Annotated in this window: 81 protein-coding genes and 1 pseudogene (1 of these 82 cut by a window edge); 51 read left to right on the forward strand and 31 right to left on the reverse strand. The window is 66.1% G+C overall.

The window, feature by feature from the left end:
* Nucleotides 1-710, reverse strand: the 5' portion of a protein-coding gene (locus HNP55_RS09700) for a hypothetical protein (protein WP_184298673.1). Its footprint begins 10 nt before the window's first position; only the first 710 of its 720 coding nucleotides appear in the window; it begins with the start codon at nt 708-710; its stop codon lies off the left edge, out of view.
* A gap of 98 nt (nt 711-808) precedes the next feature.
* On the opposite strand from HNP55_RS09700, the gene HNP55_RS09705 reads away from it, so the two are divergent.
* From HNP55_RS09705 to HNP55_RS09730, 6 genes are all read left to right on the forward strand, one after another.
* Entirely contained in the window at nt 809-2,089 is a 1,281-nt protein-coding gene (locus HNP55_RS09705; protein WP_221439521.1) for a TIR domain-containing protein, read from the forward strand.
* A gap of 133 nt (nt 2,090-2,222) precedes the next feature.
* Nucleotides 2,223-2,429, forward strand: a complete 207-nt coding sequence (locus HNP55_RS09710) for a hypothetical protein (RefSeq protein WP_184298677.1) — start codon at nt 2,223-2,225, stop codon at nt 2,427-2,429.
* 143 nt (nt 2,430-2,572) lie between these two features.
* Nucleotides 2,573-3,505 carry a LysR substrate-binding domain-containing protein gene (locus HNP55_RS09715; RefSeq protein WP_184298853.1) on the forward strand — a complete coding sequence of 311 codons (933 nt, stop codon included), beginning with the start codon at nt 2,573-2,575 and terminating at the stop codon, nt 3,503-3,505.
* A gap of 101 nt (nt 3,506-3,606) precedes the next feature.
* A complete protein-coding gene (locus HNP55_RS09720; protein ID WP_184298679.1) occupies nt 3,607-5,268 on the forward strand; it encodes an L-lactate permease in 1,662 nt (553 codons plus the stop codon).
* A gap of 12 nt (nt 5,269-5,280) precedes the next feature.
* The gene (locus HNP55_RS09725; RefSeq protein ID WP_184298681.1) at nt 5,281-6,426 is read left to right on the forward strand and encodes an alpha-hydroxy acid oxidase; all 1,146 of its coding nucleotides are present in this window, start codon (nt 5,281-5,283) and stop codon (nt 6,424-6,426) included.
* Nucleotides 6,427-6,475: 49 nt separating this feature from the next.
* Nucleotides 6,476-7,045, forward strand: coding sequence for an MOSC domain-containing protein (locus HNP55_RS09730; RefSeq protein WP_184298683.1), 570 nt, complete (start codon nt 6,476-6,478; stop codon nt 7,043-7,045).
* Here the strand turns inward: HNP55_RS09730 and HNP55_RS09735 are convergent.
* Nucleotides 7,035-7,748 (reverse strand): PEP-CTERM sorting domain-containing protein, encoded by a 714-nt coding sequence (locus HNP55_RS09735; RefSeq protein WP_184298686.1) that lies wholly within the window; start codon nt 7,746-7,748, stop codon nt 7,035-7,037. The two genes, HNP55_RS09730 and HNP55_RS09735, sit on opposite strands and share 11 nt — an antisense overlap.
* Nucleotides 7,749-7,847: 99 nt before the next feature.
* A complete protein-coding gene (locus HNP55_RS09740) occupies nt 7,848-8,921 on the reverse strand; it encodes an alkene reductase (RefSeq protein ID WP_184298855.1) in 1,074 nt (357 codons plus the stop codon).
* A 362-nt stretch (nt 8,922-9,283) separates the two neighbouring features.
* Between HNP55_RS09740 and HNP55_RS09745 the strand changes: the two genes are divergently transcribed.
* From HNP55_RS09745 to HNP55_RS09760, 4 genes are read left to right on the forward strand one after another with little or no spacing between them, the layout of a single operon-like run.
* Nucleotides 9,284-10,480 (forward strand): hypothetical protein, encoded by a 1,197-nt coding sequence (locus HNP55_RS09745; protein ID WP_184298688.1) that lies wholly within the window; start codon nt 9,284-9,286, stop codon nt 10,478-10,480.
* A 48-nt stretch (nt 10,481-10,528) separates the two neighbouring features.
* Nucleotides 10,529-11,386 (forward strand): 23S rRNA (adenine(2030)-N(6))-methyltransferase RlmJ, encoded by an 858-nt coding sequence (locus tag HNP55_RS09750; protein ID WP_184298690.1) that lies wholly within the window; start codon nt 10,529-10,531, stop codon nt 11,384-11,386.
* A gap of 14 nt (nt 11,387-11,400) precedes the next feature.
* Nucleotides 11,401-12,069, forward strand: a complete 669-nt coding sequence (locus HNP55_RS09755; protein ID WP_184298692.1) for a CAAX prenyl protease-related protein — start codon at nt 11,401-11,403, stop codon at nt 12,067-12,069.
* Nucleotides 12,070-12,092: 23 nt separating this feature from the next.
* On the forward strand, nt 12,093-13,193 hold the full coding sequence (locus HNP55_RS09760; protein ID WP_246448304.1) for a YhcG family protein: 1,101 nt from the start codon (nt 12,093-12,095) through the stop codon (nt 13,191-13,193).
* Between the two features lie 97 nt (nt 13,194-13,290).
* Here the strand turns inward: HNP55_RS09760 and HNP55_RS09765 are convergent.
* Nucleotides 13,291-13,506, reverse strand: a pseudogene (locus tag HNP55_RS09765) (XRE family transcriptional regulator); the annotation flags it as partial.
* Nucleotides 13,505-14,215, reverse strand: a complete 711-nt coding sequence (locus tag HNP55_RS09770) for a helix-turn-helix domain-containing protein (RefSeq protein WP_184298859.1) — start codon at nt 14,213-14,215, stop codon at nt 13,505-13,507. The gene HNP55_RS09770 and the pseudogene HNP55_RS09765, both read right to left, overlap by 2 nt.
* Nucleotides 14,216-14,337: 122 nt before the next feature.
* On the opposite strand from HNP55_RS09770, the gene HNP55_RS09775 reads away from it, so the two are divergent.
* Together HNP55_RS09775 and HNP55_RS09780 are read left to right on the forward strand one after the other, a co-directional pair.
* On the forward strand, nt 14,338-15,639 hold the full coding sequence (locus tag HNP55_RS09775; RefSeq protein ID WP_184298696.1) for an amidohydrolase family protein: 1,302 nt from the start codon (nt 14,338-14,340) through the stop codon (nt 15,637-15,639).
* Complete coding sequence (locus tag HNP55_RS09780; RefSeq protein WP_184298698.1) at nt 15,636-17,531, forward strand: MFS transporter; 1,896 nt, start codon at nt 15,636-15,638, stop codon at nt 17,529-17,531. Before HNP55_RS09775 ends, HNP55_RS09780 begins: the two co-directional genes overlap by 4 nt.
* On the opposite strand, the gene HNP55_RS09785 is transcribed toward HNP55_RS09780, so the two are convergent.
* The 3 genes from HNP55_RS09785 to HNP55_RS09795 form a co-directional block, all read right to left on the reverse strand.
* Nucleotides 17,521-18,009: a hypothetical protein gene (locus tag HNP55_RS09785; protein WP_184298700.1), complete on the reverse strand. Its 489-nt coding sequence runs from the start codon at nt 18,007-18,009 to the stop codon at nt 17,521-17,523. The two genes, HNP55_RS09780 and HNP55_RS09785, sit on opposite strands and share 11 nt — an antisense overlap.
* 192 nt (nt 18,010-18,201) lie before the next feature.
* Nucleotides 18,202-19,338 (reverse strand): tRNA guanosine(34) transglycosylase Tgt, encoded by a 1,137-nt coding sequence (gene tgt, locus HNP55_RS09790; protein WP_184298702.1) that lies wholly within the window; start codon nt 19,336-19,338, stop codon nt 18,202-18,204.
* Between the two features lie 21 nt (nt 19,339-19,359).
* Nucleotides 19,360-20,493: an ATP-binding protein gene (locus HNP55_RS09795; protein WP_184298704.1), complete on the reverse strand. Its 1,134-nt coding sequence runs from the start codon at nt 20,491-20,493 to the stop codon at nt 19,360-19,362.
* 96 nt (nt 20,494-20,589) lie between these two features.
* Between HNP55_RS09795 and HNP55_RS09800 the strand changes: the two genes are divergently transcribed.
* From HNP55_RS09800 to HNP55_RS09825, 6 genes are all read left to right on the forward strand, one after another.
* Nucleotides 20,590-21,177, forward strand: a complete 588-nt coding sequence (locus HNP55_RS09800; RefSeq protein ID WP_184298706.1) for an IMPACT family protein — start codon at nt 20,590-20,592, stop codon at nt 21,175-21,177.
* 371 nt (nt 21,178-21,548) lie between these two features.
* The gene (locus HNP55_RS09805) at nt 21,549-22,448 is read left to right on the forward strand and encodes an N-acetylmuramoyl-L-alanine amidase (RefSeq protein WP_184298708.1); all 900 of its coding nucleotides are present in this window, start codon (nt 21,549-21,551) and stop codon (nt 22,446-22,448) included.
* A gap of 28 nt (nt 22,449-22,476) precedes the next feature.
* Nucleotides 22,477-23,487, forward strand: a complete 1,011-nt coding sequence (locus HNP55_RS09810) for an ABC transporter permease subunit (protein WP_184298710.1) — start codon at nt 22,477-22,479, stop codon at nt 23,485-23,487.
* A gap of 2 nt (nt 23,488-23,489) precedes the next feature.
* A complete protein-coding gene (locus HNP55_RS09815) occupies nt 23,490-24,404 on the forward strand; it encodes an ABC transporter permease subunit (protein ID WP_184298712.1) in 915 nt (304 codons plus the stop codon).
* A 2-nt stretch (nt 24,405-24,406) separates the two neighbouring features.
* On the forward strand, nt 24,407-25,372 hold the full coding sequence (locus HNP55_RS09820) for an ABC transporter ATP-binding protein (protein ID WP_184298714.1): 966 nt from the start codon (nt 24,407-24,409) through the stop codon (nt 25,370-25,372).
* Nucleotides 25,365-26,333, forward strand: a complete 969-nt coding sequence (locus HNP55_RS09825; protein WP_184298716.1) for a peptide ABC transporter ATP-binding protein — start codon at nt 25,365-25,367, stop codon at nt 26,331-26,333. The genes HNP55_RS09820 and HNP55_RS09825 overlap by 8 nt, the downstream gene beginning before the upstream one ends.
* 9 nt (nt 26,334-26,342) lie before the next feature.
* Here the strand turns inward: HNP55_RS09825 and HNP55_RS09830 are convergent, their stop codons facing one another.
* On the reverse strand, nt 26,343-26,723 hold the full coding sequence (locus tag HNP55_RS09830; protein WP_184298718.1) for an MAPEG family protein: 381 nt from the start codon (nt 26,721-26,723) through the stop codon (nt 26,343-26,345).
* Nucleotides 26,724-26,833: 110 nt separating this feature from the next.
* Nucleotides 26,834-29,878: a M12 family metallo-peptidase gene (locus HNP55_RS09835; protein ID WP_221439522.1), complete on the reverse strand. Its 3,045-nt coding sequence runs from the start codon at nt 29,876-29,878 to the stop codon at nt 26,834-26,836.
* 260 nt (nt 29,879-30,138) lie between these two features.
* On the opposite strand from HNP55_RS09835, the gene HNP55_RS09840 reads away from it, so the two are divergent.
* From HNP55_RS09840 to HNP55_RS09850, 3 genes are all read left to right on the forward strand, one after another.
* Nucleotides 30,139-30,621: a hypothetical protein gene (locus tag HNP55_RS09840; RefSeq protein ID WP_184298720.1), complete on the forward strand. Its 483-nt coding sequence runs from the start codon at nt 30,139-30,141 to the stop codon at nt 30,619-30,621.
* Nucleotides 30,622-30,754: 133 nt separating this feature from the next.
* Entirely contained in the window at nt 30,755-31,357 is a 603-nt protein-coding gene (locus HNP55_RS09845; RefSeq protein WP_184298721.1) for a cohesin domain-containing protein, read from the forward strand.
* A 176-nt stretch (nt 31,358-31,533) separates the two neighbouring features.
* Nucleotides 31,534-32,961, forward strand: coding sequence for a hypothetical protein (locus HNP55_RS09850; RefSeq protein ID WP_184298723.1), 1,428 nt, complete (start codon nt 31,534-31,536; stop codon nt 32,959-32,961).
* Here the strand turns inward: HNP55_RS09850 and HNP55_RS09855 are convergent.
* The gene (locus HNP55_RS09855) at nt 32,945-33,913 is read right to left on the reverse strand and encodes an exopolyphosphatase (protein ID WP_184298725.1); all 969 of its coding nucleotides are present in this window, start codon (nt 33,911-33,913) and stop codon (nt 32,945-32,947) included. The two genes, HNP55_RS09850 and HNP55_RS09855, sit on opposite strands and share 17 nt — an antisense overlap.
* A gap of 194 nt (nt 33,914-34,107) precedes the next feature.
* On the opposite strand from HNP55_RS09855, the gene speB reads away from it, so the two are divergent.
* Entirely contained in the window at nt 34,108-35,043 is a 936-nt protein-coding gene (speB, locus tag HNP55_RS09860; RefSeq protein WP_184298727.1) for an agmatinase, read from the forward strand.
* An 11-nt stretch (nt 35,044-35,054) separates the two neighbouring features.
* Here the strand turns inward: speB and HNP55_RS09865 are convergent, their stop codons facing one another.
* A complete protein-coding gene (locus HNP55_RS09865; RefSeq protein WP_184298729.1) occupies nt 35,055-35,810 on the reverse strand; it encodes a hypothetical protein in 756 nt (251 codons plus the stop codon).
* Nucleotides 35,811-36,081: 271 nt separating this feature from the next.
* On the opposite strand from HNP55_RS09865, the gene HNP55_RS09870 reads away from it, so the two are divergent.
* The 8 genes from HNP55_RS09870 (at nt 36,082) to HNP55_RS09905 (ending at nt 45,708) form a co-directional block, all read left to right on the forward strand.
* Entirely contained in the window at nt 36,082-37,779 is a 1,698-nt protein-coding gene (locus HNP55_RS09870; RefSeq protein ID WP_184298731.1) for an ABC transporter substrate-binding protein, read from the forward strand.
* Between the two features lie 6 nt (nt 37,780-37,785).
* Nucleotides 37,786-38,688: a LysR family transcriptional regulator gene (locus HNP55_RS09875; RefSeq protein WP_184298733.1), complete on the forward strand. Its 903-nt coding sequence runs from the start codon at nt 37,786-37,788 to the stop codon at nt 38,686-38,688.
* Nucleotides 38,685-39,317: a M15 family metallopeptidase gene (locus HNP55_RS09880; protein ID WP_348648683.1), complete on the forward strand. Its 633-nt coding sequence runs from the start codon at nt 38,685-38,687 to the stop codon at nt 39,315-39,317. Before HNP55_RS09875 ends, HNP55_RS09880 begins: the two co-directional genes overlap by 4 nt.
* Before the next feature lie 159 nt (nt 39,318-39,476).
* Nucleotides 39,477-41,765 (forward strand): Orn/Lys/Arg decarboxylase N-terminal domain-containing protein, encoded by a 2,289-nt coding sequence (locus tag HNP55_RS09885; RefSeq protein WP_246448306.1) that lies wholly within the window; start codon nt 39,477-39,479, stop codon nt 41,763-41,765.
* A 34-nt stretch (nt 41,766-41,799) separates the two neighbouring features.
* Entirely contained in the window at nt 41,800-43,140 is a 1,341-nt protein-coding gene (gene potE, locus HNP55_RS09890; protein ID WP_184298735.1) for a putrescine-ornithine antiporter, read from the forward strand.
* 14 nt (nt 43,141-43,154) lie between these two features.
* Nucleotides 43,155-44,069, forward strand: coding sequence for a transporter substrate-binding domain-containing protein (locus HNP55_RS09895; RefSeq protein WP_184298738.1), 915 nt, complete (start codon nt 43,155-43,157; stop codon nt 44,067-44,069).
* 79 nt (nt 44,070-44,148) lie between these two features.
* Nucleotides 44,149-45,213 (forward strand): LD-carboxypeptidase, encoded by a 1,065-nt coding sequence (locus HNP55_RS09900; protein ID WP_184298740.1) that lies wholly within the window; start codon nt 44,149-44,151, stop codon nt 45,211-45,213.
* A 51-nt stretch (nt 45,214-45,264) separates the two neighbouring features.
* Nucleotides 45,265-45,708: an SRPBCC domain-containing protein gene (locus HNP55_RS09905; protein WP_184298742.1), complete on the forward strand. Its 444-nt coding sequence runs from the start codon at nt 45,265-45,267 to the stop codon at nt 45,706-45,708.
* On the opposite strand, the gene dacB is transcribed toward HNP55_RS09905, so the two are convergent.
* On the reverse strand, nt 45,695-47,176 hold the full coding sequence (dacB, locus tag HNP55_RS09910) for a D-alanyl-D-alanine carboxypeptidase/D-alanyl-D-alanine-endopeptidase (RefSeq protein ID WP_184298744.1): 1,482 nt from the start codon (nt 47,174-47,176) through the stop codon (nt 45,695-45,697). The two genes, HNP55_RS09905 and dacB, sit on opposite strands and share 14 nt — an antisense overlap.
* Before the next feature lie 300 nt (nt 47,177-47,476).
* On the opposite strand from dacB, the gene HNP55_RS09915 reads away from it, so the two are divergent.
* A complete protein-coding gene (locus HNP55_RS09915; RefSeq protein ID WP_348648684.1) occupies nt 47,477-50,308 on the forward strand; it encodes a TonB-dependent receptor in 2,832 nt (943 codons plus the stop codon).
* A 16-nt stretch (nt 50,309-50,324) separates the two neighbouring features.
* Here HNP55_RS09915 and HNP55_RS09920 read toward each other — a convergent pair whose 3' ends face one another.
* Together HNP55_RS09920 and HNP55_RS09925 are read right to left on the reverse strand one after the other, a co-directional pair.
* Nucleotides 50,325-51,293 carry a hypothetical protein gene (locus tag HNP55_RS09920; protein WP_184298746.1) on the reverse strand — a complete coding sequence of 323 codons (969 nt, stop codon included), beginning with the start codon at nt 51,291-51,293 and terminating at the stop codon, nt 50,325-50,327.
* 3 nt (nt 51,294-51,296) lie between these two features.
* Nucleotides 51,297-52,046: a DUF6345 domain-containing protein gene (locus HNP55_RS09925; protein ID WP_184298748.1), complete on the reverse strand. Its 750-nt coding sequence runs from the start codon at nt 52,044-52,046 to the stop codon at nt 51,297-51,299.
* Between the two features lie 568 nt (nt 52,047-52,614).
* On the opposite strand from HNP55_RS09925, the gene HNP55_RS09930 reads away from it, so the two are divergent.
* Nucleotides 52,615-52,914 carry a hypothetical protein gene (locus tag HNP55_RS09930; protein WP_184298750.1) on the forward strand — a complete coding sequence of 100 codons (300 nt, stop codon included), beginning with the start codon at nt 52,615-52,617 and terminating at the stop codon, nt 52,912-52,914.
* 38 nt (nt 52,915-52,952) lie between these two features.
* On the opposite strand, the gene HNP55_RS09935 is transcribed toward HNP55_RS09930, so the two are convergent.
* The 5 genes from HNP55_RS09935 to queA all read right to left on the reverse strand — a co-directional run bounded on the left by HNP55_RS09935 (nt 52,953) and on the right by queA (nt 58,872).
* Entirely contained in the window at nt 52,953-54,209 is a 1,257-nt protein-coding gene (locus tag HNP55_RS09935; protein WP_184298752.1) for a hypothetical protein, read from the reverse strand.
* A 4-nt stretch (nt 54,210-54,213) separates the two neighbouring features.
* Entirely contained in the window at nt 54,214-55,464 is a 1,251-nt protein-coding gene (locus HNP55_RS09940; RefSeq protein WP_184298754.1) for a D-amino acid dehydrogenase, read from the reverse strand.
* A gap of 114 nt (nt 55,465-55,578) precedes the next feature.
* Nucleotides 55,579-56,499: an alpha/beta hydrolase gene (locus HNP55_RS09945; protein WP_184298756.1), complete on the reverse strand. Its 921-nt coding sequence runs from the start codon at nt 56,497-56,499 to the stop codon at nt 55,579-55,581.
* Nucleotides 56,500-56,523: 24 nt separating this feature from the next.
* Entirely contained in the window at nt 56,524-57,711 is a 1,188-nt protein-coding gene (locus HNP55_RS09950) for an aromatic amino acid transaminase (protein ID WP_184298759.1), read from the reverse strand.
* 33 nt (nt 57,712-57,744) lie between these two features.
* Complete coding sequence (queA, locus tag HNP55_RS09955; RefSeq protein ID WP_184298761.1) at nt 57,745-58,872, reverse strand: tRNA preQ1(34) S-adenosylmethionine ribosyltransferase-isomerase QueA; 1,128 nt, start codon at nt 58,870-58,872, stop codon at nt 57,745-57,747.
* Nucleotides 58,873-59,364: 492 nt separating this feature from the next.
* Here queA and HNP55_RS09960 point away from each other — a divergent pair, with 492 nt between their 5' ends.
* On the forward strand, nt 59,365-59,673 hold the full coding sequence (locus HNP55_RS09960; protein WP_348648685.1) for a hypothetical protein: 309 nt from the start codon (nt 59,365-59,367) through the stop codon (nt 59,671-59,673).
* A 1-nt stretch (nt 59,674) separates the two neighbouring features.
* Here the strand turns inward: HNP55_RS09960 and HNP55_RS09965 are convergent, their stop codons facing one another.
* Complete coding sequence (locus HNP55_RS09965) at nt 59,675-60,595, reverse strand: alpha/beta fold hydrolase (protein ID WP_184298763.1); 921 nt, start codon at nt 60,593-60,595, stop codon at nt 59,675-59,677.
* A gap of 55 nt (nt 60,596-60,650) precedes the next feature.
* Here HNP55_RS09965 and HNP55_RS09970 point away from each other — a divergent pair, with 55 nt between their 5' ends.
* Both HNP55_RS09970 and recG read left to right on the forward strand, forming a co-directional pair.
* Nucleotides 60,651-61,211 (forward strand): hypothetical protein, encoded by a 561-nt coding sequence (locus tag HNP55_RS09970; RefSeq protein ID WP_184298765.1) that lies wholly within the window; start codon nt 60,651-60,653, stop codon nt 61,209-61,211.
* Between the two features lie 51 nt (nt 61,212-61,262).
* Nucleotides 61,263-63,323 (forward strand): ATP-dependent DNA helicase RecG, encoded by a 2,061-nt coding sequence (gene recG, locus HNP55_RS09975; RefSeq protein ID WP_184298767.1) that lies wholly within the window; start codon nt 61,263-61,265, stop codon nt 63,321-63,323.
* Between the two features lie 9 nt (nt 63,324-63,332).
* Here recG and HNP55_RS09980 read toward each other — a convergent pair whose 3' ends face one another.
* The 5 genes from HNP55_RS09980 to HNP55_RS10000 all read right to left on the reverse strand — a co-directional run bounded on the left by HNP55_RS09980 (nt 63,333) and on the right by HNP55_RS10000 (nt 67,638).
* On the reverse strand, nt 63,333-63,806 hold the full coding sequence (locus tag HNP55_RS09980) for a GrpB family protein (protein WP_184298769.1): 474 nt from the start codon (nt 63,804-63,806) through the stop codon (nt 63,333-63,335).
* Nucleotides 63,807-63,828: 22 nt separating this feature from the next.
* Nucleotides 63,829-64,395 carry a superoxide dismutase family protein gene (gene sodC / locus HNP55_RS09985; RefSeq protein WP_184298771.1) on the reverse strand — a complete coding sequence of 189 codons (567 nt, stop codon included), beginning with the start codon at nt 64,393-64,395 and terminating at the stop codon, nt 63,829-63,831.
* Nucleotides 64,396-64,495: 100 nt separating this feature from the next.
* Nucleotides 64,496-65,887: a tRNA 5-hydroxyuridine modification protein YegQ gene (gene yegQ / locus HNP55_RS09990; protein ID WP_184298773.1), complete on the reverse strand. Its 1,392-nt coding sequence runs from the start codon at nt 65,885-65,887 to the stop codon at nt 64,496-64,498.
* A gap of 63 nt (nt 65,888-65,950) precedes the next feature.
* Nucleotides 65,951-66,574, reverse strand: coding sequence for an ATP-binding cassette domain-containing protein (locus HNP55_RS09995; RefSeq protein WP_184298775.1), 624 nt, complete (start codon nt 66,572-66,574; stop codon nt 65,951-65,953).
* Between the two features lie 5 nt (nt 66,575-66,579).
* A complete protein-coding gene (locus HNP55_RS10000; protein WP_184298777.1) occupies nt 66,580-67,638 on the reverse strand; it encodes a hypothetical protein in 1,059 nt (352 codons plus the stop codon).
* Between the two features lie 253 nt (nt 67,639-67,891).
* Here HNP55_RS10000 and HNP55_RS10005 point away from each other — a divergent pair, with 253 nt between their 5' ends.
* Nucleotides 67,892-70,018 (forward strand): Ig-like domain-containing protein, encoded by a 2,127-nt coding sequence (locus HNP55_RS10005; RefSeq protein WP_184298779.1) that lies wholly within the window; start codon nt 67,892-67,894, stop codon nt 70,016-70,018.
* An 18-nt stretch (nt 70,019-70,036) separates the two neighbouring features.
* Here HNP55_RS10005 and HNP55_RS10010 read toward each other — a convergent pair whose 3' ends face one another.
* Entirely contained in the window at nt 70,037-70,738 is a 702-nt protein-coding gene (locus HNP55_RS10010; protein ID WP_184298781.1) for a peptidylprolyl isomerase, read from the reverse strand.
* A 252-nt stretch (nt 70,739-70,990) separates the two neighbouring features.
* Here HNP55_RS10010 and HNP55_RS10015 point away from each other — a divergent pair, with 252 nt between their 5' ends.
* Nucleotides 70,991-71,461, forward strand: coding sequence for an FKBP-type peptidyl-prolyl cis-trans isomerase (locus tag HNP55_RS10015; RefSeq protein WP_348648686.1), 471 nt, complete (start codon nt 70,991-70,993; stop codon nt 71,459-71,461).
* 122 nt (nt 71,462-71,583) lie between these two features.
* Here the strand turns inward: HNP55_RS10015 and panC are convergent, their stop codons facing one another.
* Together panC and panB are read right to left on the reverse strand one after the other, a co-directional pair.
* Nucleotides 71,584-72,429 carry a pantoate--beta-alanine ligase gene (gene panC / locus HNP55_RS10020; protein ID WP_184298783.1) on the reverse strand — a complete coding sequence of 282 codons (846 nt, stop codon included), beginning with the start codon at nt 72,427-72,429 and terminating at the stop codon, nt 71,584-71,586.
* Nucleotides 72,430-72,478: 49 nt separating this feature from the next.
* Nucleotides 72,479-73,285, reverse strand: a complete 807-nt coding sequence (gene panB / locus HNP55_RS10025) for a 3-methyl-2-oxobutanoate hydroxymethyltransferase (RefSeq protein WP_184298785.1) — start codon at nt 73,283-73,285, stop codon at nt 72,479-72,481.
* A gap of 138 nt (nt 73,286-73,423) precedes the next feature.
* On the opposite strand from panB, the gene HNP55_RS10030 reads away from it, so the two are divergent.
* The 9 genes from HNP55_RS10030 to HNP55_RS10070 all read left to right on the forward strand — a co-directional run bounded on the left by HNP55_RS10030 (nt 73,424) and on the right by HNP55_RS10070 (nt 86,679).
* Nucleotides 73,424-74,347, forward strand: coding sequence for a LysR substrate-binding domain-containing protein (locus tag HNP55_RS10030; protein WP_184298788.1), 924 nt, complete (start codon nt 73,424-73,426; stop codon nt 74,345-74,347).
* Between the two features lie 180 nt (nt 74,348-74,527).
* Nucleotides 74,528-75,376 (forward strand): methylated-DNA--[protein]-cysteine S-methyltransferase, encoded by an 849-nt coding sequence (locus HNP55_RS10035; RefSeq protein WP_184298790.1) that lies wholly within the window; start codon nt 74,528-74,530, stop codon nt 75,374-75,376.
* A gap of 127 nt (nt 75,377-75,503) precedes the next feature.
* Nucleotides 75,504-77,711: a catalase/peroxidase HPI gene (gene katG, locus HNP55_RS10040; protein WP_184298792.1), complete on the forward strand. Its 2,208-nt coding sequence runs from the start codon at nt 75,504-75,506 to the stop codon at nt 77,709-77,711.
* 404 nt (nt 77,712-78,115) lie between these two features.
* Complete coding sequence (locus HNP55_RS10045) at nt 78,116-78,625, forward strand: Dps family protein (protein ID WP_184298794.1); 510 nt, start codon at nt 78,116-78,118, stop codon at nt 78,623-78,625.
* On the forward strand, nt 78,622-80,034 hold the full coding sequence (locus tag HNP55_RS10050; RefSeq protein WP_184298796.1) for a TolC family protein: 1,413 nt from the start codon (nt 78,622-78,624) through the stop codon (nt 80,032-80,034). The genes HNP55_RS10045 and HNP55_RS10050 overlap by 4 nt, the downstream gene beginning before the upstream one ends.
* A 17-nt stretch (nt 80,035-80,051) precedes the next feature.
* Nucleotides 80,052-81,029: an HlyD family secretion protein gene (locus tag HNP55_RS10055; RefSeq protein WP_184298798.1), complete on the forward strand. Its 978-nt coding sequence runs from the start codon at nt 80,052-80,054 to the stop codon at nt 81,027-81,029.
* 7 nt (nt 81,030-81,036) lie between these two features.
* Nucleotides 81,037-82,203, forward strand: coding sequence for an ABC transporter permease (locus HNP55_RS10060; protein ID WP_348648687.1), 1,167 nt, complete (start codon nt 81,037-81,039; stop codon nt 82,201-82,203).
* Nucleotides 82,203-83,387 (forward strand): ABC transporter permease, encoded by a 1,185-nt coding sequence (locus tag HNP55_RS10065; RefSeq protein WP_184298800.1) that lies wholly within the window; start codon nt 82,203-82,205, stop codon nt 83,385-83,387. The genes HNP55_RS10060 and HNP55_RS10065 overlap by 1 nt, the downstream gene beginning before the upstream one ends.
* A 448-nt stretch (nt 83,388-83,835) precedes the next feature.
* The gene (locus HNP55_RS10070; protein ID WP_184298802.1) at nt 83,836-86,679 is read left to right on the forward strand and encodes a TonB-dependent receptor domain-containing protein; all 2,844 of its coding nucleotides are present in this window, start codon (nt 83,836-83,838) and stop codon (nt 86,677-86,679) included.
* Nucleotides 86,680-86,801: 122 nt separating this feature from the next.
* Here HNP55_RS10070 and HNP55_RS10075 read toward each other — a convergent pair whose 3' ends face one another.
* Nucleotides 86,802-88,628, reverse strand: coding sequence for an OPT/YSL family transporter (locus HNP55_RS10075; RefSeq protein ID WP_184298804.1), 1,827 nt, complete (start codon nt 88,626-88,628; stop codon nt 86,802-86,804).
* A 57-nt stretch (nt 88,629-88,685) separates the two neighbouring features.
* Here HNP55_RS10075 and HNP55_RS10080 point away from each other — a divergent pair, with 57 nt between their 5' ends.
* Nucleotides 88,686-89,309 (forward strand): DJ-1/PfpI family protein, encoded by a 624-nt coding sequence (locus HNP55_RS10080; RefSeq protein ID WP_184298806.1) that lies wholly within the window; start codon nt 88,686-88,688, stop codon nt 89,307-89,309.
* A gap of 33 nt (nt 89,310-89,342) precedes the next feature.
* Here the strand turns inward: HNP55_RS10080 and HNP55_RS10085 are convergent, their stop codons facing one another.
* The gene (locus HNP55_RS10085; RefSeq protein ID WP_221439523.1) at nt 89,343-90,323 is read right to left on the reverse strand and encodes a GyrI-like domain-containing protein; all 981 of its coding nucleotides are present in this window, start codon (nt 90,321-90,323) and stop codon (nt 89,343-89,345) included.
* Between the two features lie 107 nt (nt 90,324-90,430).
* Between HNP55_RS10085 and HNP55_RS10090 the strand changes: the two genes are divergently transcribed.
* The 4 genes from HNP55_RS10090 to HNP55_RS10105 form a co-directional block, all read left to right on the forward strand.
* Nucleotides 90,431-92,059 (forward strand): peptide chain release factor 3, encoded by a 1,629-nt coding sequence (locus tag HNP55_RS10090; RefSeq protein WP_184298808.1) that lies wholly within the window; start codon nt 90,431-90,433, stop codon nt 92,057-92,059.
* Nucleotides 92,060-92,321: 262 nt separating this feature from the next.
* Nucleotides 92,322-92,942: a PEP-CTERM sorting domain-containing protein gene (locus HNP55_RS10095; protein ID WP_184298810.1), complete on the forward strand. Its 621-nt coding sequence runs from the start codon at nt 92,322-92,324 to the stop codon at nt 92,940-92,942.
* A gap of 250 nt (nt 92,943-93,192) precedes the next feature.
* The gene (locus HNP55_RS10100; RefSeq protein WP_184298812.1) at nt 93,193-93,963 is read left to right on the forward strand and encodes an ABC transporter ATP-binding protein; all 771 of its coding nucleotides are present in this window, start codon (nt 93,193-93,195) and stop codon (nt 93,961-93,963) included.
* A gap of 94 nt (nt 93,964-94,057) precedes the next feature.
* On the forward strand, nt 94,058-94,216 hold a 159-nt coding region (locus HNP55_RS10105; protein ID WP_184298814.1), incomplete at its 3' end, for an ATP-binding cassette domain-containing protein.

A 94,216-nucleotide genomic window follows, 5' to 3' on the forward strand; every position in this document is an offset into this window, starting at 1 on the left:
GGCTCGCGGATAAAGGGCAGCTGGGCCTGGGCGTACTCGGGCTTGCCCACCATTTCGCGCAGGGCCAGCACGGTGCGCCAGGGGCCTTCCCACACGGCGGCGGCCGCAAAATCGCGCAGCAATGGCAGGGCCAGATTGCCGCCGGGCTCGCCCTGGCCTTCAAACTGCACGTCCACCCGCCCATCGGCGCGCGGTGCGAAAGTCCAGCGGGACTCGATGGCAGTCATGCGCACACGCTCGGGGTGGGGTGGGGGTGCCGGCGCGGCCGCCTGCCCGCTGAGCGTGACGACCAGGGTGTGCGGATCCTGGCTCAGGGTCCAGGCCACGACGGACTCACGCTCGGACAAGGGGAAAGGCATGGCCGTCACCACCAGGGTCACGCCGCGCGTCGGGCCATCGCTGCTCAGCAGCACGGCCTCGCGGGTGCGGTACACCCAGTCCGCGCTGCGCTTGTGGTCCAGCAGCAGCGCCGCCAATGCGGACAAGCGGCTGGCCAGCACCGTGCTGGCCCGAAAAGCCGGCAGCCCCTGCGGCCGGGGCTGCAGCCAGACACGGGTCTCGGTGGCCAGATCCTCCTGCCGCAGCTGCCAATCGGCCTCTGCCTGGGCGAGGGCGGCGGGCAGCCACAGCATCAGCAGCAAGCCCATCCCCGCTTTGAAGGAAGAAGCGCTGCGGGCGGCCAACACCCGCCCCCTGGCTTGGATGATCATGCTTGCTCCGATGGAGTCTTGCTCCCTCGGCCGACCCGAACCAGAAGCATTTGGAATGATACGGCTGTTCATTTCCTACCGCCGCAGCGATGCCGAGCATGCAGCCCAGCGCGTGCGCAGTGCCATGCGCGCGCTTCGGCGCGGACGCCGTCTTCATCGACCGCGACATTCCCGCCGGCGCGGACTGGGCGGACTCCCTCGACCAACAGCTCCAGCAAGCCACCGACGTGATCGTGCTGGTGGGCGACGCCTTCATCACCGAACTGCGCAGCCGCAGCGGCAGCGGCAGCAACAAGGCGGCCGAGACGGGCACGCAAGACTGGCTCAAGACCGAGATCGAAGCCGCGCTGCGCCTGCGCAAACAGATCTACCCCCTCATCATCGGCCGGCTGGAGATGCCCGATCGCAGCCTGCTACCCCCCGAGATCAGCGGCTTTGCCGATGCGCAAGCCCTGTTCGCCCGCGAGCCCGCGTTTGATGCCGCCGTCGCCAAGCTGGCCGACGCCATCGCCGCCGCCAGGGGCTGGCTGGCCCCGCTCTACCCGCAGCAGGCGGCCCAGCGCGGGCCGGGCCAGAGTCTGAAGGAGGGCTTGGTCGCACCGGCCGGCTGGCTGGCGGCGGCCCTGGCACTGCCGCTGCTGAGCGGCTGCTTGATCCAATGGCTGGTCGGCGGCGGCGCCCGTGGCGACGCCACCCTCTCCGCCCTCCCTGCCTTCTGGCTAGGCCTGCACTATCTGCTGCTGACGGCGCTCTGGGGTCTGGGGCCTTATCTGCTTTATCGCTCGGTGGCCGAGGTCCGCGTGCGGGCCGGCCTGCCCGCGCACAACCCCATGAGCATGCTGACCCTGCTCAGCCTGTGCATCGCGCTGCTGGCGGGCGGCAGCTTCATGCTGCTGTCCACCCGGGCCGACTGGGCCTTGCGCCTGCTGTGGGTCATGCCCGCCGCGCCCAGCCCGTTGCAGTACGCGCTGCAGGGCGGCGTGCTGGTCACCCTGGTGTTCGCCGCCGTGGGCCTGGCCATGCTGGAGCCGCTGCTGCGCCAGCGCAGCGGCGCGGCACGCCAGGCAGGCATGCGGGCCCTGCTGGCGGCCGGCTTTGCGGTGCTGCTGGCCAATCTGTGGTTTGCGGCCTCGGTGCAGGCCTCGCTGCCGCCGCTGGAGCCGCAGCAAACTGTGCCCTTCATCGGCTACTTCATGCTGACCCCGGCCCTGCCCGCCCTGCTCATCAGCTGGGACTTCGCCTGCGCCCGCCTGGGCCTGAGCAGCAAGACCTGGCACAACCGCACGCTGCTGAGCCTGGCCCTGGCCATCTACCTGGTCTGCACGCTGGCCTATTTCGCCAACGGGCCGGTGGGGATGATGGCGAGGCTCCCGCTGTGATCGCGGCCAGCACGGGCGGGTGATATGCCGACACAAGCTGAAACACCTCCCCCGTCAACCTCGCCGACACCTCGGCGTTCAAACAAGGCCGGCGGCAAAAAGCCACCGGCCTTCACTTGACGGAAACCCGACCATGACCACGCTGACACTCACCTTCAACGGCCCCGAAACCCAAGCTCGCCAGGCACTCGGCGGGCTGCTGCAGCGCTTTCGCTCGGCTTACTTCGTGGAGCGCAGCGGCAACGAATATGCGGTGACCACCGACGAGGTCACGGCCAGCGAACTGGCCAGGCAACCCCAGTGGTCCAGCCGCCGGGTGCCGGACCAAGCCCAGCATTGAGGGCTGTGGCGATCAGCAGGGGCTGAATCCAGCCCCCTGCTTTTTGACGCTTTCAGGCGCAACCGCTGTGCTCGCTTGGGTCAAGCGTTGCCCCCCCTCTGGCCCTAAACTCGCTCCGCCCCCAGCCACACCCGGAGCCCATCATCGCCGCCCACCACATCCCTCCCATCCAGGGCCTGCTGGCCTTTGAGGCCTTGGCGCGCCTGCGCAGCGTGACCCTGGCCAGCGAGGAGCTGAGCGTGACGCCGAGCGCGGTGAGCCATCGCATCCGGCAGCTGGAGGCGCGCCTGGGGGTGAAGCTGTTTGCGCGCAGCAGCGGCAATCTGGACTTCAGCCTGACGACCGAGGGCGCCTCCTACCTGGCCCGGGTGCGGGAGGCGATTGCCGCCCTGCAGCAGGTGCCGGCGGGCGGGCCCGAGGGGCGGCGCAGCCGCTTGCGGGTGGCGGTGACGCCGACGTTTTCGCGCCAGTTGCTGCTGCCGCGGCTGGCGGCTTTTCGGGCGGCTTACCCGGAGATCGATCTGGTCCTGCAGGTGACCATCCCCTTTCTGAACGTGACGGCGGAGGACGCCGATATCGAGCTGCGCTTTGGCACCGGGCCTTTCACGGACCGCGAGACCGTGCATCTGCAGTCGGACGAGGTGACCCCGGTCTGCAGCCCTTCCTACCTGCAGGAGATGGGGCCGTTTGATGGCTTTGACACGATTGATGCCATCTCGCGGGCACGCCTGATCCGCTGCCCGCTGGAGCCCTGGCGCAGCTGGTTCAGCGCCTGCCAGATTGCACTGGCCGAACCCAGCGAAGGGGGCGCGCAGTTCAACGACATCGGCCTGGTGCTGGACGCGGCGGTGGCCGGCTTTGGCGTGGCCTTGCTGCGCCTGCAGCTGGGCGCCAGCTGGCTGGACAGCGGGCAGCTGCTGCGCCTGAGCCCCCGCAACGCGCCCTCGCCCCACCACTATTTCCTGTGCTGGAAGCCCGGCACCTTGCAGCGCTGGGAATGCGCGGCTTTTGTGGACTGGCTGCGCGAGGCCCTGCCCTCGGGCATCCATCCGGACAAGGGCAAACCCGGATTTTGAATTTTTTTCAAACGGCGGGCCACGAGCTTTCACGCCGCCAAATCGCCAGACTGACACATTCGCTCCTCAGTGAAATCTGAATCACATGACGGAGACAAATCATGGTCTGGCAGCAAATTTACGACCCCTTCGGGAATATGGTGATCTCCACCGCCTTGGCCGCCGTGCCGGTGGCGGTGATGCTGGTATGCCTGGGCTTTCTGCACATCAAAGCGCATATCGCGGCCGGCCTGGGCCTGCTGAGCGCGCTGGCGATTGCCGTGCTGGCCTACGGCATGCCGGCCGAGATGGCGGGCAAGGCGGCCCTGCTGGGCGGCTTCACCGGCCTGCTGCCGATTGGCTGGATCGTGCTCAACATCATCTTTCTGCAGCAGCTGGCGGAGAAGAACGGCAGCTTCAAGGTGCTGCAGGATTCGCTCTCGGGCATTACGGACGACCGGCGCTTGCAGCTGCTGCTGATCGCCTTCTGCTTCGGCGCCTTCTTTGAGGGCGCGGCGGGCTTTGGCACGCCGGTGGCGGTGACGGCGGGCATCTTGATCGGCCTGGGCTTTTCGCCGCTGGCGGCCTCGGGTCTGAGCCTGATCGCCAACACGGCGCCGGTGGCCTTTGGCGCCCTGGGCACGCCGGTCATCACCCTGGCCAAGGTGCATGGCTACGACCTGATGGAGGTGACGGCCATGATTGGCCGCCAGCTGCCCTTCTTCTCGCTGCTGGTGCCCTTCTGGCTGATCTGGGCCTTTGCCGGGCGCAAGGCCATGCTGGAGATCTGGCCGGCGATTCTGGTGACGGGCCTGGGCTTTGCGGTCCCGCAGTACCTGGTTTCCAACTTCATCGGCCCGGAGCTGGTGGACATCATCGCGGCCATCGTGTCCATGCTCTGCCTGATCGGCTTTCTGCGCGTCTGGCAGCCCAAAAAGGTCTGGCGCTCCACCTCGCTGAAGGGCCATGAGCAAGACGGCGGCCAGCCGCGTGCCGCCGTGGCGCGGCCCCGGCATTCGGCCAGCGCCCTGGTGCGCGCCTGGACGCCTTGGGCCATCCTGACGGTTTTCGTCTTCGTCTGGGGCCTGCCGCCGGTGAAGGCTTATCTGAACAGCTTGTTCGCCCCCGCTTTCCCCATGGCCGGCCTGCACAATCTGGTGGAGAAGGTGGCGCCCGTCGTCAGCCACCCGACCAAGGAAAGCGCGATCTACACGCTCAACCTGCTGTCGGCCACGGGCACCGGCATCTTGCTGGCCTCGGTGATCAGCGCGCTGGTGATGAAGTACCGGCCGCTGCAGATCCTCAAGACCTTTGGCGAGACCCTGTGGATGGTGCGTTACTCCCTGCTGACCATCGTGCTGATGCTGGGCCTGGGCACGCTGACGCGCTACTCCGGCACCGACACGACGCTGGGCCTGGCCTTTGCCAACACCGGCGTGTTCTACCCCTTCTTCGGCACGCTGATGGGCTGGATAGGCGTGGCGATGACGGGCTCGGACACGGCCTCCAACGTGCTCTTCGGCGGCATGCAGCGCGTGGCGGCCGAGCAGCTGGGCCTGAGCCCCAATCTGATGGGCGCGGCCAATAGCTCGGGCGGGGTGATGGGCAAGATGATCGACGCGCAGTCCATCGTCGTCGCCTCCACCGCCACCCGCTGGTTCAACCACGAAGGCGACATCCTGCGCTACGTCTTCTTCCACTCGGTGGCCCTGGCCTGCCTGGTGGGCTTGTACGTGACGATGCAAGCCTATGTCTGGCCCTTCACCCTGATGGTCATCCACTGAGGAATCACGATCATGACAGTCATCACCCAGGTCCAAGACCTGCGCCGCCTGGCCCAGCAGCGCGTGCCGCGCATGTTTTACGACTATGTGGACTCGGGCTCCTGGACGGAGTCGACCTACCGCGCCAATGAAGCGGACTTCCAAAGCATCAAGCTGCGCCAGCGCGTGGCGGTGAATATGGAAAACCGCAGCACGGCGACCACCATGGTCGGCCAGGACGTGGCCATGCCCGTGGCCCTGGCGCCCACCGGCTTTTGCGGCATGCAGAGCGCCGACGGCGAGATCAAGGCGGCGCGCGCGGCCGAGCGCTTCGGCGTGCCCTTCACGCTTTCGACCATGAGCATCTGCTCCATCGAGGACGTGGCGGCCGCTACATCCTCGCCCTTCTGGTTCCAGCTCTACATGATGAAGGACCGCGGCTTTATGGAACGGCTGATCGCCCGCGCCCAGACCGCGCACTGCTCGGCCCTGGTCGTCACGCTGGACCTGCAGATCCTGGGCCAGCGCCACAAGGACTTGAAGAACGGCCTCTCCGCCCCGCCGAAGCTGACCCTGGCCAATATCGCCAATATGCTGACCAAACCGCGCTGGGGCCTGGGCATGCTGGGCACAAAGCGCCATGGCTTCGGCAATATCGTCGGCCATGTGCAAGGGGTCGACAATATGGGCAGCCTCAGCGAGTGGACGGCCAAGCAGTTCGACCCGGCGCTGAGCTGGGACGATGTGGCGTGGATCAAAAAGCGCTGGGGCGGCAAGATCATCGTCAAAGGCATACAGGACGTGGAGGATGCGCGGCTGGCGGTAGCCTCGGGCGCCGACGCGCTGATCGTCAGCAACCACGGCGGCCGCCAGCTGGATGGCGCGCAAAGCAGCATCCAGGCCTTGCCCGCCATCGTGGACGCGGTGGGCGGGCAGATCGAGGTGCATATGGACGGCGGCATCCGCAGCGGCCAGGACGTGCTCAAGGCCGTGGCCCTGGGCGCCAAGGGCACCTACATCGGCCGCGCCTTTCTCTACGGCCTGGGCGCCATGGGCGAGGCCGGGGTAGACAAGGTGCTGCAAATCATCCACAAGGAGCTGGACCTGACGATGGCCTTCTGCGGCCATACCAAGATCGGCCATGTGGACAAAAACATCTTGCTGCCGGGCACTTTCTGATCGGCCTTAGACTGCCGCGCCCCATCCACTTTTGCGCGAGTCCCAAGCCATGCAGCTGATCAGCCTCAACACCGCCACCGCCCAGCCGCTTGAGGTCGCCGGCGGCAAGACCGTGCTCAGCGGCATCCGCAAGCAGGCCCAAACCGAGCGTCTGGCCGTGCAGGCCCTGGGCCTGGCCGGTGATGAGCAGGCCGATCTGAGCGTGCATGGCGGCATCAGCAAAGCGGTCTACGCCTACCCGGTCGAGCATTACGCTTTCTGGCAGACGCTGCGCGGCCAGGCCAAGGCGGCCGGCTGGAACGAAGCCCTGCCCCACGGGGCCATGGGCGAGAACCTGACGCTGGCCGGCCTGCTGGAGAGCCAGGTCTGGATCGGCGATGTGCTCAAGTTCCCCGACTGCGAGCTGATGGTCAGCGAGCCGCGCTTCCCCTGCTTCAAATTCAACGCCGTGATGGGCTTCAATCAGGCCGTCAAGATGATGGGGCAAAGCGGCTGGTGCGGCTTTTACCTGAGCGTGCAGACGCCGGGCACGCTGCAGGCCGGCGAGGCCTTTGAGCTGATCGCCGGCCCGCGCGAGATGAGCATCCCGGAGCTGTTTCGGGTCAAGTTCAGGGCCTGAGCCCGCGCCGGCCGATCAAGCCCAGCAGGCCCAGCCCCGCCAGCATCAAAGCCAGCGCGCGAGGCTCGGGGACCGCCGCCACATCACCCACGCGCACAGCCATCGCATAGGCCCCGCCGAAATTGGCGGACTGAAAGTCCTGCCCGGCCTGGGTGGCGTTGAAGTAATAGGCCAGATTGGCGTTGCCGGGGTAGGCCGTGCCGGTCCAGAAACTTGCGATGCCATTGCCGTCCCGGGCCAGATGAAGAAACAGCGCCTGGTTGGCGATCTGCTGGGGCGTGTCGCCGCTCTGCTGGTAGACGGGCTCGAAGGCCTTCTCGCCCAGATCGACGACAAACAAATGGCTGATCTCGCCACCGCTGCAGCCGTAGGCGCCCAGGGCCGTGCAAGTGCCGTCGTTCGGATTGATGGTGGGCAAGCGCCAATCATCAAAGCCCCCGTAGACCAGGCCGTCGGCCCAGGTCTGCGCCGCATGCCAGCCCATCTGCCCGCCGGCATCGATATAAGTGCCGTTGCTGGTGGAGCCGCCCGCATGGGCGGCCGCATAGCCCGAGCTATGGGCGTAGTTCACATCGGCCAACCAGGTGAGATTGAGCGTGCTGTCGTAAATCATGCCGCCGCCGCGGTCAAACAAGGCCGCCTGCGCGCCGCCGCTGGCCAAGATCAACACCGTACCGGCCCACAGGCCCAAGCGCCGCTTCATCCTCATCGCATCCCCCAATCAGCATTCAGAATCGATTGACCTGGCCTGATTCTGAGCAGGGGCACCGGCCCTCACAACCCTACCGAGGTAGGGCCGAACTCAGAGCGCGGGATAGTCGGTATAGCCCTTGGCCCCGCCGCCATACAGCGTCGCGCGGTCCAGCGGATTGAGCGCAGCATTGAGGCGCAGGCGGCGCACCAGGTCGGGGTTGGCGATGAAGTCGCGGCCAAAGGCGACCAGATCGGCCCGGCCCTGGGCCACGGCCTGCATGGCCGTCTCGCGGCCGTAGCCGTTGTTGACCATCCAGGCGCCGCCGCCAAAGTGCCGGCGCATGGCGGCGTAGTCAAAGGACGTGATATCGCGGGCGCCGCCGGTCTGGCCCTCGATCACATGCATAAACGCCAGCTTCAGCGGCGCCAGCTGCTGGGCGATGTGGTTGAACAGGGCTTGCGGGTCGCTGTCCTGGCCGGCGCCGTTGGAAGGGGTGACGGGGCTCAGGCGCAAGCCCGTGCGGCCGGGGCCGATGGCGGCGGCGATGGCGCTCATCAGCTCCAGCGTCAGGCGGGCGCGCTTGGCGATGGAGCCGCCGTAGTCGTCGCTGCGGTCGTTGATGCTGTCGCGCATGAACTGGTCCAGCAGATAGCCGTTGGCGCCGTGCACCTCGACGGCGTCAAAGCCCGCCTCCATCGCGCATTCGGCGGCGTGGACGAAGGCGCGGATCACGCCGGGAATCTCGGCCAGGCTCAGGGCGCGCGGGGCCGAGACGGGCACAAAGCCCTCGGCCGTGTAGGTCTTGCCCTCGGCAGATTTGGCGGTGGACGAGACCGGCGCCGCGCCACCGGGCTGGAAGCTGGTGTGCGAGATGCGGCCCACATGCCAGAGCTGCACGGCGATCTTGCCGCCCTCGGCGTGGACGGCATCGGTGACGCGGCGCCAGGCCTTGATCTGCTCGGGCGTATGGATGCCGGGGGTGTCCAGATAACCCTGTCCTTCGGCGCACACCTGGGCGCCTTCGCTGATGATCAGGCCGGCCGTGGCGCGCTGGCGGTAATAGTCCACCGCCATCTCACCCGGCAGCAGGCCCTGGGAGCGGCTGCGCGTCAGCGGCGCCATGACGATGCGATTGGCCAGGGTGAGGTCGCCGAGCTGCAGGGGATCGAAGAGATGGGGCATGGCTGGCTTGGGGGCGGAGAGCTGGAATGCCGCAAGCGTAACGGCAAAAAACATGGGCTTGTGCCAGGGCCTGTTAACGCTACGGCAATGGGCCGCGAAGGCTCGCCCCGGCGGGCTAGGCAAGGCGCAGCGCGCCGCCCGCACTCGCGTGCGGGCAAGCGGTGCAACGCAGCATAGCCCGCCGGGGCGAGCCTTCCCGAAGGGTTGTGCCCAGCCAGGGGCGCATGCGGCGTTGCAAATCCTCGCCGGGTGTCCAACCCGGCTACGGTTTGCGCCTTGCCTGCACCCCTGGCTGGGCGCAACGCGACCCATTGCCGTAGCGCTAACAAGCCCTAGGGCCAAGCCCGCTAGACTGGCTCCGCATGGACGACAAAACGGCGCACACGATCTGGCTTCAAAAACGGCACAGCCTGCAACTGGCTTTGGCTCTGCTGCTGCCGCAGCGTTTGCTGGCGCAGCAGTCGCCGCCACCGCCAGCCAAGGGCCAGCTGCTGAAGGTCGGCCCGCGGCGGGCGCTGCGCACGCTGGCGGCCGCCGCCAAGGCGGCCAAGGACGGCGATGTGCTGGAGGTGGACGCGGGCGACTACCCCGGCGATGTGGCCGTCTGGCCGCAAAACCATCTGCGTCTCAAGGCGGTGGGCGGCCGGGTGCGCATGCTGGCCCAGGGCGCGGCGGCGCAGGGCAAGGCCATCTTCGTGACCTTGGGGCGCGACATCGGCATCGAGGGCTTTGACTTCTCCGGCGCCCAGGTGCCGGACCAGAACGGCGCCGGCATCCGGCTGGAGGCCGGCTCGCTGAGCCTGCGCGACTGCACGTTCACCGATAACGAGAACGGCGTGCTGACCAGCAATGATGGGCAGTTGCGGCTGGAGATCGAGGACTGCGAGTTCGGCACCATCGTCCGGCGCAATGGCAAGAACCACAATCTCTACGTCGGCGCCATCGCCTATCTGCGCGTCGTGGGCAGCTACTTCCACCACGGCCAATCGGGGCATTTGCTGAAGAGCCGGGCGGCCGTCAACCACATCTTCTACAACCGCCTGACGGACGAGTTAGGCGGCCGCGCCAGCTATGAGCTGGAGTTCCCCAATGGCGGCCTGGCCTTGGTGCTGGGCAATGTGATCCAGCAAAGCGCCGGCACCGAGAACCCCCACCTGATCGCCTTCGGGACTGAAGGCTATGGCCCCGGCCGCCACGAGCTGCATCTTGTCAACAACACGCTGGTCGACCAGCGCCCCAGCGGCGGCGTCTATCTGCGGGTCAAGCCCGGTGCGGCCAAGGTCAGGCTGATCAACAACCTCTGGGTCGGCAACCCGAAAATTCCGGCCAGCCCCGAATGGGAGCAGGCGGGCAACTTCCTGGTCGATCTGGACAGCTTTGTGCTGCCCATGCGGGACAACTATCTGCTCAAACCCGGCGCCAGGGTCCGCGGCCGGGCGGTCGACCCGGGCGAGGTGGACGGCCTCAAACTGCGGCCCATGCAGCAGTTTCTGTACCCGCGCGGCACGCTCAAATTGACGACGCAGGCGATCAATCCGGGCGCTTTCCAGTTCCCCTGAGCCAGGCTGAAGCAGCGCTTGCAAGGCTGGGAAGGTACAGTTCGGCCTATGCTCGCCTACCGTCACGCCTTCCATGCCGGCAACCATGCCGATGTCCTCAAACACCTGGTTCTGACCCAGGTGCTCCGCTATATGGCGGAAAAAGACAAACCCTATACCCTGGTCGACACCCACGCGGGTGCCGGCGGCTACTCCATCGAAGGCCAGTACGCCCAGAAAAAGGGCGAGTATGTGCACGGCGTTTCGCGCCTGTGGGATGCCAAAGACCTGCCCGAGCCCCTGCAGCAATACCTGGAGCCGGTGCGCGCCTTCAATAGCGACGGCCAGCTGCGCCAATACCCCGGCTCACCCGCCATCGCCAATTTGCTGATGCGCGCCGATGACCGCCTGCGCGTGCACGAGCTGCACCCGACGGACTACCGCATCCTCGACACCTATCTCTCCACCCGCCCCAACACCCAGGTCAGCGACAAGGACGGCTTCTCCGCCCTGCGCGCCGAGCTGCCGCCGCCCTCGCGCCGCGGCGTGGTGCTGATGGACCCCAGCTACGAGCTCAAGACCGACTACGGCAAGGTCGTGGCCGCCGTGCGCGAAGGCCTGGAGCGCTTTGCCGACGGCGTCTTCCTGATCTGGTATCCACAGCTGCAGCTGCTGGAGTCCGCCCAGCTGGCCCAGCGCCTGAAGGCCGCCGCCGATGCCGGCGCCAAAAAGGGCTGGCTGCATGTGCGCCTGACCGTGGCCCAGCAAGAGAACGCCCGCGGCCTCGGCATGCTGGGCAGCGGCATGTTCGTCATCAACCCGCCCTTCACCCTGCACGACCAGTTGCAGGAATGCCTGCCCTATCTGGTCGAGAAGCTGGGCCAGTACGACGGCGCTAACTTCCTGCTGGAACAGCGCAGCAACTGAGCCTCCGGCCGCCCATGACCCTGAACCCCGCCACCCTGGCCCGCTGTCTGCCGTTTGCCGCCTTCATGCTCTTGCTGGGCCTGCGCGGCGCCCTGCCCATCAGCGGGAGCCTGGACCCGCGCTGGGTCTACGGCCTCAGCGTCTTCGTCGTCGGCGGCATGCTGGCCTGGTACTGGCGCGAGTACGGCGAGCTGGCGCGGCAAAACCTGCCCAGCGCGCGCGAGACGCTCTTGAGCGTGGCCGTGGGCCTGCTGGTGTTCGGCCTGTGGATCCATCTGGACGCGCCCTGGATGCAGATCGGCGAGCCCAGCGCCAGCTTTCTGCCGCTGGACCTGCAAGGCCAGAAGATCTGGCCGCTGATCGCCCTGCGCTGGATGGGCGCGGCCCTGATCGTGCCGGTGATGGAGGAGCTGTTCTGGCGCTCTTTCCTGATGCGCTGGATCGCCTCGCCGCAGTTCCAGACCGTGGATCCACGGGCCGTGGGCATCCGGGCCATCGTGCTCTCCACCTTTGTCTTCATGCTGGCCCACACCTTGTGGCTGGCCGCCATCGTCGCCGGCCTGGCCTATGCCTGGCTGTATATGCGCACCGGCAAGCTCTGGACCGCCGTGATTGCCCATGCCGTCACCAATGGGGTGCTGGGTGTGTGGGTGGTGCTGACGGGGCAGTGGCAGTTTTGGTGAGGGCTTGAAACCGGGGAATGCGGATGAGCAAAAAGCCAGTCACGACCGCCGCCCCCTCTGCCGATCCCATGCTCTATGGGCAGCTGCGAGAACTGATTTTGTCGGCCCGCGTCTCGGTGGCGCGTGGCGTTGACCTGATTCAGGTTCGCACCAACTTCGAAATCGGCCGCCACATTGTTGCCCACGAGCAAGTCGGCGCCGAGCGCGCGGCTTATGGGCAGGAAGTATTGAAAGAATTGGCCCGCCGGCTGAGTGCAGAGTTCGGTAGGGGCTTTTCCCTCACCAGCTTGAAGCTGATGCGGCAGTTCTTTTTGCTCTATGCCGATAGAAAAGGTCAGACAAGGTCTGACGAATTGATCGCATCCGCAATTGGTCAGACGCTGTCTGACCAATTTCAGTTTCCAACCCAGGCCTCACCGCCTTTTGCGCTCAGCTGGTCTCACTACGTCTTCCTGCTTGGTGTGAAGAATACCGAGGAGCGCTGCTTTTACGAACTCGAAGCCAGGAATCAGAGCTGGACTCTCGTCGAACTCAAACGCCAATTCGATACCGGCCTCTATGAACGCCTGGCGCTGAGCCGCGACAAAATCGGCATACGCCGCCTGGCGCAAGAAGGCCAGGTACTCGAACAACCCTCCGATCTGCTCAAAGAGCCGCTGGTACTGGAATTCCTGGGTTTGCAGGAGCAAGCCCATTACTCTGAGTCCGATCTGGAGGCGGCCATCATCAACGAGATCGGTCGCTTTCTGCTGGAGTTGGACAAAGGCTTTTTATTCGAGGCGAGGCAAAAGCGCTTCAGCTTCGATGGCGAACATTTTTTTGTCGATCTGGTCTTCTACAACCGCCTGCTGCGCTGCTATGTGCTCGTCGATCTGAAGTTAGGCAAGCTCACCCATCAAGACCTCGGCCAGATGCAGATGTATGTGAACTACTTTGATCGGCATGTACGCCGTGAAGACGAGCATGCCACCATAGGCATGGTCCTGTGCAAAAAGAAGAACGAAGCCCTGGTGGAAATCACCCTGCCCCGTGACGCCAATATCCATGCGCAGGAGTATCAGCTCTACCTGCCCAGCAAGCAGGAATTGCAGCGCAAGCTGGCTGAATGGACAGGGCGCGCTTGACTCAGCAGCTCTTGGCGTTCCGCTGCAGATGCCTGAAATGCTCAAACAACCAGCTGCGCATGCCCAGCACCATGGAGTAGGGGCGCTTCTCATGCTCGGCCAATTTCTGGTCCAGTGAATGCTGGCGGGCAAAGTCCTCGGCCACTCTTTGCAGGCGCGCCCTCAGCTCGCGCGCGGCCTGGGTCGAGAGCTGGCCATGGACCAGGGTCAGCAGCTCGCCCTCGCCGTCAAAGCCTCCGGCGAAGTAATCCGCCATCACCGCGTCACGGAAGAAGTTCATCACCGGCCCATGCGGCCGCCAGCGGAAGGTCCTAGAACGTGTTTGCGATCCCAATGGGGTCGCGTTGAGACGCAATCGGGATGAGTTGCCCGCCCAGGCCGTGCAGCATGGGCTGAAGCCCATGCAAGGGGATGGGTGGGCAAATCGCCCGATTTCGTCTCAACCCGCAGGGCAAGTGTCTTTTCGGGCGGCCTGCGGCGTTGCGCCATTTGCCCATAGCTCGGCTATGGGCTGCATGACGCGCCTTGCATCCCATCCCGAAAAGACACTTGCGCGACCCCATTGGGATCGCAAACACGTTCTTAGCCACCTGCAGCTTGTAGCGGTTCAGGGGCCGCAGCTCCAGGATGCCGAGGCTGTCCAGCTGCGCCAGATAGCGCGTCACCTCGGCCTCGCTGAGGCGGTAGCTGGCGAGGATCTGCTCCGCGCTCCACTGGCTCAGGCAGCAGATGGCCATCAAGAGCAGCTTGGGCTCGGCCACCACGGCACGCTCCTGCGCCAAACTCAGCTCGCGCCGCAGCGGCTGCTGGGCCAGCAGCTTTTGCGAGAGTTCGGCAAAGTCGGTGTTCAGCGCGCGGCAGATCTCGTCCACTCTTGACAGCGGCATCTCGCCGCCGGCCGCGAACATGCGCTTGACGCTGGACTCCGACAGGCTCAGAGCCTGGGCCAAGGCCGCATAGCTGAGGCCGGCGGACTTCATCTCCGCCTTGATGAGGGCGATCAGGGAATGGGTGCTGGACATGGTGTCGTTGAAGTCGTCGGAATCGCCAAAGCGGTAGCGCCGCATGCTACCCCCAGCAGCGCCAGCCGCCACCGGCCCGGAAATCCGCGGACAGCGTCGCCACGCCTCGCCACAGTGCGGGCATGCAAACACAGCTCCAAACCCGAAGACAGCATCTGCAATGCTGCGGCAGCGCCATCGCCGCCGGCCTGTTCAGCGGCTTGCTGCCCCAAGCGGCACAGGCCGGCGCCCTGATCAACCCCTGCCGCGGCCAGCTCCCCGCCGCCCTGCGCAAGCACCCGCTGCTGGCCCGCAACTGGCAGGGCCTGGACCCGGCCGAGCTCTGGGATGTACACACCCATTTGCTGGGCACCGGCGACGCGGGCACAGGCTGCCGCATCAATGCCCAGATGACGCAGTGGTGGCATCCGGTGGAGAGCTTGCGCCGCCAGGTGATTCTGCAAGGTGCTTGCGTGCCGGCCAATGTGCCCAGCGTGGACATCGCTTACCTGCAGCGCCTCTTGCAGCTGTGCCAGGGCTTCCCCGAGGGTGCACGCTGGCTGCTCTACGCCTTTGACGAGGCTCACGACGAGCAGGGCCGGGCACGACCGGAGTGGACCACCTTCCACGTACCTGACCGTTATGCGGCCGAGACCAGCCGCCTGCACCCCGCCCGGTTTGCCTGGGTGGCCTCCATCCACCCCAATCGTGAGGACGCGTTGGCACGCCTGGATGCGGCGATTGCCGGTGGCGCTGTGGCCCTCAAATGGCTGCCCAGCGCGATGAATATCGATCTGCGCGCCCCGCATCTGCAGCCTTTTTACGCCCGCCTGGCCCGCGCCCGCCTGCCCTTGATCATCCATTGCGGCGAGGAGAAGGCCGTGCCCGGCGCCGGCCGCGATGAGCTGGGCAACCCCTTGCTGGCACGCGTCCCGCTGGGCGCCGGTGTGCGGGTCATCATGGCCCACTGCGCTTCGCTGGGCGAGGCCCTGGATCTGGACCTGCAGCGCCCACGCCTGCTGCCGGCCTTTGATCTCTTCGCCCGCCTGATGGACGAACCCGCCCATCGCGAGCTGCTGCTGGGCGATGTGTCGGCCCTGTTCCAGTTCAACCGCCGGCCCGAGGTCTGGCAGCAGATGCTGAGCCGGCAGGACTGGCATGCCCGCCTGCTGCATGGCTCCGACTACCCGCTGCCCGGCGTGGGCCCGCTGTATCGGTTGAAGGGCCTGGTCCGGGCCGGCGTGCTGGACGCGGCCCATGCGCCGGTGCTGGAAGCCCTGCGCGCGCACACCCCCCTGCTGTTCGACTTCCACCTCAAGCGCCTGGTGAGCTGGCGGGGTCAGGTCTTGCGGCCCGAGGTGTTTGCCACCCGTCGGCACTTCGCGGCCGGGCTCGGCCACAATGCGGCCAGCCCGTCTCCCTTTGAAGAAAGCGCAATTCGGTGAACACCCATTCCAAGCCCTCCAGCCAGTTCAGCCTGCTCGGCCAGCGCCGCTTTGCGCCCTTCTTCTGGACCCAGTTCCTGGGTGCGGCCAATGACAATATCTCCAAGTTCGCACTGACCGTGATGGTGACCTACCAGCTGCAGCTGCACTGGCTGCCGCCGGCGCAGGCGGGCCTGGTGATCGCGGCGCTCTTCATCCTGCCCTTTGTGCTGTTCTCGGCCACCAGCGGGCAGTTGGCGGACAAGTATGAAAAATCGCGCCTGATGCGCTTCGTCAAAAGCTTCGAGATCGCCATCATGGCGGTGGCGCTATGGGGCTTCTGGCAGGGCCAGGTGGCGGTGCTGCTGGCCTGCGTGTTCATGATGGGCATGCACTCCACCTTGTTCGGCCCGGTCAAATTTGCCTACCTGCCCCAGCAGCTGAACGAGCAGGAGATCACCGGCGGCAACGGCATGGTGGAGATGGGCACGTTTGTGGCCATCATCCTGGGCAATCTGCTGGGTGGGCTCTTGATCGCCCTGCCCGAGGTGGGCGCGCTCTACACCGGCATCGCCTGCCTGGGGGTGGCGGTGCTGGGCCGGCTGGCCGCCCAGTTCGTGCCCCACAGCCCGGCTCCCGACCCGGCACTGAGAATCAACTGGAACCCCTTCACCGAGACCTGGCGCAATCTGCGCCTGGCGCGCGAGAACATCGTGGTGTTCCGCTCCCTGCTGGGCATTTCCTGGATGTGGTTCTTCGGCGTGGTCTTTCTGGCCAACTTCCCCACTTTTGCCAAAGAGGTCTTGCACGGCAACGAACATGTCGCCTCCCTGCTGCTGGTGGTGTTCTCGGTGGGCGTGGGCGTGGGCGCGCTGCTGTGCGAGCTGCTGTCGCGCCGCCATGTGGAGATCGGCCTGGTGCCCATGGGCGCCATCGGCATGACGGCGTTTGCGGTGGACCTCTACTTCGCCTCGCGCGGCTTAGCCCCCAGCGGCCTGCAGAGCGTGCCGGTCTTTCTGAGCCAGGCTGCGCACTGGCGCGTGCTGATCGACCTGGGCTTGCTGGCCCTGTTCACCGGCCTTTACAGCGTGCCCATGTATGCGCTGATCCAGCTGCGCTCCCAGCCCTCGCACCGCGCCCGCATCATCGCGGCCAACAACATCCTCAACGCCCTCTTCATGGTGGCCAGCTCCCTGCTGGCCGGCATCCTGCTGGGCGCGGGCTTCACGGTGCCCGAGGTCTTTCTGGCCGCCGGCATCGCCAACGCGGCCATGGCGCTCTACATCACCTTGCTGATGCCGGAGTACCTTCTGCGCTTCATCGCCTTCATCGCCTCGCGCCTGGTCTATCGCTTCAAGCTGCGCGGCGACGAGAACATCCCCACCCAGGGCGCGGCCGTGCTGGTCTGCAACCATGTGTCTTTTGTGGACGCCGTGCTCTTGATGGCGGCCAGCCCGCGGCCCATCTGCTTTCTGATGGACCACCGCATCTTCGCCCAGCCGGTGCTGGGCTGGCTGTTCCGCCTGGCCAAGGCCATCCCCATCGCCTCGCAGAAGGATGACCCCGCCACCTACGAGCGCGCGTTTGCCCAAGCCCGCCAGGTGCTGGCCGAGGGCGATCTGGTCTGCATCTTCCCCGAGGGCGGCATCACCCGCGATGGCGAGTTGCAGCCCTTCAAGGGCGGGGTGATGAAGCTGCTGGAGGGCCAGCCCCAGCTGCCCGTCGTGCCCCTGGCCTTGCAGAATCTGTGGGGCTCCTTCTTCTCCCGCGTGGAACGCGGCGAGGCCATGGTCAAGCCCTTCCGCCGCGGCCTGTTCAGCCGCGTCGGCCTGGTGGCCGGTACGCCGCTGAAGGCGGGCGAAGTTACGCTGGAGCGCTTGCGTGGCGAGATCGCCGGGCTGCTCAGAACCTGAATCTGAACCTGCGCAGCCGCCGTTTCAACAGACGGGCCAGGCGCCAGGCGGGCTGGCTGCGCAACCAGCCCAGCAAGCCCTGCTTCCAGACGCTCCAGCGCGCATACAGCCGCGCGAACCAGGGCAGTTGCATCAGAGCGGGCTGGATCAGCTGGAACAAGCGGGCCACGACGGCCGTGCCCACCAGCTTGGCGGCGAGTATCAGGCCCAGGCCCAGCAGGCTGCGGCCCTGGGTGATCAGCCACAGCGCCCCGAGCTTGACGGGCAGGATCAGCAAACTGGGCAAGACCAGCAGCGCCAAGGCCGCATAAGGCGGCAGGCCCCGTATCCAGCCCTCCAACTGCCGAAACAGCGGCAACTGCCCCAGGCGCGCCAGGGCCCGGGCCAAGGGCTGCCAGCCCCATTCCTCGAACAGGATCAGCAGCGCCAGCAGCAGGCGCATGAGCCAGCGCAGAGGGGCGATCAGGAGCTTGAGCATGGGGGCATCATGGGGCGGAACAGGCCGTGTGCCAAAAGACATATCGCCGTGAAGGCCGGGCGCCCTCAAGCGGAAGCCGGCGGGCTCAGTCAGCGATAGCGTGCGAAGGCATCCAGCGGCGCGGCCTTTTGCAAAAGCGTGGGCGTCACCGTCTTGCGCTTGTAGCGGGTCAGCCTGCCGCGCAGCCCATGTTCAAACCCCGCGCGCCCTGTCCGCCTTGAAGCGCGCCACAAAGGTGGCAAAGCCGCCCGTGCCCGGCTGATCCAGCGCATCGCGCGCCTCCTGCATCAGGTTCAGGTAGTAATGGATGTTGTGGATGCTGGCTAGCATGGGGCCTAACATCTCGCCGCAGCGGTCCAGATGGTGCAGATAGGCGCGCGAGAAGTTCTTGCAGCAGTAGCAGGAGCAGGTCTCGTCCACCGGCCGCTCGTCGGTCTTGTAGCGGGCATTGCGCAGGCGCAGGTCGCCGAAGCGGGTGAACAGATGGCCGTTGCGGGCATTGCGGGTGGGCATCACGCAGTCGAACATATCGATGCCGCGCGAGACGCCCTCGATCAAGTCCTCCGGCGTGCCCACACCCATCAGGTAACGCGGTTTGTGGGCGGGCAACTGGTGGCCGATATGGGCCAGCACGCGTTGCATATCTTCCTTAGGCTCACCCACGCTCAGGCCGCCGATGGCATAACCGGGCAGGTCCAGCTCGGCCAGGCCGGCCAGGGAGTGGTCGCGCAAGCCCTCGAACATGCCGCCCTGCACGATGCCGAACAAGGCGTTCGGGTTCTCCAGGCGGGCGAACTCGTCCTGGCAGCGCTTGGCCCAGCGCAAGCTCATCTCCATGGACTTGCGCGCCTCGGCCTCGGTGGTGAGCTGGCCCTTGGTCTCGTAAGGCGTGCATTCGTCGAACTGCATGACGATGTCGCTGTTCAGCACGGTCTGGATCTGCATGCTGATCTCGGGCGTCAGGAAGAGCTTGTCGCCGTTCACCGGCGAGGCAAAGCGCACGCCCTCTTCGCTGATCTTGCGCATCTCGCCCAGGCTCCAGACCTGGAAGCCGCCGCTGTCGGTCAGGATGGGCTTGTCCCAGCTCTCGAAGCGATGCAGGCCACCGAACTGGCGCAGGATGTCCAGGCCCGGCCGCAGCCAGAGGTGAAAGGTATTGCCCAGGATGATTTGCGCGCCGGCCTCCTCCAGCGAGCGCGGCATCACGCCCTTGACGGTGCCATACGTGCCCACCGGCATGAAGATGGGCGTCTGCACCACCCCATGGTTGAGCGTCATCTGGCCACGGCGCGCGTGGCCCTCGGTCTTGAGGAGGTCGAACTTCAGCATAGTGGGGCGGATTGTCGCAGCTTAGGCATCCAAGGCCGCCAGCCAGGACGCGGCGGGCAGGATGCTGACCGGCCCGCGCTGCTCGGGCTGACGCAGATAACAAACCAGCTGAACGGCACTGGCTTGCTCAAAGCGCGCGGCGAAGTTCATCAAGGCACGGTGCGGCGCGGCGTCGCTGAGCTTGCATTCGATCAGCTGGCTGAGCTGGCCCTGCCGCGACAGCGCGAAGTCGATCTCGGCACCGTCCTTGGTACGGATGTAGTGCAGGCCGGCGACCAGGCCTTGGCTGTCCACCTGCCACTGCACATGCTTGAGCAGCATGGCGGCGACGGCGTTCTCGAACACCAGCCCGGCATCGCCCCGCACCAGGCCGGTATCAAAGAAATAGACCTTGGGCGCCTGCAGCAGGGAGCGCGCAATATTGTGGTGCCAGGGCTGCACCGTGAAGACGATGAACAAGGCCTGCAAGATGTCCAGATAGCGCCTCAGGGTGGCGGGCGCCACGGCCAGGTCGCGCGCGATGGAGGCCAGCGAGAGCGGTGAACCCACGCGCTCGCGCAGCAGCTCGACAAACACCCGCATGGTGCCAATCTCCTGCAGGCGCGAGAACTCCAGCACGTCTTCGCGGATCAGGTCGGTGATGTATTGCTGGCGCCAGCGGGCGGCCTCGGTCAGGTCGGACGCCAGGCAGGGCTCGGGAAAGCCGCCTCGCTCCAGCAAATGGCTCAGCGCCGCATCGGGCGTGGCCCCGCTGCTATCGCACCATTCCCGCACAGAAAATGGGTGCAGCCGCAGGGCGAAGTAGCGCCCGGCCAAAGACTCGCCGCTTTGGCGAAAGGTTTCCATGCGGGCGCTGCCCGTCACCAGCAGGGCCTGCTCCGGCGGCCGCGCATCGATCACGCCCTTGAGCCAGGACTTCCAACCCGGCATCTTGTGGATCTCGTCCAACACCAGCAGGCGGCTGCTGGGCAGCCAGCTCTGCCGGTTCAGCACCGCCCGGTCGGCCGGCACATCCCAGTTCAGGTACTGGCCAGGGCCAAGCGTTTGCAGCAACTGACGGGCCAGGGTGGTCTTGCCCACTTGACGAGGGCCGGTCAGCACCACGGCCTTGGTCGCCAGGTCGGCGGTGACGCGGGCATCCAAATAGCGTTTCATATCGACCATTTTGCCATTGATGTACAAAAAGTCGCGACTTTTTGTACATGCAAGATCATTCAGTCGATTAGTCGCGACGCTGCACAATATCCGCCCATGCCCTACTCCCTTGCCCACGCCGTCCACAGCGAATTGATCATCAAGAAAAGCCGCTTCATCGGCTGCGTGGAGCCCTGCAGCGACCGCGCCACCGCGCAAGCCCAGGTCGAGGCCTTGTGGGCCCAGCACGAGGGCGCCGTGCATATCTGCTGGGCCTTGCTTGCCGGCGGGCAATCGGCCGCGGTGGACGACGGCGAGCCCAGCGGCACGGCCGGCCGCCCCATGCTGGAGGTGCTGCGCCACCAGGACCTGGAAGGCGTGCTCGCCACCGTGGTGCGCTACTGGGGCGGCACAAAGCTGGGCGCGGGCGGCCTGGTGCGGGCCTATACCGATGCCGTGGCCCAGGCCTTGCTGAAGGCCGAAAAAGTGCCCTTGCTGCGCCTGCAAACCCTGCGCTGCACCCTGCCCTATGCCTTCGAGGGCTTGCTGCGCCGCGAGCTGGAAGCCGCCGGCGCGCAGTTGCAGGAGGTGCAGCACGGCAGCCAGGTCGAGGCCTTGTTCAGCCTGCCCGAAACCGCCGCCACGGCCCTGGTGGCGCGACTGAATGAATCGGGTCAGGGACGGATTGCCTGGCTCAAGGCCTGAGCGGCTGTGAGCCCGCCTTTTGCTCAATTTTTGTGCGATTTTCGGAATTTGAGGCCGCAAGGTGGGACAGGCACCGGGGCGGGCGCTGCGGCCCAGCACCTAAACTGGAATTCAGGCGAGCCTGCCCCCGATATTGCGGCCGGCGGCCGCGCAGGGCGACAAAAACAGAGCCCGCCTGAACAAGCAAAGCACGCTGTCATCTTGAGGCCGACCCCGGGAAAGTGTCGGCCTTCTTTTTTGCCCGCCCGCGGCCATGCTCAAAAGCTATGGCCCTGCTTGGCTTTGACATCGGCTTGTGCAGCCGGCCGCGTCCAGACGGGCCGGAGCCTGCAACAATGGCCTGCCTCAGCCACCACCTCCATCGCCCGGGTATGAAGAAGAATCTGTTGATCTGCGCCGCCAGCGCCCTGTTGATGAGCGCCTGCGCCAGTGCCCCCCGCACCCCGCCCGCCCCCCCGGCGCCCAAGATCGACAAGAGCTACACCTCGCTGAACCAGGACAGCCGCGCCCTCTTCATCGTGCTCCATTACACGGTGCTGGACTTTGAAAAATCCCTGCGCGTGCTGACCACCGGCGGCCAGGTCAGCAGCCACTACCTGGTGCGGGACGAGCCTCCCATCAGTTACTACATCGTGGACGAGAACCGCCGCGCCTGGCATGCGGGCCTGAGCAGCTGGGGCAATAACCAGGGGCTGAACTCTTCGTCCATCGGCATCGAGATCGTCAACCCCGGCTTCACCGACACGCCCAACGGCCGCGTCTACGCCCCCTTCCCGCAGAAGCAGATCGACGAAGTGATCAATCTGGTGCGCGACATCCAGACCCGCCACAAGGTGCTGCCCGAGCGCATCATCGGCCATGCCGATATCGCGCCCGGCCGCAAGCAGGACCCCGGCCCCATGTTCCCCTGGAAGCAGCTGGCCGATGCCAGCCTGATCCCCTGGCCCGACGCCGCCCTGGTGGCGGCCCGCCTGCCCCTCTACCAGGCCGTGCCGCCCGACGCCGCCTGGTTCCAGGACAAGCTGGCCCGCTACGGTTACAGCAGCGTGCCGCGCAATGGCGAGAGCGACCAGCGCACGCTGGACACCGTCGCCACCTTCCAGATGAAGTACCGGCCCAGCGATTACAGCGGCAAGATGGACGCCGAGACCGCCGCCCTGCTGGACGTGGCCACCAGCCCCGGCGGCATGCTGCTCAAGCCCTCGCCCTGGCCCGCGCCCGACGCAAAACCGGGCAAGGACGGCAAGCCGCTCAAGCCCGTTTCACGTTGACACTTCGCGCTGACCCCGCCCCGCCACCGTGCTCACCTTTCTGCTCAAAAAGCTCGCCACCCTGATCCCGACCCTGATCGGCATCACCCTGGTGGCCTTCGGCCTGATACGGCTGATCCCCGGCGACCCCATCGAGGTGATGATGGGCGAGCGCCGCCTGGACCCCGAGGCCCACGCCGCCCTGGTGCAGCGCCTGGGCCTGGACCAACCCCTGCATGTCCAGTATTTCGACTACATCGGCAAACTGGCCCAGGGCGATCTGGGCCAGAGCCTGGTGAGCCGCGAGCCGGTGGCCAAGGAGTTCGCCGCCCTCTTCCCCGCTACGGTGGAACTGGCCCTGGCCGCCCTGCTGCTGGCCGTCAGCCTGGGCCTGCTGCTGGGCATGCTGGCCGGGCTCAAGCGCGGCTCCCTGCTGGACCAGGGCGTGATGGGCCTGGCCACGGTGGGCTATTCCATGCCGGTGTTCTGGTGGGGCCTGATCCTGATCATGTATTTCTCGGTCGGCCTGGCCTGGACGCCGGTGTCGGGCCGCATCAGCATCGAGTACGACATCACCCGCGTGACCGGCTTTCTGCTGATCGACGCCTGGCTCTCCGGTGAAGAAGGCGCTTTCAAGTCCGCCTGCCTGCATCTGCTGCTGCCCGCCCTGGTGCTGGGCACCAGCACCATGGCCGTGGTGGCGCGCATGACGCGCTCCTCCATGCTGGAGGTGCTGCGCGAGGACTACATCCGCAGCGCCCGCGCCAAGGGCCTGGGCCCCGGCCGGGTCCTCATCGTCCATGCCCTGCGCAATGCCTTGATCCCGGTGCTGACGGTGGTGGGCATGCAAACCGGCAGCCTGCTGGCCGGCGCGGTGCTGACCGAGACCATCTTCTCCTGGCCCGGCATCGGCAAATGGCTGATCGACTCCATCGCCCGGCGCGACTACCCCGTCGTGCAGGCCGGCATCCTGATCTCGGCCCTGACCTTTATCGCCGTCAATCTGATCGTGGACCTGCTCTACGGCCTGGTCAACCCACGCATCCGTTCCCAGCATTGATGATGAAGCCAGTCGAAACCCTGGACAGGCAAGACCTGACCCCTGCTCTCTCTCCCCCCACGCCGCTGCAGGAGTTCTGGCGCGGCTTCGCGGCCAATCGCGGCGCACTGGCCGCGCTGCTGGTGTTCAGCCTGATCGCCCTGGCCTCGCTGCTGGCGCCCTGGCTGGCGCCGCACAGCCCGATCGAGCAGTTCCGCAACCATATGCTGCAGGCCCCGGTCTGGGCCGAGGGCGGCTCGCGCCAGTTTCTGCTGGGCACCGACGAGCTGGGCCGCGACATGCTCTCCCGCCTGCTGCACGGCGGCCGCGTCTCGCTGGGCATAGGCCTGGCCTCGGTGCTGCTGTCCCTGCTGCCCGGCGTGCTGCTGGGCTTGCTGGCGGCTTTTTATCAAAAGCTCGCCTCGCCGCTGATCATGCGGGTGATGGACATCATGCTGGCCCTGCCGGGGCTGCTGCTGGCCATCTGCGTGATCACGGTGCTGGGGCCGGGCCTGATCAACACGGTGATCGCCATCGCCATCGGCGCCCTGCCCGGCTACACCCGCCTGACCCGCGCCGCCGCCCTGGCCGAGATCAACAAGGACTACGTCACCGCCAGCCGCGTGGCCGGCGCCGGCACGCTGCGCCTGATGTTTGTGGCCGTGCTGCCTAACTGCATGGCCCCGCTGATCGTGAACGCCTCGCTGAGCTTCTCCTCGGCCATCCTCGAAACAGCCGGCCTGGGCTTTCTGGGCCTGGGCGTGCAAGCGCCCACGCCGGAATGGGGCACCATGCTCTCGGCCGCGCGCGACTACATCCAGCGCGCGCCCTGGGTCGTGACCCTGCCGGGGCTGACGATTCTGATCACGGTGCTGTCCATCAATCTGATGGGCGACGGCTTGCGCGATGCGCTGGATCCCAAGCTGAAAAAGATCTGACCATGTTGCTGAACATCAAAAACCTCAGCGTCCAGTTCGGCGCCTTCCCCGCCGTCGAGGGCCTGGACCTGCAGTTGCAGGCCGGCGAGCTGCTAGGCATCGTGGGCGAATCGGGCTCGGGCAAATCGCTCAGCATGCTGGCCTTGATGGGCCTGGTCGACGCACCGGGCCGGGTCCAGGCCGATTGCCTGGAGTTCCAGGGCCAGGACCTGCTGCGGCTGAGCCCCAAACAGCGCCGCCAGCTGATCGGCAAGGACATGGCCATGGTGTTCCAGGACGCCCTGTCCAGCCTCAACCCCAGCTACACCGTGGGGTTTCAGATCAAGGAGGTGCTGCAGCTGCATCTGGGCCTGAGGGGTGCGGCCGCCACCCAGCGGGCGCTGGAGCTGCTGGAGCTGGTGGAAATCCCCGACGCCAGGAACCGCCTGAAGGCCTACCCGCACCAGCTTAGCGGCGGCATGAACCAACGGGTGATGATCGCCATGGCGATTGCCTGCAACCCAAAGCTGCTGATCGCCGACGAGCCCACCACCGCCCTGGACGTGACCATACAGGCCCAGATCATGGACCTGCTCTTGCGCCTGCAGCGCGAGCAAGACATGGGCCTGATCATGATCACCCACGACCTGGCCGTGGTGGCCGAGATGGCGCAAGCAGGCGCCAACAGCGTGGCCGTGATGTATGCCGGCCAGGTGGTGGAGAGCGGCCCCCTGCCCGCGCTGTTCGAAGCGCCGCGCCACCCCTATACCGAGGCCTTGCTGGCCGCCATTCCCGAGCACAACCGCGGCGCGGCCCGCCTGCACGCCCTGCCCGGCATCGTGCCCGGCGCGCTGGACCGGCCACGCGGCTGCCTGCTGGCACCGCGCTGCGCCTACACCCAAGCCCGCTGCGCAAACGAGTTACCCGCACTGACCAAGGGCGTGCGCTGCTTCTATCCAATTACCAAACAGGAGCAGGCGCATGCATGAGATCGCTCCTCCCCTGCTGCAGGCCGAGAACCTCAGCCGCCACTACCGCGTCGGCCAGGGTTTGTTCCGCCCCAAAGCCACCGTCAAGGCCCTGGACGGCGTCAGCTTCACGCTGCGCCCACGCCAGACCCTGGCCGTGGTGGGCGAGTCGGGCTGCGGCAAGTCCACCCTGGCCCGCCAGCTGACCCTGATCGAGCCGCCCAGCGCGGGTTCGCTGCGCTTTGGCGGCGAGGATGCGGCCAGCGCCGACAAGGTCAGGCTCAAGACCTTGCGCCAGCAGGTGCAGATGGTGTTCCAGAACCCTTTTGCCTCGCTCAACCCGCGCAAGACGGTGCAGGCCACGCTGGACGAGCCGCTGCTGATCAACACCGGCTTGAGCCGCACCGAGCGCCTGGAGCGCATCGAGGCCTTGCTGGCCCAGGTGGGCTTGCGCAGCGAGCATTTAAGGCGTTATCCGCATATGTTCTCGGGCGGCCAACGCCAGCGCATCGCCATCGCCCGGGCGATGATTCTGCAGCCCGGCATCGTCATCGCCGACGAGCCGGTGTCGGCCCTGGATGTGTCCATCCAGGCGCAGATCCTCAACCTCTTCATGGACCTGCAGGACAGCATGGGCTGCGCCTACGTCTTCATCTCCCACAACCTCAGCGTGGTCGAGCATGTGGCGGACGAGGTGATGGTGATGTATCTGGGCCGGGCGGTGGAGATGGGCCCCAAGGCGCAGCTGTTTGCGCGGCCCCTGCACCCCTATACCCGGGCCTTGATGAGTGCTACCCCGGCTTTGCGAAAGGCCGACCGGCGCGAGCGCATCAAGATCCACGGCGAGCTACCCAGCCCGCTGAACCCACCCCCGGGTTGCGCCTTCCACAAGCGCTGCCCGCTGGCCGAGGCGCGCTGCAGTGTCGAGGCACCGCAGCTGCGCGAGCTGGACGGGCGGCTGGTGGCCTGCCATAGGGTTTGATATTGGCCATCAAGCCTGGCGAAGCACACCCACCAAGGCCATCAGAAGCAGGCACATCGTCGGCCCGGCGCTGAGCACAAAGCCCAGGGCACGGCCGGCCGGCTGCTTCACATAGGCATAGGCATAGACCGCCCGGCCCAGCAGATAGACCGCACCCACGGCGGCAACCCAGTTGGCGGGAAAGTATTTGGCCGCGAGCAGCAGCGAGGGGATGAAGATGACCAGCAGCTCCAGGGTATTCATCTGCACGCGGTAAAAGCGCTCGAACACCTCGTGGCCCGTGACGGCCGGGGCCTTGACCCCGTATTTGCCGCGCGCACGCCCGACCAGAGAGGCAAACAAGAAATACTGGCCCAGGGCCAGCAAGGCGACAAGATCAAGCCAATTCACAAGAATCTCCTGAGTTCACTTCGGTGACCCAGCATACGGGTGTAAAAAAGCCTCTTCCCGGCAAAGGAAAGAGGCCTGGCGTGAAGCGCGGCCGGCGCCGCGCTATCGCCTCACCGGCACACCGTGCCCGCCGGCAGCACGCGGCTGACGGCGCTCAGGTCGCGGATATCGACCACGCCATCGGCATTCACATCGGCCCGCACATCAAAGCCTGGTTGGCCCGTGCGCTTGCCCATGGCCGCCTTGACGATGGCCAGATCGGCGCAATCTACCACGCCGTCCTTGTTCAGGTCGCCGAAGAGATTGATCGTGAAGTTGGCGTTGGACACATCGAAGAACACATTGCCCACGGCCTCGACCTTGATGCGGGCCTGGGTCGTGGCCAGCTGCGGCAGGGTGACGACGCGGCTGCCATTGTTCGGCACGCTGGCCGCCAGCACATGGGGGTAAGTGAGGCCGCCGTCCACCGACAGGCTGATCTTCACATTGGCCGTGCTGACCGGCGCCACATCGGTATTGGCCACGCTCCAGTTCACCGTCAGATTGCTGTTCGAGTTGAGCGTTAGTGCCGTATTGGGCGAGGTCACCAGGAAGGGGCCCGCGCCCGGCGCCAGAATGAGCTGGGTGCTGGCACTGCCCACACCGCCCTTGCCATCACGGGCGGTGAGCTTGAAGTTCAGCGAGGCCGGGTTGGCGTTGACGCCGGCAAAGCCCACATAGGCCGCGGTGGGCAGGAACTCGGAGAAGCAATCCACCTCGGCCGGCGTGGGCGTGGCGGAGGCCGCCGGGCAGGCGCCGGTTTCGGCATTGGTGTTATTGGCCAGGATCTGGGCCAGATCCGGGAACACGCGGGTCGGATTGCCGTCCACATGGTTCTCGCCGGGCGAGTTGTAGAGCTTGGTATCGGCCTCGCTCACCACCGCACGGGTGCCGAACTGGCGGAACAGCGGACCATTGGTCTTGCTATTGCTGGTCAGGCCGGTGCCGCTGGCGGCGCCGCGGTCGTTCTGCTCCCACAGATAAGTCAGGCTGTCGCCATCGGCATCGGTGGCGCTGCCGCTCAAGGCGAAAGGCGTGCGCACGGGGATGGTCAGGGTCGCCGGCACGCTGACCACCGGCGCGCTATTGTTCTTGGCGCTGATGGCGCCGCGGCGCTTGGTCTGGCCGCCGGCCGCGATCTCGCCCACATAGCCGCTGCAGCCAGCGCTGCAGTTGATGAGTTGCAGGCCGGCCACGTTGGTGGCGGCCTGCGTGCCACCGAAGGTGAGGGTGAAACCCGCATCGCTAAGGCTGCTGACCGTGACCGTGCCACCGGCCGGCCAGCCGGCGATGGCCTCCACCGCGGCCTTGATGCCGGCGCTCGTGAAGTTGCTCCCGCGCACGATGGCGGCCGAGGGCTGGCCGTTATAGCTCAGCTGGAACTGCTGGCCATTGGCCGTGAAGCCGCTCAGCGCGGCCATCTGCACCTCGTTGAGATTGGTTTCGGAGCCCGAGGTGTAGGCGACGATTTCATCGAAGCTGCGCTGCGACCAGTAGGCATCGCTGTGCGGCTGCAGATCGTCGTTGCCGCAGATGCCGGCATAGGCCATGATGGACGAGCCGCTGCCCGGCTCCACCGAGGTGCCGGCATTGCGGTTGCCGCCGGTGCAGCTGCCGGTGACGCCGTTGAAGGTGTGATTGCCGGCGAACTGGTGGCCCAGCTCATGCGCCACATAGTCGACCGCGAACAAATCGCCCACCGGCGTGGGCACGCCGGTGCAACCCTGGGCCTTGTTATTGCCGCCCACCACGCCCAGGCTGGCCAGGCCGCCGCCGTTGAGGCCGAAGCCGATATGGCCGACGTCGTAATTGCTGGCCCCCACCAGCAGGCCGACCACGACGCGATTGCGCGTCAGCGTCGAGCTGGCGCAGCCCGCCGCCTGCGAGGTGCTGAAGCAGGCCGCGGCGCCGCAGGGGCCGTTGGCACCCGTCATCTGGGCGGCGGTGTCGAGATTGAGCTTGTCGTTGTCGTTGACCAAAACCAGGCGGATCGAGGTCTCGTCCTCGTAAATATGGGTGATGCGGTTGACCAGGGTCACCTTGGCTGCCGTCACATTGGCCGAGCCGCCGAAATAGCTGGCGTAGGAGGGGTCGGTCACCAGGGCCAGGCGGTAGCTGCGCAGCTGGTCGCCGACGGCGGCCGTGGGGCTCTGCGCCTCGCTGACCACATGGTAGGCCGCGCTGCTGCTGCTGCGGCCATCGCTGGCGGTGATCTCGTAGGCACCGAGATTGCGCGAGGGCTCGGCCGGCAGCGACACGCTGAGCGTGCCGTCACGGCCGGCCACGGCGCTGAACGTCTGGCGCGGGGCGCTGTCCGTCTCGGGATTGCTGATGGTGATGCTCACCGTCGCGCCCGGCACAAAGCCGAAGCCGCGCAGCTCCACCGTATCGCCGGCGTGATAGAAGCCGCGGCCCAGGCTGATATGGGCCTCGGTCAGCAAGGCCTCGCCCAGGGGGCCGTGGACATTGGGCAGGTCACGGCCGTGGTAGCTGGCGTAGACGCTGTCGTCCAGATGGTAGTAGGGGTCCACATACCAGGAGCCCTTGGGCGAGCGCACCGAGGCGTGCAGGCCCAGCGGCGTGATGTCCAGGCGCACCGAGGCATTGGGGTCGTCCAGCCCCTTGCCGGCGAAAGTCTTGATCTCGGGATGCTTGGCGGCCAGGCCTTCCTCCATCACCGGCGACTCCGCCAGGCTGAAGCGCTGAAAGCCACCATCCGGATGGGGCAGGGAGATTTCCAGCGGGCTCAGGGCCGCGGCCGAGCTGCGCTCCAGCGGTGCGGCGGCGGCGTAGTTGAACAGGCCGGCCTTGTCCAGGGTGGCGGCGCGGAAGGCGCGCGGCTGCACCGAGGGCCGGGCACCGCGAGCCGAGGTCTTGGCCGGTGCCAGGCGCTGCTCCTGCCAGAAGGCGCCGGAGCTCTGGTTCTGCTGCACGGCCGGTGCGGCCCGCAGGCCTTGCGCCTGCGCGCCCGGCAGGGCCAGGCCACTGCCCAGGCTCAGGCAGACCAGGGCCAGGGCGATCGCACTGGGGCGGCCCAGGGGCCGGGCCCGCGGGCGCTGGGCGTTCGGGGCTGCGCCGCTTGAAGAGAGGCCGGAAGACGAAGGCTTGAAGTCCATTTTTTGTCCTTTTCCTGAGCTCGCTGAGTGGAAACGGGCTGCGGAGTCATTGCCGTGTGAATTTGGCGCTATCGGCATACCTCCTCACCGATGGCCGCTCCACGCGAATCAAGCACGTCGGCATTTGATTCTGCAAATTCCTCACACACCCTCGAATGCGGCTGCAAGAATAAGTGCGAAGCCCGCGCCTCTACACAGGGTCAATCCTCATGCAGACGCCGTTTCACCCCCCTAACTTGGCAGGCCCTGCCCCAAAGCCCATGCGCCGTCCGCTCTTGCTCAACTGGGCCCTGGCCCTGTGCTACAGCTGCAGTCTGCTGGCTTGCGCCCAAGCGCCCGGCGCGCTGGCGGCGCTGCCGCAAATTCAGTCCATCACGCTGGAGAGAGACTGCTTCGGCTGCAGCAGGGGCAGCCGCCTGCAGCTGCAAAGCGACGGCCTGCTGACGCTCACCCTGAGCGGCAAGGCCAGGCATGGCACGGTGGACCAGGTCAGCCAAGGCCGGCTGGCCGCGGGCGATTTCGAACGCCTGTGCCGGCTGCTGCAGGAGCAGGGCTTCTTCGCCCTGCCCGAACGCATAGCGGACGCCGACTTGCAAGACGGTGCCTGGACCCTGATCACGGTGAGCGGCCCGAACCTGGACAAGCAGGTGTTCCGGCGCAGCGAGCAAGCCCCCGCCGCGCTGCAGAAGATAGAAGCCGCGCTGGATGAATTGCAAGCCAAATTGCCAGCGCAGCCGCGCTGAAAACCGCGGCGGCAGGAATCACCTTCCCTTGTTTGAAGGATCGGGAATTCCCTCTTGCTGGCCTTGATGCGCGAATGAAAGACTCGCCGCCGGGGAGCCCGAAGCGGGTCTTCAAAACAAAGGAGCAAGAGCCATGCATCGATCACAGTTTTGGAAGAAGACCCTGGGCGCCGCCCTGATTTTTGGCGCCTTCGCCGGCCAGGCCCTGGCCGCCAACCCGGTGCTGTCGCTGCAGAGCACGCCGACACCCGGCGTGCTGGGCTCCAACGTCGCCGTGGACGTGCTGATCGCCGGCATCAGCGATCTCTACGGCTACCAATTCAGCCTCTCCTTCGACCCCGCCCTGCTGCATTTCAGCAGCGCCAGCGAGGGCGCCTTCCTGTCCGGCGGCGGCTCGACCTTCTGGAACCCCGGCAGCGTGGACAACAGCCTGGGCCAGATCTCTTTCACCTTCAATAGCCTGATCGGCAGCATCCCCGGCGTCAGCGGGGACGGCGTGCTGGCCCGCTTCAACTTCCAGGTGACGGGCGTGGGCAATAGCGCGCTGAACTTCTCCGACGTCTTGCTGCTCAACTCCCAGCTGGCCGAGCTGCCGGTGCAGATCAATAACGGCAGCCTCGCCACCGTCAACGCCGTGCCCGAGCCCTCGACCTGGTTGATGCTGGGCGCGGGCCTGGCGGGCCTGGGCTTGCTGCGCAGCCGCAGCAAGCGCCCGACCGAGGCCGCGCCCGCCTGAGTCCACACAGCCGCGCCAGGCGCGCCAGCACCCAGCGCCCCCTCGCCCGGGGCGCTTTTTCTTGTGTGTTCCACTGTGAGCCCTGAGTTCGTAGCTCGGGTTAGCGCCAGCGTAACCCGACGATTTCTCGGCATGTCGGGTTACGCTGCGCTAACCCGACCTACGGTTTGTTTCTCATGAGTAGCTTTTTGATGCGCGCGCCCCTGCCCCCTGTTTCAAAACTTCAGCAGCTGCAAAAACCCCTGCTGATCTGCTTGCTGGCCACGCTGTGGGGCTGCGCCAGCCAGCCGCCCACGGCCCTGCCCGGCAAGCGCCACAGCACCCAGGAGCTGCTCGGTTACAGCGTTAGCGATTTCCACTGGCAGGCCACCCGCGCCGAGCAGGAGCAGGCCCGGCGCGAGCAGGAGCTGCAGCTCTTGCGCGAGCGCCTGGCCCTGCCGCCCGGCGAGGCCGCCGAAGCCGCCTTGCCCGAGGCCTTGGCGGCCGTGCTGCTCTACAACCGCGAGATCGAGGCCGCCCGCGGCCCGGCCCTGACGGCCCTGCCCGGCCTGGCCGCCAAGCCGGCGGACTATCAGCGCCAAGTGCTGTCCGCCGTGCATCGTTTCTATGCCGCCGAGGCCGCGCCCCAGCTCTGGCCCTTGCTGGCACGCTTGGGCACGCCGCGCGAATTCGCCATCGCCGCCTATGCCTTGCTGCGCCCCCTGCAGGGCGCGACGCGCGACGCCGCGCGCACGCAGATCCAGGCCCGCATGCAGCTGCAATTCCCTGCCTGGCGCGAGGAGCCGCGCCTGCGCGCCTTGGGCCTGCTGCTGAAGAACGGGCCGGACGGGGCGCCACCGCCGCTGGCCGAGCTCTTGGCCGCGCCCCTGCGGACCGGCCTGCCGGTGGTGTTCAGCCTGCAGCGGCCGGGCCGCGAGGTGCTGGGCCTGGCGATTCTGCGCGGCCCCGATGGCCGCTTTGTGCGCGAGGCCGACGGCCGCCTGTTCCAGGTGCCCCAGCTGGCCCGCGCCCTGGCCGATCTGCCCGGCACCATCACGCTGGGCAACACGCCGCAAGGCCTGTTCGCCGTGCGCGGCTCCAGCACGGCCAGCAACCCCAGCATCGGGCCCACGCCTTTTCTGGAGACCAAGCTGCCCATCGAGGCGCCGGTGGCCGAGTTCTTCCAGGTGGACGGCAGCGATCTGGACTGGAGCGAAGCGCTCTACGAGGCCTTGCTGCCCGCCAGCTGGCGGCAGTGGGAGCCGCTCAAGGAAGCCTGGCTGGCCGGCCGCGCCGGCCGCGATGAGATCCTGATGCATGGCAGCGTGGTCAACCCCGCCTACTACCGCGAGGCGCCCTACTACCCCGCCACGCCCACGGCCGGCTGCCTGACGGCGCCCGAGCAGTGGGATCCGGCCACAGGCCGCCTGCTGGCCAGCGGCCAGCTCAGGCTGGCCCAGGCCTTTGCCCGCAGCTTCAGCCAGGGGCCGGGCGGACAGGAGCCCATGGTCAAGGGCTATCTGCTGGTGCTGGAGCTGCCCGGCGGCAGCGGCCCGGTACGCGAGGGCGAGCTGGAGGCCGCCGTGCGCGAGGCCGAAAGGCTTTGGCTCAGCCGTCCGCGTTGATCCTGGTGATCAAGGCCTGCAGCACCGCCTCGGCCTCCTCGTTCGCCACCTGGCAGGTGCCCGCCGCCTGGTGGCCGCCACCGCCATAACTGAGCATCAGCTCGCCCACATGGGTCTTGCTGCTGCGGTCCAGAATCGATTTGCCGGTGGCCAGCACGGTGTTCTGCTTTTGCAGGCCCCACATCATGTGGATGGAGATATTGCAGCGCGGGAACAGGGCGTAAATCATGAAGCGGTTGGCGGCCCAGATGATCTCTTCCCCACGCAGGTCCAGAACGACCAGATTGCCGTGCACCTTGGCGCAGCGCAGGATCTGCTCCTTGGCGCGGCGCGCGTGGTCGAAGTAGAGGTCCACCCGCTCCTGCACATCGGGCAGGGCCAGGATGTCGCGGATGCTGTGGTCGGCGCAGTACTTGATCAAGTCCATCATCAGCTGGTAGTTGCTGATGCGGAAGTCGCGGAAGCGGCCCAGGCCGGTGCGCGAGTCCATCAGATAGTTCAGCAGCGGCCAGCCATCGGGGTCCAGGATTTCCTCGCGGCTGAACTGGGCCGAGTCGGCCTTGTCCACCGCCTCCATCATGGCCTCGCTGACGCGCGGGAAGGTGGCCCGTCCGCCGTAATGGTCGTAGACCACGCGCGCCGCCGAGGGCGCATGCGGCAGGATGATGTGGTTGGGGCGATCGCCCTGGTTGCGCAGGGTCTCGGACTCATGGTGGTCAAACACCAGATGGGCGGCGGCCACATAGGGCAGATTGGTGGTGATGTCGCGATCGGTGATGGCGATCTTGCCGTCCTGCATATCCTTGGGGTGGACGAAGCTGATGTCATCGATCAGCTGCAACTCATTCAGCAGCACGGCGCAGACCAGGCCGTCGAAGTCGCTGCGGGTGACCAGGCGGAACTTGCGTGCCGGCGCTTCAGACGGGGTTCCGGGCGGGTGGGTGCTCGTCATCTTCTTCACTCCTTCAGAGTTCTTCAGGGATGCGGGGGAAACAGCCAGGCAACGGCCACTCGCGAAAGTCGGCCCGCAATCTTGTGCATCGACGCCGACAGCGGATTCTTGAGGGTTTTCTGGGGCGGCGGATCGGGCCCCAGCTGGGGCATGATGAAGGGCCTCCCCCACCAGCCAGCGAGTGAAAGAGCCCCATGAGTGCCGACTTTGCCTTTCTCAGCGACAACCGTTTCATGCGACAGGACGCGGGCCGCGGGGCGGCCCCGCGCCCCTACGGCCTGGCCGGCATTGCCTGGGACGGCTGCGTGACGAATCGGCCGGGCGCCCGCTTCGGGCCGCGCGCCATCCGCCAGTCCAGCCAGATGCTGTGCGACGGCGTCCATCCCTTTTTCAACACCTCGCCCGAGGGCTTGCTGGCCGATTTCGGTGACCTGGCCCTGCCCAATACCAGCCTGGAGGCCATGCGCGCGGCCATGCCGCCCCTGGTCGCCCCGCTGATCGCCAGCCACCATATGTGCTGGCTGGGCGGCGACCACTCCATCACCCTACCCCTGCTGCGCGCCTACAAATCGCATTACGGCCAGCCCCTGGCCGTGCTGCATTTCGACGCCCATTGCGACACCTGGGAAGACCATTTCGGCGAGCCCAGCGGCCACGGCACCTGGGTCTACGAGGCGATCCAGCAAGGCCTGGTCATCAAGGAGGGCTTTATGCAGTTCGGCATACGCTCGGCCGGCCTGCAGCAGGCACGCGACTATGTGCGCGAGCAAGGCGGCCTGATCTTCGACGCCCGCGGCCTGCGCGGCCTGGAAAGCCCGGCCCAACTCAGCGGCGTGCTGCAGGCCGTGCGCGAGCGCATGGCGGCCCTGGGCCAGCCGCCTGTCTATCTGAGCCTGGACATCGACTGCCTGGACCCCGCCTTCGCCCCCGGCACCGGCACGCCCGAGCCCGGCGGCATGAGCACAAACCAGGTCTTCAGCCTGCTGGAAGAGCTGGCCGATCTCAATTTCGTGGGCATGGACTGCGTGGAAGTGGCCCCCGCCTACGACCACGCCGAATTAACAAGTTATGCAGCCGCTCAGTTTGTCTGGACTTATTTGTGCGGGCGGATTGCGGCGGGACGAAATTAAGTCTCTCAAACTCAGAGGCCGCCAATCAAGTCGGGCAAGGAGCCGGCGATCTCCTCGCGAATCTGCTTGCGCAAGGCCTCGACCTTTTCCCCATCGCTCAAGACGGCCCAAGGATCCGCCACGGCTTCCTTGCGGCGTGTGATCAAGGACTCAGCCCGCATCACCAGCTTCTGCGCGACCACCTGATTGCCTGCCAGATCAATCACCGAAATCTTGAAGTAGCTGAAGGGCGCCAGATAGCCCTTGGAGAGTTCGCTGGATTCCTCAAAGCGTACGACCGCATCGCGGTCGATGAAAAAGCCCTGCCCCTCCAGACGCCCCATGCCAATCGCGTCACGCAGGGTCTTGATATTGGCTTCGCCGCGATGCGGCGTGATCAGCAAGAGATGGCTGGCTTGCAGTTGCTGCAGCACGGGGGCCAGCGCCGCCGGCATGACAAAGCGCTTGCCATCCAGCAAAGCCCCGGGCTCACCCAAAACATTGGCCGAAGCCAACTTCAAACCGAACACCGTCGCCTTGACGTCAGCCTTGCGCACGCTTTGTTCCACCGCCGACAAAGCCGCCTGATCAAAAACCCCACCCTTCAGCTCGAAGGACTCGCGCAGATTGGCATCCAGCATGCTGCCGGTCTTGTCCTGGCGGGTAATCATATGAATCGTGTCGCCCAGCAGGGAGACGGCGACAAATTTGCGACCAGCCGCTGCCGTGTTGTCTGGTGTCTGCGCCGCAGCGCCGAAAGCCGCCAGCGCCAAGACCAGGCCCGTCAAGCAATTTGCAGTCTGCCGAAAAAAATGACGGCGCATAGGCGTGGATTGAGTCTGGATCATGACAAGTTCCCCTCCTGAGTTTGAGTGCTGCCAGCCTCTCTGCGGAGTTTAGATTCCGGGCTTGGAGCCGAAGCCCCTGCCTAAGCTGGCGTACTGTAATGTCAAATCCAGACGGAGCTAAAAGTCAGGATTGCCTTGACACGCAGGCGCGACCGACCTCCCAGCTATAAGCTCATGTTATGGTCAAAACATGCTTGCTCACTGGTTTGCGGTGAGCAGCGACGCACAATGGCGAGCCGCTCTCGCCCGCCTGATCCGTACGCCCCTGCCCATGCCGACCCCGCTGCCCGTCCTCAAGTCAAACCGCGCCCACCCCTCGCTTTCGCTCTGCCTCGGCCTGCTCGCGGCGCTGTCGCTGGGCGGGCTGCCGCCCCAGGCGCAGGCGCAGCAAAAAGCCCGGCCCCTGGTCTATTGCGCCGATGCCAGCCCCGAGGGCTTCGACCCCGGCATGTGGGACAGCGCCAGCACCAACACGGCCAATAAGCAGATGTTCCAGGGCCTGCTGGCCTTCAAGCGCGGCACGACGGAGCTGCAGCCCAAGCTGGCCTCGGCCTGGCAGATCTCGCCCGATGCCAAGAGCCTGACCTTCACGCTCAGGCGCGGCGTCAAGTTCCACAGCACGCCCTATTTCAAGCCCACGCGCGAGCTGAATGCGGACGATGTGCTGTTCACCTTCCAACGCTTTGTCGACCCGAGCACGCCCTTCAACAAGGCCTTTCCCGCCAACTTCATCTACCCGCAAAACATGGGTCTGGCCAAGCTGCTGGCGGGCCTGGACCGGGTGGACGACTACACGGTGCGCTTCCGGCTGAAGAGCCCCAACGTCACCTTCGCCAGCAATTTCGCCATGGCCTGGGCCAGCATCCAGTCGGCCGAGTATGCGGCCCAGTTGCTCAAACAAGGCCGCGCCCAGCAGATCAATAACCAGCCGGTGGGCACCGGGCCTTACCGCTTCAAGTCCTATGCCAAGGACGATGTGCTGCGCATGACGGCCAACCCCGACTACTGGGGCGACAAGCAGGAAACCCAGGCGCTGATCTTCAGCATCAGCCGCGAGCCCAATGTGCGGGTGCAGAAACTGCTGGCCGGTGAATGCCAGGTGGCCTCAGCCCTCCGCGACGTGGACCTGGCCGCGATGGACAAGCGCCGCGATGTCACGGTGATGAAGATCCAGGCGCTGAACATCTCCTATCTGTCCTTCAATATGAAGAAGGCCCCCACCAACAATCGCGAGGTGCGCGAGGCCCTGGACATCGCGGTGGACCGCCAAGCCATCTTCAAGGCCTTGTTCCCGCGCGGCGATGCGATGCAGGCGGTCAGCGCCTTCCCGCCCGCCATCCCTGGCTATAACAAAAAGCTCAAGAACGAGTACAACCCCGAGCGGGCGAAACAGCTGCTGGCCAAGGCCGGCTATGCCCAGGGCCTGGAGATCGATCTCTGGGCCCTGCCGGTGAGCCGGCCCACCAACCCGAACGGCCAGCTGATGGCCCAGCTGATCCAGCAGGACTGGGCCAAGATCGGCGTCAAGGCCCACATCAAGACCTATGAATGGGGCGAGTACCTCAAGCGCGCCAACCAGGGCGAGCACGACGTCTATATGAGCGGCTGGGGCGGCGAGAGCGGCGACGCGGACGAGTTCCTGACGCCCAATCTCAGCTGCGCCGCCAACCGCAGCGGCGTCAAGTTCTGCAACAAGGAATTCGAGGCCTTGATCGACGCCGCCCGCGCCGAGACGAACACGCCCAAGCGCCTGGCGCTCTACGAGCAGGCGCAGGAGATCTTCAAACGCGAGCGGCCCTGGATCACCATGGCCCACTCCACCGTCTACATCCCGGTGCGCAAGGATGTGCAGGGTTTCATCATGTCGCCCAATGGCACGGTGGATTTCGAGAACGTCGTCCGCAGATAGGCGCCCATGAGACTCAGGCATATCGAAGTCTTCCACGCCATCATGCAGGCCGGCACCATCAGCGGGGCGGCCCTGCTTTTGCATATCTCGCAGCCGGCCGTCACCAAGGTCTTGCAGCATTGCGAGCTGCAGCTGGGCCTGCCGCTGTTTGATCGGGTCAAGGGCAAGCTCTACCCCACGCCCGAGGCGCATCGCCTGTTTGTGGAGATCGACAAGCTCAACCGCGATCTGCTCAGCATCCGCCGCCTGGCCGCCAGCCTGCGCGCGGGCGAGTCCGAGCGCCTGCGCCTGGTGGCCACGCCCACGCTGGGCGCGGCCGTGATCCCGGCGGCGATGACGCGCTGGTGCGCCGCCTTTCCCAACAGCCACTGCTCCCTGGCCACCAATCACACGCGCGAGATCGTCTCGGCCCTGCTGCTGGGCGAGGCCGATCTGGCCCTGTCCCTGCAGGACCCGCGCCACCCCGGCATCAAGGCCGAGGTGCTGGCCAGCGGACCCATGATGGCGCTCTGCCCGCTGGGCTCCGTCGAGGCGAACGGTACGGGGCCGCTGGACATTGCCGAGATCAAGACCGAGCTGGTCGGCCTGGCCGGCGACGACCCCCTGGCCAATCGGGTCCACGGCGCCGCCGAGGCCCAGGGGCTGAGCCTGCACAGCCGCCTCACGGTGCAGACCTACCAGCTGGCCCGCGCCCTGGTGGAGGCCGGCGTGGGCATGACGGTGGTCGACCCCTTCACCGCCGCCAGCGCCGATCGCGGCCGCGTCCGCCTGCGGCCGCTGGCCCCGGCCCTGCCGGTCCATCTCTATCTGCTCAGCGCCGCCAATGCGCCGCTGGCGCAAAGCGCGCGCCGCCTGGTCAAGTATCTGGGCGAAGCGGCGCGCCGCAATCTGGAGAGCCTGGACTCGTGAGTGAAGCCCTGACGACCCCGCCCGCCATGATCCCTTGCGAGGAGATCGCCGCCCACCCCGACTTCAGGCCCTTGCTGAGCATCGAAGGCATCGCCATCGATCTGCGCTACGCCACACCGGACAACTTCGTCAGCCGCAATGTCTACGGCGGCCTGGACTGCGCCTGGTTGCGCCACGAGGCCGCGGCCGCGCTGCAGCAAGCCGCCCACTGGCTGGGCCGCCAGCGCCCCGGCTACCGCATCGCCGTGCTGGACGCGCTGCGCCCGCAGCGGGTGCAGGAACAGCTGTGGCAGGAGCTGCAGGGCACGCCGCTGACGCTGTATCTGGCCGAGCCCCAGCGCGGGTCCATCCACTCCTGGGGCATGGCCCTGGATGTGACCCTGCTGGACCCGCAAGGCCGCGAGCTCGATATGGGCTCGGGCTTCGACGAGATGAGCCTGATCTCGCACACCGATCACGAGGCCGAGCACCTGGCCCTGGGCCTGCTCAAGCCCGCCCATCTGATCGAACGCGGCTGGTTGCGCGCGGCCATGCGGCAGGCCGGCTTCCAGACCATCAACACCGAGTGGTGGCATTTCGATTTTGGTGATCGCATCCAGGTACGCCGGGATCTGCCCCGCGTCTTGTGAAACAGCGGCCGGCCAAAGAGCGCAACGGCCGCCCCCTATCTTGACAGTCCGTCTTGTCATCTTGAGCTGCTAGTCTGCGAGCAAACCCTGGCCCGGTGTGCAGCAGGAGCATGGTGCTCCAACCCACGCCGGTGAGCGCTGGGTCCCTGGGAGGCGGTCATGACTCACGGTACTCTGATGGTCGAGATGCGGGCGCTGTTGATCAGCGATGAATTGGGCGCCAATTCAGCCCTTGGTCGTAGCCTGCAGTCCCTCAGCAAGGCCTTGAGCGAGCGCGACATCGTCGTGCTGGAGGCCAACACGGCCGAGGACGCCAAGGCCTTGATCAGCGCCGACCCTGGCATCCAATGCATGCTGCTGAGCTGGAATATGAGCCAGGGCGCAGACGCCCACAGCAGCGCGCAGGAGATCCTGCAACTCATCCGCTCACGCAACAGCCATGTGCCGGTGGTGTTGATGGCGGGCCAGGATGGCCAGCAGCTGAACGCGCAGACCATGCGCCAGATCGACGAGCTGATCTGGTTTCTGGAAGACACCACGGCCTTCATCGCCGGCCGCGTGCTGGCCGCCATCGAGCGCTACCGGGCCGCCATCGCACCGCCCTTCACCCGCGCCCTGATCGACTTTGCGCGCAAATACGAATACTCCTGGCACACGCCCGGCCACGCCGGCGGCACGGCATTCCTGAAGTCGCCGGTGGGGGCGGCCTTCCACGACTATTTTGGCGAGAACCTGCTGCGTTCCGACCTGTCGATCTCGGTCGGCGAACTGGGCTCCCTGCTGGACCATAGCGGCCCCATCGGCGAGAGCGAAAAATACTGCGCCAAGATCTTCGGCGGCGACCGCGCCTACACGGTGACCAATGGCTCGTCCATGTCCAACCGGGTCATCATGATGGCCTCGGTGACCCGCGGCGACTATGCCTTGTGCGACCGCAATGCCCACAAGTCCACCGAGCAGGCCCTGACCATGACCGGCGTGGTGCCCACCTATTTGCGGCCCTCGCGCAACCATCTGGGCATCATCGGCCCCATCCACGCACAGACGCTCGGCGCAGAGGCGGTACAGGCCGCCATCCAGGCCAACCCCCTGGCCCAGGACAAGTCCCGCAAGGCCATCCACGCCATCGTCACCAACTCGACCTATGACGGCCTGATCTATAAGGTGCCCCGCGTCGTGGAGCTGCTGGACAAGAGCGTGGACCGCATCCATTTCGATGAGGCCTGGTATGGCTATGCGCGCTTCAACCCGCTCTACCGCGACCGCTTCGGCATGTATGGCGAGGCGCGCGACTACCCGCGCGACAAGCCCACCATCTTCACCACCACCTCTACCCACAAGCTGCTGGCGGCCCTGTCACAGTCCTCCTTGATCAATGTGCGTGATGGCCGCAACCCAGTGCCGCATGCGCGTTTCAACGAGTCCTACATGATGCATGCCTCGACCTCGCCGCTGTACGCCATCATCGCGTCCAACGAGGTCTCGGCCGCCATGATGAGCGGCGTGGGCGGCGTGACCATGACGCAGCAGTCAATCCAGGAAGCCGTCAACTTCCGCAAGGCCTTGTGGCGCTTGCGCCGCGACGCGCAACGCGCGGGCGACTGGTTCTTCAGCACCTGGAATGCCGACACGGTCATCGACCCGGCCAGCGGCAAAAGCATGGCCTTCGAGGACGCGCCGACCGAGTTGCTGGTCAGCGAGCCCAGCTGCTGGGTGCTGCACCCCGGCCAGGCCTGGCATGGCTTTGCCGACATCGAAGCCGACTACTGCATGCTGGACCCGATCAAGGTCTCCATCGTCTCGCCCGGCGTCGCGGAAGACGGCTCTTTCGAGGCCAGCGGCATCCCCGCCATGCTGGTGACGGCCTTTCTGAGCCAGCGCGGCATCCAGGTCGAGAAGACCACCGACTTCACCATCCTGGTGCTGTTCTCGCTGGGCGTGACCCGCGGCAAGTTCGGCACCCTGGTCAACGCCTTGCTGCGCTTCAAGGAAGCCTACGACGCCAACACCCCGGTCGCCGAGGTGCTTTACGCACCGGGTGAGGCCGTGCCCGAGGCCTATCTGGCAATGGGCTTGAAGGACCTGGCCGCCGCCATGTTCGAGCAGATGCGCAGCAGCGACATCCTGCGTCTGCAGGCCCTGGCCTTCTCCTCCCTGCCGGTGCCGGTGATGACGCCGGCCGATGCCTATGCCAAGCTGGTGCACGACGAGATCGAGGAAGTGGCGGTGGACGAACTGGCCGGCCGGGTGCTGGCCAATGCCATCGTGCCCTACCCACCCGGCATCCCCATGCTGATGCCAGGCGAGGCGGCCGGCGCGGCGGACGGGCCCTTCATCGGCTATCTGCGCGGCCTGCAGGACTGGGGCGAGCGCTTCCCCGGCTTCGGCCGCGACACCCACGGTGTGGAAATGAAGAACGGGCGCTATTTCGTTCAATGCCTGAAGTGATCGCTCCTTAATCTCCCCCGCAAAGGAGGCCGCCATGGCTGACTCCAGCAAGAAGATGAGCCTGATGGGCCTGACGACCCTGGTGGCCGTCAATATGATGGGCTCCGGCATCATCATGCTGCCGGCCAATATGGCGCAGATCGGCGCGGTGTCCCTGCTGTCCTGGGGCATCACGGCCCTGGGCTCCATGGCCATCGCCTACAGCTTCGCGCAATGCGGCCTGTTCTGCGCCCGCTCGGGCGGCATGTCGGCCTATACCGAGGAAGCGCATGGCCGCTCCGGCTTCTTCATGGCCTCCTTCCTCTACTACCTCTCGCTGGCCATCGGCAATGTGGCCATCGCCATCTCGGCGGTGGGCTATATCACCCCCTTCATCCCCTGGCTGGGCACCGGCGCCACGCCGCTCTTCATCGGCGTCGTGGCCTTGCTATGGCTGACCACGGTGGCCAATTTCGGCGGGCCCCGGCTGACCGGCAAGATCGGCGCCATCACCGTCTGGGGCGTCATCATCCCGGTGGCCGGCCTGTCCCTGATCGGCTGGTTCTGGTTCAAGTCCGCCATCTTCGCCGCGGCCTGGAATCCGCAGGGCGCGCCCCTGGGCGAGGCGATCTCATCCAGCATCCCGCTGACGCTGTGGGCCTTTCTGGGCATGGAGTCGGCGGCCGCCAACTCCGACGCGGTGGAGGACCCCAAGCGCAATGTGCCCCTGGCCTGCCTGTTCGGCACCGGCGGCGCGGCCGTGGTCTATATCCTGTCCACCACGGTGATCCAGGGCATCGTGCCCAATGCCGAGCTGGCACATTCCTCCGCGCCTTTTGCCCTGGTCTACGCCACCATGTTCAGCCCCATGGTGGGCAATGTGATCCTGTTCCTGGCGGTGGCGGCCTGTGTGGGCTCCTTGCTGGGCTGGCAGTTCACGCTCAGCCAGGTCTCCAAGGCGGCGGCCGATCAGCGCATGTTCCCGGCCTTCTTCTCCCGCGTCACCGCCGCCGAGGCGCCCGTCATCGGCATGCTGGTGGCCTGCGTGATCCAGACGCTGATGGCCATGTCCACCATGTCGCCCGACGCGGCCGCGCAATTCGGCAAGCTGGTCAATCTGGCCGCCGTCACCAATGTGATCCCCTACATCACCTCGCTATCGGCCCTGATGATCATCATGCACAAGGCCAGGGTCGAGCCCGGCCTGTTCAAACGCAATGTGGCGGCCCTGCTGGTCGCCATGGCCTATAGCTTTTATGCCCTCTACGCCTCGGGCAAGGACGCCGTCTTCGGCGGCATGATGGTGATGGCCGTGGGCTATCTGATCTACGGCTTCATCGCCCATCGTTTTCTGGGCGGCGACGCCGGCTCGGCCCCGGCACAGGGCAAGGCCTGAGGGAGGACAAGACAATGGCTAACTCGCAAACAACTCGGCGCCTGCTGCTCACCCTGGGCCTGCTCAGCGGTCTGGCCCTGCCCGGCCTCGCCAGCGCCCAGACCCTGGCCCGCGTGGCCAAGACGGGCCAGATCAATCTGGGCTTTATCGACGATGTGGCCCCCATGTCCAGCCGCAACAGCCAAGGCCAGGTGCAGGGCTATGGCGCCGAGCTATGCCAACCGATTGCCGCGGCCGTCAAGGCCAAGCTCAATCTGGCGACGCTGAACGTCCACTTTGTGGCGGTGAATGCCGAGGAGGCGATAGCCAGGATCGCCACGGGCAATATCGATCTGCTGTGCACGGCCACGGCCGAAACCCTCAAGCGCCGCGAGCAGCTGTCCTACTCCATCCCCGTGCTCAACGGCGGTGTGGGCGTGCTGATACGCCGGGATGCCCCCCGCGCGCTGAGCGAGTTCTTGCAGGGCAAGGTAGCCGCAACGGGTCCGCTCTGGCGTGGCAGCCTCAATGGCGGCCGGACCCACTACACCTATGCCGTGCGCGACGCCAGCCTGGCCGAGGAATGGGCCAAGGCCCAGACCCGCCGCCTGGGTGCGACGGTGCGCACCGTACTCGTGAACGAGGACGCCAAGGGCGTGCAGCTGCTGCGCAGCAAACAGGCCGACGCCTTTGTGGGCGAACGCGTCCTGCTGGAGCAGTATCTGAGCCGCAACAAGCTGGACGGCGAGTTGCTGCTGGTCAAGCGCAGCTTCAACACCGAGCTGCTGGCCCTGGCCCTGGCCCGCAACGACGACGACTTCCGCCTGCTGGTGGACGGCACGCTGAGCAAGCTCTACCAAAGCCCGGAATTCCCGGCCCTCTACGCGCGCTATTTCGGCCCCATGGATGCGGCGACCCAGGCCTTGTTCCAGGGCTGGGTCCGACCCTGAATCGGAGGCCGGTGAGAGGCAGTAAAGTGGCTCGCCATGTCTCCAAACAGGCCGCTGAAGCGGCCCTGACGCCGCCACCATGCCCAAGAGCTCTCGCCGCGCCTTCGCCGCCCAGTCCCTCGCCGCCGTGATCGGCGGCGCCACCGCCACGCTTGGCCATGCAGCCCCCGCAGCTCGCCAGACGCGCCTGCCCCTGCTGCGGCCCAAGCGTCTGCAGCCCGGCGACACCCTGGGCCTGATCGCCCCCAGCCACGCCTTCTTCGAGCGCGAGCCTTTTGCGCTGGCCATCGAGAGCTTGCAAGCCCTGGGCTTCAAGGTCAAGGAAGGCCAGCATCTGCGCGCTCGTTACGGCCAATTCGCCGGCAGCGATGCGCAGCGCGCCGCCGACGTCAACGCCTTCTTTGCCGACGACAGCGTGGCCGGCATCCTGGCCCTGCGCGGCGGCTCGGGCTGCAACCGCATCGTCGACAAGCTGGACTACGGCCTGATCCGCGCCAAGCCCAAATTCTTCGGCGGCTTTTCCGACTTAACGTCGCTGACCAATGCCATGCAGGCGCAGACCGGCCTGATCACCTTCCACAGCCCCATGGCCAGCTCGGAGTGGAACGAGTACAGCCTGAGCAGCTTCCGCGCCGTGGTGATGGAGGCCCAGGCCGCGCTGCTGCGCAACCCGCCGCCGGAGCGGGGCGACAACCTCATTGCCAAGCAGGACCGCATCTGGACCCTGCGCGGCGGCCGCGCCCGCGGCCCCCTGGTGGGCGGAAATCTCAGCGTGCTGGCCTCGCTGGCGGGCTCGGCCTATTTCCCCGACTGCCGCGGCGCCGTGCTGTTTCTGGAGGATGTGAACGAGCCCATCTACAAGCTGGACAGCTGCCTCTCCACCCTGCGCCTAGCCGGCGCGCTCGACCAGCTGGCCGGCGTGGCCCTGGGCGCCTTCAGCAAATGCGAGCCTGGCGAGGGTTATGGCTCGCTGACCTTGGACGAGGTCTTCGACGACTTCTTCGTCAAGCCGCTCAAGATCCCCGTCTACCGCGGCGCCAGCTTCGGCCATATCCGCCGCAAGATGACCTTGCCCGTGGGTGCCGTGGTCGAGATTGATGCGGATGCGGGCAGCTTGCAGCTGCTGGAAGCGGCGGTTCTGTAGGGCGGGTCACGACCCGCCCGCCGCGCCGACTTCGTCAGGAAAGGAAGAACCATGCCATCCACCTTCGAAACCAGCCGCGATCTCCCGCACGCCCCATCCGAAGTCTTCGCCGCCTTCGCCGCCCCCGAACGTCTGGCTCGCTGGTGGGGCCCGGCCGGCTTTCGCAACAGCTTCGAGGTCTGCGAGTTCAGGCCCGGTGGGCCATGGCGCTTCACCATGCATGGGCCGGACGGCAGCGACTACCCCAACGAAGCGCGCTTCGAGGAAATCGTGCGCGAGCGCAAGATCGTGATCCGCCACACCTGCGCGCCCCTGTTCACGCTCGGCATTGTGCTAACGCCCATCTCCACGGGCACACGCCTGCTGTGGTCACAGGTCTTTGACGATGCCGCCTTTGCCGAGGCCGTGCGCCACATCGTGCTGCCGGCCAATGAGCAGAACCTGGACCGTTTGACGACGGAGCTGCGTACCCCCGGTCCAATCACTGCCGGCTGATCCACTCCACCGCTGCGTCCAGCACCGGCCGGCCTTTGGCTGGGGCTTGTTCATCGTTGAGGATGGCGACCAGCACCCAGGGCTGCTTGCGGCTGTCCTGCACATAACCGGCCAGGGCGACGACATTGCGCAGGGTGCCGGTCTTCAGCCGCGCCCGCCCCTCGGCCGGGCCACCCTTGAGGCGGCGGCTCAGCGTGCCGTCCACCCCCGCGATGGGCAGGCTGTCCAGCAGCTCGGGGGCTTGGGCGGAGTCCCAGGCCAGGGCCAGCAGCGCGGCCAGCTGGGCGGGCTTGATGCGCTCAGTGCGCGAGAGGCCGGAGCCGTTGTCCAGCAGCAAGCCCTGAGCGTCCAGGCCTTTCTCGCTGAACCAGGCCTGCACCAGGCGGGCGGCGGCGGCTTGCGTTTCCTCCTCGGGCGCGGCCACCGTGCTGCCCAGCTTCAGAAAGACCAGGCGGGTCAGGGCGTTGTCGGAGCGCTTCATCCCCCCCCGCATCACCTCGGCCAGGGGCCGGCCCAGATGGCTGGCCACGACGCGGGCGCCGGCCGGGGTGGCGGCTTCCAGGCCGGGGCCGGCCAGCGTGCCGCCCAGCTCCCGCCAGATCTGGCTGACGGCCTGCACGGCCAACCACTGGCGGTCGAGCAGGTTCAGGGCCTGGTTCTGGCGACAGTCGCGCGGGAAGCTGCCTTGCAACTGGATCAGTTGCTCCGCACCGTCTGCTTGCAGACTGACCCGGGGCGTCAGCCAGTCATCACCCCAGTCCTTGCAGGCCTTGTCGTTCACGCCCATGGCGCGGGTATCGAAACGCAGGCCAGGCCAGGCGGGGCTGGCACGCACTTGCAGCGGGCCGCTGCCTTCGCGGGCGAGCTCGTAATTGAGCAGGCCGCCGCCCAGCATCAAGGCATCGGGAATCAGGTTGTAGGGGAACTCGGGCGCTTCGTCGAAGGGCGGCACATTGAGATCCGGCCGGGCCGGGCGGAACAGCGTGCGATCCACCACCAGGCCGCCGCGGATCTCGCGCACGCCCTGCTCGCGCAGCTGGCGCAGCATCAGCCACAGGGCGCCCCAGTCCAGATCGGTGTCGGCGCCGCCGCGCAGATAGAGCGCGCCCGGCAGCACATCGCCTTGCAAGGCCGTGTCGACCAAGAGATCGCTGCGGCCGCGCGAGTTGGCGCCCAGGCGGTCCAGGGCCACGATGGCCGTCACCAGCTTCATGGCCGAGCCCGGCTGCATGGGCGTCTCGGCCTGAACCCGCCAGCCGGCGCCGCGATCGGCCAGCGGGAAGGCCACCAGGCCCAGGGCCTGCTCGGGCAGCTTGACCCGCTGCAGGGCGCTGCTGAGTTCGGGCGGCAGCTCGGCCCTGGGGCCCAGCTGGGCACAGGCACTCAAGCCCAGGGCCAGGACAAAACCGGCGACCCGCGCGACACGGCGAGAAGCAGCAGTTGGAGAGCAAGTTGCGGGTGTTGGCATGAGCCAACTGTACGGCGGCGGCCAGCCCATCACTTTGCGCATAGCGCCCAAGGCTGCGGCCGGGCGGGCTGAGCAGCACAAGCCTTCCCCACAAGTGCCCAAGCCCCAGGCCATGGGCCCGGCCACGCTTTTCCGGCGTTTTGCGCGGGCCGACGCATCACCGCAGGTTATGCAAGAGCGACAAGCATTCATTGCGCCCGATGCAACAACTCCGGTCCCGCCCTAGTGCGGGCGGCCAGGGCTTGCCGCCATCATCGCTGCCATTGCCGCGCCCCCGCGTCCACCCCGAGGAGAAGAATCGTGCCCTTGTTGATGAAGAAGTTGCCCCCACTCGCCCAGGTTCCGCAAGCGCTGGTCCTGGCCGGCCTGTGCGCCCACCTGGCCCTGAGCGCCACCCAGGCTCAGGCCCAGACCGCGCCAGCGAGCAAGATCGAACGGGTGGAAGTGACGGGCTCCAGCATCAAGCGGATCAAGGACGAAGGCGCCCTGCCGGTGCAGATGATCACGGCCGATGAGCTCAGCCGCCAGGGCATCCAGACCGCCGAGCAAATGCTCAGCCAGCTGGGCATCAACGCGGCCGGCGCCGACAACGCGACGTCAAACAACAATGTCTTCGGCGCCGACACCGACCGTCTCACCGGCGGCTCCAGCAATGCCAATCTGCGCGGCCTGGGCGCCGGCAGCACCCTGGTGCTGTTGAATGGCCGGCGTGTTTCCACCCACGGCATGAGCGGCGGAGCGGTGGACCTCAACGCCATCCCCATGGCCGCCCTGGACCGGGTGGAAATCCTCAAGGATGGCGCCTCGGCCATCTACGGCACCGACGCCGTCGGCGGGGTGATCAACTTCATCCTGAAAAAGGATTTGCAGGGCGTGAACCTGGGTGTGGATTTCACCAAGCCCCTGGCCGATGGCGGCGGCACGACCCGGCGCGCGGCCCTCACCGCTGGCTTCGGTGATCTGGGCAAGGACCGCTTCAATGTGCTGATCAGCGCCACGCTGGACAAGAACGACATCTTGCGTGGCAGTGATCGCCGCTGGGCCAATGGCTTCCAGCCGGAGCTGGGCCTGTCGCCCAATTCCTCCAGCTCGCCTTTTGCCAATATCCTGGGTGCTGCCAACACGGCCCTGCCCTCGGCCGGCTCCACCGTCGGCAGCAGCGGCGACACCACCAAATACACCCGCATCAATCTGCTCAGCCTGCAAGGCAAGTGCGGCGAGGTGGAGGCCGGCGTGCAGTTCCAGCCCCTGCTCTGGAACAGCTCCCAGGCCAGCGGCCGCTACCTCTGCAACACCGACTACGGCTCGCAATACATGCTGGCCCCACCGCTGGAGGCCAAGAACCTGGTCGCCCGCGCCGCGTTTGCGCTGAGCGACAAGCACACGGCTTTTGTCGAATTCACCGGCTCGCGCACCGAGGTGCGCGCCGAGCTGACGCCCTCGCAGTTCAGCACCACGGCGGCGGCCGGCAATTTCTACCCGGTGAACGGCCCCCACTACCTGAACCTGAAGGACTACGGTGTCGCCAACTTCGACCCGAGCAAGCCCATCTCCTACCGCTGGCGCATGCAGGACTTTGGCAACCGGGTGATCAACAACATCTCCGACAACCAGCGCCTGCTGGTCGGCCTGGACGGTGAGCTGGGCAGTTACTTCTACAAGCTGGGTCTGTCCAGCGCCAAGGCCGAAGGCAAGTCGCAGCTGATCGATGGCTATGCCTATTCCGCCAAGCTCAATGACGCGCTCAAGACCGGCAAGATCAACCCCTGGGTCAAGCCCGGCGAGAAGCAGACGGCCGAGGCCATGGCCTTGATCGAGTCCACCAAGGCGCGCGGCGAGCTGATGGGCGGCAAGACCGGCCTGACCCAGTTCGACGGCGCCTTGTCGGGCGAGCTGTTCAAGCTGCCGGCGGGCGTGGTGGAGTTCGCCACCGGCTTCGATCTGCGCCGCGAGACCTATGAATTCGCCATGACCGAAGGCGGCTTCAGCTGCGTCTCCACCCTGGCGACGACCGTCAGCACCGATGTCTTGCTCTGCCCGGGCAACTCCGCCGTGCCCAAGGTCAGCCGCGATGTGAAGGCCTTGTACGCCGAGCTGGCCGTGCCGGTGTTCAAGGGCTTTGACCTGCAGCTGGCCCTGCGCCACGACCGCTACAGCGACTTTGGCGGCAGCACCAATCCCAAGCTGGCCTTCCGCTATCTGCCGATCGAAGCGCTGCTGCTGCGCGGCTCGGTGAACACCGGCTTCAAGGCCCCCAGCTTCCAGCAACTGAGCCCCAACACAGCGCCGCGCGACTTCACCGGCACCTGGTCCGACCCCGTCCGCTGTCCTAACGACCCGACTCAGTGCAATATCATCGGCCTGGACTACACCGACAGCGGCAACCCCAATCTGAAGCCCGAGAAGTCCAAGCAGGGAACGTTTGGCGTGGTCTTCTCCCCGCTGAAAAACCTCAGCATCAGCGCCGACTACTGGCGCGTCGATCTGGACGAGCGCATCCGCAAGCTCACCATCAACGATGTGCTGAACAACTACGCCCTCTTCCCCGAGCGCTTTGTGCGTGACGCCAGCGGCAATGTGACGCAGGTCAACGCCGGCTGGATCAATGCCGCCGGCAGCTCGACCAAGGGGGTGGATTGGGGCGCCAGCTATCTGCTCAATACCGAGCTGGGCAAGTGGCGCGCCGACATCAATGGCACTTATATGATCAGCCACCAGGAACGGGCCATCGAGACCCTGCCCATGGTCGAATACGTGGGCCAGTTCGGCACCCGCACCATCTATCTGCGCAACAAGTTCAGCGCCAGCCTGAACTGGAGCCGCGGCGACTGGGCCAGCACCTTCACCGGCAGCTACAAGTCCGGCTATGCGGACCAGAATATGTCGGCCAAGGGCGTGCTACCCGCCAGCGCCAACAAAGATGTGAGCAGCTACGCCATCTTCGGCCTCTACGGCAGCTATAGCGGCTTCAAGAACACCCGACTGACCCTGGGCCTGCGCAATCTCTTCGACAAGCAACCGCCCTTCACCCACCACGATGTGGACGATGTGGTCGGCGCCGGTTGGGATCCGCGCGTGGCCGACCCCTTTGGCCGCACGCTGACGATGTCGCTGCGCTACGAGTTCAGGTAAGCGCAGGCCAGGCGGCTCAACAGCATTTGCGCGCAGCCGTCTTGCTGCTGGCGCTCACCAGGCTTTCGCTGCCGGGCGCGTGCAGCGCCAGATAGCTTTTCTCGGTGGCCGACACCGCCAAGACCATGGCCTGTTTCTCCAGCCCATGGTCGAGCTGGAACATGGCGATATAGACCGGCGCAAGCAGGCGCTGGACCTTGCGCTTGGGCAGGCTCAGATAGCCGAACTGCATGCCGGCCGGGCATTCGATCTTGAGCTCGCTCGCCGGCTTGCGGGTAGAGGCCACCATGCCGCTGGCCGAGTCCATCTGACCCAATTGCCCGGCCAAGTGCTGCACCAGGGCGCGGGCGGCGCGCTCGGGGTGTATGACCTTGGCGGACTCCAGGGCCTCGGGCGCCGGGCCCCGCATCAGCACCGACAAGGAATCAAAAGCCCCGCCCCCGGCCATCTGCAAGGCCAGCGAGGCCGGGCCCAAGACCGGGATGCCGTCCACATGGTGGCGGAAGGCAGCGATGGCCCGGCACAAGACCGGCTCCACCGCCTTGCCCTCGCGATCCTGGGCGCCCGCCTTGGTCTGCCACAGGCGCTCAAAGCTCAGGCTCTCGCCCCGGCCCAACTGCTCCTGCACACCCAGGCTCTTGAGCATGGCCTCGGCGCTCTCGGTCAGCTTGGCGGCAGGCTCCATTTCCTTGAACAAGGCCTCCATGGGCGCGCGCCCGCTGCTGAGCTTGAAGGCACCCGAGGCGTGATACATCAGGGCTTGCGCGCCCTGCGGCAGGCGCACCAGGGTGCGGTCCTCATAGTGGGTCCACTCGCCCCGGTCAAAGCTCTTCTCGCACACCTCGCCGCCCAGGCGCAGCCATTTGCGCAGGCGGCGCTGCAACTCGTCCACCGAGGGACGGCGCAACTCATAGATATTCATTTCGGCCGGCGGCTCTTGCTGCGAACTGGCCAGCGATTCCATCAACGATGCGTGGGTATCCATGGTTCAGCCCTCCGTCCACATAAAGAGAATGCAAGCCTGCCGGCTGGGCGACAAATCAGGATCGACATTGCCATGGCCCCATAGATGGTCGCGATTCAGATAACTGCGCCCCCACTGGATATTGCCGTTATTCCAGGTCGCCGAATCACCCACGCAAACAGTGATGGGGTGGTTATCCACCCACCAATCCGAAACCCCGTCATGCCAGGAATGGCAGACCGTGTGGCCGTGAATCAGATTGTCGCCAACGTCTTCACCGCATTCATCGGTGGTGATGCCGTCATACATATTGTTCCAGGCACCGCAATAGATATGCAGGCCGGCAAATATATTCCACAGCCCCGCTACATTGCCACGGTCCACCGTGTCGCAGGAATAGGCCATGATCCACTCGGCATTCCAATTCTCACCCAATTGCCAGCTGCCGGAATAAGTACGCCAGGCGGTCTGCTGGGCATCGAACAACATGCGGGCCTGGCCGTTTGATTCATGGCCGCCATGGGTTTCTATCCAGAAGATATCCACATTGTCGACATAATGCACATCGTCGCCACCGCGATCACTATCGCGGATATCGGTCTCCCAACAATCCGTGTTGGCCCAGTAGAAATTACGGGCATGCCCTGCGCTGCGCAATTTCGCGTCAAAACCATTGCAGCGGTTGAAGGTGTAGCTGAGGTCGCTCGCCGTGCTCACACCCGCTGCCCTGGCGTGATTGAAATAGCGAATGCCATCAATACCAAAACTGGCCATAAATCCTCCTTGCTGGTCGCACTGAAAAAACCGAGGAACTTGCCCAGCACCATGCTCACAAGCCCTTGTGAATACCTTAGCGGCAGCCCGACCGACACTCCATCGTCAAGTTTGCGGAGTCCGTGACTTCTAGGGGTAAGCTTGTTTCCCCCATGTTTTTTGCGAATTAGTCACCGGAATTAAGTAATTGAGTAGAGGTCCGCTCTCCAATACCCCGCCGAGCAGTTTGGCGATTCATCGGTCAATCGGACTGTCAAGGCCGGAACGTGGGAGGACTGGCCAGTCCTCGCTTGCTTAGCAAAGGCAAGCACCAGTGAGCGCACACCCACAAGCCGGCTGAAATCCGTGGGCTGAATGAGCTGAGCGGCAGCGAATGGTGGCAAATTTTCTTCAGAATGTTTGCGCACACTCTCTTTAAACTCTTTAAAAATATAGCAAGCTGCAGGCAGTAATCAGCCAGGCTTGCCCGCAGGCGATCACGCTGCAGCAGCGCAGAGCGGCAGAAGTCGGGCCGGTTCAGGCCCGGCCAAGGCCGAAGAAGAGCGCGGGGGATTCAGCTGCTGTGCTCATGGAATGGGCCTCGTCACCCCAATTCCAATGCTTTTCAGACCTGGGTTCAGATCAGGCATTCAAGGCCTCGACCGCCCCGTCCAAAACCCCCGTGCCGCCGCCGCTGCTGCTGGACTTCCGGGCCGCAGGCCAATCCAGCGGCCATCGTCCATGGTTTCATGGGTTTCAGTTCGGCGCCAATTCATCACTCAAACCAAAATTGCCGTGCGCCTTTCCCAAGGCATGGTGTTCAAGGCAATTTCACAAAGATTCATCGGCCGGTGCCGACATCCCGACCGACCCGGCCATCCAGCAATAAATCAGTCAGAAAAGAAAATGGCAGCTTTGGTGCTTTCTTCACGCTTCCAGATGCTGGCGCAAAAACGCATCCATCGCGCCACCCAAAGCAGGTATCCGCCAGTTGGTGGCAGCACGTGCATCGGTGGCATAACGATTGCCTAAATTGCTGACCATCGCAATCAGATAATGGCGCCGAGCCGGCGGAATCCCCAGCACCAGGCCGGCGTCGGCGCTGTAGTTCAGGGTATTGCCGGTTTTATGGCTGAATAGCAGCTCGGCTTGGCGATTTACCGCCAGTAAATCAGCTGGAAAATGCCTATCCCCCACCCGCGCCGAGCCATCACCATGGCGTAACCAACGCGCGGGCAAACGCGCCGGAATGCCGGCAACCCAGCCCGGCAGGCCCGCCAGAAGGCCACTCGATAAAACCTCGTGCAAACCTTGCTCGCGCAAGGCATGCAAAATCAAGCAGCGACTGGCATCACTCAGGCACGGCATATTGTTGATATTCAACCAAGGAGGTGCCGGTGCCTGTGGATCCAGCCACCAGAGCAGGCGCAAAGTATCCCAGGCCGTCATCTGAATCTGGCCCACGCCGGCGCCGGCCGCATTCCCCCAACCTCCGTCGGGCCGGGTATTGGCCAGGCGCAGGGTGGGCAAGCCCAGGTTTTCAAAGAAATCATGCAGCTCGTTGTGAAACTCCCGCCCGCCCTCGCGGCGGATGGCGCCCAGGGCGTGTAAATGCGCCACCAGCAGCGTGGTCGCCTCATTGCTGCTGAGGGCCGTCATATCAAAAGCCCAATCCGCCAGGGCACGGGCGGGTTGGCCCAGGCGGGCCTCCCAGTCCGTGCGGCCGGCATCCACCAGCAGGCCCAGGCCGACCAGAATCATCAGCTTGAGCAAAGAGGCCGGGTAAGGCGCGACAAAACGCGGCAGGGCGGGATCGGCAGGCCCCGCCAAAGGGCGCCAGGGGATGGCCGACCAGTCCGCGCCCGGCAGCCAGGCGATGGAATTGCCCTGCTCGTCCTGCACATCGGCCAGATAGCGGATATTGCGCACCGGCCCGGCCGACTCATCAATCTGCGCCACCAGGCCGCGCGGGTATTCGCGCGAGAACAGCACATTGGCAAACACCGGCGCCGCCCCGGCAGGAAAGGCCGCCACCGCCAGATCGATGCTGGGATGCTGGCCCAGCGGCGCGCCCCCCTGCAAGGCGTCGGGCGTGAGCTCAAAGCGCTGGGCCCGCAGGGCGTCCAGCATGGCTTGGGCCAAACTCAGGGGATTCAGGGCGGGCGTGTTGCTGCTATTGCTCATGGCTTTATTTCCGCAGCTCCAAGCCGTCCAGCGCGATCGGGCTGGCTCGGCCGGAAATCAGCTCGGCCAGGATATTGGCCGTGCCAAAGGAGAAGGTAAAGCCCAGGGCGCCATGGCCCACATTGAGCCAGAGATTGCGCAGCGGCGTGGCGCCCAGAATGGGGGCGCCGCTGGGCGTGGCCGGGCGCAGGCCGGCCCATTCGCTGGCTTGGGAGTAGTCGGCCGAGTTGGGGAAGGTGGCCTGCACATGGCGACGCAGAGAGGCGATGCGCGCCGGCGCGATGCGCGGGTCTTCGCCCACCAGATCGACCATGGCCGCCACCCGCATCTGCTCGCCGATGCGGGCGTACAGCACTTTTTTCTCGAAGTCGGTCACGCTGATCTCGGGTGGGCGGTGCTGGGCGGCGATGGGGGCCGTCAGGCTATAGCCCTTGAGCGGGTAGATGGGCAGGCGCAGGCCCGCGCTGCGACCCAGCTCGCGGCTGTGCAGGCCGGCGGCCAGCACGAACTCGTCGCCAGCGATCTCGCCCTGCGTGCTCAGCAAGGCCTGGACCCGACCGGCACCTTGCCGCAGGCCCAGCGCCTGAGCGTGGACAAAGCCGCGGAAATTGGCGTGCGAACGCAGGCGCTGGGCCAGGCTGACGCAGAGCAGATAACAATCCGCCACCGCCTCGCCGGCCGTGAAAATGCCACCGGCCAGATCGGCCTGGCTGTCGGCCAGCGCCGGCTCCAGGGCAACGCATTCCTCGTGCGACAGGGCATGCTCCACCCCGTCGGCTTGGGGCAGCAGGCGGGCCGCCACGCGGCGGAATTCGGCCGGCTTGCGGTAGACCACCAGCTTGCCCGGGCTGCGCAGATGGGCCAGCTCCAGCCCGGCGCTGTGCTGCAGCTGGGCGAAGGAGGCCTGGCTGTAGGCGCCCAGGGCCAGCAGACGCGCCGTCATCTGACGGTTCACCGGGCCGCGGCAGGCGCGCAAAAAGGCCATCAACCAGCCCCACTGATGGCGGCTGAACTCGGGTTTGAAACGCAGCGGGCCGTCGGCATCCAGCAACCACCGCAAGGCCTTGAGCGGCACGCCTTCATCGGCCAGGGGCGAGACGTAGCGGTAGCTGAGCTGCCCGCCGTTGGCATGACTGGCGCCCAGGCCCACGCCAACCTCACGCTCCACCAGACTGACGGCATGGCCGCGCTCCAGCAAGGCCCAGGCCGTGGCCAAACCCACCACGCCGCCGCCTATCACCACACAGTGCTTCATCGATCCCTCGGGCCGGCAGGCATTGTGCCCGGCCCCTTGTTTGTCCAGCGCCGAGGGTAAGGACGACGGGCACCGACGGCCAATGAAAGCGCACGCGGCGGCTATAACCTCGGCCTATGAGCCCGGAGCGTCCAGCCCCTGCACAAAGGCCAGCATCTCGGCCGCCAGCGGCGCGCTGGCCTGCGGCGCTTCGATGGCGCCCGCCAGCACATGCTGACCCGGGCTTTCGCTGTAATTCACCTCCACCAACTGCTTGGGGTGGCTGCCAAAACGGGCGTAGGCGGCGCGCACGGCCTTCACGTCGATGACGGTGTCGCGCGGCGAGTAGAGGATTTGCAGAGGCGCGCTGACGCTCTCCAGGCGGCTGGCGCGCACCTGGGCAACCAGGGCCATCATCGGAAACAGCGCCGTCGTCGGGTGGGGCGAGGTCCAGACCCGGGCACGCAACTCGTCCTGTGCCGGTGCGCCCATCAGGGGGCCATGGACCTTGCGCGCCAGCCAGCGGCCTATCGGCCAGTTCAGCAGCGCGGCAAAGGGGTCTTTGGGGCTGAAATTGGGCGAGACCATGATCCAGGCCGCGACGCCACGCCCGGCTTTTTTCTGCGCCGCCCAGGCGGCCAGGGTGGCGCCGGTGGACATGCCGATCACCAGCACCCGCTCGCCCAGCATGCGGCCCACGGCCAGGGCTTCCAGCGCGTCGGCCTTCCACTGCGAGAGCTTCATGCGCTCCATGGCCTCGCCCGGCCGGCCATGGCCGCTCAGGCGGGTGTAGAACAGATGGGCGCCCAGGCCCTGGGCCACCAGCTGGGGCACCGGGTCCAGCTCCTGGCGGGTGGCGGTAAAGCCGTGCAGATAGACCACGGCCCAGGGCGCGCGGCGCTTGTGGCCGTCCGGGCTGCTTTCGTCGCCCCAGACGATCAGCTTCTCGGCGCCCGGCCGCACATCACCCAGCCGCGCCTCCTGGGCGGCAAAGTAGTCATCCAGCTGCTCCAGTCGCTTGGGCAGCTGTTCGGCCAAGACGGCATGGCGGGACATGCCGGGCTTCAGCCAGTACCGGGTTTAAGCCAGCACCGCGGCCATGGCACTGGCCGTGGCCTCAACATTCTTGTTGTTGAGGCCGGCCACGCACATACGGCCCGAACGCACCAGATAGACGGCGAACTCGTCCTTCAAACGGTCCACCTGAGCGGCGCTCAGGCCGGTGTAGCTGAACATGCCGCGCTGGGTCAGGAAGTAGTCGAAATTGCGGCCCGGCAGCTTGGCGGCCAGCACCTCGTACAAGGCATTGCGCATGGCGTGGATGCGCTCGCGCATCTCGCTCACCTCGCCCTCCCACAGGCTGCGCAGTTCCGGGTCGCTGAGCACGCGGGCAACGATCTGGCCACCGTGCAGCGGCGGGTTGGAGTAGTTGCGGCGGATCAGGAACTTGAGCTGGCCCAGCACATTGACGGCTTGCGCAGCGTCGGGGCAGACCACGCTGAGCGCGCCGCAGCGCTCGCCGTACAAGCTCATGCTCTTGGAGAAGCTGTTGGCAACGAAGAAGGGCAGGCCGGCGTCGGCCATGGCGCGGATGGCGAAGGCGTCTTCCGCGATGCCCTCGCCATAGCCCTGGTAGGCCAGGTCCAGGAAGGGCAGCAGCTCGCGCGCCTTCAACACCGGGATCAGCTCGTCCCACTGCAGGGGCGTGAGGTCCACGCCGGTGGGGTTGTGGCAGCAGGCGTGCAGCAGCACCACGCTCCGGGGCGGCAGGGCGTCGATGGCGGCCAGCATGTCGGCGAAGCGCACGCCGCCGGTGGCGGGGTCGTAATAGGGATAGGTCTTGACCTCGATGCCTGAGCCTTCGAACACCGCGCGGTGGTTGTCCCAGGTTGGGTCGGAGACGTAGATGGCGCTGTCGGGGAAGTAGCGCTTGATGAAATCGGCGCCGACCTTGAGGCCGCCGCTGGAGCCCACGCTCTGTATGGTCACGGTGCGCTCGCGCACGGGACTAGCCTCGCCAAACAACAGGCCTTGCACGGCGCTGCGGAAATTGGCCGCGCCCTCCATGGGCAGATAGGGGCGGGCCCCGGCCTCGGCCACCACGGCCAGCTCGGCACGGCGCACCGAGTCCAGCATGGGGATGCGGCCGTCATCGTCGAAGTAGATGCCGATGGACAGATTGATCTTGCCCGCGCGTGGGTCTTTCTGGAAAGCCTCGTTCAGGCTCAGGATGGGATCACCGGCATAGGGTTCGACGTGACGGAACATGGGAGGACTCCAGGTACGAAAGGGTTTGAGGGATTATGCCGGTCGGCGCTGCAAGAGCATGGCGTCGCCATAGCTGAAGAAGCGGTATTGCTGGGCAATGGCGTGGCGGTACAAGGCCATGATGGGCGCATAACCCGCAAATGCGCTGACCAGCATCATCAAGGTGCTCTTGGGCAGGTGGAAGTTGGTGATCAGCACATCGACGACGCGGAACTCGAAGCCCGGGGTGATGAAGATGGCCGTCTCGCGCGCCCCCGCCTGCAGCTCGTCGCCAGGCAGCGAAGGGCCGCTCCCGAGCGCCTGCGCCCCCTCGGGGGGCAGCCGATGTACGCCATCGGCTTGGGGGTCAGGTCTTGCAGCACTCTCCAAGGCGCGCAAGGTGGTCGTGCCCACGGCGATCACGCGGCCGCCGCGGGCCCGGCAGGCGGCGATGGCGGCCACCGTCTCGGCCGGCACCTCGAACCACTCGCTGTGCATCTTGTGCTCGCTCAAGGCCTCCACCCGCACCGGCTGGAAGGTGCCGGCACCCACATGCAGGGTCACATGGGCCGTGCTGACGCCGCGTGCGGCCAGGCGCGCCAGCAAGGCCTCGTCGAAATGCAAGGCCGCCGTGGGCGCGGCCACGGCGCCGGGCTCCTTGGCGAACACGGTCTGGTAACGCCGCACATCATCGGCCTCGTCGGCATGCTCGATATAGGGCGGCAGCGGCACATGGCCATGCTGATCCAGCAGGGCAAAGGGGTCCGAGGGGAAACGCAGATGGAACATGCCCTCGTCCGGGCCGCAGCGGCCCAGCACCTCGGCATCGAAGGCATTGTTGAAGCGCAGCCAGCTGCCCGGCTTGGGCGATTTGCTGGCGCGCAGATGGGCCCAGACTTCGTTCGTGCCGGCGATCACTCGCTCGATCAGGCCTTCCACCGATCCGCCGGTGGCCTTCTGGCCGTACAGCCTGGCCTTGATGACGCGGGTGTTGTTGAAGATCAGCAGATCGCCGGGGGCAAGCAGCTCGGGCAGCTCGCGGAACACGCGGTCGACGGGCGCCTCGGCGCGGCCGTCCAGCAGGCGGGAGGCGCTGCGTTCGGCGGCGGGGTGCTGGGCGATCAGCGCTGGGGGGAGGTGGAAATCGAAGTCGCTGACCGTGTACTGAGTGCTTGCAGACATGATGGGTGTTGAGGGCCGGACAGACCCGTACCAAGAAAGGATGGGCATTTTCCCATGCCGTCTGCTGTTGATTCCGATCAAGGCCTCGCGGCCGCAGCGGTGCGAGCATGAAGCCAGCAAGACAGCATTTCAACCAGCCAGGAGAACCCATCCATGAGCAGCTTCCACGCCGTTGTTTGGCCAGGGCCTGTCACCCATTGAATTGCACTCACGTTGGTGCGGGATGGGCTGTAGGCCTAGGCGGCGAGCGCCGCTCGGGGCCACCCCCGAGCCAGCTCGCCAACAACGGCCTACGGTCCATACCGCGCCAACCCTTCGGGCGAGCCCCCGGAGCGGGCGCACTCTTCGTTGCAAATGCTCACCGGGGCCCAACCCCGGTTCCGCTTTGCGCCTCGATTGCGCCCGCTCCGGGGGCTCGCGTGAGCGCAATTCAATGGGTGACAGGCCCTAAATCACCAACAGGCCAAGGTCCTGCAGTTCGACGCCGAGCATGTGCAGACCGAGAGAATCAAGGCCCACAGCCACCACACCAAGCAGCGCGCCAGCGCCGTGCGCAGCGAGCATGAGTTCTTTGGCGAGGTGGTGGACGCGCTGAACGGCATCACCGAGGTGCTGGTGGTGGGCTCCAGCACGGCGCAGTCCGACTTCAAGCACTATGTCGAGAAGCACCGCGCGGCGGCGGCCAAGCAGATCGTGGCCTATGAGTCGGTGGACCACCCGACCGACAATCAGCTGATCGCCTTCGCGCGCAAATACTTCCTGAAGTTCGACCGCATGGCCGGCACGCCGATGCCGATGTGAGTTACTTCAAGGTCGAAATCAGACTCTTCAGCGCCGCCTGATACAGATCGGGCGACTCCCGGTGCAGGCCACTGTGCGAGCCCTCGGGGAACTCGACCCAGCGCACGCCGGGCGTGCCGGCCGCGTCGGCGGCCTTGTCGGCGGCGTCGCGCAGGCGCCGGCCCAGCAGCACCGGCACGGTCTTGTCGGCGCTGCCGTGCAGCATCAGGATGGGCGCATCCACCCGGCCTATCTTGCTGAGGGAATCGAACTCCAGGCTGGTCACGGCCGCGGCCATCCGGCCTATGGTGCCGGCCTCGCGCGCCACATCGGGCATGCGGGTGAAGGTGGACTCCAGGATCAGCGCCCCGTAGTCCTGGCCGCGACGCAGGCCGCTGGCCAGGGTCACGGCTGCCGAGCCCCCCATGGAATGGCCGAAGATCACCCGCTTGCGCGCATCGGGCTGGTGCTTGGCCAGCTCGGCAAACGCCGCCCGGCTGTCCGCCGTGATCGTGGCCTCGGAGGGGATGATGGGCTCGCTATCGCCCCAGCCGCGGTAGTCCACCGCCACGATGGCGAAGCCGGCCTCGCGCAAGGCGTCGATCTTGGGCAGGTTCTCGTAGAGATTGCGCAAGGTGCCGTGCAGATAGAGCAGGGTAGGCGCGGCCGGGTCGGCCTGGGGCAGATACCAGATGGCCAGGGCCTCGCTGCGGCCTTGTTGTTCGCCCGGCATTTGCAGGAGGTAGCGCTGATCACCCGGCCGCAGGCCGGCACCGTCCTGGGCAAAGGCCGCCGGCCGGCCGGGTGAGGGCCGCAGCACGGCCTCGCGCTCCTTGGCCCCCAACCAGGCGCAGCCGGACAAGGCCGCCAGGGCCAGGCTGAAGGCCAGCAAACCCGCGGCACGCAGCCGGCGCGGCCGAGTTCGATTGACGCAACAAGTCACAGGTCCGCTCCGATCAAATGTTCCGCCGTCATTTGCTGCGGCAATAATGCGCGCCATGAAAGTTCCTTTGTCCATGCCCTCTGGGGCATTTTCTTTGCCCAGCCCGTCCAAGACCCTGCTCGCCTGCGCCCTGCTCTGCGCACTGGCACCGGGCCTGGCCCACGCCGAGGATGATGCCAGCGAAACGCCCCGCTTCGGCGGTGCCTCGCACTGGCGCGTGCTGGCTTCGCCCTACACCCTGCACTTTCATCCCAGCCCGGAACACCGGCGCGTCTGGGCCATTGGTGCCGAGAAGCAGTGGGACGAGAGCAACTGGCTGGCCGGCGGCTCTTTTTTCAGCAACTCCTTTGGCCAGCCCAGCGGCTACCTCTATGTGGGCAAGCGCTATCCCGGCGTGTTCGGCTACGCCCCCCAGAATGTCTTCGCCCAATGGTCGGCCGGCCTGCTCTACGGCTACCGCGGCGAGTTCAAGGACAAGGTGCCCTTCAACTACAAGGGCTTCTCGCCCGGCGCCCTGATCTCGCTGGGCTGGGAGTTCTCGCCCAAGAACTCGGTCACCCTTCACGCCCTGGGTGATGCGGGCCTGATGCTGCAGTTCTCGCACGAGTTGCGCTGAGCCCGGCCCTCCAGGCCCGAGAGCCTGGCCAGCCACGGCAGAATGGCGCCAATGTCTGACGCCCCTGCCTCCGCCGCCGCCAAAGCCCCGGCCAAATCCCTGCCGCAAAAAGCCATGGAGAAGCTGGGCCTGCTGCGCGATATCGACTTCGCCCTGCACCTGCCCCTGCGCTACGAGGACGAAACCCGCGTCACGCCCATCGCCGATGCGCATGAGGGCGAGCATGTGCAGTGCGAAGGCGAGGTCACGGAATGCCGAGTCGACCAGCGCGGCCGGCGGGTGCTGATCGTGCGCCTGCAGGATGACTCCGACGAAGTCCTGCTGCGCTTCATCCATTTCTACCCCTCGCATCAAAAGACCTTGGCCGTTGGCAAGCGCGTGCGGGTGCGGGGCGAGATACGCCACGGCTTTTTCGGCCGCGAGATGGTGCACCCGCAATTCAAGGCGGTGCAGGAGGACACGCCGCTGGCCGCCTCGCTCACGCCCGTCTACCCGGCCAGCGCCAGCCTGCCGCAAGCCTATTTGCGCAAGGCCGTGGCGGCCGGGCTCAAGCGGGCCGATCTGCGCGAACTGCTGCCGCCCGGCGTGGTGCCCGCCAAGCTGCCCTCGCTGCGCGATGCCCTCAACTATCTGCACCACCCGCCGCCACAAGCCCAGCTGAGCACGCTGGAGGACCACAGCCACCCGGCCTGGCAGCGCCTCAAGTTCGAGGAGCTGCTGGCTCAGCAGCTGAGCCAGATCCAGGCCCAGCGCGAACGCGCCCTGCTGCACGCCCCGGCCCTGCGCGCCAAAGCCGGCGGCCTGGTGGAGCGCCTGCTGGCTGCCCTGCCATTTGCACTGACCGAGGCGCAGCAGCGCGTCAGCGAAGAGATCGCCCAGGATCTGGCCCACGGGCAACCGATGCACCGCCTCTTGCAAGGCGATGTGGGCTCGGGCAAGACCGTAGTCGCCGCGCTGGCCGCGGCCGTGGCCATCGATGCCGGCTGGCAATGCGCGCTGATGGCGCCCACCGAAATCCTGGCCGAGCAGCACTTCAAGAAGCTGGTGGGCTGGCTGGAGCCGCTGGGCCTCAAGATCGCCTGGCTGACCGGCAGCGTCAAGGGCAAGGCCCGGCAGAAGATGCTGGACGCCGCCGCCGACGGCTCGGCCCAGCTGGTCATAGGCACGCATGCGGTGATCGAAGACAAGGTCAAGTTCGCCCAGCTGGGCCTGGCCATCATCGACGAGCAGCACCGCTTCGGCGTGGCCCAGCGCCTGGCCTTGCGCAAAAAGCTCGCGAGCCAAAAGCTGGAGCCGCATCTGCTGATGATGAGCGCCACGCCCATTCCGCGCACCTTGGCGATGACATATTTCGCCGATCTGGCGGTCAGCACGATTGACGAGTTACCCCCCGGCCGCAGCCCCGTGTCTACCCGGGTGTTCGCCGATGCCAAGCGCTGGAATGTGATCGAGAAGATCCAGGAAGAGGTGGCGCGCGGCGCCCAGGTCTACTGGGTCTGCCCGCTGATCGAAGAGAGCGAGGCCATGGACCTCAGCAATGCCACCGAGACCCATGCCGAGCTGAGCGCCGCACTGGCCGGCTTCAGCGTCGGCCTGCTGCACGGCCGCATGGCGCCGGCCGAGAAGGCCGCCGTGATGGCCCAGTTCAGTGGCGGTGAGATGAAGCTGCTGGTCGCCACCACGGTGATCGAGGTCGGCGTGGACGTGCCCAATGCCAGCCTGATGGTGATCGAGCATGCCGAGCGCTTCGGCCTCAGCCAGCTGCACCAGCTGCGCGGCCGCGTGGGGCGCGGCGCCAAGGCCAGCGTCTGCGTGCTGCTCTACACCGGGCCGCTGTCCCAGACCGGCAAGGACCGCCTGCGCGCCATGGCCGAGACGAACGACGGCTTCGAGATCGCCCGCCGCGATCTGGACATCCGCGGCCCCGGCGAATTCATGGGCTCACGCCAGAGCGGCGCCGAGCTGCTGCGCTTTGCCGATCTGCAGGAAGACTCAGCGCTGCTGCAAGCCGCCCGCCACCTGGCGCCGCTGCTGCTGGATCAGCACCCGGAGGCAGCGCACAGGCAGGTGGCGCGCTGGCTGGGGGCGAAGGCGGAGTTTTTGAAGGCTTGAAGAACAGCGTCAGGCCGTTTCACCCAAGACCTTTTCGATAAACCCGGCCTTGGCCGCCCGATAGCCCTGCTCACCCAGCGGGGCAGACGCCATCTTGAGCCGGTTATAGGCCGCCAGCAATGGCGGGCTGGCGCGCAGCCGGTCGCGGAAGGTCAAAAACAAGCCCATGAACTCCGAGCCTTCGGCCACCACTTGCAAGGCATGGTCCTGGCCCGGCTCCTGCCACTCCAGCATGCACAGGGCCGGGGTGCGCAAGGTGCCCCTCTTCTCCTGGTAGCCCTGCGCGGACAGCCGCGCAACGCAAGCCTCCAACGCCTCGGCCGCGACGATCAGAGCAATATCCAGATCGCCTTTGGAGTGGGCGCCAGGGATGGCAGAGGAGCCGATATGCTCGACGCGGGCTTGCGGAAACCAGCCCTGCAGCCGATCAGCCAGGCCGGCGAAGCGGCGCTCCATCTCGGCCTGGTAAGACTGGGGCGGCAATATCTGCACCGGGCAAGACCCCTCAGTCTGCCCCAATCACCCCACAAGCCATGCGCGCCCCGCCCCCGCCCAAAGGCATGGGGTGATCGGCATGGTTGTCGCCGCCGGCATGGACCATCAGGCTGCGGCCCTTGATGTCGGCAAGCTTGAGGCGAGGGGCCAGCACGGCATAACTGGCGTTGCCAGCGGAGTCGACCACCAAGCCAGGTAGATCGCCCAGATGGCCATCGCCCCAGGCCGTGCCATGCTTTTTACTGCCCTTGGGGTCGTAATGGCCACCAGCGGCCAGACCGGCCACCGCTTGGCCGTCTTTGGGCAGCGCGGCGCAACTGCCCAGCTCATGCACATGGAAACCATGGACGCCGGGCGGCAGGCCGTGCAGATCGGGCGTGAAGACGAGGCCATGGGCCGTTTCGCTGATGCTGACCGTGCCCAGGGCCTTGACGGGGCCTGCGGCGTCAATCGCAGCCAGGCGGACCACCAGCGGGGCGGCAGAAGCTTGAGCAAGCACCGGGCTGGGCGCGGTTTGCAGCTCGGCGCAGGCGCTCAAGGCCAGCACCGCAAGAAGCGTGAACGAAGCATTTTTCATCGTGAGCACCTGGGAGTTCGAGTGAAAGAAGGACGCCGCGGCAATCTAACACCAGAACGCACTTTGCCGAAGGCGAATCCTCATCCGAACCAGGGAGGCCCTAAGCCTCCAGCAACCTCGCCATCAACGCCCCCTCGAAGCGCTTATCCAGCGGCATGCTCACCACCACGCCGTTGCCGGCGGCTTCGCTGACCGGCTCGCCCAATTTGCCGCGCAACTGCGTCACCTCGACGAGCACATTGCCGCTGGGGTGGATGATCTCCAGCCGGTCGCCGACTTCAAAACGGTTCTTGACCTCGATATCGGCCCAACCTTGGGCATCGATGCGGCCCACCTCGCCGACGTACTGGCTGCGCCTGGCCTTGGAATGGCCGTCCAGATAGTTCTGCGTGTCCTGGCTGCGGTGGCGCTGGTAGAAGCCGCTGGTGTAGCCGCGATTGGACAGGCCGTCCAGCTCGGCCAGCAGGGCGGGATCGAAGGCGCGGCCGGCCACGGCGTCGTCGATGGCGCGGCGGTAGACCTGGGCGGCGCGGGAGACGTAGTAGCGGCTCTTGGTGCGGCCCTCGATCTTGAGCGAGTCCACGCCGATTTCCACCAGGCGCTGCACATGCTCGACGGCGCGCAGGTCCTTGGAATTCATGATGTAGGTGCCATGCTCGTCTTCCAGGATGGGCATCAGCTCGCCGGGGCGCTGCGACTCCTCGATCAGATAGACCTGATCGGCCGCCGGGTGGCGGGCCGTGGCGCCGGCGGCGGCAAAGCTCTGCTCGGCTAACTCGCTAGCCTTGCGGAAGTCGAAATTGATCTGCTGCGCCTGGCCAGCCTCGTCCTCGAAGGCGTCGCCTAGCTTGTAATCCCAACGGCAGGCATTGGTGCAGGTGCCCTGGTTGGCATCGCGGTGGTTGAAATAGCCCGACAAGAGGCAACGGCCCGAGTAGGCGATGCACAGCGCGCCGTGGACGAAGACCTCCAGCTCGATGTCCGGGCATTCCTGGCGGATCTGCGCCACCTCGTCCAGGCTCAGCTCGCGCGAGAGGATGATGCGCTTGAGCCCCAGCTTCTGCCAGAACTTGACCCCGGCGTAGTTGACCGTGTTGGCCTGTACCGAGAGGTGCACCGGCAGCTCGGGCCAGCGCTCGCGCACCATCATGATGAGGCCGGGGTCGGCCATGATGAGGGCGTCGGGCGCCATCTCCACCACCGGCGCCATATCGGCCAGATAGTTCTTCAGCTTGCCGTTGTGGGGCAGGATATTGCTGGCCACCAGGAACTTCTTGCCGCGCGCGTGGGCCTCGGCAATGCCGGTGCGCAGATTCTCCAGCTTGAAATCGTTGTTGCGCGCCCGCAGGGAGTAACGCGGTTGGCCCGCGTACACCGCATCGGCGCCGAAGTCGAAGGCCGCACGCATGCGCGCCAGGTCCCCGGCAGGCAAAAGAAGTTCGGGCACGCGCAAGGCGCTGGCTGCGTGGGAGCTGCTGAGGGGCTGGTTCATGAAGGTGGCAGGCGGGAAAGGACCAATCGGCTAGGCTAGCGCCAACAAGCCCGCCCGCCCTTGCTACAGATCAAGAGTCGCGCTGGGCAGCAGCCCCAGATCTTCGTGGCTGACGATCAGCCAGAGGCGGTCGCTGGCCTGGGTGACCGCCCGCATCAAGCCGCGCAGATAGTCCACCGATGCCGCGTCCAGCGCATTGAGCGGCTCGTCCAGCAGGAGCAAGGGCGTTTGCAGGGCCAGGGCCGCGGCCAGCGCGGCCTTGTGCTGGGTGCCGGTGGAGAGCTGGCTCAGTGGCTGAGCCAGAAAGGGCTCCAGCCCAAAGCCCTGGACATGCGCCTGCCACTGCTCGGCATTGGCACGCGGGTAAAGACCGGCCAGAAAGGCAAAGCGCTCGGCCGGGCTCAGGTGCTCGAAGGCGGGTGGCTCGGCACCCACCCAGGCGAGCTGGCGGCGGTAGTCCAGGGGCTGCTTGAGCAGATCAAAACCCTGCAACTGTACGATGCCGTACTGCGGCGCCAAGGCGCCGGCCAGTAGCTTGAGCCGGGTGGACTTGCCCGTGCCATTGGCGCCGCGCAGCCAGCACAGGCCGGCGGCGAAGTCATGCGTCCACAGATCGACCACGCGGCGCGAGCCGGGGTAGGCAAAGCTCAGCGCCTCGCAGCGCAAAAGGAAGGGGGAGGAGGTCATATCAGTCAAAGCAAGGTTTCGCTGGCAAGAGCCACCCAAACGCCCCAAATCAGAAGCCAGCGCCCGGCCCTCAACTCGGCCGTGCCGCCTGAGCAGGCGACGCCCAGCAGCGGAGCCACCAGACCAGACAAGAGGAAAAGGGGCGCGGCGCGCGGTGACAAGGCCCAGGGGCCGGCCAACAGCGTCAACAACAAGGCCAGCCAAGCGACAAAAGCCGGCAGCAAGGCCAGGCCTTGCAGGCGCCAGGCCCAGGCAGCCTCGGCCAGGGGCAGGCCGAGGCTGGCCCTGCGCAGGGGCTCAAAGCAGGACAGGGCCAGGCCGTTCAGCCGGGCGCAAAAACCCATCACCAGCAGCGTGTACAAGGCCAGGGCCCAGGAGGCCTGCAAGGGCCAAGCCCAGGCCAGGCCCAGGCTGGCCAAGGCCGCCAGCACGGCCTGGATCTGGGCCGCCAGCACAGGTTTTGCGGGCCCACGCCGCAAAGGCAGCCAGATCAGGGCCCGCCAGATGCCGAGAGGTGAACTCTTGCCCGCCCCTGGACTTTTGAACACCGTAAGCTGGCCCGCCGCGGGCCGCAGCGGGCCACGCCGATGGGCTCGCATCAGCAGCAAGCCGAATGCGCTGGAGACGAGCAAGGAAAGGCCCAAACCCAGGCCGGCGCCCCACCACAGCCCACGCATCCAGGCCGGGCTGTCGAGCCGCCAGGCCAGGAAGGAAGCCAGATTGAGCAATATCCAGGGTGCCTGAGCCAGCAGCAGCACGGCCAGGTCGGCACGGCGGCGTTGCGCCCGGGTCAGGGGCAAGGCCGCCTCGGCCTGCAGCCAGCGTCTGGGCAGCATCTGCTCGCGCAAAGCCCAGCACAGCAGGATTGCAGGTAGGGCGTGGGCCAGCAGCGCCAGCCCAGCGGCAAGACCCGGCCCCTGCTCCAGGGCCCAGAACAAGGGCAGGGCCGGCCAGCCGATCAAGGTGCTGAAGAACTGGCCCAACAAGGCCGCCACCACGACGACAAAACCCCACCAACGTCGCAGCAGGGCCCGCAGTTCGGTGGCGCTGCCACGCAAGCGCATGTGCAGCAGGGATAGGGGTGGTCGAACATAAGGCCGATATTGCGAGCCGTGCATCAAGAAAATTGGACTGTGCTTTTGAACTACGCCTGAGTGCCAGTCCTCTCGACCCTTGAGTCATGACAGCGCTCAGGCGGATCCCATTGTCATGCAGTAGTCTCCCCCAAAAGACGGGAGGGATAGACCTAAAAGCAGGCACTCGCAGCTCGGCTAAATTCCAGCTCCGACAAAGTCGTCAAAGCGGAGTGAGGAGCGTATGAAGATCAGCAGCGTCCAAGCGGGGGTTTGTCTAAGCCTTGTCTACAGCGGTCTGTTGACTGCTTGCGGAGGTGGCAGCGGCTCAAATGCGGCACCGCCCCCATCGCCGGTTAGCACGGCCTCGGCGACCGACGATGCCTACACCCTGGACTGGAACGCCGCCAAGCGCCTGGGCGTGCAGGAAAACGACAAGAGCAGCGGTGGCTCAGCCAGCATCAGCATTCTTGAAGCTCCCAAGAGCGGCACGGCCAGTGTTGATGGCGCAAGCGTGCTCTACACGCCCAACAACGGCTTCTTCGGCGCGGACAGCCTGAAATACCGCCTCACTGCGGGGGGAGTCAGCAGCGACGCCACCGTCAAGCTCAGTGTTGAGGCCAGCCTCGTCATCAAAGGCGTGGTGAGTGATGGATCGAGCGCCTATGCCAGGGTCGTGGCCACCCTGGGCAGCAAGAGCATCAGCACCGACGCCGATTCACAAGGCGCCTACAGCCTACCGCTCAAGTCCGCAGACCCTACGGAGTTCTTGAGCCTGAAAGCCACCGCCTTGGGCGTGCAGAACCAGACGGTGCTGAGCAGTCTGGCCGGCGAACTTGGCAATTTGAGCAAACGATCAAAGGCTGGCCTGCTGACGGACAGCCAGGCCCCGGCCTTGCGGCTCTCCTCTCTGAGCACGGCCCAAACCGCCTTGCTGGCACGCCGTGGCCCCCTGCCCAGCACCGACAAGATGCTGGTCGAGCAGGTACAGAAAATCGGCGGCAGCGAATTGCTGGACGGCGCCAGTGCGATCAGGATGGTGATCGACAAGGGCTACAGCTTGCCCAGCGGCGCCCAGTCCACCCTGGATCTGCTGCAAGCCAATAGCAAGTTCATGGACATCATCGGTGCCCAACGCAACATCAACCCGGCCTTGTTTGACCAGATGCGAGCCAACTTGAGCCAAGATGCGGGCCTGAAGAACCCGCCGCCGGTTCCCGACTCGTCTCCCCGCACCTTGGTCTATACCCAGGGCCAGGGTCCTGGCGCTGCCACGGCCTTTCAATTCACGCTCCAGGCCGATGGCAGTGTGCAAATCCTGGGTGACTTCGCAGCAGCCGGCAAATGGAAACTGGACGGTAGCAATCTGGAGGTCACGCTGGACAGCCCGAACGTCAGCTCCGCGCTCAGCTACGACCGCGACGCCAAAGGTCAGCAATGGCAAATCGATACCGTGGTGACGGGCTTTCGTCTGGCGGACTGGGGCGCCGCCACGGGCTTGACGAGCGCCGCAATGTTGGCACGGCTGGGCTACACCCTGGAGCAGGGCGGCAGCAAGGCCGGCCTGCGACAGAAGCTCGATGACTCGGCGTTCATCTGGAGACGCTATGAACTTGGTTCGGCCAACCATTTCAGCGCTGCAGATTTCGAACCCGGCACCGCCTGGGTCGGGCCCTATATCAGCCATCCCAGCGACCCCTACAAGACACCGCAAGACATCATCAAATTCATGGGCAGCAACACGGCCACCATCGAGCGCAGCCAGCAAGCCATCAACTGGCTGCTGGTGGATGGCGCCCTGGAGCTGAATTTGCCCGACTCCAACTACCGCTATCGCCGCCTGGGGACTGGCCCCTTGGGGGAGGAGCGCTGGTTGATGGAACAACGAGTCGCAGGCAAGTCTTTGGCGCTGAAAGAAATCATGGCCGTCAAGTCCAGTCTGGTCAGCATTTCTTTTGACCAGCTGTTGCGCCCGTGGGTCGGCAATCTTGTTGCCCCGATTGGGGATGCCATCATCTACGAGCTGCGAGCTGATGGCAGCGCATCCATCTCGGTGCAATCCACCCAGGACCGGCAGTCCACGCCTAACTTCAACCGCACTTGGCGTCTGCTTGCGGGCAACAAGATCGAAATAAGGCGCGGCCGAAAAAACACAATCGGAAATTGCGATGCTTTTGCCGAAGATCCGAACAACCCAAACCCTGCATGCCAAACAGTTCAGCGCCGCATTTTTCAACTTGTAGGTCAGCAGGCTGGCAGTTACTTTGTTCTGGAAGAAGGCCCCTATTCAGGGAGCCCCGTCGTCATACCTGCGGAAGCGGATCGGACATTCCGCCTGATGGCCATCACCGATCCCAGCAGCATCAAGTAAGGCCCTGACAGCTGCACCTCATTTCAGCCTCTGCACCCAATAGATCAACACCTCTTGCTGCGGCTGAATATCGGTGTCACCGTAACGGTAAGTCGGCACGGCATTGATGGCTTCCACCGTGGCCATGCCGGAGATGACTCGGCCGAAGACGGTGTAGCCGGGTTTGGCGGGCGCGGTGGAGGTGGCGGGCGCGTAGTCCAGGCCCGGGTTGTCGCGCACATTGATGAAGAACTGGTTGGTGGCGCTATTGGGGTCGCTACGCCGCGCCATCGCCAAGGTGCCGGGCAGATTGGCCAGGCCGTTATTGGCCTCGGACACGATGGGGCCGTAGGTTGGGCGGCGCTCCACCATGCCGCTGGTGTAGCCGCCGCCCTGAATCACGAAGTCGCGGTCCACGCGGTGGAACAAGGTATTGCTGTAAGCGCCATCGGCCACATAGCGTAGAAAGTTATTCACCGTGACCGGTGCGTAAGGCGTGTACAGCTCGAAGACGATCTCGCCGCTGCTGGTCAGCATGCACACCGTCGAGTAGGCGCTCTGGGCCGACTTGGCCAGGCCCTCCACGCTGCAGCTGAGGGTGTTGGGCCGGGGATTGGGGTTAGCGACCGGGGCCGGCGGGTAGGGCGGATGGCCCTCGTCATACGCCGCGCCGCCGCCGCAGGCGGTCAGGAAGACGGCGAGGGCGGCGGCCGCGGCCGCGCGCAAAAAAGTGGGGCGCATGGTGCTGAGTCCTTTTTCTCGTCCCTGGAGGTCTCAGCGCAACGACCGGCAAGCCTGCGGCGTTGACTCGGGACAAAAGTCTTACCGCCTGTTACGCACCCGGCCATGAGCGGCCAGCGAACGATTGGCGGACGCAGCTCGGGATCTGACATGAATTGCGCGCAAAATCCGCGGCTCCCAAGCCAGTTCAAACGCTGGCTCTTTCTCTTATCAACGCGAGCCACAGGGCCCGAGAAACTCATGAAAAAGATGATGATGATCCAGTCAAGCTTCCGCGCATCGGCCATCGCCTTGGCCCTGATTGGCACTTTGGGCCTGAGCGCGTGCGGCGGTGGCGGTGGGAGCTCAACTCCCGCCGACACCTCGGGCTCCGCCGCCGTGAGCACCCTGAAGATCACCGACAGCACCGTGGGCACCGGACCCGTGGCGGCGAATGGCCAAAACGTCTCCGTGCATTACACCGGCTGGCTCTATGACGTGAAGGCCACGGATCAGCGCGGCAGCAAGTTCGACAGCTCGGTGGACCGCGGCACGCCCTTCAGCTTCAAGCTGGGCGCCGGCGAGGTGATCGCCGGCTGGGACCAGGGCGTGGCCGGCATGAAGGTGGGCGGCAAACGCACCCTGCTGATTCCCGCAAGCCTGGCCTACGGCAGCTCGGGTCGCGGCAGCATCCCGCCCAACGCGGCGCTGGTGTTTGACATCCAGTTGCTGGAAGTCAAGTAAGAGCGGCTAACAAAACTCTCCTGGCGTTGTTACGCCGTCTCGCCGTACCAGCTGTACTGTCTTCGACGGCGCGCCTAGCCAGGACCGCTGCGCTGAGTTCTGTCAGCCGCTCTATGCCCGATTCAAGAACCTTCGATATTGTCGATCAGCCGCGTCGCCCCCAGCTTGGCCGCGGCCAGCGCCACCACCGGTTGACCCGGCAGGGCGGGGCTCAGATCGTGCTGGCGGCGCAGGCAGACGTAGTCGGGCTGCCAGCCATGCTCACGCAGATGGGCCATGGCCTCGGCCTCCAGCAGGGCCAGGTCTTGCTCGCCGGCGGCCCAGCGGGCCAGCAGGGTTTTGAGCGTGCGGCTCAGGCGCAAGGCCTCGGCGCGCTCGGCCTCGCTGAGATAGCCGTTACGGGATGACAGGGCCAGGCCCTGCTCGCTGCGCGTGGTCTCGCCGCCCAGCACGGTGATGGGCAGGGCCAGCTGGTCCACCATGCGGCGCAAGACCATCAGCTGCTGGTAGTCCTTCTTGCCAAACACGGCGATGCTGGGCTGCACGATATTGAAGAGCTTGGCCACCACGGTGCAGACGCCGGTGAAGAAGCCGGGCCGGAACTGACCTTCCAGGATATTGGCCAGCTCATTGGGCGGCTGCACCTTGTAGCCCTGGGGCTCGGGGTAGAGCTCGGCCTCGTCGGGTGCGAACACCACATCGCAGCCGGCACTTTGCAGCAGCTCGCAGTCGCGCGCCAGCGTGCGGGGATAACGGTCAAAGTCCTCGTGCGGCGCGAACTGCAGGCGGTTGACGAAGATGCTGGCCACCACCAGGCCGCCCGCGCCTTGCTCATCCACCGCGGCCCGGGCCTGGCGCAGCAGGCTCAGATGGCCTTCATGCAGATTGCCCATGGTGGGCACAAAGGCGCGCCGCGGCGTGGGCTGCAGGGCCTGGCGCAGGCCGGCGATGTCGTGGATCAGTTTCATGCAAACAGCGGGGAGAGAACGGGTAAGAGCGGGTAAGGAGAGGAGGCGATCAGTAGCTATGCAGATCGTCTTGCGGGAAGGTCTGCGCCTTCACCTCGGCCACATAGCGGGCCACGGCGTCCTGCACCGAGCTGGCGCCGGCCATGAAGTTCTTGACGAAGCGCGGGCGACGGCCCGGCGTCACGTCCAACATATCGTGCAGCACCAGCACCTGGCCGGAGCAGCCGACGCCGGCGCCTATGCCGATAACGGGGATCTTCAGCGTCCTGGTCAGGTCGGCGGCCAGCGGGGCGGGCACCATCTCCAGCACCAGCATCTGGGCGCCGGCCTCGGCCAGTTCAATCGCCTGGCGCTTCAGGTGGGCGGCGGCCGCGTCGTCGCGGCCCTGCACCTTGAAGCCGCCCAGCATGGTGACGGTCTGCGGGGTCAGGCCCAGATGGGCGCAGACGGGGATGCCACGCTCGACCAGAAAGCGCACGATGGGCGCCGTCCAGCCGCCGCCTTCCAGCTTGACCATATGGGCGCCGGCCTTGAACAGGGCGGCGGCGCTCTTCCAGGCCTCTTGCGGCGAGGCCTGGTAGCTGTCGAAGGGCAGGTCGCCGATCACCCAGGCATTCTTGCGGCCGCGGGCGACGCAGCGGGTGTGGTAGACCATGGCGTCCAGGCTCACCGGCACGGTGCTGCTCTCGCCCTGCAGCACATTGCCCAGCGAGTCGCCGACCAGCAGCACATCCACGCCCGCCTCGTCCAGCAAGCTGGCGAAGGCGGCGTCGTAACAGGTCAGCATGGCGATCTTGTCGCCGCTGGCATGCATGTCCAGCAAGCGTTGCAGGCTGAGGGGTTTGCGGTCGGTCATGGTGGCACCTGGGCGTGGAGGAGAGGCGGCCGCAGTGTAACTTTCATGGGGCCGGCGTGGCGGACCGCCCGGGCGCCGACAATGGGGGCATCACTCCAAACCGTCCGTCTGCCTCAGACAAACAAAGGTGCCAGCCCCATGACCCTGACCGAGCTGCGTTACATCGTTGCCGTGGCCCGCGAACGCCATTTCGGCCGCGCGGCCGAGGCCTGCCACGTCTCCCAGCCCACGCTGAGCGTGGCGATCAAGAAGCTGGAGGAAGAGCTGGATGTGAAGCTCTTCGAGCGCGGTGCGGCCGAGGTCTCGGTCACGCCGTTGGGCGCCGACATCGTGCGCCAGGCGCAATCGGTGCTGGAACAGGCCAGCGCCATCAAGGACATCGCCAAACGCGGCAAAGACCCGCTGGCCGGCGCCCTGCGGCTGGGCATCATCTACACCATCGGCCCCTATCTGCTGCCCGAGCTGGTCAAGCGGGTGATCGAAGACTACCCGCAGATGCCCTTGATGCTGCAGGAGAACTTCACCGTCAAGCTGCTGGAGATGCTGCGCACCGGCGAGCTGGACTGCGCCATCCTGGCCGAACCCTTCCCGGACACCGGCCTGGCCCTGGCGCCGCTGTACGACGAGCCCTTCATGATCGCCGCGCCCTGCAACCATGCCTTTGCCGGGCGCGCGCAGATCACGGCCGAGGAACTCAAGAGCGAGACCATGCTGCTGCTGGGCGCTGGCCATTGCTTCCGTGACCAGGTGCTGGAGGTCTGCCCCGAGTTCTCCCGCTTCTCCAGCGACGCCGAGGGCATACGCAAGAGCTTTGAAGGCAGCTCGCTGGAAACCATCAAACACATGGTCGCCTCGGGCATGGGCGTGACGGTGGTGCCCACGCTGAGCGTGCCGAAAGAGCCGCAGCCCCATCTGCGCTTCATCCCCTTCGCCGCGCCCGTCCCCACCCGCCGTGTCGTGCTGGCCTGGCGCCGCACCTTTACCCGCTTCGAAGCCATCGCCGCCCTGCGCAATGCGGTCCATGCTTGCTCGCTCGACGGCGTCACGCGACTCAACACCTAGGCCGCCCTCAAAATTGGGGTCAGAGTCAATTAATTTGAAAATTGACTCTGACCCCAATTTGAAGAAGAAGCGCGGGAGCAAGAAACGGGTGGGCGGGGCGCTGGGCGCTGCGCAGAATGCGGGCATCGTCTTTGGACCCTCAGCGAGTGCATCACCATGGCCGAGGCAAGTGTTTCTTCCGTGAATTCCTCTTCTTCTACGCTCAAGTACCAGCGCATGCAGCGGGCCATCGAGCGCCTGGCGCTGGCGGACGAGCCGCCGGCCTTGCAGGACTTGGCCGATGAGGCGGGCCAGAGCCTGTTTCATTTCCAGCGCAGCTTTGTCAGCATGGCCGGGGTCACGCCCAAGGAGTTCAGCCAGGCCCTGGCCCTAGAGCGCGCCAAGCAAAGCCTGCGGGCCGCCGAGTCGGTGCTGACGGCCTCGTTCGCCGCGGGTTTGTCGGGGCCCTCGCGCCTGCACGATCTCTTCCTCAGCCTGGAAGGGCTGACGCCGGGCGAGTTCAAACAGGCCGGGCGCGGCCTGCGCCTGCAATGGACCACGGTCGACACCTTGCTGGGCCCGCTCTGGCTGGCCGCCACGGCCCGCGGCATCTTGCGCATGGCTTTTATGCGCGGCGCCACGGCCCAGGCCTTGATCGCCGAGGCCAGCACCGCCCTGCCCGAGGCGCGCTGGCAGGAGGCGCGGCAAGACCTGGCCCCCATCGCCGAGGAGATAGGCCGCCGCCTCGCCGGCGCGGCGCCCAGCCGGCCCCTGGGCCTGTTGATGAGCGGCACACCGCTGCGCCTGAAGGTCTGGCAGGCCTTGCTGAGCATCCCCGAGGGTCAGGTCTTGTCCTACACCCAGCTGGCCCGGCTGGCAGGCGCCCCGCAAGCCGTGCGGGCCGTGGCCAGCTGCGTGGCGGCCAACCCCATCGCCTATCTGATCCCCTGCCACCGGGTCATACGCGCCAATGCCGACTTCGGCGAATACCGCTGGGGGCCGCAGACCAAGAAGGCCTTGCTGGGCCTGGAGCTGGCGCGGGCCGGATAAGTTTCAAGCCTTCATCTTTACAAATAGCTATCGACAAATTAGATTCAATTAAATTGCACTATTCATCGCCAAATCCTAAGCTTGCGTCCATACCAGCCCTGCTGGCTCAACCCCAAGGAGAAAAGCGATGTCGACCGAAGCCAAGTGCCCTTTCCATCACAACGCCGCCGCTGCCGCCAGCGCCGCCCTGGCCCAGTCCAGCCGCGACTGGTGGCCCCAGCAGATGAAGCTGAGCGTGCTGCATCAGCACTCCGCCCTGTCCGACCCGCTGGACCCCGGCTTCGACTACGCCCAAGCCTTCAAGCGCCTGGATCTGGCCGCCTTGAAGCAGGACTTGCATGCCTTGATGACAGCTTCGCAAGACTGGTGGCCGGCCGATTTCGGCCACTACGGCCCCTTGTTCGTGCGCATGGCCTGGCATAGCGCGGGCACCTACCGCGTGGGCGACGGTCGCGGCGGCGCGGGTGGCGGCCAACAGCGCTTTGCACCCCTGAACAGCTGGCCCGACAACGTCAACCTCGACAAGGCGCGCCGCCTGCTCTGGCCCATCAAGCAGAAGTACGGCCAGAGCATCTCCTGGGCCGATCTTTTCATCCTGACGGGCAATGTCGCGCTGGAGTCCATGGGCTTCAAGACCTTTGGCTTTGCCGGCGGCCGCGCCGACACCTGGGAGCCGCAGGAAGATGTGTACTGGGGCGCCGAGACCAGCTGGCTGGCGGACGACAAGCGCTACAGCGCCGACGCAAAAGAGCGCGACCTGGAGAACCCCCTGGCCGCCGTGCAGATGGGCCTGATCTATGTGAACCCCGAAGGCCCCGCCGGCAATCCCGACCCGCTGGCCGCCGCCCGGGACATCCGCGAAACCTTTGCCCGCATGGCCATGGACGACGAAGAAACCGTCGCCCTGATCGCCGGTGGCCACACCTTTGGCAAGACCCATGGTGCGGCCGACGCCAAGCATGTGGGCGCCGAACCTGAGGCCGCCGGCATGGCCCAACAAGGCCTGGGCTGGCACAACGACTACCGCTCCGGCGTGGGCGCCGACGCCATCGGCAGCGGCCTGGAAGTGACCTGGACCACCACCCCCACGGCCTGGAGCCATAACTTCTTCGAGAACCTGTTCGGTTACGAGTGGGAGCTGACGAAGAGCCCGGCCGGAGCCCATCAATGGGTGGCCAAGCAGGCCAAGGCCAGCATCCCCGACGCCTTCGACCAGAGCAAGCAGCACCTGCCCACCATGCTGACCACCGATCTGTCGCTGCGCGTGGACCCTGCTTACGAGCAGATCTCGCGCCGCTTCCTGGCCCAGCCGGAGCAGTTCGCCGAGGCCTTCGCCCGCGCCTGGTTCAAGCTGACCCATCGTGATATGGGCCCACGCAGCCGCTATCTGGGCCCCGAGGTGCCGGCCGAAGAGTTGATCTGGCAAGACCCCATCCCGGCCCTGAACCACGCGCTGGTGGACGCGCAAGACATCGCCGGCCTCAAGGCCAGGATTGCGGCCTCCGGCCTGTCGATCCCGCAACTGGTGGGCACGGCCTGGGCCTCGGCCTCCACCTTCCGCAGCTCCGACAAGCGCGGCGGTGCCAACGGCGCGCGCATCCGCCTGGCGCCGCAAAAAGACTGGGCCGTCAACCAGCCCGAACAGCTGGCCCGGGTCTTGCAAGTGCTGGAAGGCATTCAGGCCGAGTTCAACCAAGCTCAATCGGGCGGCCAGAAGAAGCTGTCGCTGGCCGACCTGATCGTGCTGGCGGGTGGTGTCGGCATCGAGCTGGCCGCGCAAAAGCAGGGCCAACGCATCAGCGTGCCCTTCACGCCCGGCCGCATGGATGCCTCGCAGGCGCAGACCGATGTGGCCTCCTTCGCCGTGCTGGAGCCGGTGGCCGACGGCTTCCGCAACTACCTCAAGCCAGGCATCAAGGTGCCGGCCGAGGCCTTGCTGATCGACAAGGCCCAGTTGCTAAGCCTCACGGCGCCCGAGATGACGGTGCTGGTCGGCGGCCTGCGGGTGCTGAATGTGGGGGTGGAGGGTTCGACACAAGGCCTGCTGACCCAGCGGCCGGAGGTGCTCAGCAATGACTTCTTCGTCCATCTGCTGGACATGGGCACGCAGTGGCAATCGACCTCGGCGACGCAAGACGTTTTCGAAGGCCGCGACCGCCGGACCGCTGCGCTGAAGTGGACGGGTACGCGGGCCGATCTGGTCTTCGGCTCCAACGCCCAGCTGCGCGCCCTGGCCGAGGTTTATGGCAGCGCAGACGCCCAAGCGAAATTCGTGCATGACTTCGTCGCCGCCTGGGTCAAGGTCATGAACTTGGACCGCTTCGACCTGGCCTGATCCGCGCGATCAGCCCGTTATCACAGGGGGCGGCCAAGGGCTCGCCCCCTTTTTCAATCAAGGATCCATCATGTTCAAAAAACAGCGCCGGTTTCTAGGTTTTGCCATCCATCTTTCCGGTGCCGCCCTGGGCGCCCAGTTCATCGTGGACTGGATGCGGCATAGCGCCAGCTAAGCCCCTTCACAGCCAGGCTCGCCACAAGGTCAGCGCGGCGGCAAGGATCAGCAAGCCGGCCTGCGCCACAAAGCCCCCGCGCCAACACCTGAGCGCACCCCCTAGCCAGCGTCACAAACAGCGCCCGGGCTTGGTCTATGCTGCGGGGGTGGTCTCGCGTCCCGCAGGGTTCAAGCCCAGCCGGGACCTGTCGAGCCCAAACCAAGCCCACGATACTTTGGAGCAACCCATGGCAAAGAAATCGAGTCCCGCCAAGTCCTCCGGCCCGGCCATCAATATCGGCATCGCCGACAAGGACCGCGCCGCCATCGCCGCCGGCCTCTCGCGCTTGCTGGCCGACACCTACACCCTCTACCTGACCACGCACAACTTCCACTGGAATGTGACGGGGCCCATGTTCAACGCCTTGCACGCCATGTTCATGGCCCAGTACACCGAGCTGTGGAACGCGGTGGACCCGATCGCCGAGCGCATCCGCTCGCTGGGCCATGTGGCGCCGGGCTCCTACGCCCAGTTCGCCCAGCTCAGCTCCCTGCCCGACGCGCCCGCCACGCCGCCCAAGGCGCTGGAGATGGTGCGCATCCTGGTCCAAGGCCATGAGGCCGTGGCCCGCACGGCACGCAGCCTCTTCCCCGCCGTCGACAAGGCCTCGGACGAGCCCAGCGCCGATCTGCTGACTCAGCGCCTGACGGTGCACGAGCAAACCGCCTGGATGCTGCGCAGCCTGCTGGAAGAATGAGCCCGGCGTTCGGCCTGAAGCCGCTGGCCCTGCTGCTCGCCGCGGCGCTGGCGGCCGGCGCTGGCGCCGCGGAAATGCCGCCAGGCGCCCGCCTCAGCTGGGACGAGGCGCTGCAACGCCTGCAGCAGGGTTCCGAGCAATTGGGCGGCGCACGCGCGCAGCTGGCCCAGCGCCAGGCCCAGGCCGAGGGCATTGCCAATCTGGGCGGGCCGGTCGTCAGCGTGTTTGGCCTGGCGTACAGCTACAAGGCCAGCCTGGACCTCAATCTGGACCCGCTCAACCAGGGCCTGGGCAGCGTCATCGGCATGCTGCCGCCCTCCATCATCGGCGCCCTGCCTGCCCTGCCCCAGCTGCCCGCCAGCTACACGCTGGAGCGCAGCCATAGCAATCAAACCGCCATCCTCAACGCCATCTGGCCCATTTATGTGGGCGGCGCGGCGGATGCGGCGCGCGCCCTGTCCAAGGCCCAGGGCGACGAGGCCCAGGCCGATCTGGGCCAAGTGGAAGACGAGGCCGTGGGCCTGCTGGCCCAGCGCTATTTCCAGACCCAGCTGGCCCGCCGCGCCGCCGATCTGCGCGAGGCCGTGGCCGGTGGCGTGGCCGAACACGATGCGGCGGTGGAGAAGATGCTCAAGGCCGGCGTGGTCTCGCAGCTGGAGCGCCTGCAGGCCCGCGCCGCGCTGGAAGATGCCCGCCACCAGGCCCGCAAGGCCCGCAGCGATGCGGAGCTGGCCGCCCTGGCGCTGGCGCGCAGCGTCAAGCTGGACGGCGCTGCCCCGCTGCCCAGCACGCCGCTGGCCCTCAGCAGCCAGGCCTTGCCGCCGCTGGCCGAATTCATCAGCGAGGCCCTGGCCCAGCACCCCGGCCTGGCCAAGGTGGCGGCCAAGCGCAGCCAGGCCGAGCAGCTCAAGGCGGCCGGCAAGGCCCTCAACAAGCCCCAGGTCTTCGCCTTCGGCCAGAGCAACTTGACGCACAACCGCGACTGGGTGGCCGGCCTGGGTGTGCGCGTCAATCTCTGGGATTCGCTGGACCACGCGGCGCTGGACCGGGCCCATGCCAGCCAGATCGCGCAGGTGGACGCGGCCGATGCCCAGGCCCGCAGCGACATCGCCCTGCTGGTGGAGAAGCAATGGCGCAGCGCCGAGCGCGCACGCGAGCAATACCTGAGCCTGGCCACGCAGGACGAGCTGGGCCGCGAGCTGCTGCGCCTGCGCCAGGCCGGCCTGCGTCAGGGCACGAGCACGGCGCTGGACCTGATAGACGCCGAGCTCAATCTGGCCAAGCTGCGCACCGAGCGCGCCCAGGTGGCTTACGACTATGTGATGGCCTTGACCGGCCTGCTGCAGGCCAGCGGCCAGATCCATCGCCTGGGTGAATACCTGGCGCGGGCGGATCTGCGGGTCGAATGAAGGCGAGGACAGAACCCATGAAAAAAGCAAGCCAGATCGTCGCCCCCGTCCTGCTGCTGGCCTTAGGCGCCTGGGGCGTCTACGCCCTGCTGCAAGGCGGGCGCGAACCGCCCCAGCAGCTGCAAGGCATGATGGAAGCGCAGGAGACCGATATTGCTCCGAAGCTGACCGGCCGCATCGCCGAGCTGCTGGTGCACGAGGGCCAGCAAATCAGCGCTGGCACCCTGCTGCTGCGCATAGACAGCCCCGAGGTGGCGGCCAAGATGGCGCAAGCCAGCAATGCCGAGGCGGCCGCCGCGGCCCTGGCCCTGAAGGCCAGGAACGGCGCCCGGCCCGAAGAGATTCGCATGGCGCAGAGCAATTTCGAGCGCGCCCGGGTCGGCGCCGAGCTGGCCAGGAAGAGCTTCGAGCGGGTCGACAGCCTCTACAAGGACGGCCTGGTCGCCCTGCAAAAACGCGACGAGGCCGAGGCCAATTGGCGCGCCGCCCAAGGCCTGGCCGATGCCGCCAAAGCCCAGGCCGAGATGGCCCGCGCCGGTGCCCGCAGCGAGGACAAGGCCGCCGCCGCCGCCCAAGCCGCCCAGGTGGCCGGCGTGGTGCAGGAGGTGGAAAGCGCCCGCGCCGAGACCGAGCTGAAGAGCCCGGTGGCCGGCGAGGTGGCCAAGCTGCTGGCCAAGCGGGGCGAGCTCTCGCCCGCCGGCGTGCCGGTGCTGACGGTGGTGGACCTGCAGAACCAATGGGCTTTGTTCAATGTGCGCGAAGACCAGCTGAGCCGCTTTGCCATCGGCAAGGAGTTCGAAGCCAGGCTGCCCGCGCTGGACAATCGCCGCGTGCGCTTCAAGGTCACGGCCAGCCAGGCCCTGCCTGACTTCGCCACCTGGCGCGCCACCCGCTCCAACCAGGGCTATGACCTGCGCACGTTCGAGATCAAGGCCAGGCCGCTGCAGGCCATTGCCGAGGCCAGGCCCGGCATGAGCGTCCTGGTCAATCCATAAGCCTGCCGTGAAACCTTGGCGTGATGGCCTGCGGCGCGAGCTGCACCTGCTGTGGCAGCGGCCCTTCGATCTGGCCATGCTGAGCTGGCTGCCGCTGCTGCTGGGCTTGATGATGATCTGGAGCTTTGCGGCCGGCCTGCCCACCCGCCTGCCCATCGGCGTGCTGGACGGCGACCACAGTGGGCTCTCGCGCCAGCTGCAACGCATGCTGGATGCCGCCCCAGGTCTGCGCATCGCCGCCCAGTACGGCGACGAGCAGGCCTTGCAGCGCAGCCTGCGGGCCGGCGAGGTCTATGCCGCGCTGATCATCCCGCCCGAGCTGGCACGCGACATCAAGCACGGCCAGGCCGGCCAACTCGCCCTGCTGCATAACGCGCAATTCGCCACCCACTCCGGCCTGATCCAGAAAGAGGTCAGAACCGTGGTGGGCACCTTGTCGGCCGGCATTGAGCTGACGGCACGCAACAAGCGCGGCCAGAGCCCGCAGGCCGCCAGGCAAGCGTTTGAACCGCTGCGGGCCAGTCTGGGCGCGCTCTACAACGGCGCGCTCAATTACCAGCAGTTCCTGGCCACCGCCCTGATCCCGGCCCTGCTGCATCTGCTGGCCATGGTGGCCGGCGGCTGGACGGTGGGCCGCGAGCTGCGCGATGCCACGGCCCCCGACTGGCTGGCGGCCAGCCAGGGCCAGGCCCTGCCCGCCCTGCTGACCAAGCTGCTGCCGGCCTGGGTGCTGCTGAACGCCGTCAACCTGGTGTTCTGGCTGATCTTCGCCCGCCTGGGCCTGCTGCCCGAGGGCGGGCTGGCGCCGCTGCTGGCCCTGCATGGCCTGATGCTGGCGCTCTATCTCGCGCTGGGCGCGGCCATCGCGCTGGCCGGCCGCTCGCTGCGCCTGGCGCTGTCGGCGGCGGGCTTCATCACCGCGCCGGCCTTTGCTTTTTCCGGCCTGGCCTTCCCGCTGATGGCCATGCCCGAAGGCGCCCGCCTCTGGGCCCAGGCCCTGCCCTTCACCTGGGTTCTGCAGGGCCAGCTGGGCTTGCTGCAGATGGGCCAGGGCCTGGCCTCCTTGCTGCCCCTGCTGGGCGGCCTGCTGCTGGCCACCCTGGGCTTGCTGGCGGCCGGCTGGGCCTTGGCGCCAGGGGTGGCGCTCGATCCCAAGAGCTGGGGGCGGCGTTGATGGCCGCGCAGCCACTCTCCTGGCTGGGCTGGCTGCGCGCCACGCTGGCAAGCGCCCTGCGCGACCAGGGCGCCCTGCTGATGCTGGTGGCCGCGCCCATCATCTATTCCTTTTTCTACCCCTGGCCCTATGCCACCCAGGCCTTGCAGCGGGTGCCGGTGGCCATCGTGGACCAGGACCACAGCAATCTGAGCCGGCAAATCATCCGCTTCGCCCAGGCCAGCCCGCGCCTGCAGCTGCGCCTGGTCAGCGGCGACGAGGCCGAGGTGCAGGCCTTGATGGCAGGGCGCGAGATCGAGGGCTATCTGCTCCTGCCGCCCCAGCTCAAGCGCGATGTGGCGCGCGGCCAGGGCGTGGTGCTGCCGGTGCTGGCCAATGGTGCTTATTTCTTGACCAATAAGGTGGTGCTCAGCGGCTTTGGCGAGGTGCTGGGCACGGTCTCGGCCGGGGTAGAGCTCAAGCAGCTGCAGGCCCGCGGCCAGCCGCCCCTGCAGGCCGCGCAAAGCCGCAGCCCGCTGAATCTGCGGCTGCTACCGCTCTACAACCTCAGCGAGGGTTATGGCAGTTATGTGGTGCCGGCCGTGGCGGTGCTGATCATCCAGCAACTGCTGCTGATAGGCACGGCGCTGTGGGTGGGCACCTGGTTTGAGCAGCCCCGCACCGAAAAAAATGCCGATTCGCTGTGGGCCTGGTCGGCGCGCACGGCGGCTTTTGCCCTCTTCGGCCTGCTCTCTGCCGGCTGGTTCTTCGGCCTGACGTTCCCCTTTCTGGGCTATGCCCACGGCGGCAATCCCTTTGGCACGGCCCTGCTCTTGCTGCCGTTCTGCTGGGGCGTGGCGGCCCTGGGCGTGGCCCTGGGCGCCCTCTTCGCCGACCGCGAGCGGGCCATGCAAGCCCTGCTCTGCACCTCCTTGCCGATCGCCTTTCTGGCCGGCTTCTCCTGGCCGCGCGAATCCCTGCCGGCCGCCTTGCAGACCTTGGGCGAGGCGATTCCCGCCGTCATCGGCATCCAGGCCTTTGTGCGCCTGAACCAGATGGGTGCTCCGCTGGAAGGCGTTGCCTCCTACGGCTGGGCCCTGCTGGCCCAGGCCCTGGGCTTCAGCCTGCTGGCGGCCTGGGCCGTGGGCCGGCGGAGCAAGGCGGCCACCCTCAGCCGCGCTCGGCAGGCCCCGAAAGCGCCTTAAATTTCCTCGCATCGACTGAAAAACGCAACAGCAGGAAAGCTGCGTGCGAGGAATAAATCATCCGTGAAAACCCGATATACAAGGAATTCACAAAATTACACGCAGTTGCCATAGTGTTGAACACTCTTACCTATGGCTTGCGGAATTTGCCGCAGAAAACAAGCGTTTGCAGCCCGTCTACCTCAGTAGTTACCCTTAAAACGCGCGGGAACCCGGGTCTTAGTCTTGCGCCTCGCAGCTCCGCGCAGCAAAGCGCCGAACAGTCCAGCTGAGGCCAGCGGATTCGCCCCAACTTGCGCCAGACATGGTGACAAAAGGGCAGGGACCCCCCTTCCAGAATTCGATCCACAGCCATGCCCAGATCGGTGCGCATGAACTGCATTTCCTCATCGTTTTCTGAGTTTTTTACACGTCTACTCCTCGTAGACAGTGTTCTAGAGGTTCCCTAATGTCTCGTACTTTCAAGCGCCAGTCTCCCCAGATCCTGACTGGCATTGCATTCGCAAGCGCCTTGACTTGCTCCACCGTTTTCGCCGCCGAACCGCAATCGCTGGAGCGCGTTGAAATCATCGGCAGCCACATCAAGCGCATCGACGCTGAAGGTGCTTCGCCGGTGGCCGTGTTCCGCCGTGAAGACATCTCCAAGAGCGGCGTGGCGACCGTGCGCCAGCTGGTTGAGCAACTGGCGGCAAGCACCGGCAGCCTGAGCGATCTAGGCGGCGGCAATAGCTTCGCCGGTGGCGCGTCTTCGGTGTCTCTGCGCAGCCTGGGCAAGCAATCCACCTTGGTGCTGATGAACTTTCGCCGCGTCGCGAGCTACCCGCTAGCCGACTACAACCAGACCTTTACCAACATCGACTCCCTGCCCCTGGAGGCCATCGAGCGCGTCGAGGTGCTGAAGAGTGGTGGCTCCTCCGTCTACGGTTCGGATGCTGTCGCCGGCGTGATCAACATCGTCACCCGCCGTGACTTCCAAGGCCTGATCGCCAAGGTCAATCGCGAAGCCTCGCTGCTGAACAGCCAGTTCAACGACAAAAGCCTGACCCTGACCGGTGGCTACGGCGACTTGACACGCGACCGCTTCAATGTGCTGGCCAATGTGGATCTGTACAAGCGCAACTCCGTGATGTGGAGCGAGGTGCTGGATGACAGCAACCCCGCCTACGCAGCCTTCTCGACCGGCTTTGGCACACCCTCGACCTACGCCTACCCCGGCAATGTCATGAGCAAGGGCAGCAATGGCAAGAACGCACTCAAGCCTTTGGCGGGTTGCGCGGATGCCAATTTGATCGGTGGCCTGTGCCAGTACAACCGCTACGAGCGATTCGAAGCCACCCCCAAGGCCGATCGCGTGACCGCCTTGGTTTCGGGCAAGCTGCTGATCAATGAAGACCTGCAAGCCTATTCGGAGCTGCTGTTCTCCCGCACCAAGACCGGTTACGAAAGCGCCTACAACGCCTACGGCTCGGCTTTGGGCACCACCGTCTGGGGTGACCCCATCACCAACGGCCTGAAGAGCTTCACCAACCGCGGCCTGCCTGCCGAGCATCCCCTGAACAACACGGGTGTCGAAGCCGACTTCCGCTATCGCTTTGTCGATTCCGACGCGCACAAGCGGGTCAAGACCGACCAGTACCGCGTGTTGGCGGGCGTGAAAGGCGTCTGGGGTAACTTCGACTGGGACACCGCCGTCGGCGCCATGGGCGGCAAGACCAAGGCAGATCAGCGAGGTTCTTTCAGCGAGAAGGGCTTCAAGGAGGTCATTGGCGACTACACCAAGGCCCAACTGGACGCTGATTTCTTCAACAAGAGCAATGGCTACAAGATCGGTCAGAGCAACTCGGCCGATGTGCTGGCCAAGCTGTTCCCGATCTTCGGCTACGAGGCCGAGATCAAACAGTTCTTCTTGGACGGCAAGCTGACCGGCGAGTACGGCAGCCTGCCGGCCGGCGCCATCAACGTGGCCACGGGCTTTGAGGTCCGCCGCGAAGAAGTGCAGATCACGCCTACCGGCGGTCTGGAGCGTGGCGACATCGTCGGCTACGGCTCGGTGCGTTCAAACGCTTCGCGCAACTACGGCGCAGTATTTGTCGAGGGCAACCTCCCCATCGTCAAGAACCTGGAACTGCAGACTGCGGGCCGTGTGGACAAATTCCCCGGCTTCGGCGCGCACTTCTCGCCCAAGCTGGCACTGCGCTTCCAGCCGAGCAAGGAACTGCTGTTCCGCGGCACGCTGGAGACTGGCTTCCGTGCTCCAAACCTGACCGAAAACGCCCCTTCGACCAAGTTTGCCTTCAGCAACGGCATCAGCGATCCCAAGCGCTGCAACCAAGCTTCTGCCTACGCCAAGGACCTAAAGGCTCAGGCTGCGGCGCTGCCCGCGGGCAACCCGGACAAGCAACTCCTGACGGCACAAGCGGACAATGTGCTGGACGAGTGCTCCCGTGGCGTTGCAAGCATCGTGTCCTACAACCCTTCGCTGAAGCCTGAAACCAGCCGCACCGGGACCCTCGGTTTAGCCTTCTCGCCGGTCAAGGACCTGAGTGCCACCATCGACTACTGGCGCATCGAACGCAAGGACGAGATCGGTCTGAAGAGCGTCAACGACCTGCTCAATATCGAAGACACACTGGACGCGGGCGTCATTGGTCGTAGCGATCTGGCTGCAGACCAATTCTTCGACGCGGCTGCGCGCGCCAAGTACGGCGTGACTGCGGGCCGCCTGCAGTCGGTGACCTCGACCTTCGAGAATCTGTTCCGCACCAAGACTTCCGGCTGGGATGTCACCGTCAAGGGTCAACTGGCCACCGAAGTGGGCCGGTTCGGCGCCGATCTGGATCTGACCTACACCACCGACCTCTACTACTGGAGCGCCGCTCGCAAGGGCTATGGCGACAATATGGCGGGCCGCTACGGCACGCCGCGCTGGAAGTCCAAGCTGACCCTGAGCCACAGCATGGGTCCGGTGGCTCAGGCACTGACCTTCCACTACCAGACCAGCACAACGCTGAACGGCGATTTCAACGCCCCGGCCTGGACTCAGGAGGACTGCGCAAAGACCAAGAATCTGAGCGCTGAGCAATGCCGTTATGGTGCCTACTCGCGCCTGGACTACAACGTCAGCTACAGCCCGATCAAGGCTCTGAAGCTGAGCGCCAACGTCCGCAATCTCCTGGGCACCCGTGCCCCGGTGGACTACCGAGGCTTTGGCGTCGGCGGCGTGATTCCCCCGGACCGTGAAGACGTGCAAGGCCGCATGCTGCGCCTGGGTGCGGAGTACACCTTCTGGTGATCTGAAGCAAGCGGCGATCCGAGGCGTCGAACTCTATCGAGTTCGACGCCTGCAGGAGCAGCACGTGAAACAAGAATGAAGCCGATGCCTGCCGGCTTTTTTTCATTGAGCCTGACCTTCCCTCAAAACAGCGCAGCCAGCCCCGCCAAGCCCAGGCCCAGGGCGGCCAGGGCATCGCCCGCGATCAGGCCGCCGCCCACCAGGGAGGTGCTGCTCATATCCTCGGGCAGATCCTTGCCCGCAGGCTCGGCCCTGGGCCGCAAGCTGTTGATCAGGCTGGACGCAATACCGCCGGCCGCAAACCAGGCCGAGGTGGGCAGATTGACGAAGCCGCCAAAGGAAGAGGCGTAGGGGCTGGGCAGCAGCAAGGCGTCGAGGCAGAAATCGGCGACGAAACCCTTGCGTCCGCTGCGGGCAAAGCGCTGGTAGCCCGCATGCTGCTTGATCAGCTTGCGCAGCAACTCGCTGACAAAGCCTATGCCCACACCGACCAGAATGGCCGTGGTCTGGAAGGCCTTGGGCTCGGTCAGGCTGCGCAGCACGCCGACGAATTTATAAGTCATGGCCGAGGTCCATTGCGCCGGCGCCTCGCTGGCCGGCATGGCGGTCTGATCCAGCTTGAGCACCGGATACGCCGTCATGAAGAGCTGGGCGACCAGCACCGCCAGCACCGCGCCCAGCAGCAGGCCGGCCACCTGGAAGCGGAACTGCAGCGTGCGGTTGGAACCCAGGCGCCAGCCGGTCGAGCGGTCCTGCTGCATATCGCCGGCCACGCTGCTGGAGACAAACACCACCATGGCCGCCATCAGGCCCAGCAAGGGATCTTTGAGCCCCACGCCGGCCAGGATCAGCACCGTCACCACAAAAGCCGAGGAGATGGGGTTCTGGTCGGTCAGCCCCACCGAGATGCCGTTGACGAGGGCGAACACATAGACCAGGCCGACCACCAGCACCATATAGCCCAGCGGTTCATCGAAGAAGCTCATGCCGGCCGCAATGGTGGCCAGCGTCCACACGCCCACCCAGGCCAGCAGGCGCGGCATGCTGGCGCGCGGGCCGCCGGCGCGGCCCAGCTGCTCGGCCGGCACATGCGCGGCCTCGGCCGCGGGGACCGCGCGCAGGCGATGCACGGCGCGCCAGAGAATCAGGGCCAGGTCGATGAGGGCCGCGCCCAGAATCATGCCCAAGGCGATCAGGAAGGCGATCTTGCGGAAAGGCTCATCCGGCTGCAGCCAGCCTATGCCGATGAAATAAGGCGTCAGGGCCCAGAACAGCAGGCCGCCGGTCAGCGCCGGGATACCGACCCGCGCCCCCACGATCAGACCGGCGCCAAAGGTGGAGGTGGACAGCTCGACCACCCCCAGCACCGCCACCTTGGCCGAGGCCCAGCCGCCGATGGCGCCTACCGCCATGCCACCGAACAGACGCGAGACCGACTGGCGCAGCAGCACCGGGTCGGTCAGTGCGCGCAGGATGTTCGCAACCGCCAGGCCGGAGGGAAAGGTCAGCTGCATGCGCTCGACCAGGATGGGCGTGTACAACATGCCGATGCCGGCGCCCATCATGCCTATGCAAAGCATATAGATGACCATCTGCCAGAAGGGCACGGCCGGCATGCCCATCCAGACCATGGCCTGGATCAAGGTGCTCATGGCCATCATGCCGGCCACCGAGGCGGCCGCCGTCTGGATGTAGTTGGCGCCGTGCTTGCCCTCGCTGCCATAGCCATAGGTGACCACCGAACCCAGGATGCCGGCCAGCACCTGGCCACCGACGTAAAAGCCGATGGAGAAATTCATGAAGGCGGCCGTGATGCCGCCCAGCGGCCCCAGCAGCAGCATGCCCACGACGGCCAGCAGGGCGTAATAAGCGGCCGAACCCACGGGCGGCAGCCAGGCCCAGCGGCGGGTGTCCGGCAGAGCCGGGGCGGAGTCAGCAGAAGAGGACATGCGGCGCAGGAATGGCTAGGATGGGCCGCACTGTAGACCTCAGCCGGATCCGCCCCCATGAGTGCTTCCACCCGCATCGCCATCCTCAGCTTCGAAGGTTTCAACGAGCTGGACAGCTTCATCGCGCTGGGCCTGTTGAACCGCTTGCAGGCCCAGGGCTTCAAGGCCGAGCTGTGCGGGCCGGGTGGCACGGTCGGCTCCATGAATGGCGTGCAAGTGCAGCTGCAGCGCCCGCTGGAATGGGCCAACGAGGCCGAGGTGGTCTTGTTCGGCTCGGGCCTCTACACGCGGGCCATTGCAGAGAACTCGGCCCTGCTGGACCGCCTGCAGCTGGACCCGCTGCGCCAGCTGATAGGCGCCCAATGCTCGGGCAGCCTGCTGCTGGCAAGACTGGGCTTGCTGGGTCAGCAGCCGGCCTGCACCGATCTGCTCAGCAAGCCCTGGGTGCTCGAAGCCGGTGCCCGGGTGCTGGACGAACCCTTCCACGCCCAAGGCCCCATCGCCACCGCCGGCGGCTGCCTGGCATCCCAGTATCTGGCCACCTGGGTGATGCTGACGAAGGCGGGCGAAGCCGCCACCCGCGAGGCCTTGCTCACCGTGGCGCCGGTCGGAGAAAAGGCCGAGTACACCGAGCGCCTGATCGCAACCGTGCAGCCCTTTCTGACACCTCAAACCTGGTAAGGGATTCCACACTAGGGCGAGGTTCCGCCTGGCCTACAAGCCCCGCAGCGGCACGCAGAGCTGGCACTCAAAGCGGCCGGTGTCCATTTCGTAGCAGGCATCGGCCGGGTAGTACTCGAAGAAAGGGCGCGAGTCCAGCTGATAGCCGCTCTTGGGCAGCCACTCACGCAGCAGCTCGGTCCAAGCCAGGCTGGCGGCCGGGCCATCGCCGAAGAATTCGGCGCAGGCGTAGCGGCCACCGGGTAGTTCGGCGATGCCGGCCGGGTTCTTGGCGACAAAGTCCGGCGGCACCGGCACGCAGGCGTCGTAACGGCATTTGCTGCCTTCGGTGATCAAGGGGTCGTCATGGCCTATGCCATAGCGCGCCTCTTTTTCCAGGCCATGGGCGATCAGCCAGGGCAGGACCTGCTCGGGCCAGAAACGACTGATGGACGGGCCGTAGGGGCCGATATGGCGCAGATAGGCCACGCGCACCGGCGGCAGGGTTTGGATCGTGACTTTCATGCGGAACTCCGTTTGTGCAAACAAGGAGCCGCCATGGTTGCCGGAAAGCGGCCCGGGCGGCTGATCAGGATTGCTCAGGCCCTGATCCAGATTGCTCTGCTGCTGCTCCGCCAGGCGCCGCGCCGCAAACAATTGCTCGGCCCAGCGCCGGGGCGTCTGGAGCCGCCACTGGCTGGGCGTGCAGGCGAAGCGCAGCTTGAAGGCCCGCGCCAGGGCCTCGCCCGAGCCAAAGCCCACATTCAAGGCAATCTCCAGCACCGGCATGGCGGGCTCGTTGACCAGGTAGAGCGCCGCCACATCCAGACGGCGGCGGCGCAGATAGTCGCCCAGGGTCTCGCCCATCCAGGCGGCAAAGACCCGGTGGAAATGAAAGGCCGAGAAATGCGCCACCGCGGCCAGATCGGCCAGCTCCAGGTCTTGATCCAGATGCCGGTCGATATGGTCCAGCACCTTGTTCATGCGCTGGGTGTAAAGCGCCGAGTTGTCGCGTTCTGTCGGAGTGGGCTGCATGGGCCGAAGTCTAGGACCTGTCACCCACTCAGGCACTCCAGCGATAATCCCGCCCCTTACCTTGAAATTCAGTGCGGGCCTGTTGGCTGAGCGCACGCCACTAGCCCATGTCCGCCGATCTGCCCTGCCGTATCCAGACCGAAGTCAAGCGCCGCCGCACCTTCGCCATCATCTCCCACCCCGACGCGGGCAAGACCACGCTGACCGAGAAACTCTTGCTGTTCTCGGGCGCGATCCAGATCGCAGGTTCGGTCAAGGCCCGCAAGGCCAGCCGCCACGCCACCTCGGACTGGATGGAGATCGAGAAGCAGCGCGGCATCTCGGTGGCCTCCTCGGTGATGCAGATGGAGTACCGCGACTGCGTGATCAATCTGCTGGACACGCCCGGCCACCAGGACTTCTCGGAAGACACCTACCGCGTGCTGACCGCCGTGGACGCGGCCCTGATGGTGATCGACGCCGCCAACGGCGTGGAGCCGCAGACCCGCCGCCTGCTGCAGGTCTGCCGCGCCCGCAACACGCCCATCCTGACCTTTGTCAACAAGATGGACCGCGAGGTGCAGGACCCGCTGGCCTTGATGGACGAGATCGAGCGCGAGCTGGGCATGACCGTCGTGCCCTTCACCTGGCCCGTCGGCATGGGCAAGCATTTCCACGGCGTGATGGACTTGCGCCAGCAGCAGATGCGGGTGTTCTCGCCCGGTGAAGACCGGGTGGGTGGCGACGATGAAATCCTGCAAGGCCTGGACAACCCCGCTTACGCCGAACGCTTCGGCATGCAGTACGAGCAGGCCCAGGGCGAGATCGAACTGGTGCAGGACGCAGCCGCCGAGTTCAATCACGAGGAGTTTTTGACCGGCAAGCAAACGCCGATGTTCTTCGGCTCGGCCGTCAACAACTTCGGCGTGCAGGAGATTCTGGACGCCCTGGTGGAGCTGGCCCCGGCGCCGGGCGAGCGCGCCGCCATGCAGCGCGTGGTCAAGCCCGAGGAGAGCAAGTTCAGCGGCGTGGTGTTCAAGATCCAGGCCAATATGGACCCCTCGCACCGCGACCGCATCGCCTTCCTGCGCGTGGCCTCGGGCCATTTCGAGCGCGGCATGCGGCTCAAGGTGGTGCGCTCGGGTAAAGAGTTACGCCCCAACACCGTGGTGAGCTTTCTGAGCCAGCGCCGCGAACTGCTGGACGAGGCTTTTGGCGGCGACATCATCGGCATCCCCAACCATGGCGTGCTGCAGCTGGGCGACACCATCACCGAGGGCGAGGCCTTGCAGTTCACCGGCCTACCCTTTTTCGCGCCGGAAATGTTCCGCAGCGTGGAGGTGGCCGACCCGCTCAAGACCAAGCAACTCAAGGCCGGCCTGCAGCAGCTGGGTGAAGAAGGCGCGATCCAGGTCTTCCGCCCCATCGCCGGCTCGGTGCTCTTGCTGGGCGCCGTCGGCCAGCTGCAGTTCGAGGTGGTGGCGCACCGCCTGGAGCATGAGTACGGCTGCAAGGCCCGCATCAGCGGCAGCCGCTTCCAGGTGGCACGCTGGGTCACTTGCGAGGATGAGAAGGAACTCAAGCGCTTCATCGACGCCAATGACCACCGCATGGCTTACGACGCGGTGGACGCGCCCACCGTGCTGGTGGAATACGCGCCCGAGCTGCGCGCCATCGAGGCCAACTGGCCCAAGATCAAGTTCCATGCGCTGCGCGAGCACGCCGGCCTGGTGTTCCAGAAGCGGCTGGAAGGCTGATGCCGGAAGGCGTTGGAGGCTGAAAACTCAGCCCCAGAAAGCAGCAAGTGCCAGCACCGGCCTTGCTGCTTTTTTTATACGCCTGGCGCCCGCCAGCCGCCCGAGCCCACGCCGAGGGGGCAAAGTTTCTGCCCCGACCGTGACGCGAATCACGCTATGCCGCCATCACCCTTTGTCCACGGGGATGGCGATGGGCAGGGTCTTCTGAACAATGGCTTCTGTCGCGCTTCACAAGCGCCCCCAGCACTTCCAAAAGACCCGTATGAAAAAGCTTTTCGCCTCCCTTGCCCTGCTGGCCTCGCCCCTGCTCGCCCTGGCCGCGACGCCCAATCTGGTGGTCAACGGTAGCTTTGAAGACAATCTGCTGGCCAACGGCCAATGGAAAAACTTCAGCAGCCTCAATGGCTGGACCAGCGTGGGCGCCGGCATCGAGCTGCGCAACAACATCGCCGGCAGCGCCTTCGACGGCCTGAACTATGTCGAGCTGGACACGACCAAGAACAGCAGCATGTTCCAGACCATCGCCACCACGGCCGGCCAGAGCTACAACTTCAGCTTCGCCTATGCCAACCGCCCCGGCACCCCGGTTTCGACCAATGGCCTGGACTGGACCGTGGACGGCGGCACGACCTGGACGGCACTGGCCGCCCTGCCCGCGGCCACCGGCAATCACAACTGGACCCCTTTCAGCACCAGCTTCGTCGCCGGCAGCTCGACCCGGATCGGCTTCCGCGCCACCGGCAGCAGCGACACCCTGGGCAGCTCGCTGGACAAGGTCAGCCTGACCGCGGCCGTGCCCGAGCCCGAAACCTATGCCCTGATGTTGGCCGGCCTGGGCGCCCTGGGTTTTGTGGCCCGCCGCCGCAAGCGCCAACAAGCTTGATGGACTGATCAAATCGCGCCTCCCCGGCACGGCAAGCCAGCAGCGCAAGCTGCTGGCTTTTTTCATTTGGGGCCGCGCTTTTCCAAGCACAAGAAGATGACGCGCCTATCGGTTTCGCTGGCCGAATCCCTCGCTCGGTGAATACCCTATGGCAATGCTACGTAAAGGTAGTTCCCGTGTCCGCGCCCCGGCTTAGCCCCTACATTGGGGATTCAACTACAAGCCGCCCTGACTCGGTGCGGGACAGCAGATGAGCGAACTCATCCTTGAGACAAGAAACCTGAGCAAAGAGTTCAAAGGCTTCACCGCCGTGGACGCCGTCAATCTGCAGGTGCAGCGAGGTCATATCCACGCCCTGCTGGGCCCCAACGGCGCGGGCAAGACCACCTGCTTCAATCTGCTGACCAAATTCCTGGAGCCCACCCGCGGCAGCATTCTTCTCAACGGGGTGGACATCACCGGCGAGAAGTCCGCCCAGATCGCCCGCCGCGGCGTGATCCGCAGCTTCCAGATCTCCGCCGTCTTCCCCCACCTGACGGTGCTGGAGAACGTGCGCATCGGCCTGCAGCGCTTCACCGGCACCAGCTTTCATTTCTGGAAGAACCTCACCGGGCTCAAAGCCTTGGACGCCCGCGTGCTGGCCTTGCTGGAGTTGGTGGACCTGCGCGAGATGGCCCAGCTCAAGGCCGGCGACCTGCCCTACGGCCGCAAGCGCGCCCTGGAGATCGCCACCACCATGGCCATGGAGCCCACGCTGATGCTGCTGGACGAGCCCACCCAGGGCATGGGCCACGAGGATGTGGACCGTGTCACCGAGCTGATCAAGCGCGTGGCCGAGGGCCGCACCGTCTTGATGGTTGAACACAATATGAAGGTGGTCTCGCGCATTGCCGACCGCATCACCGTGCTGGCGCGCGGCGCCGTGCTGGCCGAGGGCGATTACGCCACCGTCTCCAAGCATCCCGCCGTTCTGGAGGCCTATATGGGCAGCGAAGCCACCGAGTTGCAAGGAGCGCACTGATGATGATTTTTCCGGGCGCCGCGCCGGGCCGCCCCAAGCAAGCCCGCGTCCCCTCGGGGGACCGGCCGATGTACTCATCGGACGAGGGGCTCACATGACGGCACTGGAAATCAAAGACCTGCACGCCTGGTACGGCGAGAGTCACATCCTGCATGGCATCAATCTGAGCGTGCAAAAGGGTCAGGTCTTGACCCTCCTGGGCCGCAACGGCGCCGGCCGTACCACCACGCTGCGCGCCATCATGGGCCTGACC

This window comes from Roseateles oligotrophus (assembly GCF_014204525.1).
Classification (GTDB): domain Bacteria; phylum Pseudomonadota; class Gammaproteobacteria; order Burkholderiales; family Burkholderiaceae_C; genus Paucibacter_A; species Paucibacter_A oligotrophus_A.

What these genes read in the sequence shown, in the direction of transcription:
- HNP55_RS09935 (WP_184298752.1), bottom strand. Translation starts at nt 54,209, where the DNA reads ATGAGCAATAGCAGCAACACGCCCGCCCTGAATCCCCTGAGTTTGGCC.
- HNP55_RS09825 (WP_184298716.1), top strand. Translation starts at nt 25,365, where the DNA reads ATGCATGAGATCGCTCCTCCCCTGCTGCAGGCCGAGAACCTCAGCCGC.
- HNP55_RS09805 (WP_184298708.1), top strand. Translation starts at nt 21,549, where the DNA reads ATGAAGAAGAATCTGTTGATCTGCGCCGCCAGCGCCCTGTTGATGAGC.
- HNP55_RS09845 (WP_184298721.1), top strand. Translation starts at nt 30,755, where the DNA reads ATGCATCGATCACAGTTTTGGAAGAAGACCCTGGGCGCCGCCCTGATT.
- HNP55_RS09945 (WP_184298756.1), bottom strand. Translation starts at nt 56,499, where the DNA reads ATGTCCCGCCATGCCGTCTTGGCCGAACAGCTGCCCAAGCGACTGGAG.
- HNP55_RS09760 (WP_246448304.1), top strand. Translation starts at nt 12,093, where the DNA reads ATGAGCAAAAAGCCAGTCACGACCGCCGCCCCCTCTGCCGATCCCATG.
- tgt (WP_184298702.1), bottom strand. Translation starts at nt 19,338, where the DNA reads ATGCTGAAGTTCGACCTCCTCAAGACCGAGGGCCACGCGCGCCGTGGC.
- HNP55_RS09875 (WP_184298733.1), top strand. Translation starts at nt 37,786, where the DNA reads ATGAGACTCAGGCATATCGAAGTCTTCCACGCCATCATGCAGGCCGGC.
- HNP55_RS10015 (WP_348648686.1), top strand. Translation starts at nt 70,991, where the DNA reads ATGATGATCCAGTCAAGCTTCCGCGCATCGGCCATCGCCTTGGCCCTG.
- HNP55_RS09730 (WP_184298683.1), top strand. Translation starts at nt 6,476, where the DNA reads ATGCAGCTGATCAGCCTCAACACCGCCACCGCCCAGCCGCTTGAGGTC.
- HNP55_RS10055 (WP_184298798.1), top strand. Translation starts at nt 80,052, where the DNA reads ATGAAAAAAGCAAGCCAGATCGTCGCCCCCGTCCTGCTGCTGGCCTTA.
- HNP55_RS09755 (WP_184298692.1), top strand. Translation starts at nt 11,401, where the DNA reads ATGACCCTGAACCCCGCCACCCTGGCCCGCTGTCTGCCGTTTGCCGCC.
- HNP55_RS09800 (WP_184298706.1), top strand. Translation starts at nt 20,590, where the DNA reads ATGCCCTACTCCCTTGCCCACGCCGTCCACAGCGAATTGATCATCAAG.
- HNP55_RS09905 (WP_184298742.1), top strand. Translation starts at nt 45,265, where the DNA reads ATGCCATCCACCTTCGAAACCAGCCGCGATCTCCCGCACGCCCCATCC.
- HNP55_RS09970 (WP_184298765.1), top strand. Translation starts at nt 60,651, where the DNA reads ATGAAAGTTCCTTTGTCCATGCCCTCTGGGGCATTTTCTTTGCCCAGC.
- HNP55_RS09885 (WP_246448306.1), top strand. Translation starts at nt 39,477, where the DNA reads ATGACTCACGGTACTCTGATGGTCGAGATGCGGGCGCTGTTGATCAGC.
- HNP55_RS10095 (WP_184298810.1), top strand. Translation starts at nt 92,322, where the DNA reads ATGAAAAAGCTTTTCGCCTCCCTTGCCCTGCTGGCCTCGCCCCTGCTC.
- HNP55_RS10050 (WP_184298796.1), top strand. Translation starts at nt 78,622, where the DNA reads ATGAGCCCGGCGTTCGGCCTGAAGCCGCTGGCCCTGCTGCTCGCCGCG.
- HNP55_RS10070 (WP_184298802.1), top strand. Translation starts at nt 83,836, where the DNA reads ATGTCTCGTACTTTCAAGCGCCAGTCTCCCCAGATCCTGACTGGCATT.
- HNP55_RS09940 (WP_184298754.1), bottom strand. Translation starts at nt 55,464, where the DNA reads ATGAAGCACTGTGTGGTGATAGGCGGCGGCGTGGTGGGTTTGGCCACG.
- HNP55_RS10005 (WP_184298779.1), top strand. Translation starts at nt 67,892, where the DNA reads ATGAAGATCAGCAGCGTCCAAGCGGGGGTTTGTCTAAGCCTTGTCTAC.
- HNP55_RS09855 (WP_184298725.1), bottom strand. Translation starts at nt 33,913, where the DNA reads ATGACGAGCACCCACCCGCCCGGAACCCCGTCTGAAGCGCCGGCACGC.
- HNP55_RS09835 (WP_221439522.1), bottom strand. Translation starts at nt 29,878, where the DNA reads ATGGACTTCAAGCCTTCGTCTTCCGGCCTCTCTTCAAGCGGCGCAGCC.
- yegQ (WP_184298773.1), bottom strand. Translation starts at nt 65,887, where the DNA reads ATGAACCAGCCCCTCAGCAGCTCCCACGCAGCCAGCGCCTTGCGCGTG.
- HNP55_RS09750 (WP_184298690.1), top strand. Translation starts at nt 10,529, where the DNA reads ATGCTCGCCTACCGTCACGCCTTCCATGCCGGCAACCATGCCGATGTC.
- HNP55_RS09735 (WP_184298686.1), bottom strand. Translation starts at nt 7,748, where the DNA reads ATGAAGCGGCGCTTGGGCCTGTGGGCCGGTACGGTGTTGATCTTGGCC.
- HNP55_RS09740 (WP_184298855.1), bottom strand. Translation starts at nt 8,921, where the DNA reads ATGCCCCATCTCTTCGATCCCCTGCAGCTCGGCGACCTCACCCTGGCC.
- HNP55_RS10085 (WP_221439523.1), bottom strand. Translation starts at nt 90,323, where the DNA reads ATGCAGCCCACTCCGACAGAACGCGACAACTCGGCGCTTTACACCCAG.
- HNP55_RS09895 (WP_184298738.1), top strand. Translation starts at nt 43,155, where the DNA reads ATGGCTAACTCGCAAACAACTCGGCGCCTGCTGCTCACCCTGGGCCTG.
- panB (WP_184298785.1), bottom strand. Translation starts at nt 73,285, where the DNA reads ATGACCGACCGCAAACCCCTCAGCCTGCAACGCTTGCTGGACATGCAT.
- HNP55_RS09840 (WP_184298720.1), top strand. Translation starts at nt 30,139, where the DNA reads ATGCGCCGTCCGCTCTTGCTCAACTGGGCCCTGGCCCTGTGCTACAGC.
- HNP55_RS09710 (WP_184298677.1), top strand. Translation starts at nt 2,223, where the DNA reads ATGACCACGCTGACACTCACCTTCAACGGCCCCGAAACCCAAGCTCGC.
- HNP55_RS09745 (WP_184298688.1), top strand. Translation starts at nt 9,284, where the DNA reads ATGGACGACAAAACGGCGCACACGATCTGGCTTCAAAAACGGCACAGC.
- HNP55_RS09900 (WP_184298740.1), top strand. Translation starts at nt 44,149, where the DNA reads ATGCCCAAGAGCTCTCGCCGCGCCTTCGCCGCCCAGTCCCTCGCCGCC.
- HNP55_RS10090 (WP_184298808.1), top strand. Translation starts at nt 90,431, where the DNA reads ATGTCCGCCGATCTGCCCTGCCGTATCCAGACCGAAGTCAAGCGCCGC.
- HNP55_RS10030 (WP_184298788.1), top strand. Translation starts at nt 73,424, where the DNA reads ATGACCCTGACCGAGCTGCGTTACATCGTTGCCGTGGCCCGCGAACGC.
- HNP55_RS09775 (WP_184298696.1), top strand. Translation starts at nt 14,338, where the DNA reads ATGCAAACACAGCTCCAAACCCGAAGACAGCATCTGCAATGCTGCGGC.
- HNP55_RS10000 (WP_184298777.1), bottom strand. Translation starts at nt 67,638, where the DNA reads ATGCGCTTGCGTGGCAGCGCCACCGAACTGCGGGCCCTGCTGCGACGT.
- dacB (WP_184298744.1), bottom strand. Translation starts at nt 47,176, where the DNA reads ATGCCAACACCCGCAACTTGCTCTCCAACTGCTGCTTCTCGCCGTGTC.
- sodC (WP_184298771.1), bottom strand. Translation starts at nt 64,395, where the DNA reads ATGAAAAATGCTTCGTTCACGCTTCTTGCGGTGCTGGCCTTGAGCGCC.
- HNP55_RS10080 (WP_184298806.1), top strand. Translation starts at nt 88,686, where the DNA reads ATGAGTGCTTCCACCCGCATCGCCATCCTCAGCTTCGAAGGTTTCAAC.
- HNP55_RS09920 (WP_184298746.1), bottom strand. Translation starts at nt 51,293, where the DNA reads ATGGATACCCACGCATCGTTGATGGAATCGCTGGCCAGTTCGCAGCAA.
- katG (WP_184298792.1), top strand. Translation starts at nt 75,504, where the DNA reads ATGTCGACCGAAGCCAAGTGCCCTTTCCATCACAACGCCGCCGCTGCC.
- recG (WP_184298767.1), top strand. Translation starts at nt 61,263, where the DNA reads ATGTCTGACGCCCCTGCCTCCGCCGCCGCCAAAGCCCCGGCCAAATCC.
- HNP55_RS10045 (WP_184298794.1), top strand. Translation starts at nt 78,116, where the DNA reads ATGGCAAAGAAATCGAGTCCCGCCAAGTCCTCCGGCCCGGCCATCAAT.
- HNP55_RS09815 (WP_184298712.1), top strand. Translation starts at nt 23,490, where the DNA reads ATGAAGCCAGTCGAAACCCTGGACAGGCAAGACCTGACCCCTGCTCTC.
- HNP55_RS09785 (WP_184298700.1), bottom strand. Translation starts at nt 18,009, where the DNA reads ATGCTCAAGCTCCTGATCGCCCCTCTGCGCTGGCTCATGCGCCTGCTG.
- HNP55_RS09725 (WP_184298681.1), top strand. Translation starts at nt 5,281, where the DNA reads ATGACAGTCATCACCCAGGTCCAAGACCTGCGCCGCCTGGCCCAGCAG.
- panC (WP_184298783.1), bottom strand. Translation starts at nt 72,429, where the DNA reads ATGAAACTGATCCACGACATCGCCGGCCTGCGCCAGGCCCTGCAGCCC.
- HNP55_RS09795 (WP_184298704.1), bottom strand. Translation starts at nt 20,493, where the DNA reads ATGAAACGCTATTTGGATGCCCGCGTCACCGCCGACCTGGCGACCAAG.
- potE (WP_184298735.1), top strand. Translation starts at nt 41,800, where the DNA reads ATGGCTGACTCCAGCAAGAAGATGAGCCTGATGGGCCTGACGACCCTG.
- HNP55_RS09770 (WP_184298859.1), bottom strand. Translation starts at nt 14,215, where the DNA reads ATGTCCAGCACCCATTCCCTGATCGCCCTCATCAAGGCGGAGATGAAG.
- speB (WP_184298727.1), top strand. Translation starts at nt 34,108, where the DNA reads ATGAGTGCCGACTTTGCCTTTCTCAGCGACAACCGTTTCATGCGACAG.
- HNP55_RS10100 (WP_184298812.1), top strand. Translation starts at nt 93,193, where the DNA reads ATGAGCGAACTCATCCTTGAGACAAGAAACCTGAGCAAAGAGTTCAAA.
- HNP55_RS09820 (WP_184298714.1), top strand. Translation starts at nt 24,407, where the DNA reads ATGTTGCTGAACATCAAAAACCTCAGCGTCCAGTTCGGCGCCTTCCCC.
- HNP55_RS09705 (WP_221439521.1), top strand. Translation starts at nt 809, where the DNA reads ATGCAGCCCAGCGCGTGCGCAGTGCCATGCGCGCGCTTCGGCGCGGAC.
- HNP55_RS10065 (WP_184298800.1), top strand. Translation starts at nt 82,203, where the DNA reads ATGGCCGCGCAGCCACTCTCCTGGCTGGGCTGGCTGCGCGCCACGCTG.
- HNP55_RS09995 (WP_184298775.1), bottom strand. Translation starts at nt 66,574, where the DNA reads ATGACCTCCTCCCCCTTCCTTTTGCGCTGCGAGGCGCTGAGCTTTGCC.
- HNP55_RS09950 (WP_184298759.1), bottom strand. Translation starts at nt 57,711, where the DNA reads ATGTTCCGTCACGTCGAACCCTATGCCGGTGATCCCATCCTGAGCCTG.
- HNP55_RS09720 (WP_184298679.1), top strand. Translation starts at nt 3,607, where the DNA reads ATGGTCTGGCAGCAAATTTACGACCCCTTCGGGAATATGGTGATCTCC.
- queA (WP_184298761.1), bottom strand. Translation starts at nt 58,872, where the DNA reads ATGTCTGCAAGCACTCAGTACACGGTCAGCGACTTCGATTTCCACCTC.
- HNP55_RS09850 (WP_184298723.1), top strand. Translation starts at nt 31,534, where the DNA reads ATGAGTAGCTTTTTGATGCGCGCGCCCCTGCCCCCTGTTTCAAAACTT.
- HNP55_RS10010 (WP_184298781.1), bottom strand. Translation starts at nt 70,738, where the DNA reads ATGCGCCCCACTTTTTTGCGCGCGGCCGCGGCCGCCGCCCTCGCCGTC.
- HNP55_RS09930 (WP_184298750.1), top strand. Translation starts at nt 52,615, where the DNA reads ATGGAATGGGCCTCGTCACCCCAATTCCAATGCTTTTCAGACCTGGGT.
- HNP55_RS09925 (WP_184298748.1), bottom strand. Translation starts at nt 52,046, where the DNA reads ATGGCCAGTTTTGGTATTGATGGCATTCGCTATTTCAATCACGCCAGG.
- HNP55_RS10075 (WP_184298804.1), bottom strand. Translation starts at nt 88,628, where the DNA reads ATGTCCTCTTCTGCTGACTCCGCCCCGGCTCTGCCGGACACCCGCCGC.